Annotated in this window: 85 protein-coding genes, 11 tRNA genes, 1 other RNA gene and 6 pseudogenes; 31 read left to right on the top strand and 72 right to left on the bottom strand. The window is 39.9% G+C overall.

Annotated elements, in window-relative coordinates; all coding sequences use genetic code 11:
* Positions 1 to 21: 21 nt before the first annotated feature.
* The 12 genes and pseudogenes from phoR to I6F10_RS06765 form a co-directional block, all read right to left on the bottom strand.
* Positions 22 to 1,329 carry a phosphate regulon sensor histidine kinase PhoR gene (phoR, locus tag I6F10_RS06820; protein ID WP_002962688.1) on the bottom strand — a complete coding sequence of 436 codons (1,308 nt, stop codon included), beginning with the start codon at positions 1,327 to 1,329 and terminating at the stop codon, positions 22 to 24.
* A gap of 65 nt (positions 1,330 to 1,394) precedes the next feature.
* Positions 1,395 to 2,084, bottom strand: a complete 690-nt coding sequence (gene phoB / locus I6F10_RS06815) for a phosphate regulon transcriptional regulator PhoB (RefSeq protein WP_006791869.1) — start codon at positions 2,082 to 2,084, stop codon at positions 1,395 to 1,397.
* Between the two features lie 725 nt (positions 2,085 to 2,809).
* Positions 2,810 to 3,874 (bottom strand): class II fructose-bisphosphate aldolase, encoded by a 1,065-nt coding sequence (fba, locus tag I6F10_RS06810; protein WP_002961523.1) that lies wholly within the window; start codon positions 3,872 to 3,874, stop codon positions 2,810 to 2,812.
* A gap of 201 nt (positions 3,875 to 4,075) precedes the next feature.
* The gene (locus I6F10_RS06805) at positions 4,076 to 5,251 is read right to left on the bottom strand and encodes a phosphoglycerate kinase (RefSeq protein WP_165744074.1); all 1,176 of its coding nucleotides are present in this window, start codon (positions 5,249 to 5,251) and stop codon (positions 4,076 to 4,078) included.
* A gap of 64 nt (positions 5,252 to 5,315) precedes the next feature.
* Positions 5,316 to 6,332: an erythrose-4-phosphate dehydrogenase gene (gene epd / locus I6F10_RS06800; RefSeq protein ID WP_007587176.1), complete on the bottom strand. Its 1,017-nt coding sequence runs from the start codon at positions 6,330 to 6,332 to the stop codon at positions 5,316 to 5,318.
* A gap of 178 nt (positions 6,333 to 6,510) precedes the next feature.
* Positions 6,511 to 7,172: pseudogene (locus I6F10_RS06795) on the bottom strand (peroxiredoxin-like family protein).
* A 74-nt stretch (positions 7,173 to 7,246) separates the two neighbouring features.
* Positions 7,247 to 7,996: an SIMPL domain-containing protein gene (locus I6F10_RS06790; RefSeq protein ID WP_165744076.1), complete on the bottom strand. Its 750-nt coding sequence runs from the start codon at positions 7,994 to 7,996 to the stop codon at positions 7,247 to 7,249.
* 90 nt (positions 7,997 to 8,086) lie between these two features.
* Positions 8,087 to 8,764: a hypothetical protein gene (locus I6F10_RS06785; protein ID WP_197098665.1), complete on the bottom strand. Its 678-nt coding sequence runs from the start codon at positions 8,762 to 8,764 to the stop codon at positions 8,087 to 8,089.
* 58 nt (positions 8,765 to 8,822) lie between these two features.
* Entirely contained in the window at positions 8,823 to 9,446 is a 624-nt protein-coding gene (locus I6F10_RS06780) for a 3'-5' exonuclease (protein WP_165744929.1), read from the bottom strand.
* A 15-nt stretch (positions 9,447 to 9,461) separates the two neighbouring features.
* Complete coding sequence (locus I6F10_RS06775; RefSeq protein ID WP_165744930.1) at positions 9,462 to 11,300, bottom strand: DUF294 nucleotidyltransferase-like domain-containing protein; 1,839 nt, start codon at positions 11,298 to 11,300, stop codon at positions 9,462 to 9,464.
* 124 nt (positions 11,301 to 11,424) lie between these two features.
* On the bottom strand, positions 11,425 to 13,149 hold the full coding sequence (locus I6F10_RS06770; RefSeq protein WP_165744931.1) for a sodium:solute symporter family protein: 1,725 nt from the start codon (positions 13,147 to 13,149) through the stop codon (positions 11,425 to 11,427).
* 10 nt (positions 13,150 to 13,159) lie between these two features.
* Entirely contained in the window at positions 13,160 to 13,423 is a 264-nt protein-coding gene (locus I6F10_RS06765) for a DUF4212 domain-containing protein (RefSeq protein WP_011327286.1), read from the bottom strand.
* A gap of 414 nt (positions 13,424 to 13,837) precedes the next feature.
* Here I6F10_RS06765 and I6F10_RS06760 point away from each other — a divergent pair, with 414 nt between their 5' ends.
* Positions 13,838 to 17,278: a PAS domain-containing hybrid sensor histidine kinase/response regulator gene (locus I6F10_RS06760; protein WP_197098664.1), complete on the top strand. Its 3,441-nt coding sequence runs from the start codon at positions 13,838 to 13,840 to the stop codon at positions 17,276 to 17,278.
* Positions 17,279 to 17,410: 132 nt separating this feature from the next.
* Here the strand turns inward: I6F10_RS06760 and I6F10_RS06755 are convergent, their stop codons facing one another.
* The 4 genes from I6F10_RS06755 to I6F10_RS06740 all read right to left on the bottom strand — a co-directional run bounded on the left by I6F10_RS06755 (position 17,411) and on the right by I6F10_RS06740 (position 23,291).
* Positions 17,411 to 20,056 carry a DUF2339 domain-containing protein gene (locus I6F10_RS06755; RefSeq protein WP_197098663.1) on the bottom strand — a complete coding sequence of 882 codons (2,646 nt, stop codon included), beginning with the start codon at positions 20,054 to 20,056 and terminating at the stop codon, positions 17,411 to 17,413.
* Positions 20,057 to 20,182: 126 nt separating this feature from the next.
* The gene (locus I6F10_RS06750; RefSeq protein ID WP_197098662.1) at positions 20,183 to 21,544 is read right to left on the bottom strand and encodes a hypothetical protein; all 1,362 of its coding nucleotides are present in this window, start codon (positions 21,542 to 21,544) and stop codon (positions 20,183 to 20,185) included.
* 163 nt (positions 21,545 to 21,707) lie between these two features.
* Positions 21,708 to 22,334, bottom strand: coding sequence for a GGDEF domain-containing protein (locus I6F10_RS06745; protein WP_331461824.1), 627 nt, complete (start codon positions 22,332 to 22,334; stop codon positions 21,708 to 21,710).
* A gap of 372 nt (positions 22,335 to 22,706) precedes the next feature.
* Entirely contained in the window at positions 22,707 to 23,291 is a 585-nt protein-coding gene (locus I6F10_RS06740; RefSeq protein WP_010554604.1) for a YqaA family protein, read from the bottom strand.
* 555 nt (positions 23,292 to 23,846) lie between these two features.
* Between I6F10_RS06740 and I6F10_RS06735 the strand changes: the two are divergent.
* Positions 23,847 to 25,096 (top strand): annotated as a pseudogene (locus tag I6F10_RS06735) (TMEM143 family protein).
* Between the two features lie 87 nt (positions 25,097 to 25,183).
* Here I6F10_RS06735 and I6F10_RS06730 read toward each other — a convergent pair.
* The 5 genes and pseudogenes from I6F10_RS06730 to I6F10_RS06710 form a co-directional block, all read right to left on the bottom strand.
* Positions 25,184 to 28,330: an efflux RND transporter permease subunit gene (locus I6F10_RS06730; protein ID WP_197098661.1), complete on the bottom strand. Its 3,147-nt coding sequence runs from the start codon at positions 28,328 to 28,330 to the stop codon at positions 25,184 to 25,186.
* Positions 28,331 to 28,338: 8 nt separating this feature from the next.
* Positions 28,339 to 29,586 carry an efflux RND transporter periplasmic adaptor subunit gene (locus tag I6F10_RS06725; RefSeq protein WP_197098660.1) on the bottom strand — a complete coding sequence of 416 codons (1,248 nt, stop codon included), beginning with the start codon at positions 29,584 to 29,586 and terminating at the stop codon, positions 28,339 to 28,341.
* Positions 29,583 to 30,836, bottom strand: a complete 1,254-nt coding sequence (locus I6F10_RS06720) for a TolC family protein (RefSeq protein WP_197098659.1) — start codon at positions 30,834 to 30,836, stop codon at positions 29,583 to 29,585. Before I6F10_RS06720 ends, I6F10_RS06725 begins: the two co-directional genes overlap by 4 nt.
* A 168-nt stretch (positions 30,837 to 31,004) precedes the next feature.
* Entirely contained in the window at positions 31,005 to 31,325 is a 321-nt protein-coding gene (locus tag I6F10_RS06715; protein WP_007587197.1) for a hypothetical protein, read from the bottom strand.
* A gap of 80 nt (positions 31,326 to 31,405) precedes the next feature.
* A pseudogene (locus tag I6F10_RS06710) lies at positions 31,406 to 32,224 on the bottom strand (AraC family transcriptional regulator).
* 112 nt (positions 32,225 to 32,336) lie between these two features.
* Between I6F10_RS06710 and I6F10_RS06705 the strand changes: the two are divergent.
* Positions 32,337 to 35,413, top strand: a pseudogene (locus I6F10_RS06705) (beta-galactosidase).
* Positions 35,414 to 35,465: 52 nt separating this feature from the next.
* Here the strand turns inward: I6F10_RS06705 and I6F10_RS06700 are convergent.
* Both I6F10_RS06700 and I6F10_RS06695 read right to left on the bottom strand, forming a co-directional pair.
* Positions 35,466 to 35,912, bottom strand: coding sequence for a DoxX family protein (locus I6F10_RS06700; protein ID WP_039490309.1), 447 nt, complete (start codon positions 35,910 to 35,912; stop codon positions 35,466 to 35,468).
* A 191-nt stretch (positions 35,913 to 36,103) separates the two neighbouring features.
* The gene (locus tag I6F10_RS06695) at positions 36,104 to 37,249 is read right to left on the bottom strand and encodes an iron-containing alcohol dehydrogenase (RefSeq protein ID WP_197098658.1); all 1,146 of its coding nucleotides are present in this window, start codon (positions 37,247 to 37,249) and stop codon (positions 36,104 to 36,106) included.
* A gap of 184 nt (positions 37,250 to 37,433) precedes the next feature.
* Here I6F10_RS06695 and I6F10_RS06690 point away from each other — a divergent pair, with 184 nt between their 5' ends.
* A complete protein-coding gene (locus I6F10_RS06690; protein ID WP_024594102.1) occupies positions 37,434 to 38,318 on the top strand; it encodes an AraC family transcriptional regulator in 885 nt (294 codons plus the stop codon).
* A 22-nt stretch (positions 38,319 to 38,340) separates the two neighbouring features.
* Here the strand turns inward: I6F10_RS06690 and I6F10_RS06685 are convergent, their stop codons facing one another.
* Complete coding sequence (locus tag I6F10_RS06685) at positions 38,341 to 39,159, bottom strand: hypothetical protein (protein ID WP_010554616.1); 819 nt, start codon at positions 39,157 to 39,159, stop codon at positions 38,341 to 38,343.
* A 192-nt stretch (positions 39,160 to 39,351) separates the two neighbouring features.
* A complete protein-coding gene (locus tag I6F10_RS06680) occupies positions 39,352 to 39,771 on the bottom strand; it encodes a VOC family protein (protein WP_010554617.1) in 420 nt (139 codons plus the stop codon).
* 273 nt (positions 39,772 to 40,044) lie between these two features.
* On the opposite strand from I6F10_RS06680, the gene I6F10_RS06675 reads away from it, so the two are divergent.
* The 4 genes from I6F10_RS06675 to I6F10_RS06660 all read left to right on the top strand — a co-directional run bounded on the left by I6F10_RS06675 (position 40,045) and on the right by I6F10_RS06660 (position 43,307).
* Positions 40,045 to 40,350: a hypothetical protein gene (locus I6F10_RS06675; RefSeq protein ID WP_024605802.1), complete on the top strand. Its 306-nt coding sequence runs from the start codon at positions 40,045 to 40,047 to the stop codon at positions 40,348 to 40,350.
* Positions 40,347 to 40,736 carry a hypothetical protein gene (locus I6F10_RS06670; protein WP_024605803.1) on the top strand — a complete coding sequence of 130 codons (390 nt, stop codon included), beginning with the start codon at positions 40,347 to 40,349 and terminating at the stop codon, positions 40,734 to 40,736. The genes I6F10_RS06675 and I6F10_RS06670 overlap by 4 nt, the downstream gene beginning before the upstream one ends.
* A 170-nt stretch (positions 40,737 to 40,906) precedes the next feature.
* A complete protein-coding gene (locus I6F10_RS06665) occupies positions 40,907 to 41,389 on the top strand; it encodes a DUF3015 domain-containing protein (RefSeq protein ID WP_002962856.1) in 483 nt (160 codons plus the stop codon).
* A gap of 79 nt (positions 41,390 to 41,468) precedes the next feature.
* Positions 41,469 to 43,307 carry an Lnb N-terminal periplasmic domain-containing protein gene (locus I6F10_RS06660; RefSeq protein ID WP_165743286.1) on the top strand — a complete coding sequence of 613 codons (1,839 nt, stop codon included), beginning with the start codon at positions 41,469 to 41,471 and terminating at the stop codon, positions 43,305 to 43,307.
* A gap of 11 nt (positions 43,308 to 43,318) precedes the next feature.
* On the opposite strand, the gene I6F10_RS06655 is transcribed toward I6F10_RS06660, so the two are convergent.
* The gene (locus tag I6F10_RS06655) at positions 43,319 to 44,140 is read right to left on the bottom strand and encodes a sterol desaturase family protein (protein ID WP_165743287.1); all 822 of its coding nucleotides are present in this window, start codon (positions 44,138 to 44,140) and stop codon (positions 43,319 to 43,321) included.
* Positions 44,137 to 44,583 (bottom strand): SRPBCC family protein, encoded by a 447-nt coding sequence (locus tag I6F10_RS06650; RefSeq protein ID WP_101216759.1) that lies wholly within the window; start codon positions 44,581 to 44,583, stop codon positions 44,137 to 44,139. The genes I6F10_RS06655 and I6F10_RS06650 overlap by 4 nt, the downstream gene beginning before the upstream one ends.
* 97 nt (positions 44,584 to 44,680) lie before the next feature.
* Between I6F10_RS06650 and I6F10_RS06645 the strand changes: the two genes are divergently transcribed.
* From I6F10_RS06645 to I6F10_RS06635, 3 genes are all read left to right on the top strand, one after another.
* Entirely contained in the window at positions 44,681 to 45,685 is a 1,005-nt protein-coding gene (locus I6F10_RS06645) for an AraC family transcriptional regulator (RefSeq protein ID WP_165743288.1), read from the top strand.
* Between the two features lie 100 nt (positions 45,686 to 45,785).
* The gene (locus tag I6F10_RS06640) at positions 45,786 to 46,559 is read left to right on the top strand and encodes a substrate-binding periplasmic protein (RefSeq protein ID WP_197098657.1); all 774 of its coding nucleotides are present in this window, start codon (positions 45,786 to 45,788) and stop codon (positions 46,557 to 46,559) included.
* A gap of 356 nt (positions 46,560 to 46,915) precedes the next feature.
* Entirely contained in the window at positions 46,916 to 48,013 is a 1,098-nt protein-coding gene (locus tag I6F10_RS06635; RefSeq protein WP_024605809.1) for a polysaccharide lyase family 7 protein, read from the top strand.
* Here I6F10_RS06635 and I6F10_RS06630 read toward each other — a convergent pair whose 3' ends face one another.
* Positions 48,014 to 48,415: a nucleotide triphosphate diphosphatase NUDT15 gene (locus tag I6F10_RS06630; RefSeq protein ID WP_024605810.1), complete on the bottom strand. Its 402-nt coding sequence runs from the start codon at positions 48,413 to 48,415 to the stop codon at positions 48,014 to 48,016. It lies immediately after the preceding gene.
* Between the two features lie 186 nt (positions 48,416 to 48,601).
* Between I6F10_RS06630 and I6F10_RS06625 the strand changes: the two genes are divergently transcribed.
* The 3 genes and pseudogenes from I6F10_RS06625 (at position 48,602) to I6F10_RS06615 (ending at position 51,979) form a co-directional block, all read left to right on the top strand.
* Complete coding sequence (locus I6F10_RS06625; RefSeq protein ID WP_197098656.1) at positions 48,602 to 50,485, top strand: propionyl-CoA synthetase; 1,884 nt, start codon at positions 48,602 to 48,604, stop codon at positions 50,483 to 50,485.
* 186 nt (positions 50,486 to 50,671) lie between these two features.
* Positions 50,672 to 51,529: pseudogene (locus I6F10_RS06620) on the top strand (MBL fold metallo-hydrolase).
* A gap of 216 nt (positions 51,530 to 51,745) precedes the next feature.
* Positions 51,746 to 51,979, top strand: coding sequence for a hypothetical protein (locus I6F10_RS06615; RefSeq protein WP_182715588.1), 234 nt, complete (start codon positions 51,746 to 51,748; stop codon positions 51,977 to 51,979).
* Positions 51,980 to 52,366: 387 nt separating this feature from the next.
* On the opposite strand, the gene I6F10_RS06610 is transcribed toward I6F10_RS06615, so the two are convergent.
* The 6 genes from I6F10_RS06610 to I6F10_RS06585 all read right to left on the bottom strand — a co-directional run bounded on the left by I6F10_RS06610 (position 52,367) and on the right by I6F10_RS06585 (position 61,006).
* Positions 52,367 to 53,098 (bottom strand): hypothetical protein, encoded by a 732-nt coding sequence (locus I6F10_RS06610; protein WP_170072665.1) that lies wholly within the window; start codon positions 53,096 to 53,098, stop codon positions 52,367 to 52,369.
* A gap of 244 nt (positions 53,099 to 53,342) precedes the next feature.
* Positions 53,343 to 54,635: a sensor histidine kinase gene (locus I6F10_RS06605; RefSeq protein ID WP_197098655.1), complete on the bottom strand. Its 1,293-nt coding sequence runs from the start codon at positions 54,633 to 54,635 to the stop codon at positions 53,343 to 53,345.
* Complete coding sequence (locus tag I6F10_RS06600) at positions 54,632 to 55,315, bottom strand: response regulator transcription factor (RefSeq protein ID WP_197098654.1); 684 nt, start codon at positions 55,313 to 55,315, stop codon at positions 54,632 to 54,634. Before I6F10_RS06600 ends, I6F10_RS06605 begins: the two co-directional genes overlap by 4 nt.
* Entirely contained in the window at positions 55,315 to 58,503 is a 3,189-nt protein-coding gene (locus I6F10_RS06595) for an efflux RND transporter permease subunit (RefSeq protein WP_197098653.1), read from the bottom strand. The genes I6F10_RS06600 and I6F10_RS06595 overlap by 1 nt, the downstream gene beginning before the upstream one ends.
* On the bottom strand, positions 58,503 to 59,648 hold the full coding sequence (locus tag I6F10_RS06590) for an efflux RND transporter periplasmic adaptor subunit (RefSeq protein WP_197098652.1): 1,146 nt from the start codon (positions 59,646 to 59,648) through the stop codon (positions 58,503 to 58,505). Before I6F10_RS06590 ends, I6F10_RS06595 begins: the two co-directional genes overlap by 1 nt.
* A complete protein-coding gene (locus tag I6F10_RS06585; protein ID WP_197098651.1) occupies positions 59,645 to 61,006 on the bottom strand; it encodes a TolC family protein in 1,362 nt (453 codons plus the stop codon). The genes I6F10_RS06590 and I6F10_RS06585 overlap by 4 nt, the downstream gene beginning before the upstream one ends.
* A 153-nt stretch (positions 61,007 to 61,159) precedes the next feature.
* Between I6F10_RS06585 and I6F10_RS06580 the strand changes: the two genes are divergently transcribed.
* From I6F10_RS06580 to I6F10_RS06565, 4 genes are all read left to right on the top strand, one after another.
* Positions 61,160 to 61,852, top strand: a complete 693-nt coding sequence (locus tag I6F10_RS06580) for a hypothetical protein (RefSeq protein ID WP_231619900.1) — start codon at positions 61,160 to 61,162, stop codon at positions 61,850 to 61,852.
* 197 nt (positions 61,853 to 62,049) lie between these two features.
* A complete protein-coding gene (locus tag I6F10_RS06575; RefSeq protein WP_197098649.1) occupies positions 62,050 to 64,794 on the top strand; it encodes a cadherin-like domain-containing protein in 2,745 nt (914 codons plus the stop codon).
* Positions 64,795 to 64,810: 16 nt separating this feature from the next.
* Complete coding sequence (locus I6F10_RS06570) at positions 64,811 to 67,489, top strand: TonB-dependent receptor plug domain-containing protein (RefSeq protein WP_197098648.1); 2,679 nt, start codon at positions 64,811 to 64,813, stop codon at positions 67,487 to 67,489.
* On the top strand, positions 67,482 to 68,549 hold the full coding sequence (locus tag I6F10_RS06565; protein ID WP_024605820.1) for a cytochrome-c peroxidase: 1,068 nt from the start codon (positions 67,482 to 67,484) through the stop codon (positions 68,547 to 68,549). The genes I6F10_RS06570 and I6F10_RS06565 overlap by 8 nt, the downstream gene beginning before the upstream one ends.
* Here the strand turns inward: I6F10_RS06565 and I6F10_RS06560 are convergent.
* Complete coding sequence (locus tag I6F10_RS06560) at positions 68,544 to 69,461, bottom strand: LysR family transcriptional regulator (RefSeq protein ID WP_197098647.1); 918 nt, start codon at positions 69,459 to 69,461, stop codon at positions 68,544 to 68,546. The two genes, I6F10_RS06565 and I6F10_RS06560, sit on opposite strands and share 6 nt — an antisense overlap.
* A gap of 80 nt (positions 69,462 to 69,541) precedes the next feature.
* On the opposite strand from I6F10_RS06560, the gene I6F10_RS06555 reads away from it, so the two are divergent.
* From I6F10_RS06555 to I6F10_RS06545, 3 genes are all read left to right on the top strand, one after another.
* Entirely contained in the window at positions 69,542 to 70,681 is a 1,140-nt protein-coding gene (locus I6F10_RS06555) for an alkene reductase (protein ID WP_165743301.1), read from the top strand.
* 245 nt (positions 70,682 to 70,926) lie between these two features.
* Positions 70,927 to 71,691, top strand: coding sequence for a DUF6515 family protein (locus I6F10_RS06550; RefSeq protein ID WP_197098646.1), 765 nt, complete (start codon positions 70,927 to 70,929; stop codon positions 71,689 to 71,691).
* A gap of 170 nt (positions 71,692 to 71,861) precedes the next feature.
* Entirely contained in the window at positions 71,862 to 72,362 is a 501-nt protein-coding gene (locus tag I6F10_RS06545; RefSeq protein WP_165743304.1) for an RDD family protein, read from the top strand.
* Between the two features lie 80 nt (positions 72,363 to 72,442).
* Here the strand turns inward: I6F10_RS06545 and lptG are convergent, their stop codons facing one another.
* Together lptG and lptF are read right to left on the bottom strand one after the other, a co-directional pair.
* Complete coding sequence (lptG, locus tag I6F10_RS06540) at positions 72,443 to 73,510, bottom strand: LPS export ABC transporter permease LptG (protein WP_024603537.1); 1,068 nt, start codon at positions 73,508 to 73,510, stop codon at positions 72,443 to 72,445.
* Positions 73,507 to 74,619, bottom strand: a complete 1,113-nt coding sequence (gene lptF / locus I6F10_RS06535) for an LPS export ABC transporter permease LptF (protein WP_138489600.1) — start codon at positions 74,617 to 74,619, stop codon at positions 73,507 to 73,509. Before lptF ends, lptG begins: the two co-directional genes overlap by 4 nt.
* 309 nt (positions 74,620 to 74,928) lie before the next feature.
* Between lptF and pepA the strand changes: the two genes are divergently transcribed.
* The 3 genes from pepA to I6F10_RS06520 all read left to right on the top strand — a co-directional run bounded on the left by pepA (position 74,929) and on the right by I6F10_RS06520 (position 79,945).
* Entirely contained in the window at positions 74,929 to 76,440 is a 1,512-nt protein-coding gene (gene pepA / locus I6F10_RS06530; protein WP_039490278.1) for a leucyl aminopeptidase, read from the top strand.
* A gap of 149 nt (positions 76,441 to 76,589) precedes the next feature.
* Positions 76,590 to 77,036 (top strand): DNA polymerase III subunit chi, encoded by a 447-nt coding sequence (locus I6F10_RS06525; RefSeq protein ID WP_002962020.1) that lies wholly within the window; start codon positions 76,590 to 76,592, stop codon positions 77,034 to 77,036.
* A gap of 53 nt (positions 77,037 to 77,089) precedes the next feature.
* On the top strand, positions 77,090 to 79,945 hold the full coding sequence (locus I6F10_RS06520) for a valine--tRNA ligase (protein WP_197098645.1): 2,856 nt from the start codon (positions 77,090 to 77,092) through the stop codon (positions 79,943 to 79,945).
* A gap of 113 nt (positions 79,946 to 80,058) precedes the next feature.
* Here I6F10_RS06520 and I6F10_RS06515 read toward each other — a convergent pair whose 3' ends face one another.
* A complete protein-coding gene (locus I6F10_RS06515) occupies positions 80,059 to 81,321 on the bottom strand; it encodes an outer membrane protein transport protein (protein ID WP_182195055.1) in 1,263 nt (420 codons plus the stop codon).
* A gap of 283 nt (positions 81,322 to 81,604) precedes the next feature.
* Here I6F10_RS06515 and I6F10_RS20185 point away from each other — a divergent pair, with 283 nt between their 5' ends.
* Positions 81,605 to 81,928: a hypothetical protein gene (locus I6F10_RS20185; protein ID WP_331461823.1), complete on the top strand. Its 324-nt coding sequence runs from the start codon at positions 81,605 to 81,607 to the stop codon at positions 81,926 to 81,928.
* Here I6F10_RS20185 and I6F10_RS06510 read toward each other — a convergent pair.
* On the bottom strand, positions 81,888 to 83,102 hold the full coding sequence (locus I6F10_RS06510) for an HD-GYP domain-containing protein (protein WP_165743318.1): 1,215 nt from the start codon (positions 83,100 to 83,102) through the stop codon (positions 81,888 to 81,890). The genes I6F10_RS20185 and I6F10_RS06510 overlap by 41 nt on opposite strands.
* Positions 83,103 to 83,436: 334 nt before the next feature.
* Between I6F10_RS06510 and I6F10_RS20175 the strand changes: the two are divergent.
* Positions 83,437 to 85,199, top strand: a pseudogene (locus I6F10_RS20175) (lysophospholipid acyltransferase family protein).
* 119 nt (positions 85,200 to 85,318) lie between these two features.
* Here the strand turns inward: I6F10_RS20175 and I6F10_RS06500 are convergent.
* The 3 genes from I6F10_RS06500 to I6F10_RS06490 form a co-directional block, all read right to left on the bottom strand.
* On the bottom strand, positions 85,319 to 86,023 hold the full coding sequence (locus I6F10_RS06500) for an NRDE family protein (RefSeq protein ID WP_197098644.1): 705 nt from the start codon (positions 86,021 to 86,023) through the stop codon (positions 85,319 to 85,321).
* Between the two features lies 1 nt (position 86,024).
* Complete coding sequence (locus tag I6F10_RS06495; protein ID WP_197098643.1) at positions 86,025 to 86,558, bottom strand: DinB family protein; 534 nt, start codon at positions 86,556 to 86,558, stop codon at positions 86,025 to 86,027.
* Between the two features lie 212 nt (positions 86,559 to 86,770).
* A tRNA-Arg gene (locus I6F10_RS06490) sits at positions 86,771 to 86,845 on the bottom strand.
* A gap of 246 nt (positions 86,846 to 87,091) precedes the next feature.
* Between I6F10_RS06490 and I6F10_RS06485 the strand changes: the two genes are divergently transcribed.
* Positions 87,092 to 87,274: a hypothetical protein gene (locus I6F10_RS06485; RefSeq protein WP_024604886.1), complete on the top strand. Its 183-nt coding sequence runs from the start codon at positions 87,092 to 87,094 to the stop codon at positions 87,272 to 87,274.
* A gap of 3 nt (positions 87,275 to 87,277) precedes the next feature.
* On the opposite strand, the gene I6F10_RS06480 is transcribed toward I6F10_RS06485, so the two are convergent.
* From I6F10_RS06480 to I6F10_RS06470, 3 genes are all read right to left on the bottom strand, one after another.
* A complete protein-coding gene (locus tag I6F10_RS06480; RefSeq protein ID WP_197098642.1) occupies positions 87,278 to 88,084 on the bottom strand; it encodes a phosphotransferase in 807 nt (268 codons plus the stop codon).
* Between the two features lie 3 nt (positions 88,085 to 88,087).
* Complete coding sequence (gene pnuC / locus I6F10_RS06475) at positions 88,088 to 88,705, bottom strand: nicotinamide riboside transporter PnuC (protein WP_002963042.1); 618 nt, start codon at positions 88,703 to 88,705, stop codon at positions 88,088 to 88,090.
* A 201-nt stretch (positions 88,706 to 88,906) separates the two neighbouring features.
* On the bottom strand, positions 88,907 to 89,158 hold the full coding sequence (locus I6F10_RS06470) for a hypothetical protein (RefSeq protein ID WP_008135690.1): 252 nt from the start codon (positions 89,156 to 89,158) through the stop codon (positions 88,907 to 88,909).
* Between the two features lie 100 nt (positions 89,159 to 89,258).
* Between I6F10_RS06470 and I6F10_RS06465 the strand changes: the two genes are divergently transcribed.
* Positions 89,259 to 89,498 carry a DUF2960 domain-containing protein gene (locus tag I6F10_RS06465; protein WP_002963045.1) on the top strand — a complete coding sequence of 80 codons (240 nt, stop codon included), beginning with the start codon at positions 89,259 to 89,261 and terminating at the stop codon, positions 89,496 to 89,498.
* Positions 89,499 to 89,529: 31 nt separating this feature from the next.
* On the opposite strand, the gene alr is transcribed toward I6F10_RS06465, so the two are convergent.
* The 9 genes from alr to rpsF form a co-directional block, all read right to left on the bottom strand.
* Entirely contained in the window at positions 89,530 to 90,609 is a 1,080-nt protein-coding gene (gene alr / locus I6F10_RS06460; RefSeq protein ID WP_197098641.1) for an alanine racemase, read from the bottom strand.
* Positions 90,609 to 91,988, bottom strand: coding sequence for a replicative DNA helicase (dnaB, locus tag I6F10_RS06455; RefSeq protein WP_197098640.1), 1,380 nt, complete (start codon positions 91,986 to 91,988; stop codon positions 90,609 to 90,611). Before dnaB ends, alr begins: the two co-directional genes overlap by 1 nt.
* Positions 91,989 to 92,100: 112 nt before the next feature.
* Entirely contained in the window at positions 92,101 to 93,039 is a 939-nt protein-coding gene (locus I6F10_RS06450; RefSeq protein ID WP_197098639.1) for a DUF4097 family beta strand repeat-containing protein, read from the bottom strand.
* 9 nt (positions 93,040 to 93,048) lie between these two features.
* Positions 93,049 to 93,531 carry a hypothetical protein gene (locus I6F10_RS06445; protein ID WP_024596807.1) on the bottom strand — a complete coding sequence of 161 codons (483 nt, stop codon included), beginning with the start codon at positions 93,529 to 93,531 and terminating at the stop codon, positions 93,049 to 93,051.
* Positions 93,518 to 94,066, bottom strand: coding sequence for an RNA polymerase sigma factor (locus I6F10_RS06440; RefSeq protein WP_165743332.1), 549 nt, complete (start codon positions 94,064 to 94,066; stop codon positions 93,518 to 93,520). Before I6F10_RS06440 ends, I6F10_RS06445 begins: the two co-directional genes overlap by 14 nt.
* Positions 94,067 to 94,292: 226 nt before the next feature.
* On the bottom strand, positions 94,293 to 94,745 hold the full coding sequence (rplI, locus tag I6F10_RS06435; protein WP_002962755.1) for a 50S ribosomal protein L9: 453 nt from the start codon (positions 94,743 to 94,745) through the stop codon (positions 94,293 to 94,295).
* 35 nt (positions 94,746 to 94,780) lie between these two features.
* The gene (gene rpsR / locus I6F10_RS06430) at positions 94,781 to 95,008 is read right to left on the bottom strand and encodes a 30S ribosomal protein S18 (RefSeq protein ID WP_002962753.1); all 228 of its coding nucleotides are present in this window, start codon (positions 95,006 to 95,008) and stop codon (positions 94,781 to 94,783) included.
* Between the two features lie 12 nt (positions 95,009 to 95,020).
* A complete protein-coding gene (priB, locus tag I6F10_RS06425; protein ID WP_004588456.1) occupies positions 95,021 to 95,338 on the bottom strand; it encodes a primosomal replication protein N in 318 nt (105 codons plus the stop codon).
* A gap of 43 nt (positions 95,339 to 95,381) precedes the next feature.
* Positions 95,382 to 95,723 carry a 30S ribosomal protein S6 gene (rpsF, locus tag I6F10_RS06420; protein ID WP_002962750.1) on the bottom strand — a complete coding sequence of 114 codons (342 nt, stop codon included), beginning with the start codon at positions 95,721 to 95,723 and terminating at the stop codon, positions 95,382 to 95,384.
* A gap of 375 nt (positions 95,724 to 96,098) precedes the next feature.
* Here rpsF and I6F10_RS06415 point away from each other — a divergent pair, with 375 nt between their 5' ends.
* Positions 96,099 to 97,298, top strand: a complete 1,200-nt coding sequence (locus tag I6F10_RS06415; protein WP_197098638.1) for an alpha/beta hydrolase-fold protein — start codon at positions 96,099 to 96,101, stop codon at positions 97,296 to 97,298.
* Between the two features lie 234 nt (positions 97,299 to 97,532).
* On the opposite strand, the gene I6F10_RS06410 is transcribed toward I6F10_RS06415, so the two are convergent.
* From I6F10_RS06410 to I6F10_RS06390, 5 genes are all read right to left on the bottom strand, one after another.
* Positions 97,533 to 99,434 carry an alpha/beta hydrolase family protein gene (locus I6F10_RS06410; protein ID WP_024604894.1) on the bottom strand — a complete coding sequence of 634 codons (1,902 nt, stop codon included), beginning with the start codon at positions 99,432 to 99,434 and terminating at the stop codon, positions 97,533 to 97,535.
* A 197-nt stretch (positions 99,435 to 99,631) separates the two neighbouring features.
* Complete coding sequence (locus tag I6F10_RS06405; protein WP_197098637.1) at positions 99,632 to 100,798, bottom strand: FAD-dependent monooxygenase; 1,167 nt, start codon at positions 100,796 to 100,798, stop codon at positions 99,632 to 99,634.
* Positions 100,795 to 101,982: a 2-octaprenyl-6-methoxyphenyl hydroxylase gene (ubiH, locus tag I6F10_RS06400; protein WP_197098636.1), complete on the bottom strand. Its 1,188-nt coding sequence runs from the start codon at positions 101,980 to 101,982 to the stop codon at positions 100,795 to 100,797. Before ubiH ends, I6F10_RS06405 begins: the two co-directional genes overlap by 4 nt.
* Positions 101,983 to 101,997: 15 nt before the next feature.
* Positions 101,998 to 103,320 (bottom strand): Xaa-Pro aminopeptidase, encoded by a 1,323-nt coding sequence (gene pepP / locus I6F10_RS06395; protein WP_165743340.1) that lies wholly within the window; start codon positions 103,318 to 103,320, stop codon positions 101,998 to 102,000.
* Positions 103,321 to 103,348: 28 nt separating this feature from the next.
* The gene (locus tag I6F10_RS06390; protein WP_002962745.1) at positions 103,349 to 103,912 is read right to left on the bottom strand and encodes a UPF0149 family protein; all 564 of its coding nucleotides are present in this window, start codon (positions 103,910 to 103,912) and stop codon (positions 103,349 to 103,351) included.
* A gap of 193 nt (positions 103,913 to 104,105) precedes the next feature.
* On the opposite strand from I6F10_RS06390, the gene ssrS reads away from it, so the two are divergent.
* Positions 104,106 to 104,288, top strand: a non-coding RNA gene (gene ssrS / locus I6F10_RS06385) — 6S RNA.
* A gap of 135 nt (positions 104,289 to 104,423) precedes the next feature.
* Here the strand turns inward: ssrS and I6F10_RS06380 are convergent.
* The 13 genes from I6F10_RS06380 to I6F10_RS06320 all read right to left on the bottom strand — a co-directional run bounded on the left by I6F10_RS06380 (position 104,424) and on the right by I6F10_RS06320 (position 112,087).
* Positions 104,424 to 107,507 (bottom strand): efflux RND transporter permease subunit, encoded by a 3,084-nt coding sequence (locus I6F10_RS06380; RefSeq protein ID WP_197098635.1) that lies wholly within the window; start codon positions 107,505 to 107,507, stop codon positions 104,424 to 104,426.
* Complete coding sequence (locus tag I6F10_RS06375; RefSeq protein WP_165743342.1) at positions 107,504 to 108,820, bottom strand: efflux RND transporter periplasmic adaptor subunit; 1,317 nt, start codon at positions 108,818 to 108,820, stop codon at positions 107,504 to 107,506. Before I6F10_RS06375 ends, I6F10_RS06380 begins: the two co-directional genes overlap by 4 nt.
* Positions 108,810 to 110,225 (bottom strand): TolC family protein, encoded by a 1,416-nt coding sequence (locus I6F10_RS06370; RefSeq protein ID WP_165743345.1) that lies wholly within the window; start codon positions 110,223 to 110,225, stop codon positions 108,810 to 108,812. Before I6F10_RS06370 ends, I6F10_RS06375 begins: the two co-directional genes overlap by 11 nt.
* Before the next feature lie 461 nt (positions 110,226 to 110,686).
* A tRNA-Thr gene (locus I6F10_RS06365) sits at positions 110,687 to 110,762 on the bottom strand.
* A 102-nt stretch (positions 110,763 to 110,864) separates the two neighbouring features.
* Positions 110,865 to 110,940 (bottom strand) — tRNA-Phe (locus I6F10_RS06360).
* Positions 110,941 to 111,072: 132 nt separating this feature from the next.
* Positions 111,073 to 111,148 (bottom strand) — tRNA-Thr (locus I6F10_RS06355).
* A gap of 57 nt (positions 111,149 to 111,205) precedes the next feature.
* Positions 111,206 to 111,281 (bottom strand) — tRNA-Phe (locus tag I6F10_RS06350).
* 51 nt (positions 111,282 to 111,332) lie between these two features.
* Positions 111,333 to 111,408, bottom strand: a tRNA-Thr gene (locus I6F10_RS06345).
* A 57-nt stretch (positions 111,409 to 111,465) separates the two neighbouring features.
* A tRNA-Phe gene (locus I6F10_RS06340) sits at positions 111,466 to 111,541 on the bottom strand.
* Between the two features lie 51 nt (positions 111,542 to 111,592).
* Positions 111,593 to 111,668 (bottom strand) — tRNA-Thr (locus tag I6F10_RS06335).
* Positions 111,669 to 111,725: 57 nt separating this feature from the next.
* Positions 111,726 to 111,801 (bottom strand) — tRNA-Phe (locus I6F10_RS06330).
* Positions 111,802 to 111,852: 51 nt separating this feature from the next.
* A tRNA-Thr gene (locus tag I6F10_RS06325) sits at positions 111,853 to 111,928 on the bottom strand.
* 83 nt (positions 111,929 to 112,011) lie between these two features.
* Positions 112,012 to 112,087: transfer RNA gene (locus tag I6F10_RS06320), tRNA-Phe, on the bottom strand.
* Positions 112,088 to 112,418: 331 nt separating this feature from the next.
* Here I6F10_RS06320 and I6F10_RS06315 point away from each other — a divergent pair.
* The gene (locus I6F10_RS06315; protein ID WP_165743347.1) at positions 112,419 to 115,196 is read left to right on the top strand and encodes a hybrid sensor histidine kinase/response regulator; all 2,778 of its coding nucleotides are present in this window, start codon (positions 112,419 to 112,421) and stop codon (positions 115,194 to 115,196) included.
* Positions 115,197 to 115,343: the final 147 nt, after the last annotated feature.

Raw genomic sequence — 115,343 nt, 5'->3', positions numbered from 1 at the left:
TGACTTGACCTATTAGCTTAATTATTTAGTCAGCGAAACTATCTTATCTATTGAAAATTCAAAAGAAAAACACGATCCTTTGTTAACTTCACTACGAATATTTAATTTACTATCATGGCGAGTTAACACATGTTTTGTTATAGCGAGCCCTAAGCCTGAGCCACCTGTTGTTCTACTGCGAGCTTTATCAACACGATAAAAACGCTCAGTTAATCGGTTAATATGCTCAGGCGCAATACCATCACCATTATCGGTAACACTAAAACACGCTTTATTGTTTTTGCGCTGCCAGCATACTTCTACTTTACCGCCTGGTTTTGTGTAATGAATCGCGTTGAATACTAAATTAGAAAACGCACTACGCAGTTCATCCTCAGAGCCTTTAATATCAAGGGTTTTATCAATATCAAAAATAAGTTCGTGGCCTTTGTCTTGATTAATTGAGTTTGCTTCAGTGTGAATATAACCAAGTAATTGCGGCACATTTATAGCTTTATCGTTATCTTGGCGCCGTGCACCTTCAATACGCGAAAGCGATAATAATTGGCTGACTAAACTATCCATGCGCTTACATTGTTCAAGCATAGTATTTTGCGCTTTGTTCCACATTGCTGGCGGCGGCATCATGTCGCCATCCATCATCTCAAGATACCCTGTAACCACGGTAAGCGGTGTACGTAGTTCATGCGACACATTGGCTACAAAGTCTTTACGCATTTGTTCTAGCTGTTTTAAGCGCGTTACATCACGTACCACAACCATAAGTTGCGTGCTTGCATACGGCATTACCCTAAACTCAAGCACCTGCTCAATACTATGACCGTTATCCAGCTCAAGCGCGTCATCAAATTCGCCTTTGTGCATGTATTTAGCAAACTTCGGTTCGCGAATTAAATTATCAAGGCGCTGACCATGATCCGTAGGCCACTGCAAACCGAGCACTTTAAGGGCTAATTGATTACACCACACAATACTTAAATCGTTTTGCAGTACCACAACCGCATCAGGTACCGCTTCAGCCCCATCGCGAAAGCGACGAATTAAATCTGCAAGCTCATTACGTTTTTTACGATTACGATGCTGGAGATGATAAATACCTTCGAACACTTGCTCCCATGCACCCTCACCCTCTGGCGGATTAAAGCTGCGTTGATTAAGTAGCCAATCGCTCAAACGATAAAGTTGATGGTAGTGCCAAATAAGGAGGGAAAAAGATCCTAAAAATAAAAGCAAAAATGGCGCGCCAACCAGCACACCAATTAATAGTAAGGGTAAAAAATAGATAAACAGGCGCTTTACTAACGCCTGCTTATTAACAACTCGATACATACACTCACTTTACCTTAGAGTAGTAATACATGCGTATTTTACACATTAGCTAAGCTTTAAGCTGATCACAGCTTACTTGAAAAACGATACCCAGCGCCACGTACTGTTTGCACCAAACGGTCATGTCCAAGTGGGCCAATTGCTTTACGCAGGCGACGAATGTGAACATCAACAGTGCGATCTTCTACGTAAACGTTAGTTCCCCACACATGATCAAGCAGTTGTTCACGGCTATAAACACGCTCTGGGTGAGTCATAAAAAAGTGCAGTAATCTAAATTCGGTTGGCCCCATATCAAGCTCGTTTCCTTCTGAGGTAACACGATGAGAAATAGGGTCTAAACGCAGGCCATGTACTTCAATAGCTTCTTCTAATGAGGTTGGCGATACACGGCGAATAACCGCTTTAATACGTGCCATAAGCTCTTTAGGAGAAAACGGCTTGGTGACGTAATCATCTGCACCTACTTCAAGGCCGCGTACTTTGTCTTCTTCTTCGCCGCGAGCTGTAAGCATAATAATTGGGATTTGGCGGGTGTGTTCGTTTTGCTTAAACTTTTTAGCAATTTGAATACCGCTTCCACCTGGTAACATCCAATCAAGTAAAACCATATCTGGGTAAGGTTCAACCATAGCTGCAATAGCAGAGTCGTAATCTTCTGCTTCAATTGCTTGAAATCCATTTTGCTCTAAAACAAAAACCAACATCTCCCTGATAGGAGCTTCGTCATCTACGACTAGTACTTTACGTGACATTCCAATTTATCTCTTACGCTATCGAATTAGTTTTCATTATTATGACTAAGTATGACATTTTTATGAAAGTGTAACGTGTAAATTAAAATGGTGGTAAAAAAAACACAAATTAGTGACAAAAAACCTCATTAACGTCATATTTTTAAAACCTTTTTAATATTTAACGTAATAAAAAGAGATTTACGATAAATTTATGTAATAGCTAACTTTTTAAAATTATCTTTTTTGTATCGCTATTTAAACCACTAAACAATATTAAACTAGCTGGGATCATTGTTTTACTAACCAAGACATTTTTACAGATCGATCGTTTGAAAGTAGCTTTAAAGCCCTTTTAAAATCAACAAACCCGCCTGTGTAACAAACAATACGCTCAAAAATAGATCTAAATTTTACTAAGCTCCAAATAAAGGATCAGATTTTTACCAAGCCGATCATCCCTCAGATCAGAGTTGTACCTAGTCAAAGCCATAAGTTGTTGATTGTTTATACAAATAAATAACGATCAAATTATCTCAGAACCCATATATAGCATTAAAGTGTATTTGGCTTAGTAAAGTAATGATCCGAAAAAGGCTGTGTTAGTAAATGCGTGATCCCAAAATTCCGCGTTGGTAATGCAGTGATCTGATCAAAAAACCGTAATCTGTAATATAAAAAGGGCTGACATTAAAAAAGCCAGCAACAAAGTTACTGGCTTAAATAAGCAATTATAAATTGATCTATTATCTAATTTTAGGGTCTAGTTCGCCGCTTAAGTATTTAAGGTGCATTTCATCAAGTGAAATTGGCTTAATTTTACTAGCCTGACCAGAAGTACCAAACGAGTTATAGCGTGCAACGCAAATCTCTGTCATTGCTTTTGTAGCTTCAGCTAGGTATTTACGTGGATCAAAGTTAGATGGGTTAAGCGCCATATGACGGCGAATTGCACCGGTAGATGCTAAACGTAAATCGGTATCAATATTTACCTTGCGAACACCAAACTTAATGCCTTCAACAATCTGCTCAACTGGCACACCATAAGTTTCTGGAATTTCGCCACCGTACTGATTAATAATTTCTAACCATTCTTGAGGAACTGAAGATGAGCCATGCATCACTAAGTGCGTGTTAGGAATACGGGCATGAATCGCTTTAATGCGATCAATCGCTAAAATGTCATCTGTTGGTGGCCGAGTAAATTTATAAGCACCGTGTGAAGTACCGCAAGCAATTGCAAGTGCATCAACGTGTGTTTTATTTACAAAATCAGCCGCTTCTTCAGGGTCTGTTAGCATTTGATCAGTTGTTAATAACCCTTCTGCGCCAACGCCATCTTCTTCGCCAGCTTCACCTGTTTCAAGTGAACCAAGTACACCTAGCTCGCCTTCAACCGATACGCCACAGGCATGCGCCATCGCAACAGTTTCGCGCGTTACTTCTACATTGTATTCGTAGCTTGAAGGGGTTTTTCCGTCGCTCATTAACGAGCCATCCATCATTACTGATGAAAAACCAAGCTGAATTGAACGCTGACACACACCTGGCGATGTGCCGTGATCTTGATGCATTACAACTGGGATATGTGGCCATTCTTCAACGGCTGCTAAAATCATATGACGAATAAATGGAGCACCAGCATAAGCACGTGCACCAGCTGATCCCTGAACGATTACTGGGCTGTTTGTTTTGTCAGCCGCTTCCATTATTGCGCGCATTTGCTCTTGATTGTTAACATTAAAAGCAGGTACGCCGTAACCATGCTCTGCTGCATGATCTAAAAGTTGTCGCATACTGATTAAAGCCATTGGGTATTCTCCAATTTATCGACAGTAGTTCCCTACCATCTAGTTTGAACGGATGTGTTAGTTTGGCGTTATAACAACGCCACGAAAAACCACTGCTTTGCAGTAATATTCCGTCTAAATTAACGACTAAATTAGGGTGAGAGGTATTTAGTAATTAATTGTCGGTGAGGGCTATTACCCCCTCACCTTACGCCACTAAAATTACTTAGCGCGCGACTCTAGCATTTCAACTGCTGGAAGTTTTTTGCCTTCTAAAAACTCTAAGAACGCACCACCACCAGTAGAAATATAAGATACTTTATCGGCAATGCCGTATTTATCAATTGCGGCTAAGGTATCACCACCACCGGCGATTGAAAACGCATTTGAGTTAGCAATTGCTTGTGCAATAGCACGTGTGCCATTACCAAATTGGTCAAACTCGAACACGCCAACAGGGCCATTCCATACAACAGTGCCCGCATTTGCAATAATTTTTGCAAGCTTGCTCGCTGTAGCAGGACCAATATCAAAAATCATATCGTCGCTTGTTACTTCGCTTACATCTTTAAGCGTAGCTACAGCAGATTCAGAAAACTCATTACCAACCACTACGTCAGTCGGTACCGGAATTTCACCATTATTAGCAATCGCTGCTGCACATAAGCGGTTAGCTTCATCCATTAAATCTGGTTCGTAAAGCGATTTACCAACTGGGCTACCTGATGCAGCAATAAAAGTATTAGCAATACCGCCGCCGGTAACTAATTGGTCAACAATTTTAGAAAGTGAATCTAAAACGGTGAGCTTAGTAGATACTTTAGAACCACCAACAATCGCCACTAATGGACGAGCTGGATTATCAAGTGCTTTGCCTAACGCTTCGAGCTCAGCCGATAACAGCGGACCTGCACATGCAACATCGGCAAATAAGCCAACGCCATGGGTAGATGCTTGTGCACGGTGAGCCGTACCAAATGCATCCATTACATATACATCACACAGTGCAGCTAGTTGCTTAGATAACGCTTCGTCGTTTTTCTTCTCGCCTTTGTTAAAGCGCACATTTTCAAAAACAACCACTTCGTTATCAGCAATATCAACACCGTTTAGATAATCTTTTTCTAAACGTACAGTTTGCTCTAGGGCATCGTTTAAGTAATTAGCTACAGGTGCAAGCGAAAACGCTTCATCGTATTCCCCTTCCGTAGGACGGCCAAGGTGTGACATAACCATTACTTTAGCACCCATCTCAAGCGCTAATTTAATAGTAGGTAGTGCTGCACGAATACGCGCATCTGACGTCACTTTACCTGCTTTAACTGGTACATTTAAATCTTCACGAATTAATACGCGTTTGCCGTTTAAATCTAAATCTGCCATTTTTATGACCGACATGAACATCTCCTTAGTTAACGATACTGAACCTGAAAAATACGTTTAAAATTATTATATTAATAAATTACTTATTCACTGCCATCATAGCACGCGCTGTGTCGAGCATACGATTAGCAAAACCCCATTCGTTATCACACCATACTAATAACTTTATCAGTCGTTTGTGACTAACACGTGTTTGTGTGCCATCAATAATACAAGAATGTGGGTCGTGATTAAAATCAACCGATACAAGCGGCTCTTCGGTATAACTTAAAATACCTTCTAAGCGGTCTTTTGCTTGTGCTTTAAGTGCATTATTTACTGCATTTAAATCTACATCGGTATTAACCGTTACACTTAAATCCATTGCCGTTACATTTATAGTAGGTACACGTACGGCGATGGCTTCAAAACGGCCTTTAAATTTAGGTAAAATACGGTCTATACCACGGGCGAGCTTTGTATCAACTGGAATAATTGATTGGCTTGCAGCACGAGTACGGCGTAAATCATGATGATAACCATCAATCACTTGTTGATCGTTCATCGACGCATGAATAGTTGTAATAGCGCCCGACTCAATACCAAATGCATCATCTAATACTTTAATAACTGGCACAACACAGTTAGTTGTGCACGAGCCGTTAGACACAATTGTGTGCTCGTTTTTAAGCTCATCGTCGTTAATGCCATACACAATCGTTGCATCAACATCGTTATCAGCCGGATGCGAAAACAACACCTTTTTAGCACCTGCGGTAATATGTAACTGCGCATGTTCACGCGAGTGGTAAACACCCGTACATTCAAGTACAACGTCTACATCGAGCGTTTGCCAAGGTAATTCAATTGGGTTTTCTTCACAAAAAAGTGCAATGGTATCGCCTGCAACACTAATGGTGTCTTCACCAAGTTTTACAGGAAAAGAAAAACGACCGTGGGATGTGTCGTATTTTAATAAATGAGCAATAGCTTCAGGATCAGCAAGTTCGTTAATCGCAACAATTTTTATATCGTCGCTCAAACCAGACTCGTATAACGCGCGGACAATATTTCGACCAATACGACCAAAACCATTAATTGCAAGTTTGATTGCCATGAAATATAAAATCCACTCTTTTAGCGTGCAGATAAAGGCAATACGCCTTTTAGATGTCTGTATTGTAATCGACCTTGCATCTGATTATAAGAGGGAAGCATTAGAAACTTTAAATTAACGTTGAAGAGCTTAGGCATTGCAAGCTCTTCAAGGGGTCTGACTTTTAAAATTAAGTTTTTTATACTAAATTTTTCAAAGCGTTAATTATATCTTCTGGCTCAGAACGAGTACGATAATCAACATCAACATAACGCCAAGTCACTTTACCTTGTTTATCTAAAACAAAGGTGGCAGGGATCGGTAAAACACTACTATTGCCATTGTTAACCGACTCTAAATCTAGGCCTCGGTCTACTCGCATATGCTCGAGTAAAAATGTGGGCACTTGCCATGCTACGCCGTAGCTTGCTGCTACATCGGCATTTTGATCACTCAGCACTAAAAAATCCATGTTACTTATATCGCTTTCGCTCATTGAGCCATCGGGTACTTGCGGGCTAATAGCTACCAGCTGCGCACCTAAAGCATGAATTTCAGGTAAACGTGACTGCAGTGCTTTCAGTTGTAAATTACAGTACGGACACCAACTTCCACGATAAAAAGTAATAACCACAGGTCCGTGTGCAAGTAACTCGGTTAACTGCACCGATTGACCATGTTGATTTGGTAACTCAAAACTTGGTGCGCTTTGGCTTAAATCAAGTGCATTAGCACCTTGCTGAAACGCTTTTCTTGTGCAATCGTTTCATCAACACCTTTCATGAAATCAGGATTACCTTTTCGCCCTGCGGCTACTTTTGCCTCGGTTTGTGCTTTTAATGTGTTGCTTTCATCGCTCATAGTATCGCTACCTTCAAATTAATCAAAAACTTAAAGCCAGCTTACATTATGAAAATGTATTTGAAATGAAAATTTTAGTTAGTTATTTCTAAATCAAACACCACGTTTATTGATGAGGTGATGCTTATTATTGAATTGGTACTTATTGTTTTATCTACATACCGTTTATGTTCGAAGGGGTATGAATTATTTGTATAGCCCGATAAAACTGAGTGCTTTGCATCGCCTTCATTATCACCGAAATTCGTTCGGTTTGAATTCGAACTGATGCTGTAAACTTTCCCAAGTTTAGCGCTAAATGCTTTAGCAAGCAGGTTCCCTTTAGCTATTGCATCATCTACTGCAGCTTTTGTTGCCTGCGCCTCTAACAACTTTGCTTTTGAAGATACACTCTCGATTGCTATAACATTATTTATTTTTACGCTTTGTGCAAATTCAATAAAACCATCTATTTTTTTAATATCGTTTATTGTTACTTTAACCGTTTTTAGTGCTAAGTACTTATCGCCTGAAACAGTCCCCGTTTCTGTACCAATAATATTGTATACATTGCTTTTTAAACCAGAGATAAAAACATCGTCTTGCTCAAAGCCATATTTATCGACTCCTTCTAGTAACAAGTTAATTTGTGCATCAAGATCTCGTTTAGCCTCAAGCAACGAATCTTTAGTGCTCGATACTTCAAACGAAACTTGAGCCATATCAGGCTCAACTAATAGCTCAGCAGTCCCTTGCACTGCAATATGACGATTTGTAGGTAAGCTTAAATTAGCAAAAGAGATAAGAGGAAATAAGGTTAGAAAAATAGTGGTAATGAGTTTCATGTTACGTCCCTAAAAAAGTTCCATGCTGGGCTATGCGTAAATACTAATAAATAACAGCCAATCGTGTTTCTGCCAAATGTTTAATTAAAGCTAATCTTTTACCTCTGGCTTAATCGTTTTTTCTTTGTGTGGGTTAGGTATTAATGCTGAAATATTTTCTTGTGAAATAATAAGTAACTTATCTTGTTTATTATCATAAACAAATAAATTCCCCATTGTTGAGGCTACTATTTGAACATTTTTAATTTGAGTTACTTTACTCTTAGCAATTGGATAATTTAATGACAAGTGATAATTCATTGTTCTTTCATTTATTATATCTTTACTGTGTGAATGCGCCAACATAGTAGGGTATGTAGATATTATAAGTCCTAAAAATAACATGACTGAGTAACTAGGTTTTAATAAATAGAACGGGTAACCAAAGCCATAATAAAGTTTTTTTAAAACGGTTGTTTTACTAGGATCTGGCATATGTCCTGAGCGCCAATTTAAATAAATTGCTGTTAAAACGATGATCGCAGTATAAAGAGTAATAAGTAAAGGATTTGAAATCAGTGCCAGTAAAAAGTCACTTATTTCAATGAAGTTGAATACATCAACCGAGAAGTTATTAAGTAAAACGTAAAGATACACAACACCGGATAAACTACCCAGTAAGTAAAGAATAGTAAGAAACACACCAAAATTATTGTGAATGTACTTTTTAACTGCTTTAAGGTCATTGTTTAACTGGTTGTAATACTTACTGGCGGCTTCAATTACCATAATAAATCCTTTTAAAATTCTTATCTTAACAAAATAATTAGTAAATGCTGTAGTTTTGTTAAATTATTGACCTCAACTGCAACTCTTTGCCACGGCTTATTTGATGACACTGGGCTAGCAGTAACTCGGCAGTGGCTTGTGCATCGGTCAGTGCGTGATGGCAATGATAGCTTGGTAACTCATAACGTGTGCGGCAAGCATTAAGGGTTAAATCATCTTGTTTTATTTCAGTTGAATGATGGAGTAAGCGCTTTTGCTCAATATGCAGTGTGTCGATTATGAGTTTAGGCCGTATTGTTATATTGGCATTTTTAAGCGCTATTTTTAAAAAGCCCCAGTCGAGCATGGCATTATGAAACACTAAAATACAGTCGCTAAAATGGTTACTTAATTGCATTAATATACTGTTTAGGCTTAGCCCCTTTGCTATAGCATCATCGCTAATCCCATGAAAAACAGGACTTTGCTCAAGGCTTTTTACGTCTTTATTTATAAGGTGCTGCGACTCGCTCATTTTTATACATTGGTTATCTATTATCACCCACGCTACCGATACAATTTCGTGCTGTTTTGCATCAAGGCCAGTTAGCTCTAAATCAATCACTAAGTAACGTTGTTGTAAGGCATTTTTACCTAGTAATTTACGGCGCTTTAAATACCGAGTGAGCAGCTTTTTTACCATGTTAGTAATCCATCATTATAAACTGCCGCGAGCAAACTTAAACGCGGCGGCTTGCTGCGCTTGTTTAACAAGGTAAAACGCTTCTCTTAGCTGATGGCGCTCTAGTGAGTTTAATTTATTAGGATTAATACAATTACTCGGTAAGCCCTCTTCGTTTATTTGTGTACTCAAGCGCAACTGCGTTAAGAACCGCCAGCAGTCTTTTAGGTTGTATATATCTTCTTTGCTGATCAGTTTATGTTTTAGTAGTGCATCCAACCGCTCTTGTGTGTTGGCGCGCCTAATACCCGCTTTTAAAGCGTATAACCGCACTATGTCATTTATAATTACGACACCGCGTTTTTTTAAATCTATGTATTTATTATTTTGATCTGTTTTTTCGGTTTTAAATTTATTAAATAAACCAATTGGCACGCTGTTGCTACTTATGTCGGTTGCCATTGCGGCATAGAATAAGTCGTTACGCGATATACGAATTAGTTGCTCGCAAAAAGCCGTGTATAAAGCGTTTGAACCTTCAATAAATCGCAGGTCAAAAAATATCTTACAGTTAAGCATTGCATTGGGTGTGGGGCTTTTTATCCATTTAAAAAAGCGCTCGCTCCAGTCGTTTACGCTCATACGGCACTCATCACTGCTTGCCATAATATTACCTGGGCAACGCCTAATGCCACACTCAACTAAATTTTCACATACAAACTCCCCCATACTTTTAAAGTAAGCGTGTTGCTCGGGGGTTAAGTCGTTAGGGAGTAATAAGCCGTTGTCTTGATCTGAATGCAGGGTTTGTTCTTCGCGTGCTTGCGAGCCAAAGCAAATAAAACTAAAGCTGGTTGGCGCTGCGCCATGCTCTTCTTGAAATAAGTGAATCAGGCGCGATGTAAGCGCATCGGTTAAACCACTGAGTAATTTACCAATTAACGATATGTCGTCAATGTTGTACGAAAAACTACGCAAAAGTTCGGGAATTTCTTTAGCGTAGCGTTTTAAGTCAGTAACAGTATGCGCTTTATATATGCGCCCAATAAGCTGTACGGGGTCACTTTTTTGTTGGCGCAGTAAGTCGGTGCTGGTTATCATCCCTATCGGGTTATGGTTTTCGTCAAGCACAGGCAAATGGTGAATATTGTATTTAAGCATTAAGTGCAGCGCCGAAAACACCCGGTTATTTTCAAATATAAACTTAGGTTTGGCGGTCATAATACTGCTTACTGCGTCTTGTGGATCTACCTCGTCGGCAAGTACTCGGTTGCGTAAATCACGGTCAGTCACAACCCCTACTAAGTGCGCGTGCTGCGTTATCATTATTGACGACACACCATGCTCTTTCATTTTTTTAGCGCTTTGCCTAATACTTGCATCGGGCGAAAGTGTAATTGCTGTGCGGGTCATCAGCTCTGATATTTTACGTTCAGACCAACTATCGTTTTTACTTTTATAATGCGATGACAATAACCGGTTAGCGTGAGCGCGTACAAAGTATTGCTCAAACGATTTATATTCTCTGCGTAAAAAATCAAAATGCGTTTGAGAGAGCATATACACTATGCCCTCTTTTTGTACTTCTAACCTATTTTGAATTGCCTCACCGGTTAATAGCGACGGAAAACCAAAATAGTCACCTTGCGCTAAGCGCGTAACAACATCGCCCTTGCCATCAACTAGGTCGTACAAACCAGAGCGAATTAAAAATAGTTTAGGGTTTTCACTTTGTAACCACTGAGTTTGGTTTTCACGTGTAAGGTAAATAACATCGAGGTGATTTACAAAGTACTCGCATGCACTGCTATTAAGGAGGCTAAAAGGCGCTTGCAAACATACATACTGGGCTATTTCTTGTTGTTCTACACTCATTGTATTCGCTCTTTGAATGGTGATGTACCAATCTAATGTACTTACTTATTAAACAAATAAAAAGCCCGACTAAAGTCGGGCTTTTGGTGCTTTATAATTTTAAACTTGGCCTATAAATTATTGCCTAGTGATCGTGCGCTGCTGCAGATCCTTTAGGGTTACGAATACCTTCTACCATTTGTTGAATTTCTGGTGGTGTCGCTTGGGTAAACTTAAGAACAATTGCAGCAACTGCAAAGTTAATAACCATACCCACTAAGCCAATACCTTCAGGCGAAATACCTAAAAACCAGTTTTCAGGATTGTTAAGCTCAGGGCTAACAAACTTGAAGAAGATAATATACGCAGCGGTAAAGCCAATACCCGTTACCATGCCTGCAATTGCGCCCTCTCGGTTCATTGTTTTAGAGAATATACCCATAATAATTGCTGGGAAGAAACTCGCTGCCGCCAAGCCGAATGCAAATGCCACTACCGATGCCACAAATCCAGGCGGGTTAATACCAAAGTACGCGGAGATAACAATAGCGACCATGGCTGCCAACCTCGCTGCAAGTAACTCTTGCTTGTCGGTAATATCGGGCTTGAGGGTTCGCTTGAGTAAATCGTGCGAAACGGAGGTCGAAATAACCAGTAGTAAACCTGCTGTTGTAGACAGTGCAGCGGCAATACCACCTGCAGCTACTAGTGCAATTACCCATGCTGGTAAATTAGCAATTTCTGGATTTGCTAATACCATAATGTCGCGGTCTACATTTACTTCGTTAGCACTGTTCGGATCGGTGATTTTACCCGCCGTGTAAAACATTCTGCCATCACCATTTTTATCATTAAAAGTAATTAAGCCGGTACGTTCCCAGTTTTTGATCCACGTTGGTGCTTGTGCATACTCTGTACCGCTACCATCTTTACCGTTAATAGTATCAACCATGTTTACGCGAGCAAATGCAGCAACTGCTGGTGCTGTAGTATAAACAATAGCAATAAACACTAAGGTCCATGCCGCTGATATACGCGTATCTTTAACGCGAGGTACAGTGAAAAAGCGAACAATTACATGTGGTAAACCTGCAGTACCCACCATTAATGCACCGGTAATAGCAAATACATCAATCATACTCTTAGAGCCTTCGGTATACTGAGAAAAGCCCAATTGCGAACTTATGCCATCTAGCTTATCAAGTACATAAGCACCTTCTCCGCCAATTAATGTGGCACCAAAACCAGTTTGTGGCAAAAAGTGACCTGTCATCATCATAGAGATAAAAATAGCCGGTACTAAGTAAGCAAATACCAGCACACAATACTGTGCAACTTGCGTATATGTAATGCCTTTCATACCACCTAAAACAGCATAAAAGAATACAATAACCATACCTATGTATACACCGGTTTCAATTTCTACTTCTAAAAAGCGAGAAAAAACCACGCCTACGCCACGCATTTGCCCTGCAATGTAGGTAAAACAAATGAATATGGCACAAAAAATAGCAACTAAACGCGCGGTACGTGAGTAGTAACGGTCGCCAATAAAGTCTGGCACAGTAAACTTGCCGAATTTACGTAAGTAAGGCGCTAAACACATGGCAAGTAATACATAACCACCTGTCCACCCCATTAAGTAAACGCCGCCGTCGTAACCCGCAAACGAAATAATACCCGCCATTGAAATAAACGACGCCGCGCTCATCCAATCGGCAGCGGTTGCCATACCATTAGCTAAGGGAGGTACGCCGCCACCCGCTACATAAAACTCTTTAGTTGAACCCGCTCGGGCCCAAATTGCAATGCCGATATAAAGCGCGAAGCTTAAACCAACAATTAAAAACGTGAGTGTTTGAACATCCATTGCTTAGCTCCTATTCGTCTACGCCATATTTTTTATCTAACGTATTCATTTTGACTACGTACACAAAAATCAAAGCCACAAAGGTATAAATTGAACCTTGCTGGGAGAACCAGAAGCCAAGTTTAAACCCAAAAAAACGTACTTCATTAAGTACATCAACCAGTAATATGCCAAAACCAAAAGACACGACAAACCACACTGCTAACAGTTTAAATAACAGCGAAATGTTTTCTGCCCAATAAGCTTTTGCTTGTTCTTCATCTTTAAAAGCCATTTTTGTTTTCCCCTTTAAGCACCGCAATATCGCGATGAGTGGTTTTTTATCTTCGCTTACCAATTTAGCAACGCTGGTTACATATTGAATTGAGACCATAGTCGTAACAGCTTGTTAACGTTTACGTAAACTGCATTTATCATTCAAGCGTGTTTTATATATTTTTATATTATTTCAATTGCTTAGGCTGTTTTTGTAAGCTGGCTTTATGATTAAATTGATAAGTTGGTCATTAATGCGACATTAGTCTAATGCTCAAGGGTGTTTTATTTTTACTGTTAATATTCAATAAGATATAAATAAAATAAAAGTTTTATTTTAAATTCAACCCTCACACTTAACCTCAGTTCTGGTATTGTGTTAATCCCTCATAGGGATGAGGGACTATTTAAAATAATAAGGTTTAATAACAACATGACTGCCGTACTCATTATTGTTGCTTTAAGTTATATAGGTGTGCTGTTTTGGCTTGCCAATTGGGGCGATAAAACAACCCCTTTAGCAAAGCGTATTAGCCATCACCCATTTGTGTATTCACTCTCACTCGGGATTTACTGTACCTCTTGGACTTATTACGGTTCGGTTGGAACAGCCGCCACCAGCAGTTGGAGTTACTTGCCAATATTATTAGGCCCTGCGTTGCTGTTTTTATTCGGCCAAGGATTTTTACGTAAGCTGGTACTGGTAAGTAAAAAACAAAATATAACGACTATTGCTGACTTTATTTCAGCTCGTTACGGCAAACGTCAAACTACAGCAATAATGGTTACTGTAATCGCATTACTGGCAACCATTCCCTACATTGCACTGCAATTAAAAGCGCTTAGTACAAGCTTTTTACTTTTGCAAAACAGTAATAAAATATCCGGCGATATGCTCGCGCTTTCTGCCACACTAATTATGGCTTTATTTGCTATATTTTTTGGTACTCGCAAAGTTGATGTAACTGAATATCGCTCTGGCTTAATGCTCGCTGTTGCATTTGAATCTATGATTAAACTTATTGCTCTTATTGCCGTTGCGGGGCTTGCAGTATTTACACTTTTTAATTTACCCGAAGCCACCACGAACAAAGTAACTGAGTCTATTTGGGGTCACTGGAGCGATTTTAACTTTTTTAGCTTTAACTTTATTGGCCAGTCTTTAATGGCTGCAGCGGCTATTATATGTTTGCCTCGCCAGTTTCATGTAACCGTGGTCGACAACCAAAACAAACGCCACTTACTTACCGCTCGCTGGGCTTTTCCGCTGTATTTACTACTAACAGCCGCAATGATTTTACCTATTGCGACTGCGGCCATTCATCCTGAAATTGGCAGCGGCTATTCACCCGACAGCTTTGTACTTGCCCTACCGCTAATTAACGACAACGCCTTTTTAATCACCTTTGTATTTATAGGTGGACTATCGGCCGCCACCGCAATGATAGTGGTAGCAACGCTTACATTAAGCACGATGATCTCAAACGATGTGGTACTGCCGTTAATGCTGCGTAGAAAGTTTAAACGTAACTTAATTACCAGCAGTTATAAGTCTCGCATATTACTTGTAAGGCGCTTTGCTATTGCAGGCATATTAATTTTGGCCTATTTCTATCAGCAATGGTTTGGCCATAGTAGCGCACTGGCCAGTATGGGCTTGGTGGCGTTTTCACTTGTTACCCAATTGCTGCCCTCTATTGTGGGTGGTTTATATTGGCGAAAAGGTCATGCTTATGGGGTGTATGCAGGTTTAGTAGCAGGCTTTATTTGCTGGATACTATTTTTAATGCTGCCAATACTCGATGCCGGCACAACCCTTGATAGCGAGCTGCAACAAACGCTTATAACGCGTGGAACCTTGATAGCTTTGTTTGCCAATATTGGTTGTTATATTAGTTTTTCACTTGGGGCTGAGGAGCGCTTAATTGATAAAATTCAGGCCGCTGCTTTTGTTAACCCTAAAGATCAGGCTATTTTATCCAGGCGCTTAAATAAAGACGTAAAAGCCACCGTTTACGACTTTAAAATACTACTGCAAACATTTCTAGGTATTCAGCGCAGCCAACAAGTATTGGCCCATTACGCACTCGCCCATCATTTAAGCGATAACAACGCACACCCAGAGCCTGAATTTATAGCTTACTGCGAACGCGCATTAACGGGCGTGCTTGGTGCATCGTCGGCACAAGCGTTAATACATACGGTATCGTCAGGTAAACGTATGGCGTTTGAGGAAGTAGTAAACTTTTTTGACGAAACCACACAAGCGTTGCAATTTAATCAAAATCTGTTATTTACCTCACTCGAAAATTTAAGCCACGGTATTTCAGTTGTTGATAAAGATTTAAAACTCGTTGCATGGAACAAACGCTACAATGAAATGTTTGGCTACCCTGAAGGCTTTTTAGAAGTAGGCCAACCTATAGAAGACATTATTAGATACAACGCTAACCGTGGTGAATGTGGCCCCGGTGAAATAGAACGCCAAGTAGAAAAACGTGTACAGCATTTAAAATATGGCAGCTCGCATCATTTTATTCGCCACCGTCGTAATGGCCAAGTATACGAAATGATTGGTAATCCGCTGCCCGATGGCGGATTTGTTACCAGCTTTTCAGATATTACAAACCACATAAGTACGCAAAATGCGCTTGAAGAAGTAAACATGGATCTTGAAAACCGCATAGAAGCACGTACTCAAGAAGTGCAAACTATCAATAAAGACTTACAAGCTCAAATAGATAGCCGTGTACAAACTGAGCAAGCACTTACTTTAGCTAAACGAGAAGCAGAGCAAGCCAACGACAGTAAAACGCGCTTTTTAGCACTGGCGAGCCACGACATTTTACAGCCGTTAAATGCAGCACGTTTATACCTTGCCGCTATTGACGAAAAACAGCTCGATAGCACTAACCAAAACAGCTTTGAAAAACTAGGCGACAGTCTCGATTCAACCGTGCATTTAATGTCGGCATTGCTTGAAATAGCTAAGCTTGAGCAAGGCGCTATGACCCCTACCCCTCGCCACTTTTATATTGAAGATATTTTAGCGCCATTGCAAAGTGAATACGCTATTTTATCAAGTGATAAAGGCCTTAAACTTAGTGTGCGTTCAAACCAACAAATTGTGCACAGCGATATAACCTATTTGCGCCGAATTATTCAAAACTTGGTCTCTAATGCAGTTAAATACACCGATAATGGCCGTGTATTAATAGCCTGTAGGAACCGGAAGCACAATTTACGAATAGAAGTATGGGATACAGGCCCAGGTATTAGCGAAGTAGAGCAAGCTAAAATATTTAACGACTTTTACCGTGTTGAGTCGGGCGATAACAAAGGCGTAGGCTTAGGCTTAGGTGTTGTAAAACGTATGGCTGACTTATTAAGTTTGCCGCTTGATGTGCATTCTGAGCCAAATAAAGGTAGCCGTTTTAGCATTGAGGTACCTTATGGTGACGAGCAGTTTGTACAACAAAAAAGTACTACAAACAGCTTAATAGAAAACCGTGCCGCAATTAATATTGTTGCCGTAGACGACGACCCTGAAAATTTAGCAGCAATGGCAAGCTTACTTAAAAAGTGGCAGGCTAATTACACCCTTTTTGATAACATAGATAATGTACTGGCGCATGCTAAGCAAAACGGTGCACCCGATGTTATTTTAATGGACTACCAATTAGGCAATGACTGCGATGGCATAACGCTAATTAAAACCCTGCGCGAAATTTGGCAAAGCCAAGTCCCTGCTATTTTAATTACCGCCGTGCGCGACACCGAGCTTAAACAGGAAACCAAAGCCGCTAATATTCATTATTTAAGTAAGCCAATTAAACCGGGCAAACTAAAGGCACTGCTTAATCACAGTACATAATAAGCTAGTAAAAAGTGATCTAGTTAAAAGTATTCTAGTTAAAAGTGTTCTAGTTAAAAGCTATCAAGTAATAGCGTAAAACAAAAAGCCCAGTATCTTCACTGGGCTTTGCTTTATAAAGTGTTCATAAAATTAAACTGGATTTACTCGGCTTCTAAGCTTTTGGAACAACCAACTTAACCCCACCAATGAAAGCCCTAATCCAATAAACGAAAGCGCTTTAAGTAAGCCCTCCAAGTTAGCCATATCAATTAAAAACACTTTAACAATAACGGCAGCGAGTATGCCCAGGCCTACTTTTTGTATTAATAATTGATTTTTTAAATGCCCAAAAATAACAGTACCCGCCCCCAATACTAACCAAATAACAGAGTAGCTATAGAGCTCTGCATTGCTTGCGCCTTTTGATAAGTAAATGTAAGGACCTTGCCAGTATTGACGAATAAAGCTGTTTATTGCCAATAATATAAAGCCACCTGCAACGGCCAATATAAATGGCGTAGCTTTAGCATTTATTGGTTTTACAAGCTTGGCCAGCCAAAGCGTTAATCCTGCAGGTACTAACCACAATAGTAATAACCAGTTAAATATTGGCAGCTCACCTATGTAAAGTGATTCAAATAATGGGTTATCGTCAAGCAGTGTTTTAATAGCAAAAAGCCCTGCTAACCCCGCAAGTGCAAAACCCGCCACTTTATATAACTTAGCTAAAGTACCGGCAAGTTTTGCTCTGTGTAAATACACACCCCCTAATGCCAGCCAGTTACAGGTAAGGAGTATTTGTTCGTAAAAGTTAAGTGAATCAAATTGCGGATAATGCCCTACTAACTGATAACTTGTTTCGGTAGTAATAAAAAGCGCTAAACAATGAAGGGCTGCACCTTCGAGCCATATTTTAAGTTTTGATGAGTCAAAGCACTTAGCTGCGGCAAAAAATAACGAAATACATAACGGATAAACCACAATACTCCAATGTAAGCCAAATACCGTAAGTGCATCGTAACTTGGTGTCCAAGGTGCGAGCGTTAAGCGCAGTAATAACGCAGCAACCAAGGCTTTTATAGGCCAATACGGCATAGGCACGTTATAGCGTTTAATAAGTACGCTTATAAGTAATACTTGTACAGCAAGTGCAATGGTTAGGCCGCTGTCACTTAGTAGCATGGTAATTGCTAACGTAATATTGGCATTAGCCCCTACCCAATAAGTAAAACGCTGAAAAAGCGTTGTATTATGTTGCGCACACTTTATTAAAATAGCCGCCACTACAAACAATGCAACGGCCCAAAGTGGATATGCAGTACTTAACGCAGAATTAGGAATATGCGTATATAAAGTCGCTATCATTACAAATGCACTAAATGCCCCCGTAATATGAAACGCTAAACGCTTAATCTGTTTTTTACCGTAATAGAGCCCAAAAGCGGTAAGTAACAATCCGAGTAATAAACCCAAACCGTATTCATTTTTGAATATAAAGAGTGCGTCATCAAATAGGTTTGGCGAAAGATGCGTGCGCTGAGCGCCTAATACTAATAGCGTTGAAATAACTAACGCTACGCCCTGCCAAATATCCCAACGGCTATTTTTAAGGACTAAAAACAACACCAATACAATACTTAACACGCCGATTGCTTGCCACTGCATATCAAAGTGACTGATCAACATAGTAAATATTAAGGGCGCTATAAAAGCGAGTAGTAATGCATGATCTGGAAGCACTTTAATTAAGCGTTTTAAACTGTGCGGGCGATGTTCAATAACATTCAGTTTTAGACCTAAGCGCGGTATAGCAATTAACCCTACAATACTAAGTAAAGCAAATGCCCCCATTAACCAAACGGTATTAACTTTAAGTAGCGTAAAACCAACTAAATACCAGCAAATGTGCCCTGCCCATAATAAATACCACAACCAAGCTCGCTGCACTTTATGTGCAACTAACGCAGCCGACAAACTTACAAAACCAACATACATAAATAACGTAAACAAGTTACCGCTGCCTGTATTAACCCATATTGGTACGCTATAAGCGCTAATAATACCCAATACAGCCAATAATGGGCCTAACCTAAGCGCCATAGCACTTGCGCTAATTGCTATAATAGCTAACGCAAAAAATGCCACGGTAGGGCTCAGCATGTCGTAACTGCTGTAAGCTAAAAGCGTTAAAGCAAAACAGGTAATAAACCCGCCGCTTGCAAGCGCTGCGGGTATGTAATTATTAAAGCCTTCAAATACAATGCGTTTATGGTGTAAATAAGCTGCGGCTGCAATTAGGCCAAGCCCAAATAAGCCGCCTAAACTCAACCTCATTACAGGCGATAATAATCCCGCTTCTAGGCTGTATTTAGCTAAAAAGATGCCCCCAAACGCAAGCGCTATTGCGCCTATCCAGGTCATCCAGTTCTCTTCAAACCCTGCGCGCAATTTATTAAATAGTAATTCTATGGCTGATGCTTCAGCTGGTTTGGCTTTTTTAGGAGGCGCTGATAGCTGATTTATTACAGGTGGCGACGCGTTTTGGGACGTTAAGCTTGGCTGTGCTTTATGAGCAATTGGCTCTGATCTTGAAAGCGCTGCCTGAGCCGTAGATGCTTCACTTTGAGGTTCACTTTGCGATATCGATTTATGTGTTTGTAGATGTGTTATTTTGGCCCTTAAAACAGCAACTTCTTGTTTTAATCCATTTAACTGCACTAGCGCTATTAAGCCGCAAATAGCACCGGCAACTACAACCAGTATTACTATGACGGCTAACCCAACTAAATCATCCATGGCACACTCTTATTAATTATTATGCCCTGAGTGTACCTAATTATTAATGAGTAGGTAAATTTTGTTCAATAAAAAAGCCTAAGCACTTAAAGTGCTTAGGCTTTATGCTACTTTATATGTTTAGGTTTATTCAACACTATCGGTAATAGTGCGCTCTAGGGTCATCTTATAACCTGAGCTTGTTGTTTCATCATGCTCTAAAATCAATATGTAGTTACCCTCTTGTGTAAAGTCCATATCGCTTTGTTGAATAAGCACAATTTGCTGGCCGTTGTCTTCGTAAACAACATAAACCGTGTAAATTTCGTTATCTACAACCTGCTCTTCTTGGTCATACTTATCTAGGCCATCGACTACGTTACTAGTGTCGTCTACCGTTTCGCCGTTAAGTGTAAAGTATACATCAACATCTGAAACCGACTGCCCTGCGTAGCTTTCAATTAGGTTTACAACCGATACCGTATGGCTGTAACTGCTTGGTGTTAGATTTTCTTCAACGCTCATCATACGTAAACCGTTATCAACGTCGTTATAGAAAATACCCACCGCACTTTGCTCGCGCTCTAGCGTCATTAAAAAGTTATCAGCTAGTTTTGTACCTTCTTCGTCGTACATCGCTACGCTGTAACTATTAGGCGAAAGTTCAACATAATCGGTATAAGAGTCACTAGCGACTGTATTTGTTGTGTTTACAGTTGTACCGCGTGTAGCAGAAAAGCTTACTGGCGAGTAGTCATCAACGGTATTTATAAAACGTAATTGCCCCAGAGCAGATTGGTGTTTAAGCTCAGTAACGTAGTTATTATCGGTTACTACATCAAGCGTAATACCACCTTCTTCTGTTGCATAACTTGGGCGGATCATTGCTACATAACTTGCTTCATCGTATAAATAAACAGATGAAGACTCGTACACAACATCACTGCTGCCCGCTTCTGTTATGTAAATAGTGTAATAACCTTCATCAACGCTTTGCAGATCTAACTCACTTAAATATTGAGCCGATGAAAAAAGTGTCGCGCTTTCAAATACGCCATCATCAGTTGCTAAGTAAATATCGTAGCTAGTATCCTCACCTGCAATATTGTAAAACCCTAAGTTAAACTCACCCGTATCGCTTGAGATAGGTACGCTAAGCTCTGTAAATGTAGGCTCATCAAAGTTACCACTCATTACTACTAACTGTGTTTTGTCACCCTTAATAGAAATTTCTTGATCGCTAATTGTTATATAGCTGTCGTTAGCATCTAGATACTCAAAACTTACATCATAAGTGTCTGTGCTGTAGTTATGGCGAGTAGTTACATCAGCAAAATCAGCGCCTGAGCGCTCTGTTTCTTCAACAAACAAACGTGTGTATGGGCTATTGTAAGAGCCGTTATACAATTGGATGTAACCTGTAGAGCTTGAGCTATCGTCAGAGCCACAGCCCGACAAAATAGTAATTAGACTTAAGGGTAATGCAGCTTTTAAAAGGGAGTTGGTCATTAAGGTTATTCCTTATTATTAATATCCCCATTATGACCCAAACATTCTATTTTAATTTCATGATTTACAAAGCATTACCCTCACTGACATTTCCTTACGAAAACGTTAAAAAGTGTTGTAAATGTGCAAACAATAAGGACGTGTTTTTATATAATTAAAACGCTTACGGGGCAATTTCAAAACGATCTCGGCCACTCTTCTTAGCTAAATATAAAGCTTGATCAGCGCGCTTCATTACTTTATCTAAAGGCTCATTAGGCGTTTGCATTGCAACACCTATACTTACTGTTAGGTGACGAGAGTTTTGAATATTTATGGTGTGCGCAAGATCAATTAATTGCTGCGAAAAATCACACGCTTGCGTCATATTATTTGTAGGCAAGTAGCCACCAAATTCTTCATCACCGAGGCGAGCAAATTTGTTTTGGTGCGTAAAAGCATTGTCGTATTTAGTTGCTAGTTCTTTAAGCACTACATCACCAACATCATGACCAAATTCATCATTAATTGCTTTAAAGTGGTCTATATCTACAATTAAAATAACGTAAGGTGAGTGCTGAGCATCTTTAGCGTGCTGATAAAAATAACGTCTGTTATGTACCTTGGTTAAATCATCAATAATTAGCTCACGCGCTAATCGATTATTAATACTTTGTACAAAGCGCATCGTTTTAAATAAACCATAGGAAGTTAAAAGCATGCCGCTGGTTCTGCATAAATCTTCAAAATAAATACTTACCCAGTAAGGCTGTATCACTATCTCATCGATTAAATCAGCTGTATTACCCATGGACCAGAGCATTAATCCGAGAGTCGAAAATGTATATGCAAGCTTTGAAAGTTTGGAGCACTGAACCATCCAAAATAAAAAATAAGAACAATTAAATTAATAAAATCAGTTGTAAAACCGTAAACATTATTTTGAACTTGTAAGGGAGGAAAGTTAGTTAGGGAGTAGGCTGAAAAAATAACAATATAAGCTAATAAAAATAGGCTTACAGTTTTATTTTTCCAGCTCATTTTAAAAAAATTAGAAAGCCTGATAGTGAGTTTTACAGTTTCAATCATATTAACCCTAAGCTTTTCGATACTATAAAAAACTATAGCACATTACCAAAAAGGCTTATTAGAATAAGCTGGTTAATAACCTTTAATAATGAGCTTAAATCACCAAGCTTAATCCCCAAACTCCTAACACAAGTAACGTTATTAAAACCATTGCCTTAGTTTTGTGTTTACTAATGATTCGCTCAGCTTCATTACCTGCATAATAAACAATAATAGCCAGACCAAAGTAACGAATAGAACGCGCAATACCCGAGGCCAACAAAAACAGCCAAATAGAGTACTTAGTCGCGCCAGCTGCAAGCATCGCTATTTGAAACGGAATAGGCACTATGCCTAGTGTTATTACAAACCAAAAACCTTGATCTTGCATTTGCTGTTTAACGTTTTCAAATTGCTCAGGGCTCGAAAACGTATTAATAATCCAATCGCCAACCGCATCAAATAAATAGTAACCCAATGCATAACCAAACAATGCACCCACTATGCAGCCTAAGGTCGCCATTAGTGCTATAAGCCATAGCTTTTCTCGACGAGCCTGCATAAGAGGCACAAGCACTGCTTCAAGTGGAATAGGAACTATGGTTGACTCTAAAAACGACGCCACTGTAATACCGCTAAGCATATGCTTAGAGTCAATAAAATTACGCGTTTTTTCTTTTAGCTTTTTTTGAATGGCCATAGTAAATCCTTTTCACTTATCAGTAAGAACAAAAGTATTCAATAAGCCAATAATTACATATTTAGGTTAATACACGCTGAAAACAGTGTACTAAATTTACAGGTCCTAGGGCGTATTGATCTTTGTGGATTGAAATTTGTTCAATCCAAGGAAGATTAAATCGCGGCGCGAGGTTTGTAACCTAGTGGGCTCGGTAACTGCTCCTGCGTTACCCTACTGGCTTACATCCATGTTAGAATAAGTAAAAGTCGAGCAAAGCTTCTGCGTCCTGCTCACGCCCCTTACCTACATCCATGTAGGCAACAAAGAGTTAATCGTCCCTAGAAAGAATCCAGAGGGCAGCGCATGTTTGGTATTTATGCTGCGTTATCGCCTTATTTATGGGGAATAACCACACTACATAGGCTCTGCCTTGCCTAAAAACCAAACACACAGCTGCAAATTCAACCACCAATGATCAATACTCCTTACTGCGTTAACAAATTAGTAATATCCATAAGAATATTTTATTATGTGTCAATGCACTTAAATACCTACCAAAGCAGTTAAAAACTTATGCAAAGTGCGCGTTTTATTCCTTTTAGAAAACAAGATATTGTCGATATGTGTAGCGAAGAGCTTAAAAGCAGTACACAAAAAACATCGTTTAAACAATTTTGTGATTTACTAGCAAGCCTTATTCATTACGATTACCACTCAACACTTGAGTCACTTAAAAACAACTACGCCCCTTTTGATCCCAACAGTGACACGCGATCGTTAGCGCCAGTATCGGAGGATCAAAAAGCGCAGTGCCAACATGAGTTTGCTAAAGACTTTGCCAGGTACTTAACACCGCTAATTTTGAAGTAATCACCAATGAAGACTTACAAGACGCATTAAACGAAGAATCACTATTTAAGGTGCGCCTTGAAGTTGAATTTGACGACTTTGAAGAAGTGGTATTTTATCGCCGTGGCGAGTCGCAGCTCACTGAAACCATTACCAGCTTTTGGGGCTTGCGTAAAAAACCGCTGCACTTTACTAATTACGACCGTGTTGCCGTGTTTATTCGCTTTAAAGATAGCGCTTATTTTGAAGCTAAAAATAAAACGCCAATGGGATTTGAGCCAAGCTCGACCATAGTTAAGCTGTTTCAAAATGTTCCAAAAGCCGACCTTGAAATGCTATTTCCTAATAGCGAAGTACGCATGCGCCCTATTGATAAAATGATTATTGGCTCATCGGCTTTAGTTGGTGGTGCGGTGGTACTTATAACTAAGCTTGGCGCATCAATTTTATTGTTATTTGCTTTGTTTGCCTTTTGGGGTGGTTTTAGAAGTGAAGCTGTAGAAATGACGCAACAACACTTTATTACTTTTGCTATTGGTATGGGGATATTTGGCAGCTTTATTTTTAAAGAATGGAGTAAGTTTAAAAACCGTAAAATTAAATTTATGAAAGCGCTTAGCGATAACCTCTACTTTAAAAACCTTGATAATAATGCCGGTGTTTTTCACACCCTTATTGACGCCGCCGAAGAAGAAGATATAAAAGAAGCCCTGCTTGCGTATACCTTTTTACTAAAATCGGAAAGCGGATTAAGCGCACAAATGCTTGATGAGCAAATAGAGCATTGGTTTAAAAGCAAATACCAGTGCGTTCTTGATTTTGAAATTAGCGACGCGCTTGAAAAGCTGGTACGTATGCGTTTGGTAACGTGTAGTAACGAAATAGAAGGTAATGAAGTGTATAGCGCGCTGAGTTTAGAACACGCAAAAACCATTTTGGATGAGCGCTGGGATAATCTTTTTCAATATAATTAATGTAGTATTTTTTGCTAAATAATACCCAAATAAAAAAGCAGCTGTAAGTACAGCTGCTTTTTTTATTACATTATCAATAGCTAGTATTTAAGCTAATTCAGCTTCTGCTTTTTTAGTAAATTTAGAATGTACTAACTTATAAAGCGCGGGCAAAATTAACAGTGTTAGTAATGTTGATGAAATAATCCCGCCAACCACTACTGTCGCGAGAGGTTTTTGCATTTCAGAACCCGTTCCCGAATTAAGCGCCATAGGTATAAAGCCTAAACTTGCCACCAGCGCCGTCATCAGTACTGGGCGCAGGCGCTGTAGTGCACCGCTGTGAATTGCTTCAAACAAACTTAAACCATCGCTTCGTAACTGCTTAATAAACGACAGCATAACTACGCCGTTTAATACCGCTACACCGCTTAGGGCAATAAAGCCGACACCTGCTGATATTGAAAGCGGCATATCGCGCAGCAATAACGCAAGCACACCACCCGTTAATGCCAGTGGCACACCACTAAATATAATCAATGAATCACGAAGCGATCCAAAGGCGCTATACAGTAAGCCAAATATAAGCAGTAAAGTGACCGGCACAACCAACGACAATCGCTTACTTGCCGATTGTAGCTGCTCAAACGTGCCGCCGTATTCAAGCCAATAGCCACTTGGTAAGTTAAGTGATTCATTCATGCTCGCTTGCGCATCACTTACAAAGCTTGCTAAATCGCGCCCCTCTACATTGGCAGTTACCACGACGTTGCGCTTACCACTTTCGCGGTTTATTTGATTAGGCCCTTTATCAATACTAATATTTGCTACTTCGCCAAGCGGTACAAATGCAAGGTCGGGGTTAGCACTTTTAGGCACGGCCACTGGCAAACGCGCAAGCTGTGATACATCGCTTGACCAACGTTCATCTAAACGCACTAATAACGAAAAACGTTTATCGCCCTCGTAAATTAGTCCGGTTTGCACACCACCAACAGCGGCGGCAAGTGTTTGTTGAATATCGTTTACGCTTAAACCCAATAACGCCATGTGGTCGCGCATTGGTGTTACCGAAAGTGTTGGCAATCCTTCCATTTGCTCCAAACGTACATCGGTAGCGCCTGCAATATTACGCATTAAGCCTGTGGCTTTTTCGCCAAACTCTTTAAGTACGCTTAAGTCGTCACCGTAAATACGCAGTGCTACATCGGCGCGCACGCCAGCAATTAACTCGTTAAAGCGCATTTCTATTGGTTGTGTAAATTCGTAATTATTACCAGGTACATCGTTAACACGGGTACGAATTTGCTGAACCAATTCTGCTTTAGTGAGTGCTGGATTAGGCCACTCTTCTTGCGGTTTAAGTATTAAAAAAGTATCGGCAACATTGGGCGGCATAGGATCGCTTGCTACATCGGCAGTACCAATTTTTGAAAATACGTTAGCAACCTCAGGCTGATCTAATATGGCTTGCTCAAGCTCTTTTTGCATTTGCACAGATTGCTCAATACCGGTGCCAGTAATGCGCAGCGCATGCATAGCAATATCACCCTCATCAAGTTTCGGTAAAAATTCTGCGCCCATGTTTTTAACTTTAAAACCAAGCACTAATACTAATGCCGTGGCAATACCCACCATCAGCCAAGGTAATTTAAGCGATATACCAAGTAATGGCTTATACACTTTTTTAACGCCGCGCATGACTGCGTTTTCGGTTTCATCAACCTTACCGCGAACAAACACTGCAATAGCAGCCGGTACAAATGTAACGCCAAATATAAGCGCGCCAATTAACGCCGCAACTACAGTAAATGCCATTGGCTGAAACATTTTGCCTTCAACGCCGCTTAGTGCAAATAAAGGTAAGTAAACCAGCATAATAATAACAATGCCAAATACAGCCGGTGTAAATACTTCTTTGGTGGCTGCGGTCACTACATTTAAACGCTCGTTTAAGGTAAGTAGCCTGCCATGTTTATGCTGAGCCATACCTAATTGGCGCAGGCAGTTTTCAACTACAATTACAGCGCCATCAACAATTAAACCAAAGTCGATTGCACCTAGGCTCATTAGGTTACCCGATACGCGATTACCCACCATACCTGTAACGGCAAACAACATACTAAACGGAATAACCATTGCCGTAATAAGCGCGCCCGTTACATTACCCAGCAGTAATAGCAAAATTACTATCACTAAAATGGCACCTTCAAATAAGTTGGTTTGCACGGTTGCTATGGTTTTATCAACAAGGGTTGTGCGGTCATAAACTGCTTCTACCACAACACCTTCAGGCAAGCTTAGCTGTACGTCTTTGAGTTTATCAGCCATGGCTTTTGCCACTACGCGACTGTTTTCACCAATTAGCATCATGGCGGTGCCGAGCACGGTTTCTTTACCGTTATAAGTGGCCGCGCCGGTTCTAAGCTCTTTGCCTAAAAGCACGTTAGCCACATCTTTAATGCGTACAGGTGCATCGTCGCGCTTAGCTATAACGGTATTGGCTATGTCATCAATGGTTTTTAACTGCCCTGGTGAGCGTACTAAATATTGCCCGTCAAAGCGCTCTATATAGCCTGCGCCTCGGTTACTGTTATTAACCTCAAGTGCACTAATTACATCGCTAATAGTAAGCTTATAGGCAATGAGTTTTTCGGGCACTGGCGCTACTTGGTATTGACGCTCAAAACCACCTTGGCTGTTTATTTCGGTTACGCCTTTTACTTTTAAAAGCTGCGGGCGAATAACCCAATCTTGTAAAGTACGTAAGTCTTCGGCGTTGTAGGCAGTGCCATCTTCTTTTAACGCATTAGGCGCGGCGTGCACACTATAAGTAAATATTTCGCCTAAACCACTGGCAATAGGACCCAAGTTTGGCTCTACGTTATTAGGTAAGTCGGAGCGAATACTTTGAATACGCTCACCAATTTGCTGACGCGCCCAATAAATATCGGTGCCTTCATCAAAAATAACCGTTACTTGCGAAAGCCCATAACGCGAAAGCGAGCGGGTGTAATCAAGCTTAGGTATGCCCGCCATAGCGGTTTCTACCAAATAAGTAATGCGTTGCTCTACCTCTAATGGCGTAAACCCCTGCGCTTTGGTATTAATTTGCACTTGTACGTTAGTTATATCGGGTACTGCGTCTACTGCTAAATTTTGAATGTTGTATACACCAAATCCAGCAAATAAAAATGTAAGCGCAAGCACCAGCATGCGGCGTTTAACCGCAAAAGAAACTATCCAATTAATCATGGTGCCTCCTAGTGAGCGTGGCTTGCGCCGCTTTTTAAAATATCAGCTTTAATGACATAACTATTGTCTGTTACGTATTCGCTACCCGCGTTTAAACCTGCAAGTACTTCTACCCACTCGCTATTTTTTGCGCCTAAGGTAACGGGGCGCACTTCAAATACATTATTTTTACGAACAAACACACTGGGTTGACCGTTAAACTCTTGAATGGCTTGTGGCTTTACACGCACGCTGGCATTTATTTTAGCCACACTTACATCGCTATTTATATGCATGCCTGGGCGCCAATGCCCGTCTGGGTTATTAAGCTCTATACGGGCACGCGCTATGTGCCCGCCTGTCATCATTGGGGCTATAAAAAACACTTTGCCTTGCGTATTTAAATGGTGATGCAAGTCGTACACTTTAGCGCTTTGACCAATGGCTAGTTTTTCAATGTTTTCAGGAAAAGCCGATAACTCAACCCATACTTTATCAAGGTTAACTACCTGCATCAGTGCGCTGGTGCTTGCAAGCTCGCCACGCTTTAAGTATTGCTCGGTTACAACGCCGCTAATTGGGCTTTTAATAGCGTAATTTTGCAGTGTTTCGCGGTTGGTTACATTGGCAAGTACTTCGCCTTTTTTAACATTTTGACCAATGCTTACAAAAATATCGCTGATCAATCCTGTATACGGCGCCATTACTTCTACCGTGCCGTGCTGCGTTGGCGCAATAACGCCAAAAAGCGTATTGGTAATATCCACTTCACCACTTTGCGCTATCTCAGTTTTAATACCTGCGCGCTCAATAGCTCGCTCTGTTAGCGTGGTACGGCCTTCGTGTTGGTCGTATTCATAGCTAATGCTCTCGCCTTTATAATTAGCAGTAACGGTAAGTGCAAACGAATGTGGTTCGTTAATTGATTGTGTGCTAACAAGGTAGTCGCCCTCAGCTGCAAACTGTATATTTTGCGACCCTTCAACTAAGCGCTTTAAACTCATTGTTATGTTTAAGTCGTTTATATTAATTGGCTTATTTTGTTTATAGCCGTATACGCGCAGCTCAACATTACCTGCAAATTCTTGCAATTTAAGCTCAAGGGTTAATTTAGAGTCAGTTAATAAAAAGCCGCCGTGTGGACCTTGTTTTTTCTCGTGTTGCTCTGTTTCTTTATGACCTGACTCGCCATGTTCAGCAGAGGCAAATACATCAGTGCTTACAAAGCTGCAGGCAAACGAAAGTGATACTAGTAATGCGATTATATTTTTATTCATGATTGATGAGTCTCAATTAAAGATTGGCCTGTTAAACGCTCAAGAGTAAGTAGCACTTGGTACAGCTCTGCGTGAGTTGTAATTAGTGTGCGTTTAGAATCAAAAAGTGCTTGTTGAGCATCAAGTAATTGCAACACCGAAATTTGTCCGCGTTGATAACTTTTTAAGCTTTGCTCAATCAATGTTTGTGCCTGAGGAATAATTTGATCAGATAATAGCTTTGCCTGATTAGCTCGACCTTGATAATAAGCGTACAAAGTACGTACTTGCTGGCGTAACTGGATGCGCAATTGCCCTTGCTGCTCATTTAAAAGCATGAGCTGACTATTTGCAGCTGCAATATTTCCGCTATTTGAATTACTTAATTGCAGTGGCATAGAAAACGAAAACACTAATGAGCTGGAGTCGCTTTGTTGGTTATAGCGCACGCCTCCCCCTATATTAATATCGGTTTGTCCGTTTGCTTTTTGCAGTGTTAAGTTAGCTGTTTGCTGTAAATATTGCTGCTGTAATAATGCAAATTCAGGGGCTTGGTTAACCGCATCTAAAAGTGCTTGCGCTGATTTAAGCGCAGTAATTGCATTAATATTGCCAGCAAAAGTGTTGTAGGGTTGCTCCTCACTCCACAGCTCGTTAAGCGATAAACTTGCTCGCTCAAATTCACTATTAAGCATGGCTTTATCAAGCTCTACTTGGCTAAGTGCATAACGCATGCGCGTTACATCAGCTTGCGACGCAGCACCCGCATTGGCTCTTTGTTCAATCGCTTTAAGCGCCTGGGTAACTACCTGTTTACGTTCACTATTTAAACTTAATAATGTTTGAGATTTAAGCCCTTGATAGTATCGCTCAGCAGTGGTTGCCAATAACGCTAAACGGGTATTTTCATACTGTATTGCTTGGGCTTTAATATTGGCGGTTGCGTAATTAATACGGCTTTGGCGCTTATCGCCCAGCTCTATTAGCTGGCTAAGCCCGAGTGTTATTTCAGCGCCTTGAATGCCACGCGCCTTGTTAGTGCCCAGTAAGTTTTCAGCTTCAACATTCAATACAGGGTTAGGCGAAAGTGCAGCTTGAGATTTAAGCGCACTCAATATTTTTTGATGATACGGGTAGCGTTTTAATACCAGATTTTGTTGTTCGGTATTACTCAGCGCTTGTTTAAGGGTTAATGTTTTAACATTCGCCAAAGTACTATAAGCAGGTAACGCGCACATTAGCGCCACCAGCATAATTGGTTTTTTATTCATATAGCGTGTCCGTTTTTTAACAAACAGAGTTAACTTGAGCACGGTATTGGCATTAAAAAATCAAACCGAACGTGCATCAAGTAACCTAAATATGCATATAACAGAGCCGAAACAGCGCATAAGCGCATAAGCGCAGGCTGTTATATACAAAGTATTTAAAATTAAAAACTAACTAAGTGAATTGGGTGGCGGTACATCTGGCGGGTAATTTAACCCGTTATAGCACGCAGGCGAAGTTGCTTTACTTTGCTCTGGGCTTATTGAATGGCTAGAGGTGCTGTTGTAGCCACAATGGCAATGTTGGTGGGCATGAATCTCGGTAGTTGATGTTTTATCGCTTTGGTTATCATCGGCTATAGAGTCGCCTTGCGATAACGAACTGGTTACGTGATCAACGTCTTCTTGTAAATGATACGCAGCACCATCACAGCTAATAAAGCTGTGTACAAGCACTAATAATATCACTATTAAAAAACGGTTTGAGCGCATTACCTACCTAAAACTCTAAAATGCAATTTAAGAAATCGCACAATACCTTAAATTTATTCAAATGTAGAGAGCCGCTAACGTTATTTTCTAAATTCGCTTGGCGACACACCTACCGACTTCTTAAAACGTTTGGAAAAATTAAAAATATTAGAATACCCCACATAACTTGCCACATGCGAAATTGGCCAAGCCGTGTTTAACAATAAGTTTTTAGCCCGTTCAATGCGTAAATAAATAAGTTGTTGTATTGGGCTTTTACCAAATTGCGCTTGGCATAAACGATGCAAATGCGGCGATGAGTAATGCACATATTCGCACATTGCCTCTATTGTCCAATCAAACTGCAAGCGCTTGTCTACCTCTTCAAACAAACTAATTAAACGGTTATGCGCCGCACCCTGAGAGTTATTTTGCAGCGTAGCATTTAAGTAATGACTTAAAATAGGCGTTACGCTTTCGCGTAAATTAGCATTGGGCTCGCTGTATAAAAGCTCCATAGCAAGGTGTTACGGTTCAAGTTTTTGCTCGGTTAATACCAATGCTTGCGCTAAGTTTAAATGCTGCCAACGTTTAGTATTTGCAAGGTTTAACCAAATAACATCCCAATGTTCAGCATCAATTTTCACTTCAAAGCTTTGCTTTGCTGGTAGCACAATAAGTGTATTGGCATTAAGTGTGTACTGCTCATTGTGTGTTGTTAATTTACCCTGCCCTGCAAGCGTATAAAAAAGTGTATGTTCTAGCGGTGATGAGCGTGCTACGCAATAACGACCCGATAGGTTTGAGCAACCCGCAAGTGCTATTTCAAGGTTTGGCATTTGCGCGAGCGTTTGTGAATCAATAAAGCGTTCTATACAGCGCGGACCAATATCGAGTATGTCTTTAATGTTATAGCGCATAATTACAATGATAGTTTTGGATAAATAAAGGAGAGCTTTAAGCATAACCCCTGCGATTATTTTTAGCTATATTTAGCGCATTATAATTGCCCGCTTATGCAATAGGATAAACATGACCTCTTTACAGCACATAATTAATCGCCGAGATTGGGAAAACCCAATTTCAGTACAAGTTAATCAAGTAAAAGCGCACAGCCCACTCAATGGATTTAAAAGCGTTGACCATGCCCGTACTAACACGCAATCGCAAAAACAAAGTTTAAACGGTCAGTGGGACTTTAAATTATTTGATAAACCCGAAGCAGTTGATGAATCGTTGCTAAGTGAAACACTAAATAGCAACTGGCAAAGTATTACAGTGCCTTCTAACTGGCAATTACACGGCTTTGATAAACCTATTTACTGTAATGTTAAGTACCCATTTGCAGTTAACCCGCCTTTTGTACCAAGCGACAACCCTACAGGCTGTTACCGCACTGAATTTAATATAAGCGAAAGTAAGCTAACTCAGCGTAATCATATTATTTTTTAAGGCGTTAACTCGGCGTTTCACCTGTGGTGTAACGGACAATGGGTGGGTTATTCACAAGATAGCCGTTTACCAAGCGAGTTTGATTTAAGCGAACTATTAGTTGCAGGCACTAACCGTATTGCCGTTATGGTTATTCGTTGGAGCGATGGCAGTTATTTAGAAGATCAGGACATGTGGTGGCTAAGCGGTATATTCCGCGATGTTAACTTACTTACCAAACCGCAAAGCCAAATTCGCGATGTATTTATTACTCCCGATTTAGACGCCTGCTACCGCGATGCAACGCTACATATAAAAACGGCGATTAATGCGCCAAATAACTATCAAATAGCAGTACAAGTTTTTGATGGTGAGCAAGCACTGTGTGAGCCGCAAATACAAAGCACTAATAATAAACGTGTTGACGAAAAAGGCGGCTGGAGCGATGTTGTATTTCAAACAATTGATATACAAAACCCTAAAAAATGGACCGCCGAGACCCCTTATTTATACCGCTGTGTTGTAAGCCTGTTAGATGAACAAGGCAATATTATAGACGCAGAAGCCTACAACATTGGCTTTAGAAAAGTAGAAATGCTGAACGGCCAGCTTTGCTTAAACGGCAAGCCGCTACTTATACGCGGTGTTAATCGCCACGAGCACCATCCTGAAAACGGCCACACAGTAAGCACCGCCGATATAATTGAAGATATTAAGCTGATGAAGCAAAATAACTTTAATGCCGTGCGTACTGCTCATTACCCTAACCACCCTCGTTTTTACGAACTATGTGACGAGCTAGGTTTATACGTAGTTGATGAAGCAAATATAGAAACCCATGGCATGTTTCCTATGGGGCGTTTAGCTAGCGATCCGCAGTGGGCTGGTGCATTTATGTCGCGTTATACACAAATGGTTGAGCGCGATAAAAACCACACCTCAATTATTATTTGGTCACTAGGAAACGAATGCGGACACGGCGCAAATCATGATGCTATGTACGGCTGGTCAAAAAGCTTTGACCCCTCTCGCCCAGTGCAATACGAAGGCGGCGGCGCAAATACAACGGCTACCGACATTATTTGCCCTATGTATGCTCGTGTAGATACCGATATTAAAGATGATGCGGTACCTAAATACTCTATTAAAAAGTGGCTAAGCCTACCGGGTGAAACGCGACCACTTATTTTATGCGAGTACGCCCATGCAATGGGTAACAGCCTAGGTAGCTTTGACGATTACTGGCAAGCATTTAGAGAATATCCGCGCCTACAAGGTGGCTTTATTTGGGATTGGGTAGACCAAGGTTTATCTAAAACTGACGAAAACGGTGAGCATTATTGGGCTTACGGTGGCGATTTTGGTGATGAACTAAACGACCCCAATTTTGTATTAACGGCTTATTATTCCCTGACCGCACCCCGCACCCTAGCCTATTTGAAGCAAAATACAGCCAACAGCATTTACAATTTACGCTGCGCGAGCAAACTAAAAATCAATACACCATTGATATATTTAGCGATTACGTATTTAGACACACAGATAACGAAAAGCTCGTTTGGCAGTTAATGCAAAATGGCATCTGTGTTGAACAAGGCGAGCATGTACTTAATATTGCTCCGCAAAGTACACACACGTTAACAATTAAAACAGCGTTTGAGCAAGGTGCGCAATATCACCTTAATTTAGATGTAGCACTAATTAACAACTGCAGCTTTGCAAGTGCCGAGCATGTATTAAACACCGAGCAGTTTAAGCTTATAAATAGTAATAATTTAAACAGTGAATCATTTACATCAACTACAGAACAAAGCGCTATAAGTGTTAGTGAAACCGACTCTCAACTAAGTATTGAAAACGATAAGTTTAAACTTGTTTTTAGCAAGCAATCAGGGCTTATAGAGCAGTGGTTACAAAACGATACTCAGGTTATTAGTAGCCCACTGGTTGATAACTTTTATCGGGCCCCGCTTGATAACGACATAGGCGTAAGCGAAGTAGATAAAGACCCTAATGCATGGGAGGCTCGTTGGTTACGTGCAGGTATAGGGCAATGGCAGCGCACATGCAGCTCAATTCACGCAGTGCAATCAAGTGTTGATGTACGTATTACTTGTGTATTTAATTACGAGTTTAATGGCGTGCTACAGGCTCAAACACAGTGGCTATATACACTAAATGATACCGGCAATATTAGCTTAAATATTGACGTGCAACTAAACGATACTCTGCCGCCAATGCCGCGTATAGGGCTAAGTACAACACTTAACAAGCAAAGCGATACAAAAGTAAACTGGCGTGGTTTAGGGCCTTTTGAAAACTACCCAGATCGCAAAGCCGCAGCACGTTTAGGTTATTACAGCTTGAGCTTAAATGAGCTACATACCCCGTATATATTCCCAACCGATAACGGCCTGCGTAGCGATTGCCAATTACTGCGTATTAATAATTTAACCGTAACCGGTGCGTTTTTATTTGCAGCCAGTGAGTATTCGCAAAGTATGTTAACGCAAGCTAAGCACACTAACGAACTCATTGCTGATGATTGCGTACATGTACACATTGATCATCAACATATGGGGGTTGGTGGCGATGATTCATGGAGCCCAAGTACCCATAAAGAATATTTACTTGAGCAAAAGCAGTACAGTTATTCTTTAACATTATCTGCTGAATAATTTAAACAAAAATAGCGGCCAAATTGGCCGCTATTTTTTTAATTAACACACTCTATTTATTAGCGAGCTTTTTAGCTAATACGTTATCAAGAGAAAAGCTTCCCGCTCCTTGAATTGCTAAAACTACAGTTACTACTAGTAAAGTTAATGCGTATTCATAGCCATTGTTTGCCATAAATAAGCCATTACTAATATGTACGCTAAAAATAGCAATCAGCATAGTAAAGCCGGCAACTACAGCAGCTGGGCGAGTTAACAAACCAATTGCTAATGCAATGCCACCAAAAAACTCAGCGCTACCTGCCATCATTGCTAACCAATAGCCAGGCTCTAAACCAATACTCGCCATCCATTGGCCTGTACCTTCAAGCCCGTAACCGCCAAACCAAGCAAATAGCTTTTGTGCACCATGCGCCGCTAAAATAAGGCCAACTGGTACTCGTAAAATTAATGCTGCTACGCCTGCTTTTGAGCTAAGTAATGTGTTTAGTAATTTCATGAGTTTTAGTCCTGTTTAAATTTATTTAATCGTTAGGTTTTTCCTAACCGTTGAGCACAGTTTACTATCATCATTAAAAACATTAATACGAAATTTATTGGTTAATTAGCAACGCAGTATTTATAATAATCCATAAAAAAACCGCCAACCCAAAGGTTGACGGTTTTTTATTAACGTATTACTTAGTATATTTAAGCAACCGCTTGCTCTAAAATTTCGCGGCTTTCTTTTAGCGTAATAGCTTGGTTTTCGCCAAGAGCAACCATGCCGTGAGTTTCAAGTTTACCAATAATATTGTCAATAGCAGCGGCTTTGTCATCGCCATGTTCAGTAAGCTGGGTCGCTACGTCAAGGCTGTGGTAAAACGCTTCAATTGCTGCAATTGTTTGCTCTGCTAAATCATCCGATTGCGCAAGACCAAATACGTTTTTACCCATTTGCTCTAGTTTCGCTTTTTTAACTGCAAATTGGTTACGTAATAAAGAAGGCTGAACAATAGCAAGTGAACGTGCATGATCAACACCGTAAGCGGCTGTAAGCTCGTGACCAATCATATGTGTAGCCCAATCTTGCGATACGCCAGAACCAATTAAACCATTAAGTGCTTGGTTTGCTGCCCACATAAGATTTGCACGCCATGCATCGTCTTGGTTTTCAAAGTTATCGCCTAATGATTTAAGTGCTTTTAATAGCGCTTCAGCGTAACCATCTTGTACAAGTGCGCCTGCAGGGAATGTTAGGTATTGCTCACAGGTGTGTACCCAAGCGTCTACTAAGCCATTTACAAGTTGGCGCTGTGGTAATGTTTTCATTACATCAGGGTCCATAATTGCAAACTTAGGTTGTACCGCAGGAGACATAAACGGAAGTTTTTGTTTAGTCGCAGCTTTGCTCACAACAGAACCTTGGTTAGACTCAGAACCTGTAGCTGGAAGCGTAAGTACTGCCCCAATAGGTAATGCACTTGTTACTTTATGCTTACCAGTAGGGATATCCCAACCTTCGCCGTCATATACTGCCGACGCTGCAATGTATTTAACGCCGTCAATTACAGAGCCACCGCCTACACCTAATACGAAGTCGATATCTTGTTCTTTACAAATTTTTACTGCTTGATCTAGTACTTCAATTGTTGGGTTAGCGCCAACGCCCGAAAACTCAACCCAATCAAAGCCTTCAAGTGCTGCTGCAACTTGGTCGTACACGCCGTTCTTTTTAATTGAACCGCCGCCGTACACTACTAATACTTTTTGATCTTTTGCGATCAAATCAGTTAGTGAGGCAATTTGTTCTTGGCCGAACTGGATAAGCGTTGGATTTACGTAGCTAAATTTCATTATTTTGCTCCTAGGTGACGGTTAAATACTAAATATAATGCTTAGTTACTCACTAAGCTAAATTTCAATGAATGCATATTAGTGGCAAAACAAACATAAAAAAAGCCCAATAACTCGCAAAAGCTTGCCTAAAACTGTCAATATTGATATTTTACGCAAAATTCGTACGATAGTAGAAGTTTTAATGTCCTCAATAGCCAACATGATGCAAAAATTTGCAGAGCACAATAATTTACTTAACTTTGAAGGCAACATGGAAACCATTATTCCAGGTGTGTATTTTCATCGTGCAAGTAAAAGCTCGCCGCGCCAGCCACTTATATATAACTCAGGTATTATTATTGTTGGGCAAGGACATAAGATAATTCATTTTCCTGATCATCAAATAAAATATGGTGAAGGCGACTACCTTGTTTTAGGTGTACCAGTGCCACTTGAATGCGAAGCTTTTACCGATAACAACCAGCCTGTTATGGGTATTGTTATAGATATAAACCCAGTAATGTTACACAAGCTAGTAAACCAAATTGGTACACATAAGCCATTCACCACTGGGCAAATGAGTGGCGTTCAATCGGCTAAAATAGATGGCGCAATGGAGCAAGTAACTCACCGTTTACTTAGCGTGCTTAATAACCCCATTGAGGCTGACGTTTTTGGCGAAGATATAGTAAAAGAATTGGTATATCGTGTACTTTGTGGCCCACAAGGACATACTTTAATAGGGCTTGCTATGCATGATGGGCATTATGCGCGTATCGCCCGTACGCTCTCAACTATGCACAGTAGTTATGCCAATCAAATTACAGTTGAGGGGTTGGCTGAAGATGTAAACATGAGCGTATCGTCGTTCCATCGTGCTTTTAGGCAAGTAACGTTTGAGTCACCTTTGCAGTATTTAAAAAAAGTACGCTTAGCTAAGGCTAAAGAGCTTATAACCAGTAGTGGAAGCAAAGCCAACGAAGCTGCATTAAAGGTTGGCTATACCAGCCCATCGCAATTTAGCCGCGAATTTAAACGCCACTTTAATAAAACCCCCAGTGAAATGTTAATTCAACTACATAACTAGGTAATGGCTTTAGATATGTAAGTTAACCGAGCGAGTCAATTTTAAGCACTGCTTTTTTGGTGTTTAGCATAGCTTGCTTGGTAAATTGGCGATTAATAAATTGGCTAAAAATAATAGTAAATAACGTTGAGAAAATGGCAGCTGTTGCGTACACCTGCCAAATCATAAAGTTATGTTTTAACATAAACGCAATCACCGCAAAAAATACACATCCACCTAATGAACCAATAATACCGCCATTAAGAATTTTAAACGTTGAGGCTTGTTTGTCACTAAAATGGGCAACACTGCCCATTACCGCCAAAATAACCGGAAAGGTAGATATTAACCCGCTCCACGCAGACCCTATATGCTGCGATATAAACGTAACAAGCACGATAAAGCTCGTCACTAATATCATTTTTACCGGAAGCTCCCAGCGAGCATTTAATGGTTTTGCATCAACTGATATATTTAGCTTTGTAGAGATAATAGTTAAACCGAGTAAAATACAAAGCGAAACCACACTCGCCACAATAATATTCACTGGTAAAAATAAAGTAATAACGCTAAATACGCACCAAATACTCAACGCTGTAAAAAGCGATTTAAGCATTCCAAACCTTCGTGATACAACCAAGTAACTAAAACAAAATAAGCCTATACCGCTCATACCATAAAGAGAGGCCACCGCTGAGTTAGCTGCAAATAATTTACCTTGCTCTAATGCTATAAAATAAGAAATAGGCCCAGAGGTAATAGGCAAGCCAGGAATTATACCGCTAACAAAACTACCAAAGCGTTTTTGGGCGAATGTTATTAGTAAAATAAGTAAAGGTGCAATTATGAGTTTAAGCAGCATAAATAACAATAAAGTATGAGAGTTGAAATTAAGTCTACGTGTCTATACCTACATTGTAGAGTGAATAAAAATCATGTATGTAGCGTAATTTTTTTTACCTGTAAATATTAACTAATTTATCAAAACACTGATTAATAGTTATAAAAAACCACTTATTAAAGTGGTTTTTTAGCTTAACTTAAACAACAGCATTTATACTTTTTTAAATAAAACCTCTGGATTTACCATGGTTTTCATTTCAAGCACATTGCCATTTGGATCTTCAATAAAAAACGTTTCTTGCTCAAACTCATCACCAATAAAACGGCGATATGGTTTATCTAGGTATTCAATTCCCGCATCTTCAATACGTGTTTTTAACCCGTTAAATTCATCTTCAGATAAGTGAATCCCAAAGTGAGGTACTGCCACAGCTCCCATGTCTACATCATGGCGAACTGTTGGTAGGCGCTCAACACTTTGGTGCAAGGTAAGTTCATTACCCCAAAAATCTATATCTACCCAGCGACCTTCTTCACTGTTACCCGTTTTACAGCCTAGTACGTCACAATAAAACGCTTTAGCCACTTTTAAATCGCCAGCCGGAATAGCCAGATGCAAACAGTTAGACATAAATAACCCTTGGTTAACACTTTAATACATTAAATTATCGCCATTATACATAACTTGTGATTTATAGAACATTAACAGCGGCACTATTAAGCATATTTAATACCTAAAAGCCGTTTAAAAAACACGCTTTTAACGTTTGTAATTACTTATAACATTTATTTGTTAGAGAGTATTAGAAAGCGCAAAAGGATTAGTTTAAACTGCGCCGCTATGATTAAATTCTTATTTTTAAAATTCATCACTTTCTTTTTAGGCTTTGTAGCTTGCTTTGCTATGCACACTACTTTTGCATTACCTTTAGTGATTTCTGCTGCGCTAACGGGACTTATTGGCTCGTTTATTCCTTTTCCTGCACATTATAAAAACCATCCGTATGCTGCAATTTATGCTGGTAGCTTTGCAGGTATGTGTTCAACTCATTTAATTACCAGTTACTGGGAAATTGCTATTATTTCGCTTATTGGCTCAAGTTTGTATGTGCTTACTATGAATATGTTTACAGGTTTTGGTGGCAAGCTTGGTAGTGTTGCCTTTGCAAGTGTGGCACTTTTTGTATTAGCCAGAGGAATAGTATTATGAGTATTGAATATCCATTACTTGTACTGCTTGGGGCTTTTTTAACATTTTATTTAGCTAAGCATAGTCGCTTTGACGGGGTTAGAGCGTCGTCTTCACTTTCTATTATTGCTTATTTAATTTTTAGCGCTTTAAATTTGAACCCCGATTTATACGCGATTGTATTTTTTGGCGGTACATTTATAGGTATGAGCGCCCCACATCGATTTGGTATTTATACTGTAGCAAGCTCATCTATTTTGTTTTCAATCTTATTTGAGCATCTTGTACCAAAACTTGACGGCTACGGCGGTGCATTGGGTATTAGTGCATTTTTATCTGTATGTATTTGCCATACCTGTATTTTGTTAGGTGCCCCAAGAAGTAAAAAGCCGCCACCAGTTCAATAAAAAATTATTGAACTGGTCTAGTTTCTCCCAGCATTCGCTTTAAAATAGTAGAAAAATTAGAGTGTAAAATATTCATGTTTTAAGCTGTTCTTTTTCTTTGCAAGTCTGTTAGAATCTTTCGCGAACTTTATTTACCCTAAATAAAGACAATCATATATGGATTTATGAAAATGAAAAAACTAATCGCAGTAGCAGCTCTATCTTTACTTCCTTTCTCAAACGCAATGGCTGACCAAGATATTGGTTGTGGTCTTGGTTCTATGTTATTTGCAGGTCAGCAAGGTAAAGGCGTTAAAATTTTAGGCGCTACAACAAACGGTACTTCTGGTAACCAAACTTTTGGTATCACTTTTGGTACTTTAGGTTGTGATGGTACTGGTACAGTAACTTCTTCAGAAAAAATTGCTTTATTCATTGACGGTAACATGGAGCAACTTGCTCGTGATATGTCAAAAGGTGAAGGCGAAACTTTAGCTACTCTAGCTGAAGCTTGGGGTGTTGCAGATCAAGATAAAGCAGCATTCAACGCGCTTGCTCAAGCACAGTTTTCTTCAGTATTTACTTCTGAAAACGTAACTTCGCAAACAGTTTTAGAAAACCTAAACACTGTTCTTGCAAGTAACGCACAACTTGCTTCTTATACTCTTTCTTAATCAGCTAAATTAGCCGGTTTTATACGTATAAATAAAGCCGCTGGAGTATTTCTCTAGCGGCTTTTATTGTTTAGTGATTATGAAAAAAATATTCTTTGTTTTATCAATTGCGCTGTTTAGTACTTACGTAAACGCTCAAAGTTTTAAAAATGACACCTTAGCAACCGACCCTTACTGGCTCAAATTAGGTCATTACCGTGGGGCCACATTAGGTGGTTGGAAAAGTGAAGTAGATAGGGCTGAGTTTTTTTTATCTCCTATAGGTAAAACAAGTCCACTGGACGAACTTGAAGCCACTATAGCCGCATTTAGTGGTAAAAATACTGACCCAAAAACAACACAATCTCGCTGTCGGTTTCCAGCACGCTATAAATGGCTAAAAACAAAAATTAAAAATAACTGGCCCGCGCTTAATTGCCCAGAGCTTCAAACGTGGCAAAAAATAATAAACCCAAAAGGGGTTACGTTAGTTTTTCCTACTGCATTTATGAATAGCCCATCATCAATGTTTGGTCACACCTTACTTCGTATTGATGCAAAAGATCAGACTCGCCATAAAGAGTTGCTCGCATTTGCGGTTAATTTTGCAGCAGAACCAGACGGCTCAGACAATGCAGCTATGTACGCACTAAAAGGCCTGATTGGCAGCTATCCTGGTAAATTTTCGCTTATGCCGTACTATAAAAAAGTACGCGAATATAATGATTTAGAATCTCGTGATATTTGGGAATACAAACTTAATTTATCTGAGCCACAAGTAGAGCTTATTTTATTGCACTTATGGGAGCTACAATCAGCTACATTTGATTACTTTTTTATTGATGAAAACTGCTCTTATCAATTACTTGCATTATTACAACTCGCACAAGAGGACCTTGATTTAACATCGTCATTTAATATGCAAGCTATTCCATCAGATACCGTTGCAGTACTAAGAAATAACAACTTACTACAATCACCTAATTACCGCCCTGCTTTTGGCACTAAGCTTTACCATTACTCTACTCAAATGACTAACGAACAACTTGATGATGCAAGAGAGTTAATACAAGGTGGCTCCCTCAATACTCGTAATTACTCACAGTCGCAATTAGTCGCAATATTAGAAATGGCGTATGAATGGTTAAATTTTGAATTTTACGATAAAGCATTAAAGCGTGAAGAAATTGCCCCGCGACTAACTAAGCTACTACTAATGCGCAGCAAATATAAAGTAGCTTCGCCATTTACTAAGCCAAGTCGTCCTATTGCTTCTCCAGAGCAAGGTCATGGCTCTTCTAAAGTAACGCTAGGTAGGGTACAAAATAATAACCAAGCAAACCTTACAAATTTTGGTTATAGGCTTGCGTATCATGACTTACTAGATAGGCCTGAAGGTTTTATAGCGGGTGCACAAATTAGTTTTTTTGATTTGGAAGCCGCTATTACTGACGAAGGAAATGCAGATATTGAACATTTTTACTTATTAGATGCTATGTCGCTTGCACCCGATAACCGCGTATTTGATAGCTGGTCGTGGAACTTTAAAATGGGCTTTGACCGACAACCAAGTGACAATAAACGTTTAGGCCGCTTTTTTACAAAAGGAGGTTATGGTAAATCTTATGGCGATCCTAATAATCTACACGGCTATATTCTTGGTCAATTTGAGCTAAATACAGGCGATATAACCGACCGACTTAGTACTGGAATAGGCAGCGAAGCCGGTGTAATTTGGCAAATAAACAATAACCATAAACTCGCTTTAACTGGCAATATATTATGGCTAACTGATAACGCAGCAAGTAAGCACAGCGAAATAGCTATAACATGGAATTACGCTGTTTCTCGCAATGTATCGCTGCGCAGCAAAGTACAGCATGCTCAATGGCATAGCCATAATTCATCAATGAGTTTAGCTATGCAGTTTTACTTTTAACTTTTTCAATATTATTTATATTTAATGCTACTTGTAGGGTAGCCAAATAGCACTCTACATTTAGCTTTTATTCCCGATGCCTTATAAACACTTTTCAATAAGTGCTCCCACTGATGAAACGTAATAACGACTGGGTTATTGCTATTAAGCTGCCCTATAATGCCGTATTTACAAGGCTTTGATTTATCTTCTTCTACAAAGGTGCCAAATAACTTATCCCAAATAATAAGTACACCTGCAAAGTTTTTATCAAGGTAGCCTGTATTTATTGCGTGATGAACTCGGTGATGCGAAGGCGTATTAAATACTTTTTCAAGCCAGCCTAACTTACCCACTATTTGAGTATGTACAAAAAATTGATACGCCAAATTTAATGCAACCACGCTAAATACTGTTAGCGGTTCAAATCCGATTAAAATCATAGGTAGCCAAAACACCCACATACCGGCTACGGGGTACATTAAGCTTTGCCTAAATGCGGTGGTGAAATTCATTTTAGTTGAGCTGTGGTGCACCACATGTGCAGCCCACAACCAATGAATATGATGCGATGCTTTATGAAACCAATAATACAAAAAATCTTGCAGTAAAAATGCAAATGCAATACTTAATACACTCACTTCAATATCAAACAATCTATAGTCATACAACCAATTAAATAAAGGCATTAACAGCAGTAACGCAATAGCATCTGCGCCTTGGTGTAATAGCGCTAACACTGTATTTGCTAGGCTATCTTTTATGTCGTAATAGCGCTTAAACTTAATAAACTCACAGCAAACAAATATCAAAAATAACGGGCTAAGAGCGAGCAAAATAATTTCTGAGTTCATACTTTACCCGCCAAAAAATAATTATTTAAATTGTTTAACGCTTGGGTTATATCTTTTGTAATAACATATTTAAGTAATGCATTTGGCATCCACCATGGAGCTGAGCAGCTTATGCAATAGTTAAGTTCGGTAACTAAAGTATTGATGTCTTTATTTGCAGTGAGGTATATATCGCCTCGATGATTAGCTACTGGTTTATCGCCTACTATTTGGTAACTGATCTGATTTTGATCGGCACTGATTATTTGCTCTGAAAACGTTATTTTACCTATTTTCACTTGCCTAACAGATCCTTTTCCGCCTTCTATTTGCCCTTCGTCTTGTGCTTGTAGCAGCGTAAATTTGGCATTAAAAAATCGATGCAACTGTTGATGATCCAATAGTGTGCTTATTATTTGCTTTGGCTGTGCATTAAGCGTTTGTTTAATTGTTATAAGTATCATTTTTACAGCAAGAGGTTATTAGGCATTCAACTAGCATATAAAAATTTAACGTGGCAAACTTGCTAATACACGACTATTTTTTAGCTTTAGATGACAAATGCACACATTAGCTGATCATTACTTTTCAAGTATTCTTGATTACTTACAAGCGCAAGGCATTAATACTAAAACGGCTTTGCACGCTATTAGCTTTGACGAATTTAGTAATCAGCATACCCATCAATTAGCGCCGCGTATTAGTTTAAATAGTTACAATGCTTTATTAGTTTATGGCAAAAAAACACTTAACGACCCTCTTTTTGGTTTTACCCTAGGTCAACAAATTCGCACTGCTGACTACGGCGTTTTAGGTTACTTAATTGAATCAAGCGATAACTTAAGCAGTGCCATTAAAGCATTGTTAAGCTACGACAGCTTGGTGGCTGATATTGGTAAGGCCAAGTTTGAACTAAATATTGATACAGCAATTATTCGTTGGATTGCTCATCAAAGTTGTAATGAGCATGTTGTTTTACGAAACATGACCGCGTGGGTAAGTGTAATTCGCCAGTTAATAAACTTAACGCTTTCGCCAAGTAGTATTAGTTTCACTTATAATTGGTTGCCATTGCAAAGACGCGCCCTTGAATCATGGTTTAAATGCCCTGTAAAAAGCAGTGCTGAATATAATCAAATTAGCTTTCCGAGCCATTATTTAACGCTGCCCTTTAAAACCGATAACGCCATTATTAATTCTACTTTTAAGCAATTGTCAGAGCAGCAACTCTCTAACTTTAAAAGCCAGCAGCGTATTGACGATAAAGTTAATCAGTTACTTACAGCTAAAACCACCTTGCAAAACTGCAACCTAATAGGCATAGCTGATGCGCTCAATTTAACACCTCGAACGCTACAACGACGCTTAAAACAACAAAACTTAACCTTTGCTCAGTTACTTGAAAAAGAACGTAAAAAACGTGCAGATGCATTAATAGCCAGCATGCCACTTGCTGATTTATCTAATATTTTAGGATTTAAAGATCAAAGCTCTTTTAATCGCGCATTTTTACGCTGGCATAAGTGCTCGCCATTAAAATTTACAAAAAGCGCTAAATCAAAGTAAGGTGCTAATGCTGTTTATTTACATTAAATAAACATAAAATGTATACCTTTTAAGCTGCACTCTTTACACTAGTGATAATATTATTTAAAAAGATTTGTTTATGTTAGTGCGTGTTGTATTTAGTGCCTGTGTATTTATGTTTTATAGCGCCATATGTAACGCAGACCCCGTCACATTTATAGCTGAAGACCTTCCTCCTTATCACTTTAAAAATCAGCAAGGTGAAGTAAGCGGCGCTTTAGTCGACATTGCCAAAGCAGTTGTGAAGCAAACAAACTTAACCGCTAATTTTGAAATAATGCCTATGGCCCGCGTTTTTAAGGAGCATAAAACAAATACCAACGCCATAATGTTGTCTTTGTTAAAAACCCCAGAGCGGATTAATAAATATACGTGGTTAGGGGAAGTGTATTTTGCAGATGCTTATTTAATTAGCTTAAAAAGCCATATAGATGAAGTTGTTCACTTAAATTTTGCTAAAGAGTATAAAGTAGCAACCATTCGTGGCTACCTGAGCGAAGCCTACTTAAAGCAAAAAGGCTTTACCGAAAATAACAACTTAATACTGGTCAGTTACTATAATCAACTTTGGCAAATGCTTTATAAAAACCGAATCGACTTTGTAGTAACTAATACACTTACACTTAATAACGAGCTAAAAAGCCTAGGACTCGATCCTAGCCTAATAACAAAACGAATTCATTTAAGCGATCTTCCCTCCTCACTTAATTTTGCAGCAAGTAATCAACTTAATCCTAAAACAGCTAAAGCACTCTCTGACGCATTAAGTAGTATTAAAGAAAATGGTGAATACCATGCCATTTTAAACAAGTGGCAACTTTTATTACCAAACACGACTAACTTGCAGCACTAACCATAGTTAAAGCCCGACATTAGTTATTGGCAGTGGTTATTTAGTTATTTGCTAAACGCGGCAAAGCAAACTACAAAATTAAAAATCTCCTCCCCCCCAAAATAGACTACACCTTAGCGCCAAAATCTACGTTAAACATCACTAAATGAATAGCCAAGCACATATAAAATACATACCGCAAACACTTCCATAAAAGCCGTTAAAAAACACCTAAACCAAATTGGTATAACAAAAAATCATTTAAAAAATATTTAATTTTACTAATTGGTAAGTTTTAATTTTTAAATTGGTATGCTAGATTGAGATTAAGCGATGCCTGTACCGCACAATTTTTACTTCATCACACAGAGACAATAATGATAAAAAATACATCCACATTTAAACTTACGGCTTTAGCCGTTATCACCCCTTTACTTTTTACCGCTTGTTCAAGTACCCAAAGCACTAATCAGCAAAGCGATGCGCCGGTACCTGCAACAAAGTTTGATTTATCTCACTGGAAAATAAATGTACCAGTGGATTTAAACAACGACGGTAAAATTGATGAAATAGATGTAGAAGAAATTCAGACTTACGCACACCCTGATTTTTTCTACCTTGATGAAAAAGGCTACATGGTATTTACCTCCCCTAATAAAGCGCTTACAAGTGCTAACTCTACTAATACCCGTAGTGAACTTAGACAAATGATCCGTGGATCAAATACTAAAATTAAAACTAAACACTCTAAAAACAACTTTGCTTTAGCTGTTCACCCGCTATCTGACAGATTTGGTTCTGTTGGTGGAAAAATGGAAGCAACATTAAAAGTAGATCACGTTGCGCTACGTGCTACCGACCCTGATAAAAAAGCAGCTTACTCGGTTGTTATAGGGCAAATTCACGCAGGTAAAGATCAGGCACTTATTGATACCAAGCTTGGTTATGGCTGGGGCAATGAGCCACTTAAAATATATTACAAAAAATGGCCAGGACATAAAACAGGCTCAGTTTTTTGGAACTACGAACGTAACTTAGCTAAAACGAATCCTGATCGTACAGACATTACTTACCCAGTTTGGGGTAATACATGGGAAAACCCTAACGAGCCAGGCGGTGCAGGTATTGCACTAGGTGAAGAATTTAGCTACACGGTAAATGTGTATAAAAATGTTATGCACCTTACATTTAGCGCACAAGGCAAAGAAGACGTTAATTACTCTATTAACTTAGGTAATAACGTAGATGCTTATGGCAAAGTGGACGAAAAAGACCATCCACATGGCTACGCTGCAGATTGGCATTACTTTAAAGCCGGCGCTTATAACCAATGTAGTACTAAAAGCGCGAAAGGTATTTGGTACCCAGGTTGTTTAGGTACTGGCGATTGGTCTACAGATAAACAAAATGGCGATTACGCTCAAGTAAGCTTTAGTAAACTAGCGTTAAGCCCAGCGACACCGCCAACAAAATAACTAGGCTAGTACAGCCTCAGATAAGTAATTTTTTAGTGATGTAAACAGTGGCGTTGGTAGATTATTAATATCGTACCAGCGCCACTTTAAACATTTATTAGGCTCTTTAAGCTCAGGCTCTCCGCCTTCAAAATCAGCTTTTACATACAGCGTAATATAGTGTTTGTTCTCTGCTGTAAAAATATCATTGGTAAAATCAAGCTTAGTAATTTTACTTACCTTTAAACCTGTTTCTTCAAACACTTCTCGTATTGCACATTGCTCAACACTTTCACCAAACTCTAAATGTCCACCAGGTGTTGCCCATGTATTAGCACCATGCGCGCCAATGCGCTCACCTAGTAAAATTGTGTTTTGGTGCTTTATGATAACCGCCACACCAACTCTTACTACGTTACTCATATCGTATTTTCTCTTATTTTTACTGCCCGCCATGCTGAACCACACGCTTTGTGTTGTCAATTTGGTATTTTTAAAACCAGTGTGTTGATTAACTTTTAGCCGACCAAGGTCGAATAGCTTGCTTACTAAAAAAAGCCTACATTTTGTAAGGTCTCTCACACACAAATTTAGCTTTAGGAGCCTTACATGTCAGGCGAATATAAACAGCAATATAATGCCTTTAAACAAAACCCAGCCGAGTTTTGGCTCGAACAAAGTAAAAATATTCCATGGTATAAAACCCCCACAAAAGTATACACACAAGACGACGACGGGCTTTACCATTGGTTTAGTGACGGGCAATTAAACACCAGTGTTTTAGCGCTAGACCAGCACGTTATTGCCGGATTTGGCGAGCAAACTGCACTGATTTACGACTCTCCAGTCACTAATACAAAGCAAACTTATAGCTACTCACAACTACAACAAGAAGTTGCTAAATTTGCAGGCGTAATACAATCGTTAGGTGTTATAAAAGGCGACCGCGTTGTTATTTATATGCCAATGATCCCACAAGCTGTTATTGGTATGTTGGCGTGCGCGCGCCTTGGTGCTATTCATTCGGTGGTATTTGGTGGATTTGCTGCACACGAACTGGCTGTACGCATTGATGATGCCAAGCCCAAGCTTATACTTAGCGCCTCATGCGGTGTTGAAGTAAACAGCGTTATTGAATACAAACCACTCATTGATAACGCAATAGACTTAGCTGCGCATAAAGTAGAACACTGCGTTATTTATCAGCGTCCACAAGTAACCGCCACTCTTAAGCCTAAACGAGACATAGATTGGACTCAGGCAATGCAAACGGCTGCAAGCGCAGATCCGGTGCCGGTAAATGGAGATGACCCGCTTTATATTTTATATACCTCAGGCACGACAGGCACACCCAAAGGCGTAGTACGCGAAAATGGCGGTCACGCAGTGGCAATGCAATACAGCATGGCAACCGTTTATGGTATGAAGCCCGGCGACGTATTTTGGGCAGCGTCTGACATTGGCTGGGTAGTTGGGCACTCTTATATAGTTTACGCACCGCTAATGTATCGCTGCGCGACCGTATTATATGAAGGTAAACCCGTTAAAACGCCCGATGCTAGTGCATTTTGGCGCGTGGTAGAAGAATATAAAGTAAATGCATTATTTAGTGCCCCCACCGCATTTAGAGCAATTAAAAAAGAAGACCCAAATGCCGATGGTTTTAATCAATACGATACCTCAAGCTTAAAACGTTTATTTTTAGCTGGCGAGCGGTTAGATCCTCCCACTTACGAGTGGCTTAAAGAAAAAACCAAACTGCCAGTGCTCGATCATTGGTGGCAAACAGAAACCGGCTGGGCTATTGCTTGTAACCCTGTAGGGCTTGAGTACTTAGCAACAAAACCTGGCAGCTCTACCGTGCCAACTCCAGGTTTTGACGTGCGAATATTAGATATGGATGGCAATGAATGCAAAGCTAACGAGCAAGGCGCCGTGGTAATTAAACTGCCACTTCCACCGGGTTGCCTACCAACAATTTGGCAAGATACTCCGCGCTTTAAAGCAAGCTACCTAAATGAATACGAGGGGTATTATTTATCTGGCGATGGCGGTTATATTGATGAAGACGGCTACCTATTTATTATGGGCAGAACCGACGACGTTATAAATGTAGCAGGGCATAGGCTTTCTACCGGCGAAATGGAAGAGATAGTAGCCGCGCACCCTGCTGTTGCTGAATGCGCTGTTTTTGGTGTAAACGATCCCCTAAAAGGGCAACTCTCTATGGGAATGATCGTGCTTAAAAATGATTTTATGGGCTCAAGTATCGACGTGGAAGAAGCACTTGTTTTAAGTGTTCGTAATCAAATTGGCGCTATTGCGTGCCTTAAAAATATAGTTAGCGTAGATAGGCTGCCCAAAACACGCTCGGGTAAAATACTGCGTAAAAATTTACGTCAACTAGTTGATGGCGAAGAACTACAAATACCTTCAACCATAGATGATGCCAGTATCTTTGAAGAAATAAACCAACAACTAACACAAAGATAAACCCAACCAACCTATCTAAAGCCATTTTTATAATGGCTTTTTATTTCATCCTTATATTTGATCCTTTGACTTAAGTTTAGGTTTAGTTTTAGTTTTAATTTAACCAATAACTGAAATTTTTTACGGCTTAATGCTTTCTTCTTTTAATAGCGTTATTAATTTAATCAATTTTAAAAGGAATGGTGTATGCCCCGCTTGCTACAAAAACTATTAACTACAGCCCTATTATTTATAGGCTTTGCCACACAAGCCTATGAAATAGAAGACTTAGGGGACGGCTTACACCGCTTTATAGACGACAGACACCGCTCAGTATTTTTAATCACTTCTTAAGGTGCAATTGTTACCGACCCGCTTAATAAAAAAGCCGCCACCTGGTTAAACGAGCAAATTAAAACCCGCTATAACGTACCGGTAAAGTATGTAATTTATAGCCATAATCACAGCGATCATATTTACGGCGCCGAGGTATTTAAAAACCCGCACACCACGTTTGTAGCGCATAAACTCGCTGCGCAAGATATTAAAAACACGCAAATGAAAACGGTAATGCCCAGCCTTACTTTTGATAACGAGCTACTACTTACCCTTGGTGATTCCTCAGTAAAACTTAACTACCATGGTCCAAACGATGGTCGTGGTTCGGTTAGTATATTATTCGAAAAGCAAAAAACGTTATTTGTAGTTGATTGGATTGTTATTGGCAGAATGCCGTGGCAAAAGCTGTGGAGTTACGATATTCAAGGCATGATTAACTCAACCCAAGCGGTACTCAAATATAACTTTGATACCTTTGTAGGCGGACATGCCGATATTGGCAGCAAGGCTGATGTAGCGCGCTATTTAAGTTATTTAGAGCTTTTATACAGCCAAGTAACAGCAGGCGTTTTAGCCGGTAATACGCTTGATGAAATTAAACAAAATGTAAAATTAGACCAATTTAGTGACTTTAAACAGTTTGATGCATGGTTACCGCTTAACATAGAAGGCGTGTACGAGCGTTTAATGGAAGAGTCTGGTATGGGTTGGCGCAGCGATTTATAAGTTTGAACTCAGTGGACTAAGCTCTGAGCTCTAAACTCAATATTATAAGCATTGGTATTGGCGTATTTAACGCAGTACCAATGTACTTATTAATTAGTTAAATAGACGTCAAAAGCCATATAAGTCACCTTTACAATATCCTTACGTTTGCTTACAGCACTATACAAAAAAAAGTTTATCCTAGGCTTTGTATTAAGCTACATAGGACTAATAAACATGAACTTATCTTTAAAAATAGTTTTAGTAATGACGACCGCGCTTATTATGAGCGGCTGCACTGTATATCAACATGGTCCCAGTGCGCATAAACCACATAAAAAAGTCGTTAAAGTAGTCACGCCTGCTTTAGTAACTGAGCACAACTCTCCAAACATTGTGATCGTAAAAGCCAAGCCCACAAAACAAGCCTGCACTAAACACGATGATCATTGGCATTGTAAGGCTCGATAAAAAACGCTTTGTTAAGTAAATTCGCTTAGGTAAAAGTAAACTACGCTGCTTTTAAATGGGGCTTTATTATTGGCAGCACAAGCGTTAACAGTACCTCCTAGGTACAGGTCATACGAAAGATGTACGAGAAAAACACTTACATATACCACTAGAGTATATATAAGAAAGATTAGGTGAACAGAGATTCAATAATAAACTGATATGTGCTGCCATCATTTAAAAGAATTTCAATAGCATCAATTGTTAAAAGAAGAATACCCGCGCATTTACCAACAAATTTAATTCAATTTCACTGTTTGAAATTGTTGCTACTGACATTCCCTTGATAGTTATATTTCCTGAGTAATTATTTTTAAAATTGATTCTGGGCTTTTCACTCAGTTAAGGCTAACACTTTAAGTACCGTTCTGATTCTTGGACTTGATTGAATATCCATTCTTCATCTAAACCATTAGTGCGTGCATGTGGAAATATGGCTAGATAATAGGTTTCTTCATTATTTTCCCGGGTAATCAACCAGTGACCAGTCATTCGACCTCCCTTTGCTTTTCCTCTAGCTTTAATTCCAGCTTCTACTTCTAACAGGTTAACGTCTAACGTTGAATTATCGGTATTGGCTACAATACTACTGATCGAGGTTTCTTGGGTCATCATTTTAAGGTATGAATTTGGAAGTACAGGAACATGAGTGTGCTTATAATTAGCAAATAGGCCCTTACGTTTAAACTTAATATCATGCTTTACTAAATCAGTAGAAGCTGAATATTCGGTTTCACCCTCTAATTTTGAAATGACATCAAGAACGGCTCCTGTATTCAAGCTGCATTCTCGACTAACGCACGCGAAATCAAGCAAAGTCAACTGAGAAAGTAAAAAATGGGAAACTTGGTTCTTGTATGACTTAGTAAAAATCGTGTGCATATGATTATCCACAACAGTTTTCCATCTTGCCTTATTTTCAATACATCTATAAAAATTGAATCTCTTTCCACGCGGTAGTTTATTTCCAATCTTATGTTTGTACAAACGCTCGAGGAGCCACGTCCTATCACTAACTTCTGGGACAATTCGATCTAACGATTGTCTTATCGATTTTTCAATGTCTATATCAGAAAGCATTATTTTAACTCCTTAAAAGCAGAACAATTTAATCTTCCGCGTATCATGCATACGACACTCGCATCCTTTACTATTTATAGTTTTAGCAAATTACTTAACACATTACTATCACTAAGTTTTTATATTCTCAGCGTTAAATTAAATATTTTTGAGTATAAAAAACCGCACTAAAGCAATTTTAAAGATGCCTTAGTGCGGTTTTTATATTTTAAATCTAAGTATTCTAAGTATTAAAAAAAGCGTATTAACTAAAATCGACCACCACTTCATAACGCCCAGGCATGTCGTTTACTTCGTATACCCAACCGTGTCGTTTTATTATTTTTTCGCTTAACTCTAATCCTAAACCGTAGCCAATATTGGCAGGCTTGTTTGTGTTATTAGCAGTGTGTGGCATATCCGTTTGTTCGCTGCTATTTACTATAATCACACGGCTGCCCTGCTGAGTAATACGCACTTGCCCTTGTTGCGTATGCTGATACGCATTACGTATTAAGTTAGTAAGCACAATGTGGCATGCGGTGGCTTCGGTACTAATAGTCGTACTTTGGTTATCAGTATTTATAAGTACATCAACTTGTTTTGAATTGAGTAAATAGTCGAGTTCGTTACCCAAAGTCGTTATTTTTTCGGCTAGGTTTACAGGCTCTGGTGCACTTTGCTGGTCGTCATTTCTGCTAAGCCACAATAACATCTCGGTTAAATCGCTCATGGTTAAACCTGCGCGCTCTATTCGCTGCAGTGTAAGTTGCTGTTTGTCGCTTAAAGGTGCTTTTTCGCTTAAGCGGTTAAGTAATTCAACGTTGCTGCGAATAACCGAAATTGGTGTACGTAACTCGTGGCTCGCATAACTTAAAAAGCGCTGTTCTCGCTCAAGGCTGTCGTGAGCTGAAAGTAAGCTACTGCGTATTAACGTTGCTAAGGTATTTAATTCGTTATAGGTAAAATCGGGCGGCGTGTTTTGTAAATTATTTTGATTTAACGACTTAGCCCAATTGCGTAGCGATTCAACTGGCTTAGCTATTTTTTTCATTACCATAAACAAAAAGAAGGTAAATAAGGCAATGGCTGCAAAACCTGTTATGGCTATCAATGTCATGCGGTGTATTGGTTTTACAGTTCCCATTCTTTTAGGGCGATCTTTTTCAAGCATAATGCGCGATATATAACGCGCCTCACCATTTGGGTTTTGATAGTAAACAACAAAAAACAAGTCTGCGGGCATAGCAAACAATGAGGTGTCATCTTTCATTTTTTGTAGTACGCCTGCTTCATTTGGCATAACTTCAAATTTTTGCTGTATTATTTCTGGCATGTCTTCCCAACGGCTTGCCACATTAAATCCAACAATATTTTTTGGCTGACCGTCTTCAACTTCAGTGGTTTGCGAAAGCTCAAACATAACTCCGTTTAACCCTCGGTCTAAGCCATCAATAAAATAATTAACACTTAAAAACGAAAAACCAATTGCCATTAATGAACTTAAAAGCACCATGGTGGCAAAAAAATACAACCTCAGGCTGGGTCTAATTTTCATGCTTGTGTCCCATTTTTTAATTTTAGCGCAAACCCTACACTGGGTATTGTTTCTAGTATGGCTTGGCAATGCGCCTGCTCTAGCTGTTTACGCAAATGATGAATATGCACTTTTAAGCTATTGCTGTCTGGCTGATCGTCTCCCCATATTGCTTGCATAATTACCTGTCGGGTTACCGGTTTTTGCTGCTCTCGTACAAGCACTTCTAATAACTTAAAAGTGATGGGTGATAACTTTAAACTGTGCTCTTCCACTGTTGCTGTATGCGCGGTTAAATTAAGTGTTAAATTAGCAAATGTAAGTCGCTTAACCTCTCCACTTTTACGCTTTGCTAATACTTGAACCCGCGCTACTAGCTCTTTCATCGCAAATGGTTTTACTAAATAGTCGTCACTACCGGCTGCAAACCCCTCAAGCTTATTGTCGAGGCTATCGCGCGCTGTCAGCATTAATACTGGTATATCAATGCCTTGCTCACGCAATGATTTACACATGGTTAAACCGTCCATTTTGGGCATGTTTACATCTAATATAATCATTTGATATTGATTACGTTCTATTAAATTTAAACCCATTACGCCATTGCTTGCATGGTCACACTCTATTGACTCAATTTCGAGATAATCAACAATGGTGGTTGCCAAATCTATGTCGTCTTCAACCAGTAGTACGTTTATCATTAAGAGGCTACTTCCTGCGTTTTATTTTTAGCACCTAGCGATATTAGCACAGCATCAATACCGCGTTTAGCATCGGTTTGAATCATCAATAATGCAGGTATAAGTATTAAGGTAATAACCGTGGCAAACAAAATACCGTAGCCAAGTGATGCCGCAGCAGGAATTAAAAACTGTGCCTGCATTGAGGTTTCGCTAAGTAGCGGCACTAAGCCTGCGTAAGTTGTAATTGAGGTAAGTAATACCGCACGCAAACGACTCGTACACGACTCAACAATGGCATCGTGCGTGCTCATGCCCTCTTCTTGTACTAGTTCGTTAAAGCGCGAAACAAGTAATAGGCTGTCGTTTACAACTACTCCACTGAGCGCCAAAATACCATTTAACGACAATATACTAATGGTTAAGTCGTTCCACCAATGTCCTAAAATAGCGCCCACAATGCCAAACGGAATTGCTACCATAATCAACATAGGTTGAATGTACGATTTAAGCGGAATAGCCAGCAACACGTAAATAACTAATAAAGCCGCTACAAACATAGTGCTCATTGAGCTGGTGGTTTCGCTTTGTTGCTCTGCCTCTCCTGCAAAATACACACTTAAATTAGGAAATTGCTGTGTTAACTCTGGAATTAAGTCGCGCTTTAAATTAGCAACTAACTCGTTTGGAGCAATCACGTTTTTATCTACTTGGGCGCTTAAATAAATTGCACGTAGTCCATCAATGCGGGTTATTTCATCTTGCTGATATTCACTGCTTACTGTGGCTACGTTAACTAAAGGGACAACCGTGCCATCGGGTAGGCGAATACGCGACTGCATTATATCGGCAGGTGTTTTACGAGCATCTTCTGGGTAGCGTACACGTACTTTAACTTCGTCTTTATTACGTTGGTAGCGCTGTACAACTGCACCACCAAAGGCTTGCAGTACTTGCTTTGATAAACTAGCTGTATCCATGCCAAGCGCGCGCCCTTGTGCATTTAGGGTAAATTTAAGCTGTGGCTGACCTGGGTTTAAGTTGTCGTCTATTCCGTTAACGCCTGCGGTATTTTGTAAGCGCTCCTTAAATAGTGCACCCGCCGCCATTACGGTTTCGTCGTCCCACGCTTTAAGTTCAACTTTAAAGTTATCGACCATTTTACGCGTGGCTAATATTTGTAATTTTTTACTGCCCTCAAGGCTACCTGCTACGCGCTGCCATTCTTGAGCAAATTCGCTTGCTGTAAAAGCGCCTTCGTTTAATAGCTCAACGCTTACTTCACCGCTGGTGTCGCTGCTACTAATGACTTGTAGGCTGGTTATTTCGCTTTTGTCAGAGCTCAACTTGGCCATTAAGTTTTGCTCTGCTTGTAATGCACTTTGCTCAAGCGTTAGTAAATTTGTGTTTGTTTGCCCATAAGCAGCGTCGTTTTGCATAACTAAATCGGCTGTTACGGTGTCGCCTGCAATACTTGGGAAGAAACCAACCTTTACTGTGCCTGTCATTGGCATGCCAATAACCAGTATAAAAAAGGCGATAAACGCAGCGACTACGGCGTATCTAAAGCGCAGTGAAAATTCAATAACCTTGCAGTAAATGTTTTTACTAAACCAGTTTAAGCCACTATCAGCACCATGTTGTATTTTTGACCACAGACCTCCTAAGCCTTTTTTAACTTGGCGTTTAGTACTAATGTGGGCTAGATGCGAGGGTAAAATAAGTTTTGATTCAACAACTGAAAGCAGTAAACAAATAGTTACTACTGTAGCAAATTGAGAGTAAATTTTACCTAAGTTACCTGACACATTCGAAAGCGCCACAAACGCGGCAACGGTGGTTAACACCCCAAATATTGTTGGCACGGCAACCTTCATAGTACCTAAAACCGTGTTATTTAATGTATCGCCATGCTTTTTACGTGTGGTGTAAATACTCTCGCCCACAACAACGGCATCGTCTACCACTATGCCCAGCGCCATAATAAAGCCAAAGGTGGTCATTTCGTTTATGGTCAGTGCGGTGTAGCCATCGGTCATAAAATAAAGCGTGCCAAAAAATACAAACGGCAAGCCACCAGCCACCCATAGCGCTACGCGTACGTTTAAAAATATGGCAAGTATTACAAACACCATAATAATACCGGTCACCGCGTTTTTAGTAAGTAGCGATAAACGCTCGGTGATCATGGTGCTTTTGTCGTGCCAGCTTTCAAGCTCTACGTTTTGGGGTAATAAACCGCTTTCGTGCCATTTATCTATTACGCTATTAGCTTGCTCAACAATGGTAGTTATATCGCTGTTATCGCCCATTAAAATTTCAACGCCTATGGCATTTTGTTGGTTATAACGGCTTAATGAGTTGCTGTCTTCGGCAAATGAGTCGGTAACTGTGGCTACATCGCCTAACTTAATTTGCGTGCCTGATGCAGTGCTCAACAATACAGTATTGGCAAAGTCACGCTGCCAGTAAGCTTGGTCGGCGGCTTTCAAGCGTATAATTTTACTGCTATCGCGCAAACTAGTCGAAAGCGGGCTTGATGACTCATTGTTAATAACCTCGCTTATATCGCTAATAGTTAAGCCATACGCTTGTAATTTACCTTCGTCGATTTCTATGGACATCATCGGGGCGAGCACACCCGATTGCGCTACGTCGCTAATGCCTGATTGCGCTAATAAATCGGCTTTAAGTTTTTCACCCAGGTTTTGTAATGTATGGCGATCGGCATCCCCAAAAAGTTGCAGCGTTAATGCATGATCTTGCCTACGGGCTTTATCAATAACAGGTTGCTCAGCATCTGCGGGAAAGTTATTAATAGCGTCAACTTGGTTTTTAACGTCAACAAGTAACTCATCGAGTGAGTAATCAGTACTTTTTTCAATGCTTACATGGCTGCCGCTAGCATCGGATGTAGAGGTAATACGTTTAATACCTGATACGGTTTCGAGCGCTTCTTCAATTTTTAACGCTATTCCTTCTTCGGCTTGCAATGCATCGCCACTGTCGTAAACCACCGATACCGAAATAGTATCTGGCTCTAAACTCGGAAATGCCTCTTTACGTAAAGTCGTAAGCGACATAATACCCATTACAATCACACTAACTAACAATAAGTTAGCGGCAACAGAGTTATTTGCAAACCAATTAATAATACCATGCAGCGGGTTATTATTACTGGGTATTTGAGGTGGTTGATGAGGGCTCATTATTGTATCTCCTCAACTATTGGATTTACTTTCATGTCGTTTAAGTAACTAACAAGTGGGCGCGCCACCACTTTTAGATTTTTAGCACCATCTACTGGCGTAATATATACGTAATCCCCACGCTCAAATACTTTATTAGCGTGTGTGCTTACTAAGCTATTTTGATCATTGACGTACCAAATTAAGCCATCTTGAGATACCGCCGAAGCAGGCAGTTTTATTACGTTACTTAACTGCTTACCGGCAATTTCTACCGCTAAAAATGTGCCAGGCAGTAACGGCGTTGTTTGCTCAAACGGTTTATCTAAGGCAACAATTACGCTGCGTTGACGCGAGCTGTCATCAAGGTGTTGCTCAAAACGTGCAATATAACCGTTCCATTTAGTATTAGTGGTTACATCAGTTAAAATAACCTCGCCTGATTTATTATTTGCTAGGTTTTGCCACTGACTTAATGAAAGCGGTACCGTTATTTCTACTTTGTCAGTGCTGTTTAGCGTGGCAAGCGTGTCGCCAATACTCACATAAGTACCTAAATCTATATCGCGCGATAAAATAACAGCGTCAAATGGTGCACTTAACTGGGTGTTATTTACATCACGCTGTGCGGTTTTAAGTGCATATTGTGCTTTATCGAGCGTAGCTTGCGCGGCTTCTAACTGCAGCGTTCTAAATACAAGCGGCGAGCTTGGCGCTTGCGTAACGCCTGAGCGATCCCATTCACGTTTTGCTTGATTACCTAAATCTTGTTCTTCTTGCAGTGCTAGTTTTGCATCAGCCAATGTTGCTTTTGCGCTAGCTAGAGCTTGTAAGTATTCGGTGTCATCAATTTGTGCAAACACCTGCCCTTTAGTTATTAAGCTACCGGTCGCAAATTGCTCGCTCATACTGGTTACTTCGCCTTTAACTTGTGCTTTTAAGCTAAGTGACCAATGCGCTTTAGCTTCACCGTGGCCGCTAACATAAGCCTGATAAGTGCTCGGAGCTGCATTAATTACCGATACATTTGGGGCAATAGCTTTAATAGCGGCTGGTTGTGGGCTGTTTGCTTGTTCAGTCATTTTTTGACCGTTATACATAATAGCAAGCCCTATACAAACAATAGCAACAAGCGTTACAACAACCGGTGTTGGCGAAATTTTCATGACGATACTCCAAGGCCCAAAGCGAGGCCTAAATCTATGCGGTTAGTTAAAAGGGTGTAGTTTATTTGGCTAAGCTGGGCTTGCAGGTCGTATACTTTTTGTTGCACTGTTAGCAAATCTAAAATATCAACCAAACCTTGTTGATACTTACTTTGATAGTTACTAAAGCTGCGTTTAGCGCTAGCAAGTGCATTGCTAATTTGCAGTTGCTGCTCGGTTAATGATTGCTCCTGCCCGAGTGCATTTTCAACTTCGTTTACCGCACTTAGCAGCGTATCTTGGTACTGCCAAAACGCTTGCTCGGCATTTAATTTTGCAATATCAACTTGCGCACGCAGTGCTCCACCTTCAAATAAAGGGGCACTTAAACTGCCTAATAAACTCCACACTGGGCTGGTTAATAATGATTGGCTTGGCGTGCTTGCAAAATCACTCAGTGATGCCGAAAGCGAAATACTAGGTAGTAGCTCTTTGTACGATACATCAACCAAGTAATGCTTTGCCTGAATGTTGTAATAGGCACTTTGTAAGTCAGGTCGGCGCGCTAAATCTTGCTCTGGTAATGTACTTAATGGCTCAATAACGTTTGGTAGTGTTAATGTATTTGGCAGGTTTTTAAGTTTATCAGTGCCTACAATTAGCATTAAAGCACGCTTTGCTTTTGCTATTTGCTCTTGATAGTCGGCAATGGTTGCGCGAGTAGATGCCGTGCTAGTACGGGCGGTATCAAGCGCTTCTAAATCACCTAACCCATATTGGTAGCGCTCTACAATACTTTGCTCATTATTTTGTAAAACAACTAAACGTTGCTTCTCTATATCGAGCAAATTTTGCTGCAAAATAATATTTAAATAAGTACGAATAACACTCGCTACTAATGTGTCTTTAGCGCCTTGATAGGTAGCTTGGTTACTGGCAATAGTCATATCTTGCGCGGCTACATTGTCAGCAATTTTTTGCCATATATCGGCTTCCCAACTTATACCTACTGATGAGCTGTATTGCGTGCCTTCGGTTTCACTGCGCTGCGCGTCAAATCCCGCATCTACACTAAACCACTGACTTGCAGCAGTTACATCACGCTGCGCATAAGCTAATTTTAATGCAACATGCACTTGATTAAACGATGGGTTATTAGTAACAGCTTGCTCAATAAGCGAATCAAGCCCTTCAATATCCACCAAATCGGTAATGTAATTTACTTGCTGTGCGTTATTTTGCGTGTACTGCCAGTTTGTATGTTGTTTTAGCGACTGCTCAGTACTATTACCTTGATAGCTTGGCTGACTACTACATGCAGCAAGCGTACAACTAAGTGCAAATAACAAACTGGTTGAGTGCTTTTTAAAATAAACCATTTAACTATGCCTAATTCGTACTATTACACATAGCTTATTAGGGCAAGGGTTAAGAGTGGGTTAAAAGGAGTTAACTTACTTTAGACAAATTAGTATTTGCCTCGCTTAGCCAAATTACGTAGCCTTTGGCAAAAATACTCATTCAAAACCCACATGCATAAATTAATTTTTACCCTTTTTTTAATACTCCCTACGTTATTGCAGGCTCAAGTCACTTTAAGCGATAAAACGCTTATTTATAGTGGTCAAATCAACAAACAAAATAACAATACAGCAGCTGAGCTGTTAAAAAACAATCCCACAATTAATACCTTTACTATTACCAGCGGCGGCGGAAACATAGCTTTAGGAATGGATTTAGCCGAGCTAATTTTGGCGCATAAATTAACCGTAAATATAAAGCAGTTTTGTTTTTCATCGTGTGCTAATTATGTGTTGCTTGCTGGGCACCCTACTACAATAGAACCTAATGCAATTATCGGTTGGCATGGCGATGCAGCCTCAGCAAAATGGTTAGACAGTGATATTGATGCCATGGTAAAGCATTTAGAAGAGCCGCAAAAAAGCCAAAAGTGGGAAGAATTACGTGCTCATTACGATGAGGTAATTAATAAAGCAAGCCTGCGCGAAAAAGCCCTATACAAAAAATTAAACGTAAATCATGATTTACTCACTGTAGGGTTAAAACCCAATTTACGCAGCGCAGCTATAAAGCAACGTGCCCGTGGCTGGACTTATTCACCTAAAGTGCTTAACTATTTTGGAATTAGCAATATTAGCTATAATAATTGGCAACCTCGCTCAGCTAAAAACTTCCCCCTTCTTATTATTAACGATCTTAAATAATTAATTGGTACCCCTCCATTTAGTAACACTCTCTTGTTTGCAATATAAACCCTGTTAAGCGCAGGGTTTTGCTTTTTAGGACATTTTCAACCTCAATTGAATACTCAATATTTATAATACAAATACAGATTAAACTTTTAAATCTAATTGATATCAGTTATCATTCGCAACATCATTAACTTTTTATATTAACAATAATGAACAAGCTAATTAAGTTTACCTCAATATTATGCGCCCTTGCTTTAGCTGGCTGTGGTGGTGGCTCTGGCAACACAGCCCCGCAGTTTGCACAACCTAATTTAAGCTTTACTGTAAATGAAGACACTCCATTTACTGCTCAAGTAACAGCCACCGACGACGATATCCTTAGCTACACACTTGCTAATGCACCAAGTAACGGCACTATAGCAGTAGAAGCAAATGGTCAATTTACGTATACGCCTTTTAGTAATTATTATGGCGAAGATACCGCGACCATTAGCGCAAGCGATGGCAACTTAACAGCAAATGTTGTAGTACGTTTTAGCGTAGAAAATGTTAATGATGCACCACAGTTACTAACCACTAATGTGTTTGTTACCTCTTCAACCACCACACAAGGGATTATTACTACGCAAGATTTAGATGGTGACACCGTAACTATTAGCTTAATTACACCACCTAGTAATGGTGTAATGAGCATAAATAGCACCACGGGTGAATTTACCTATGAGGCACAAACTCTAAGCAGCATTGATGAGCAATTTGAAATTAGTTACACAGATGGCCTAATTAGCGAGCCATTAACTGCAATTATTTCGTTAAGCCCTTCTTATGTAACTAACGAAGACAAACTTAATTATTACTACAGTTCTAGACTATCTCATCTAAAACAAGCAGATGAACTAAGCGCAAATATTGCTGACGAACTGTCTCGTTACGATATATACGCAACCCAAGCTGCGGCCTATGCGCGTGCAGGATTTTTAGATACTGCTAACGACTATTTAGCACTTATAAACGAGCAAACGGCGCGTTCTTCGGCACTAAAAGATGTGGCGCAAGCACTTGATGAAATAGGCCAAACAGAGCAAGCAAACGATTATCGCGTCCAAGCGGTAGCGGCCTACAACCAATACTTAGCTGATAAAGGTTTCGATAACATTGCCTCATCAGACGCATCAGCACTTTACTCTTTAGTAAAAAGCTACCTAGACGCCGATCAAGTCTCGCAAGCAAGTAATTTGTTGAATACAATTTCGTTATACGCTGAGCAAGTACGCGAAGACGAATACACATCAAGCTATGGCTACTTTTTAAATAGCGTACGCTTATCAATAGATGATGCCCTACAAAGCTATGCACAAAGCCTAGATGAAAGCGATTTAACTCAAGCCAAATTACTTGCCAATAACTACGCGCAACTTGCGGTAAAAACGGGTTACAGACTTGTACGTAGCGGCGAATACGAAGGCCAACCATACGAGCAATACAAAACGTTGCACGGGGCTTGGGCTGCGCAATACCTTTATAGAGCTGGCGAATTTGAAACAGCAAAAGATTACACTAACCAAGTCCTTGCTATGTATGACTCTACCGGTTTTGATAGTAACTACGCCTACTCAGCGTCGCCATACAGCGCCGCTACATTAGATAACTACACTTACCCTATTCAATTTTTAGCGGGCTTAATTGAAGGCTTATACCAAAGCGACGAAAACCCAGCAATAACGCTGTCAGACAGCGAAACCGATATAAACAACGCGCAAGAGCAAGTATATGGCTTTAATATAGCTAACCGCCTACTTGCCGGTGAAGATATAACAAGTGCCGCAGCACAAGCTCGCAACTTTTTTACTGAAAATGGCGATTACAACGAATTTTTTAGAGCACTTACCGAACTTGATAACGTCCCAGGCACAGGCCTAATTTTAAGTGAGGCCGGCAGAAACGACTTAGCACAGCAAGTATTTACCTATGCGGGCGACTTTTTAGCCTCTGATGAATACATTAGCAAAGAGTCATCAACCACGTTTTTAACGGGTTTCAAAGGCTGTAAGTCATTAGTAAGCTTAACAGCGCGAGTTGGTGGTGATACAGCAAGTGCGGCTAATAAATGTTTAACCATACTTAATACGCTTGATGATGGCGACATACGCACGCTAAGTAATAGCTCATCAATTACGGCGCATAATCAAGTAATAGTATCGCTAATTGAAGGCGGCTTAGCGGAGCAAGTGGCCGGTGTACACAATCAACTACTTAGCTATATTGCACTAAATGAAGATACCGAAGACAGATTTGAAGCCCGCCTAGAAACCTTAGGTTACTTAGTTAATGCAAACCAAACATCGCTTGCAAGCACCACTTTAAATGATGCAATTACAGAAATAACACCTGCGTTAAATGAGTTAACAAGCGATCAGCTAGAAACTATTTTAGCCGCTGTTAAAGCCGAAGTAATTGGTTTAGAAGAAGCTCAAACAGGTGAATTTTTACGTTATTCTATGCTTTCAAGTATGGGTTCAAACGCAGCGAACATTAGCGACTTTTCAGCAAATTATAGTAATGCAAAAACACAAGCTAGCACGCTTTTAAATACGCTTGAGCCTCTTATTTTGGGCTTTGCCGATACAATTATTGCCGACAACATGGCAGACTTAGTTAACAGTTTTACGTTAATTAACGATATTAGCAAAGCACAAAGCTTAATTAGTAACGGGGTTAATGGCGAAGCCGATCAGCTTGAGCTTTACATAGGCATGACCAACTTAGTCGCCTCTCGCGATGACTTTAGAGGCATAGCGATAGCAAGCGTAGATACCGACCACGACGGCTTACCTAACTTCTTTTTACCTAACACCAGCGATGAAGACATAGCCTTAGCAGGATTAATTGCCGACCAAGATGCCGATAACGATGGCGTCATTGATAGCGAAGACACTACCCCACTAGGTATTTAAATAAGAGCCGTAATAAATGCAGACACCGACTACCCTCGCGTGTCTGCTTTTGCTTTCTCAGGGTGTATACGCCGCAGAGCAGCAACAGCAGACCGAACCAAAGCCACAGCCATGCAACGAACTTAAAGATGAGCAAAAAGAGCGCTGTGAAGCACTTGAGCATATTGAAGTAAAAGGCCAGTACATAGGCATAGAAGTACCCGAAGTTATTGGGCGTTCTTATTTAAACCGTGATTTTATAAACGCCACACCTAAAGGCAATGGCGATATAAATGAGCTAATTGCATTGCTCCCTGGCGTGCAGCTAAGTAACGAAGCGTACTCTATTGGTAGCTTAGCTGAGATCAGCGCGCCAGAAATATCAATCTCAGGGGCGCAGCCTTGGCAAACAGGGTTTTCGTTAGATGGGTTAAATTACAATAACCGTATAGACCCAGCAAGCAGCAGCCGATTAAGCTCTTCATCAGACGATGTGTCGGGTGGCGTACAAAGTATGAACGTGAACTCCGATATAGTTGAATCAATCACAGTTTACGACCATAACATACCGGCTGAATTTGGTGGTTTTTCGGGTGGTATTGTTGATAGTAAAACCAAAAGCGTATTTGCAAACAACAGCTTTAGTTTTGGCGTGCGGGGGAATCAAAGTAGCTGGGGGAGTTATCATTTTATTGAGGCTGATCAAGACAGTTCACAGCAAAATGTTGACCAAAGTACTCTTGAAGAGCCTAAATACGAAAAAATTAGCTATAACCTGCGTGCTAATAAACAAATTAATGAGCGCCATGGATTAATGATGAGCGTTAATTACTTAACCAGCGACATCAGCGATTTATCGCTAGGGGAAGTAAAAACCCAAAGCAGAACAAACATAAATGCGATTGTGAAGTATGGCTACCGAAATGGCTGGGTAGATGCACTAGATTTAACACTAATGTACTCCCCATACGAAGTTGATAACTTTATAACGGATGCCAAAGACAGTGACTTTCATTTAGAAGGCGGTGCTATTGGCGCCGTTGCGGCATTAACCGAGCATTTTGACTTTGCATCGTGGCACAGTAATCTTAATTTTAGTATGAGTGACAGCAGCCGAGAAGGCCCAGCTCACTTTTATAGCTGGCTACAAGCCAAAGGGAAAGATTGGGGGCAATACGCCGACCAAGGCGATGCGCAAACTCGTTACTCTCGCCAAGGGGGATATGGCGCCCTAGATAATACCCAATACACCACCAGCTGGAAAAACACCCTTGATTTTAAAACGCTGGAGTTTGCAGGCACTGAGCACCGCATTAAAGCCGGTATTGAACTTATTCGCCAAGAAGTAGAACGCGAACGCATACAAAATAGCTACAGCTACGACTCCCCTATTATATGGTCTAGCGCGAGTACGCCACTTAATTGCAGCGGTTACACACTTGATTGCCAAGCACTTCAAACCACTATTTCTATTGATGAGTTAGCAGCACAACTTGGTGGCGAAATTGATTTTAATAATCAATCGCACATTACTGCCTATACAAATAATGTAACCGCTACAGCGCAGTATTTTAATGGCCGTTTAGTCACCCCTGCCGAATACATTAACGTAACACTTAATCGTGCCTCGTTTTATGTAACCGATAGCATCACATTAGGGCAGCTAAACCTAAACTTAGGTATGCGCTACGAATATGATGACTTTTTAGCAAATCATAATATCGCGCCACGTATATCGCTGGGTTACGACGTATTTAACGACAACCGCACTATTATTAGTGCAGGCGTTAACCGCTATTACGACTCTGCCATTATTGGTTATAAAGTCAAAGAACAGCAGCGTTTTTCATATCGAGAATACCGCCCAATTGAAAACGGTTACCTGCAAGGGTGGCTACCTTCTAACTATACTGGCGCGTTTAAGTACCGCTTTGATGATGTAAACACCCCGTACGATGACGAACTCGCATTAGGTATTGCACATTCATTTGAAAAAGCAGGTAATGTATCGCTTAAATATGTCAAACGTAAAAAGCATCAGCAATTTTCTCAGGTTACCGATGAAGAAGCAGGTAGCGATGGCTATAAATATATTCGTATGACCAACGAAGGTGATGGTAGCTCAGAGCGCTATTCTATTTCGTGGAGCGCGCAGTTTGGTAGCCATTCATTATGGGCTAACGCCTCATACGCTGAAAACAAAGTCTCTAACGACGACTACAATGCCACTGCTGAAAATACCCCCCTTGACGAACTCGTTTACTACGAAAATGCAAGTGGCAGCGGCGAGCTTGTAACGCTTGGACAACTTGATCAAATTCGTACAAACTTTGGCACTCCGATTACCGGTGCGCTAGGTTGGAATGTTGATTGGAGCAATTCATTAAGCACAGGGCTTAACGTAACCTTCAGTGATAGCTACACCAGCGCAGTGAGTACCGGCGCAAGCGAAAGCATAGGCCTTGAACAGAGCTGTGCAAATTGTCCTGCAGAATCAACACTTGTTGATGTATACGAAGAACAAGAAATTCGTGCCAGAACCATGCTAGGCCTTAGCCTGCGCTATAGCCACAACCTAACAAAAACCCAGTCAGTTGAAATAAGAGCAGATATTTCTAACTTGTTGAATGCACGTACTTACACAGTAAACGAAGGCGCATCTGGTATTGAGCCTGGGCGTATGTTTTGGCTAGGAGTTAGCTATAACTATGATTAGGTTATTAAGCATTTTTTTTCTGTGCTCATTTAGCTTAAACGCCACACCAACAAGTAGCCACGATTTACGCTCACTGTATAGCAAAGGCCAAGCACACTGGCCTGCTATTCAAACCAGTGATGGCAGAAGCGTTGAGCCCATGTCGCTTTTGCCTGTAGCCTCGCCAAAACCTGAGCATGTTGCTTTAGGTGACAAGCTCTTTCATGATGTGCAGCTCTCGCGTAATAATACCGTTAGCTGCGCAACCTGCCATGAGCGCGACAAAGGCTTTCATGATGGCCGCACAACCGCAGTGGGTATTGATGGGAAAATAGGCACACGCAATACCCCTGCAATTTTTGGTATAGATCAGTGGCAAAGTTTTTTTTGGGATGGTCGCGCTAAAACAGCTGAGCAACAAGCACTTATGCCCATTAGCAACCCAATTGAAATGGACTTAGATCCACAAAAAGCTTTAATGCGGGTCAATAAAGATAAAAGCTATACGGCATTTAATAAAAGTGCTTTTAATTCAAATACGCTCTCTATGGCACAAATGGCAGAAGCCCTCGTTGCATTTGAGCGAACACTCATTGCACCTAATACTCGCTTTAAATCATTTATTAATGAGGTTCAGAGTAATCCAAAAAAAGCGCTGAGACGTTTATCCGATAATGAATTAAACGGATTACATTTATTTAGAACCAAAGCAAAATGTATGACTTGCCACAATGGCGCACTATTAAGTGACAACCAATTTCATGGCACTGGCCTTCATTACTACGGCCGTAGTTTTGAAGATAAAGGCCGGTTTAATTTTACAAATAATCCAAGTGATATAGGGTTATTTAGAACCCCTTCTCTACTTGGTTTAACTGAAACATTTCCTTGGATGCACAATGGGCTTTTTGATGACCTACTAGGCATAGTAAACATGTACAACCATGGTGGAGCAAGACCTAAGCCTAGGAAAAGCCAATTAAACGATCCACACTTTCCTAAAACGACGAAACTGTTAAAACCATTAAAACTCACCAAGCAAGAGCGTTTAGATCTTGTTGCATTTTTACGGATTTTATAAGTTTTGTAATTGCTCTATCAACCATTTATGAATAGGGCTGTTATTAGTACGCGGGTGCCATGCGGCTATTACTTTAAATGTAGGGGGCAGAGCTTCTATTTTTAGCTGTTTAACTTTGCTGTTTGGTAATAATCTTGATGGGTAAAACGCGAGCATATCGGTTGTATGTAAAATGTCGGGCACCGCAGAAAAACTTGGTACCGACATAACAATATTACGTTTTAGCCCTTGGCTTTCAAACCACTGATCGTGCGATCCGCGCAAATTTGCACGAGATGGCGACACCACTAGCTGTGGATACTTTGCAAATTGCGCCAAACTCAAAGGTTCAGTGTAAGTAGTGTTACCTATACCGGTAATACACAAATGCTGTTCTTCAAACAAAGTGATATAAGAAAGGTTGTCGGGTATAAATTCTGGAAAGCTTATCAGCAAATCAAGCTCGCCTGCCGTTATAAGTTGATTAACGTTATCTGATGCAAAGTCGCGCACAATCAGCTTTAAACCTGGCGCTTCGCGGCGAGTAATATTAAATAATTGCGGCAATAAGGCCTGCGTGGCGTAGTCGGTTGCGCTTATGGTAAACACACCTTTATAAGTTTGCGGGCTAAACTGCTCGGGCTCTAGTAACGACTCTAATTGCTTTAAAATATTATTAATAGGTGCCTTGAGCCCTTGCGCTTTAGGAGTAGCAACCATGTTATTGCCTTGGCGAATAAACAAGCGATCGTCAAATAAGTCTCGTAGTTTTCGTAGTTGCTCACTAATAGCTTGTTGCGTTAACCCCATTTTTTTGGCTACTTGTGAAAGATTTTGCAGTTCTAATAAGCTACTGAGTACTCTTAACTGTTTTATATCGAGCCGACTGATACCATTCATAATTGTATGCTGCACAAAAAAGTATTGTTTCAAATTGTATCTTTAAATCTCTATGCTGCCAATGTTGCTTAACCACTATTTAAGCCTTTGTTTGCTTTATAAGAGAATTTAAAATGAAATCAGAATTAGTTAATACCGCTCCTTTATTCTCATCAATTGAGCTTGGCCCTTTTACACTTAAAAACCGTATTGTGATGCCTCCTCTTACTCGCTCTCGCAGCACTCAGCCTGGCAATATTCCTAATAAATTAATGGCTGAGTATTACTCGCAGCGTGCATCGGCTGGTTTTATGGTTACCGAAGGCACACAAATAGAGCCTCGTGGGCAAGGTTACGCTTGGACCCCAGGTATTCACTCGCAAGCACAAATTGAAGGCTGGAAAAAAGTAACACAAGCAGTACACGCTAAAGGCGGTGTTATTTTTGCTCAGCTTTGGCATGTAGGGCGCGTATCGCACACCACGCTACAACCAAATTCAGGTAAACCGGTTGGCCCTTCAGATATTATTGCTGAAAACGTAAAAGTATTTATTGAAACCGCACCTGGTGAAGGCGTATTGGCTGACCCAAGTGAGCCCCGAGCATTAAGTACTACTGAGGTTGGCGAGCTAGTAAACATGTATGCGCAAGCTGCACGCAATGCTCTAGAAGCTGGCTTTGATGGTGTGGAGCTTCATTGTGCTAACGGGTATTTAGTTAATCAGTTTATTTCTGAGCATACTAATAACCGTGACGATCAATACGGTGGAACGCTTAGTAATCGCCTGCGATTTTTAAAAGAAATAGTTGAAGCGGTAAGTGACGTTGTAGGCGCAAACCGTTTAGGTGTTCGCTTTGCTCCTTTATTTGAAAGCACAGATGAAACACGAGTGTATTTAGGGCTTGTTGAATCAAACCCTCATCACACTTATATCCAAGCCGTTAAATTACTTGAGCAAGCGGGTATTGCTTACTTATCGATTGCTGAAGCTGATTGGGATAACGCTCCCGATTTACCACTAGAATTTTATAAAGCAGTACGAGCTGAATTTTCAGGTCGCATTATTTATGCAGGTAAATACACAGTAGAAAAAGCGGTACGTATTTTAGGTGAAGGTTACGGTGATTTATTTGCATTTGGTCGCCCATTTATAGCTAACCCTGATTTACCAGAGCGTATAGCAAATAATTGGACGTTTAACGAGGCCGATGCAGCCACTATGTATGGCGGCACCGAAGTAGGTTATAGCGATTATCCTTTTTATCAAAAGTAATTAACCTGCAAAGCCAAGGAAGGCTTAATTACTAATTTCATATCCATTTTTTGTGACACGACTAATCATTTTGATATATTAAAACGTTCCTAAAATCGTCAAAAACTAGAGATTATGTCAAGAACCGTCAGTAAAATGTAAAAAGCTGTAAGCATAACTCCGTTTGCTGTTGTATGTCAGTTAACATTCAGTTTGAGCCGCTAGTATTGAACCCAGTTATGTAAAAACATAAACGAGGCAATACTATGAAACTTACTTTTTTACTACCTGCCCTGCTCGCCATTGGCACAGTATCAGGCTCTGCGCTTGGAGCACAAAACGAGCGAGAGAATGATAAAAGCTTTAAACGTGACCACGACAAACGTGTTGAATATAAACGCGATGAACGCCGCCATGAAAAAAAGCAGCGTATTGAACATAAAAAAGAAAAACGAGAAGACCGTAAGCAAGAAAAACGTAAACTTGCTAAGTACAAACAGGAAAAGCGTGAACTACACCGCTACAACCAGCGAAAATATAACTACTTAACAAGCCATCACAATTCAGTCGCTTACAGACAAAATCGATTTATAAACCATTTACCACGCAATAGCGCATCAATCAGATTTAATGGTATTTCGTTTACGTTTAACGACGGCCTTTATTACCGTAAAGCTAAAAGAGGCTACCATGTTGTTAAACCACCTAGAGGCCTGCGTATAAATACGCTACCAAGAAATTACAGGCATTTTAAACACCATAATACGACTTACTACACTTATCAAAATGTGTACTACATTGCGGATAATGATGGTTATACGGTTGTTGATGAGCCATCAACTCGCCTTAATCAGGCAGTAAAAGTGGGTAATGTGAATGACTATAGCTTGGGCCAAACTTACGACTCACTGCCTCAGGCTGCACAGGCCGTAATCATTAACTCACAGCAGTATTTTAAATACGGCGATATTTATTTTTTACCGCAAATAAGTGGTGACGACATAAAATACCTTGCCATTAAGCTAGGTTAAACTCGCTATAAATTAAAAGGCCTTACTGTAAATAGTAGGGTCTTTTTCATTCCCCTCCGTAGGTAGTAATTTACAGCAATAAAATCAATTCTCTCTAAACATTAACATGTCTTAGTATTTGTAAGCTTTTTTGTTAAACTAGCTCGCATATTAATAGTGAGAGTGTATTTATGTCGGGTGAGTTTCCACGTGCTGGTTTTTGGCGCCGTTTTGCGTCGTTGGTCTACGATACGTTAGCCATTATTGCGTTTGCGATGTTAACTGTAGTGCTGTATTTATTTGCAGTACAGGGGCTTATTTCTCTCGATGTAATTAGTTTAAATGGCGCAGAGGATGTATCTGCATTTATTCAAAATTCAAATCTTCTTTCGGGTATTCGTACCGCTCTTTTAATTATTGTTAGCTTAGTATTTTTTGGCTACTTTTGGACTAAAAGCGGGCAAACCATTGGCATGCGTGCATGGCGTTTAAAAGTACAAACTCTTGAAGGTAATTTAATTAGCTGGCCGCAATCAATTATCCGCAGCGTTAGCGCTTTACTCGGTTTAGGTAATTTGGTGGTGTTAGTCGATTTTAAAAACAAAAAGGCACTACAAGATTACATCTCTAAAACAGAAGTTATTACACTTACTAAAGAAGAGAACAGGCGTATTTATAGTGAGCTTGATTAATACCTGCTTTCCAAAACTGGTAATTAAAAAGCAAAAAGGGTGACCACTGGTCACCCTTTTTAATGCTTTGAATAGGTACTCTATACCCGTTTATTCATCAAATATGTCGCAAAGCCTATAAATATAATACTGGGTAATACCGCCCCTATAATGGCAGGTATTTGGTAAACCATAACTACAGGGCCAAATATTTCATTAGTTAAGTGAAACACGATCCCCGTTACAACACCCATAATAATACGTGCGCCCATAGTAACGGTACGCAGCGGGCCAAATATAAACGAGAGCGCCACCAGCAGCATTACCGCTACAGATACAGGCTGCATAAGCTTACGCCACAGAGCAAGCTCGTAGGTACTGGTGTCTTGTTCGTTTTGCTCTAAATAAGTTAAATACGACCAAAGCCCAGTAAATGAAAGTGACTCTGGTTTTACCGAAACAACCCCTAACTTTTCAGCAGTCAATTGTGAAGGGTAAAACTCTTCTGGTAGTTGCTCTGTTGTGGTTTTTTCGCTCGTAATAATAACCTTATTTACATCACGAAGTAGCCAGCCTTCTTTTCGGCTCAGTGCATCTTTTGCTTTAGTGATTTGGGTAAGCTCTAACGATTTGTCAAAGTGGTACATGTGTACCCCATTGAGCCTGCCGTTTTCGTCAACATCTTCAATATTAATAAAATTGCTGCCGTCTTTAGCCCATACACCTTTTTGTGTGTTAAATACATCGCCGCCATGTATTGCTTGGTTACGCATTTCTTTGGCGTGTAATTGCGCTTCAGGTGCACCCCATTCGCCAAGTGCCATCATGCATACAGCCATAAATATGGCCGTTTTCATCACAGAGCCAATTATTTGTAAGCGCGACATACCAGCCGCTTGCATCACTACCAGCTCACTGTTTGAGGCAAGTGCCCCCAACCCCGTTAAGCCACCAATTAGCGCAGCCATAGGGAAAAACACAACAAGATCACCAGGTATTGTATACAAAGTGTAAAGCATTGCGGTCATTAAATCGTAACTACCACGCCCTACCGACTTTAGCTGGTCGATAAACTTAATTAAGGTGCTAATACCAACAAGTACCAACAATGCAAAGCCGGTAGTTTGTAAAATACTGCGCCCTAAATACCAATCAAGTGTTTTCATCATGAGCCTAACTCCCGCTTAGTTACAACGGCTTTAAGCCAAGCGCCCAACGGTCGCCCTTTTATAATTAATAATCCACCTATAAACAAGGCACTTAGATGAATCCACCACAAGCCAATTGAAGGCGGAATTTTGCCATCTTCAACTGCAAATTTAGCGGCATTTAGTAAAATAAAATAGCCTAAGTACAAGCTTATAGCAGGCACTAGTTTTGCAAATTTACCCTGGCGAGGATTAACCACACTTAGCGGTACTGCCAGTAAAGTAAGTAGCGGAATTGATAACGGAATAGCGAGTCGCCACTGCCATTGAGCAATAGATTCTGGTGTATTAATGGCGAGTAATTGATTAGTAGGCACAGCCTCTAATTTACGGCGTTGGTGCTCTATTTCTTGTTCTCGTATTTGTACGCTGTAACCATCAAATTCTGTTAAGTTAAGTGCAGGCGTTGCGCCATCTGTTTCGTAACGTTTACCGTCTGTTAGTACGAGCTGTTGCTCACCATTTACGGCTTCAACCACAACACCTTGCTCTGCATATACTAAGCGCGCTAAGTTGCCTTTTTCGCTATCGGGTAACTGTGCAACAAATACCTTATTGAGCTCTTTGCCACCCTTTTCAATATTATGAATAAACACCACGGCTTTTTCGTTACCGGTTTCTTGGAACCGCCCAGCTCTGAGTGCAGATAGCCCCGCATCGGCTTTGGCTTGCTCTTTTAATTGATACTCTTGCTCGCTTGCCCACGGCGCTATATACATAGTCAGTGCTGCGGCTAATATAGCAAGCCCTACACTTGATATAAGGGTTACGCGCACAACATACCATTCACTTACGCCACAGGCTTTAAGTACGGTCATTTCGCTATCGGCGTAAATACGGCTGTAGGCTAAAATAATGCCTAAAAATATACTCAGCGGAAGTATTAGCGAGGCTAGTTGTGGAAGTTTTAGTGCAATCATCGATAGCACTAATTTAGCAGGAATGCTGCCCTCAGAGGCATCACCTAAAATACCAACTAACTTTTGTGACAAAAATATTGTCATCAAAGTTAAAAATACGGCGACCTGCGATTTTAAAACCTCAGCGGTCAAATAACGGAAAATTAGCAATGCTCGCCCCTGTTAAACATGGAATTTCACTACGATAGTGAGAATTGAATAGTTAAATAGCTATTTTACCCAATTAATACCGGCAAATAGGCTATTATTATAAGCCATCAAAATTAATTATCCTACCTAAGTGCACGATATAATGTTGCATTAGTAGCCCTTAAGCATATAAAGTTCAATTACACAGTAAGAGTCTAGCAAAATCAGCTAAAATAAGAATTATCCTTACATAAGTTACGTAGATAAGACTAGAAAATACTTTTTTAGCCCCAACTTAGTAACTTAAACGACTCAAAACCAGGAGTAACAATGGAATTTAACGTAAAAAGTGGTAGCCCAGAAAAACAGCGCAGCGCATGTATTGTGGTTGGCGTTTACGAGCCACGTAGGTTATCCCCCATTGGTGAACAACTCGATAAAATTAGTGATGGTTATATCTCTAATTTACTTCGCCGTGGCGATTTAGAAGGTAAGCCAGGCCAAGTTTTATTATTGCATCATGTACCTAATGTATTAAGCGAGCGCATATTGCTTGTTGGTTGTGGTAAAGAGCGTGAGCTTGATGATAAGCAATATAAACAAATCATTTCTAAAACTATAAATACCTTAAACGAAACGGGCTCTATGGAAGCAGTCTGCTTTTTAACAGAGCAACACGTTAAAGGTCGCGACACCTACTGGAAAGTACGTCAGGCAGTTGAGACTACGCAAGACTGCCTATATACGTTTAACCAACTGAAAAGTAAAAAAGTAGACCCTCGTCGTCCACTTCGCAAAATGGTGTTTAACGTACCAACACGACGCGAACTAACTATTGGCGAAAGCGCTATTGAGCATGGTTTAGCCATTGCAGCAGGTAGTAAGCTATGTAAAGACGTAGCTAATATGCCACCAAATATTTGTAACCCTGTGTACTTAGGTGAACAAGCACAAGAGCTGGCAACTGATTTTGACAACATCACTGTTGATCTTATTGGCGAAAAGCAAATGGCAGAACTTGGTATGAATTCTTACCTAGCTGTTGGCCGAGGTAGTGATAACGAATCGATTATGTCGATTATTAACTACAAAGGCGCCGCTGATGACCAAGCCCCTATTGTACTTGTTGGTAAAGGTCTAACGTTTGATTCAGGCGGTATTTCATTAAAACCAGGCGAAGGCATGGACGAAATGAAATACGACATGGGCGGAGCAGCAGGCGTTATTGGCGCAATGCGTGCACTTGCACAAATGCAATTGCCGATTAACGTTATTGGTGTTTTAGCGGGTTGTGAAAACATGCCTGGCTCAAATGCGTATCGCCCAGGTGATATTTTAACAACAATGTCAGGGCAAACAGTTGAAGTGTTAAACACCGACGCTGAAGGCCGCTTAGTATTATGTGACGCACTAACATATGTTGAACGCTTTAATCCAGATACGGTTATTGACGTAGCAACGCTAACTGGCGCGTGTATTGTAGCCCTTGGCGCGCATGCTACTGGTTTACTATCAAACCATAACCCACTTGCACACGATTTATTAAAAGCGTCTGAGCAAAGTGGCGACCGTGCATGGCAGTTACCGTTATGGGATGACTACCAAGATCAACTAGAAAGCCCATTTGCTGACTTTACGAACTTAGGTGGACGCTCTGCGGGTACTATTACTGCGGCATGTTTCTTATCTAAATTTACTAAAAAGTATAATTGGGCACATTTAGATGTTGCCGGTACAGCGTGGCGCAGTGGCGCTAAAAAAGGCGCAACGGGCCGTCCTGTTCCTATGCTTACTCAGTATTTATTAAACCGAGCGGGTGTAAGCGAAGCTACGCACGATTAATAATCTATTTAGCTATTTATAAGGCGCCATTTGGCGCCTTATTTATTTGTGTATTAATTGAAGCAAACCCCGTTATATGGCAAAATCTGCCTCTTAATTTGTGTATATCAATTTGGTATACATTCAATGTCATGGGAAACCCCGATACAATGAACATGAACGCTAAATTTTTCGTTCTAAAGCAACAAGATGAGTCTAAAGCGAAGGCTGACGATCATTTTGCATTGGCAGCTCAAATTGCAGCCGATCAGTATCGAAATGGGCAGCGTGTGTTTATTTGTGTTAACGATAACGAAGCAGCCTGTGCCATTGATGAAATAATTTGGGCATTCGATCCAGATAGTTTTGTGCCACATAATTTACAAGGTGAAGGCCCTAAAGGCGGCGCACCTGTAGAAATTGGTATTACGCCACCTGTTGGCAATCGTAAAGTTTTAATTAACTTGGCTACTCAGTTACCGGATTACATTCGTCGGTTTAACCAAGTTTTTGATTTTGTACCCGTAGAACCAGCTGCTAAGCAAGCAGCCCGCGAGCGTTTTAAAAAGCTACGCCAACTCGGTGCCAATCTCACCACGCAAGATATTAATAGCTAGCCAATCAGGCAAACTAACCAACTAATTTAAGTACTTATTTAAGGTTCTGTGTAATGGATAAAACCTACAATCCGCAAGATATTGAACAGTCGCTATATCAAGACTGGGAACAAAAAGGCTACTTTAAGCCATCTGGCCAAGGCGTACCATATTCAATTATGATCCCGCCGCCAAATGTCACTGGTAGCTTACACATGGGCCACGCCTTCCAAGATACAATAATGGATACCCTAACGCGTTTTAAACGTATGCAAGGTAACAACACATTATGGCAAGTAGGTACTGACCACGCAGGTATTGCAACGCAAATGTTGGTTGAGCGTAAACTGCATGCCGAGGAAGGCAAAACACGCCACGATTTAGGCCGCGAAGATTTTATTAATAAAATCTGGGAATGGAAAAAAGAATCTGGCGGCACTATCACTAAGCAACTTCGTCGCCTTGGCGCATCGGTTGATTGGGATCGTGAACGCTTTACCATGGATGATGGTTTATCTGAAGCTGTTAAAGAAGTGTTTGTACGCCTTCATAAAGAAAACCTAATTTACCGAGGCAAGCGCCTAGTAAACTGGGATCCAAAATTACACACGGCTATTTCTGATCTTGAAGTTGAAAACAAAGACAAGCAAGGCCACATGTGGAACTTACGTTACCCACTGGCTGATGGCGTTACAACACAAGACGGAAAAGACTACATAGTAGTAGCAACAACACGTCCTGAAACCATGTTGGGTGACTCAGGTGTTGCAGTAAATCCTGATGACGAACGCTACACAGATTTAATCGGTAAAGAGATTTTATTACCCATCGTTAATCGTCGTATTAAAATTGTTGCTGACGAACACGCCGATAAAGATAAAGGCACGGGCTGTGTAAAAATAACCCCAGCGCACGACTTTAACGATAACGAAGTGGGCAAGCGTCATCAAATGCCTATGATCAACATTTTCGATAAAGACGCCGCTATTCTTACCCAAGGTGAAACATACACCTTTGACGGTAAAGAGCTTGAGTTTGATGCACCAATTCCTGTGCGCTTGCACGGCCTTGATCGTTTTGCAGCGCGTAAAGCAATTGTGGCAGAATTTGAAGAACTAGGTTTACTTGAAAAAATTGAAGACCATGGTTTAACGGTTCCTTACGGCGACCGCTCTGGTGTGGTAATTGAGCCACTACTTACCGACCAATGGTATGTACGTGTTGCACCACTTGCTGAACCTGCAAAAGACGCTGTTAAAAACGGCGATATTCAATTTGTACCTAAGCAATACGAAAACATGTACTTCTCGTGGATGAACGACGTACAAGATTGGTGTATTTCACGCCAGCTTTGGTGGGGTCACCGCATTCCAGCTTGGTACGACAGTGAAGGCAATGTATTTGTTGGTCGCGACGAAGCCGAAGTTCGCCGTGAAAACAACATTGCAGATAACGTAACGCTAAGCCAAGACGAAGACGTACTTGATACGTGGTTCTCATCAGCGCTTTGGACTTTCTCTACACAAGGTTGGCCAGAAAATACCGATGATTTAAAAACCTTCCACCCGTCTGACGTGCTGGTAACTGGTTTTGATATTATTTTCTTCTGGGTTGCGCGCATGATTATGATGACGCTGCACTTTGTAAAAGACGAAAATGGCAAACCACAAGTTCCGTTTAAAACCGTGTATGTAACGGGTTTAATACGTGACGATAATGGCGATAAAATGTCTAAGTCAAAAGGTAACGTACTTGACCCACTAGACATGATTGACGGCATTGAACTTGAAGACCTAGTACAAAAACGTACTGGTAACATGATGCAGCCAAAACTTGCCGCTAAAATCGAAAAAGATACGCGTAAAGTATTTGCAGGCGGTATTGAGGCACACGGCACCGACGCCCTTCGCTTTACACTTGCTGCAATGGCATCTACCGGTCGTGATATTAACTGGGACATGAACCGCCTTGAAGGTTACCGTAACTTCTGTAATAAATTATGGAACGCGAGCCGTTACGTATTAATGAATACAGAAGAGCAAGACTGTGGTTTTGCAAACGATGCACAAAAAGAGCTTTCATTAGCTGACCGCTGGATTTTAGGTCAATTTGAGTCAACAGTTAAAACATACACTGAGCACCTTGATAACTACCGCTTTGACTTAGCTGCTAACACGCTTTACGAATTCACATGGAACCAGTTCTGTGATTGGTACTTAGAGCTAACTAAGCCGGTATTATTTAAAGGTAATGAAGCGCAACAACGTGGTACACGTAATACACTTATTACCGTACTTGAAAGCTTACTGCGTTTAATGCACCCAATGATGCCGTACATCACTGAAACTATTTGGCAACGTGTTGCACCGCTTGCAGGCCTTGAAACAGCAAACACCAGCATTATGGTTCAGCCGTTCCCTGTATATAATGAAGCAAGCGTTGATGCTAAAGCGATGGACGACTTAGAGTGGGTTAAACAATTCATTTTAGCTATTCGTAATATTCGTGGTGAAATGGATATTAGCCCAAGTAAACCGCTTAGCGTATTACTTGCTAATGCATCAAGCGACGACGTGCGCCGCATTGAAGAAAACAAATCATTTTTAGCATCACTTGCAAAAATTGAAGAGTTTACAATGCTTGAAAACAAAGACGACGCACCTGCATGTGCAACGTCTTATGTTGGCAACCTTGAGATCATGATCCCAATGGCGGGCTTAATTGATGTAGAAGCCGAGCTTTCGCGTATTAATAAGCAACTCGAAAAAGCAGAAAAAGGCCTAGCACAAGTGCAAAACAAACTCGCTAACGAAAAGTTTGTAAACAACGCACCTGAAGCTGTACTTGCTAAAGAAAATGCAAAACTGGCTGAATTTAGTGATGCTAAAACTAAGCTACTTGAGCAAAAAACTAAAATAGAAAGCTTATAATTTTAGTTATTATGCCTATTAACACTATTTAATAGGCATTAAAAAAGCCGCTCACTTTAATTAAAGTGAGCGGCTTTTTTGTGCCCTGTGATTAACCACAAGACACTTCTACATTAAAACTTGTAGTTGTACTGAGCACCAACTAGTACTGCATTACCTTCTGACTCAAACTCAAATCCATCTTCTTCAAAGTTCTGAGTTTTACCACGGATAATACTTACACCAAGATCAACGTTAGAGCTTTGATCAATTGTGTAGTTACCACCGAATGAGAACCAAAAACGATCTGTATCTGGGATAGAGATCGACAGGTGATCTTGTGATACCGGAGACTGATCAAATGCTACACCAGCACGAAGTAATAAATCTTCGTTATATTGGTAATCTGAACCAACAGCGAAACGGTATGAATCAGAGAAGCTTTCATCTTTATTAAATGCGCTAAACTTATCGCCAGTTGGAGCTGTAACTTGTGCTTCTAATGAATCAAAGCTACTCCAACCTGTCCATAAAATACTGTAATGAAGACCAAGTTTTTCATCTAACTGATGAGAACCTGAAAATTCAGCTATTGCAGGAAGTGTAATATCAACAGATCCTGGAAGCTCAGTTCCAGACAAACCTTGTGGCGTAAAGTCTGTCATAGGTAACTGGTTAGAGTAAGTACCTTCAAATGTAATATCTGTTTCTGTACGATAATTAAAACCAAAACGACTGTTTTCATCTAATTGATACATTAAACCAATGTTCAAAGCATAGCCTGTATCATCACCTTCAAGATTTACAACTTCAGTTTGATCTGGAATAGGCAGCGGAGTTGTTCCTAGGTGACGCACAATAGTTGCATCAGCGTAAATTACATTTAAGCCAATACCATAGCTAAACTTTTCAGTAACTTTATAAGCAACGCTTGCATTTAAGTTAACGGTGAAGATTTCTGTTTTACCAGCAATCTGTCCTGCTGAGTAGTCATCGTCAAAGTCTGTTGATAAACCAAAGTTAGAAAATGCACCAAAACCAAGCGATACTTTATCGTTGTAAGGCATAGTAAAGTAAGCTGCTGGTACCACTGCACTTGGTGCAATGCTATCGTCATCTAATGAAGATTGATCAATACCAGTTGGCGCGCCTTCACCTTCTAAGCTTACATCTGGGATTACGCCAATAGCAGCAACACTTAGTTGCTTTTCTTTAAATAAAGTCATTAGTGCAGGGTTACGTGCAACTACAGACGCGTCGTCTGCGATAGAAGCTTCACCAGCGTATGCACGGCCTAAACCCGATGCATTTTGCTCTGATAATTGAAACGCAGCTGCAAAGCTATCAGCTGAAACAAATGCAAGCGAAGCTGCAATAAGAGTTTTAGAAAATTTCATTGTTGAGTCCTTAACCAAACTGACTGTCTGGGTACTATGTGTGTTGTTATTAGGATTTAAAACGTGATTACACTACCTTAATTTTTTGTAAAAAACTCTATGAATACGTCAAAAGACAGTAAAAAACATGTTTTTTAACGACATTTTAACAACTATTTAAAACTCATCGGATGAGAAGTGTGGTATTAGAGTAAACACTCTAAATGTAATTAATTATCATTTAGATTGACTTGAAATTAGTAGCAACTTACACTCATTATAAAATCGCAATGGAAGTAAAACTGTGATCATTTTATTTATTATTACAGGGCTAATATTTTGTGGGGCGAGTGTGTTTTGCTTTTACAAAGCAAACTACTGTGCATGTACTCAAGCAGGACAATGCGATAACCTCGTAAACCATTATTGGCTAGGGGCAATGTTAAATGCGTTGATTTCTTTAGCGCTGTGTTGTTTTGCATTGCACGTAGAGCTAGGCACTTTGTTATGGTTAACACTGATGGGAAATTGCTTTTTGGGTGCGTTTATTTCTGCAAAACAAACTAAAAAAAGGCAATGCAGTAAGGCTAATTCAACAAATGCTCTTTTAGCAGGCGAGACAAATTAATCTGATAATCTAAGGGCTTAACACTTGATAGTATTTTAAGCTCTTGGGTGTGCTCACTTAAATCGATGTCTTTCGGTGTAACATGATGATTGTGCTTAGCATTATAAAATAGCTTAATTTTAGGTTTAATAGGATTTAATACGTTCCCTTCAAGCACTAAGGCTAAACGTTCATTCGTTAATTTTACAATAGTTCCTACCGGATGAACCCCTAAACACTTTATAAAACGCTGTACTAACTCACCATCAAACAATTGCTTATTGGCTAATAAGTACCGCAATGCGTTGATTGGTTCATCACCATCTTGATGCATTCTATCGGCAGTCATTGCATCGTACACATCTACAATTGCCATTATACGCGCTGGACGACTTAACTTCTCTGCCTGTAGGCCTCGCGGATAACCAGAGCCATCTAAGCGCTCATGATGATTCACTATCATATCAAGCATAAGGGGTGTTATACCCTTCTCGCCTTTAACTAAACCCAAACCTTGCGCTACATGCTTTTTAATCGCTAAGAGCTCATTATTAGTAACCTTAGTTGGCTTTGAAAATATACCCTGCGGTAATTTAGCTTGGCCTAAATCATGAAGTAACGCGCCCATGGCAAGCTCTTGCACAACAGCCATTTTGTACCCTAAGTATTTAGCAAATACAGCGGTAAAAATGGCGCAGTTGATCATATGCCGCCAGTTATAGCTGTGTTTATCTTTTATACGAGTAAGAATAGTCATAGCGTTAGCATTACGAAAAACTGAGCTGACTATTTCGCTGGCTATTTCATCAAGCACTTTTATATTAACACTCAGGCCAGATGTTAAGTCACCGTATAACGACTGTAGCTTTCGGCCATGCTGATCGTAATTGACACTCGCTTTAGCAAATTCTTGTTCAATTGAGATTGCTATAGGTGTTTTTTCGGCTTTTTGCTGGCTATTAGATGTTTTAGGTTTGCTTTGAGGCTTATATTTGGCAGGAACTGGGGCATCACCTTTAGCAAAATCTATAAGCAGCTCAAGCACCCCTTCAGAGACTAAACGCTTAATAATAGATTTGTCGCGCACTAAGCCACTGGTCTTAATTTTTATGCTATTGATCCCTTCATGTTGCTTAGTAACGCTATCAACATACATACCAGGAGTAAGCTCAGATACGGGCAAAGTAATTAGCATAAAGGCGGGATTTTTCTATTAAGGAATATGTACCTTAAATATCATTAATTAAGCCTAAAAGTCTAGTTTTTGAGTTGCAAGTAGTGATATATAACTACAAAGGATTACTTGCTGTATCACTCTTATTAGCTGTAGTGGGTAACCTTATTTTATGGATAATTAAAACCCTCTTCTATTTTCTTAATAACCTACAACCATTTAGCACTTAAAAGACTATTTGAGTATTATTTTTAAGCTTTTAAACAAACTTAATTAACCTAATTTGAACATAATGTGGTTTTTTCTCGGTCTAAATATACACAACAGCTATAAAAATTTAAGAGCATCAACGTATATGACAAAATTAAACCACCCCGTATCAAACCTAAGTGTGGCTGCAATAAACACAGCCTCGCCTTTGGGTCATATACTAAAAATAGCCGCTCCGCTGCTCGATAGCCTATTGGGCATCAATAAGCTACGTGATATATACCTCTGTAATAATTTATCGGGTTTAGATAAACAAGAGTTTAGTGAAAAGCTGTTAAATGTATTAGGTATTAATGTGCTTGGTGCACAAGATGTTATTAACAAAATACCAAAGCATGGTCCTTGCATAGTGGTATGTAATCACCCTTATGGCATGATTGAGGGCGTAATTATTGCAAATTTACTCACCCATTATCGTAGCGATACAAAAGTAATGGCTAACGTGGGTTTAAAAATATTTAAAGAAATTAAAGACTATTTTATTTTTGCTAACCCACTAAAACCAAAAGCAGCCATTAATACCAGCGCAATAAAACAGTGTTTTAGTCATGTTAAAATGATGGCTTACTTGTGGTTTTTCCTGCGGGAAGAGTGTCATTTTTTCAATCAGAAAAACAACGTGTAACTGACGGGCAATGGAATCGCTTAACCACTCAACTAGCTTTAAAAACACAAGCTCCTTTATTGCCTGTTTTTATTAGCGGTCAGAATAGCTCAACCTTTTATAACTTGGGGCGTGTTTACTACCGATTTAGATTATTAATGCTAATACGCGAATTACTTAAAATTCAAAAAAGATCTATTAGCCTAAGCGCTGGTAATTTACTTACACCCAAATTATTAAATAAGTTTGAAAAAACTGACGACATAAATGCACTTGCGCGCTTGCAGTGTTACTTAAACGATGAGCGCTTTGTAACGCCTTGGCAAGAGGATAACCAATCAACACAGCTCAAAGCCATTATGCAGGAAGTTGATAAAACAAAAATGAAAAATGAGCTTGCAAACTTGCCAAGCGAGCAGCATTTAGTCGACTTTAAAGGTTACTCAGTTTATTACGGTTATCAAGATCAAATACCTAATTGCGTTACTGAAATAACACGCCTCAGAGAAATAACCTTTCGTACATTAAACGAAGGAAGTGGCGAGCCATGCGAAACAGATAAGTTTGATGCGACTTACATGCATTTGTTTATTTTTGATCATAAAAATGAAGAAATTATTGGTGCTTATAGAATTGGACAAACCGATTTATTACAAAAAAATAGCGACGTGAGCGCTCTTTATTTATCGCAAATGTTTAACTTCGAACCTTCTTTTATTAATCAGCAACAGCCGTGCTTAGAAATGGGTCGATCGTTTATAGTTCAAAAACATCAGGGCAGTTACCATGGTTTATTACTGCTATTTAAAGGGATTGGTGCGTTTATGGCGCAAAACCCACGCTATAGGACTTTATATGGCACTGTTTCATTAAGTAAACTTTATGACCCTCGTTCTGTTGCAATTATTGACCATGCAATGGTTAATAATAAACAAGGTGTTAGCGCCAATACGCCTTTTAATAATAAGCTCCACCCAGAGTTTGAAGACTTTATTAATGACCACACGTTAAACATAGCCCATGTATCAGCATTGCTTATGGGAATAGAAGAAGATAAAAAAGACATACCGATTTTATTAAAGCAGTACCATAAGCTAGGCGCTCAATTTCACTGCATGGGCATTGATAGCAACTTTAATCACACGGCAGGATTACTTTTAAGTGTGCACTTACCAAGTGCGCCTGAAAAGCTACTTAAGCTCTACCTTGGTGATAAAAAGGATGATTATATAAATCACTCATAATTTTTACCTGCTGCTTAATATAGCAGGTAAAATACAGTTAACAAAAAAGTCGATGTAATTAATTACATCGACTTTTTTGTTTTTAATTATGTAATAGTTATGGCTATAAAAATATTTAGTTAAGCTGCAGCCACTTTAAAACAACCAATGCTACTAATGAGCTGAGACTGCTTATCAAAATAATTAAAGCGTATAGTGTTACCAACTTTAATATGACTAATACTGACCGTCATTGCATCTTCTCTTAGCATGTTTACGCCATATTGCCCTTGTTCGGCTTTACTGTAATGAAACGCTAAAAACTGCTCACTTTCAGGATGTCTTAAATCAATAAGTTGCTTAAATTGTTGTTTACGCTTTTGTGTCACCGTTTCAAGCTCAACACCTGATGACGTAGCAAGTGGTTCAACTTGGCAGTGGATCAACTGCTTTGCATCCCACCTAACAAAAACCACGTTATTGTTATTTATCGATAGTCCATCCGGAAAAATACACAACTTAAAAGGCGCGTAGCCCGATAAATCCATGTTTTGTAATTGGTACAATGCAGGGGCTTTATTGCTCAGTAAATGAGGGATTAACAGACCTCTACTATGCTTTACCGCAGTTATATCAAATACACTTTGGTAATCATTTAATAATGCGAGTGTTTGCCCAAAATGCGATACCCCAAGCCAAGTACCTCCTCCTTGCGGATCAATGGGGAAAATTGCATTGCCCTGGTGCTTACTTGGAGCGATTGCCGTTTCTCGTGTTTTTTGCTCATCGCGATTTAAAAATAGCTCGTAGCCATCATCAGTTAAAAAGTAACTTAACGTGCACATTTTAATTTTGCATCGATTTTGGTTGTGCTGGCTGGCTATTTTCTCTTAAAAAGGTAGCTGTACTTGGTGCTAAACCAAAGCTTTGATCGAGCTGCGACTTTTGAGCAAAAGAAATTTGTGAAATCATCGCGTAATGGTGCACAGCGTGACTGCCTACAAAAATAAGCTCTCGCGCAAGTGATGTTGTTACTGTTTGTACATTTTTGCTTTTAATCGAAACTTCACTTGAAAGTGATAACGGTTTATTAAAATCATCTGGACTTAGCTGCTCAACCCACGTTGTTATTTCGGCAATTTTTTTTATTGCAGCAGTTGGAGAGTTTTCAATATCTCCTCCTCTTAAGCGGCAATCATAATCTACTTTTTGCGTGCTAAAGCCGGTCATTAAAGATTGATAATGATCGATAATATGTCGCATATGAGCTCCTGCCGAGCTAATAAAGTTAGGAGTAATGACTTGGGAATAGTCCTCTTTAGTTACACCTTCAAGATAAGCGTGTCCTTGAGCTAGTATCTCTAATTGACTATTTGACATTGAATCGGTCTTCCTCATTTATCACTAAATCTTATATGTAAATAATTACAACATGATTTTTGGATGCTAATTTTGCATTGTATAAATAACTAGAAAGCTGTTTTTTAAAATTAACTTTCAAAGTTTTTGCAGTAAATGCACTTTTAAATATAAGAGTAATTAATAAGAAGCTAGGTAATATAAAGAGGATAATTGATACATATAAAAGCAAATGGCGCTCTCGGTAGGGATCGAACCTACAACTCAGCCTCCGGAGGGCCACGTGATATCCATTTCACCACGAGAGCACATTTGTTGCCGCCACACCAACTCGCGATATCAGTGCTTTAGCACTGGCAATGATAAAGAGATCTTTAAATAAATACCAGTAAGATCAGCTTATATGCTTATTAATTAAGCTGTTTTAAATAAAACACTTCACAAAGGCTTAAAAACACGCTATTTATTCTTATTAGATAAGAAACAGTAACGGTTTAGTAACATTAAAATTATGATTGTCGCTGTGAGGATTAGTTTAATACGAGGAAATAATAATGAGTTTAATGTCTACTGAGCAAACCGCTGAATTTTTAGGTGTAAAAGTTGAGCGTGTTAAGCGTCTTGCTCGCGAGAGTTTACTAATAGCTAAGTCAGAAGACGAAAACGGCGAGCCACAATTTGATGCCGCAGAAGTAACAAAGTACAAAGAGCTCGCTGAACGCTTTGGTGGTTTGTAACTTTTATAAAAAAGTATTAGTAACAAGTTTATTTAGCTGCGCACGTAACATTATAGATTTACTAGTTATGCTGCGCTCCTCATACCAAGCAATACATAACACCAAAAAAAACAGCTTATAGTAATTTAGCTTATCTATTGATGGGTAAAACGTGCTTGTTTTATCAACGCTATTTTTATAGTTGTTTAACAATGTACTTTCACTACTCTCATTAAGATTAAAGCTCACTGCAAGGGCTGCCAAATCAAAATATACATCATTAGTTTGCGCGTACTCAAAATCAATTAAATACATGCCCGAAGCATTTACAATAATGTTATCTTTTACCAAGTCATTATGACAAAAGCCTTCATCAAATTGCATGGCTGCAACTACTTTGAGTGCCTGCTCTATTTGAGGTTTATATTGCGTATATACGCCGGTGCTTTGATAAAAATGCAGCTCTTTAGCTATATCCATTGGCGCAGTAGACACTGTGTAATTGTGCACTTGAGCAAGTTTATTAATAAAGCTAAGCGTTATATCCGATTGCGCTGTATTACCTTCAATATAATTAAATACCGCACGGCTATTCTTTTTATCGAGCCAAACAGGCGCAGGACATATATTAAGCTCACTTAAAAAACGCTGTGCTTCAAGCCCTATGGCTGGCCAATGGCTTTTATAACACTTTAATAAATACCCTTGTTGTTTGGTACGTATTAAAAAATTATCGTTACTAAAACCATTAAGTAGTCGCTCGCTTGAAATAACGCTCGTAGGCTCTATAAACGCCCTACACATTTTTACTAACTGAGTATGCTCAATCATTAATTAAAGCTGAGCTAGCGGCTTAGCTTGGCTTTGTTCGTACTCTTCGTACCAAGTTTTAAAGCCCCACGCTGCCATAATCGTATAAAATATAAAGAGCGCAAGCGTTGGGTAATAGCCTTTTTCATAATATAAATACATGGAAGCTGCATCTATTACAATCCAGTACAGCCAGTTTTCGAGGACTTTTTTAGCAACTAAGTAAGTAGTTACTACAGCAAAACACGTTGTAAAACTATCAAGATAAGCAAAATCGGCATGCGTATAGTTTTGCATAACGTAACCAATAGTTATTGCAGCTACGGTTGTTAAACTAATTAAAACAGCATGACGGTTTATCGACCACGATGTAATATTTAAATTTTCAGCTTTGCCTTTTCGCCATACAACCCATCCAAACACAGCCATATACATATAATAAAAATTAAGTAACGACTCCATGAGCAATGCGCCATTCCAGTACATTATTGTATAAATGAGCGTGCTAAAAAATGCCGCTGGCCAACACCATAAGCTTTCCTTTATTGCCAATAATAAGTACGCCATCGACAATCCTACCGCAATGTATTCCCAATGCGACATTGCTGTAAAACCGCTTAAGGTTTGTGTTAAAAAGTCCATATTATGCAGTTACCGTTTAGTTGTGCAGATTGTTATACCAATCTGCTTATATACGGGGTCTATTTAACGTTAAGAAAATTACACTAGAACTAGGCAAAAATTTTTTTATCTAGTTGTTCTAAATAAAAAATTTTTAACGACGTTATAGTGCAATTTAATTCGTTAAATTGATCAAAGATTTATGCAGGTTGGTATTATTGATTATTCAGGCGATAAGTCGCCAGAGAGAAACTTACATACAAAAATAGCTTTACCAAATTCTTCATATGAACGCTTAATTTCAGTATTTAGCACCTGCATTACTAAATCATAATCACCAAAAATTTGCGTTGATAACGTATTAGTAATCACTTTTAAATCTTCGTATTCGTTTAAGCGGTCAATAAAGCCTTTAATAAACGGAATGTAATCTTGGTGAAGTGGATATTTACTGATCTCTACTGATAATTTCATTTTAAACTCTACTTTTTAATTATTTGATTTAAACAAATCATTCAATGCCAGTTCAATACAGTGTAAAATTATACTAACACTCAATTTAACTGAGCTTATTATGGCACGCAGAATAACGTATACATTTAAAAACCAACCGCGCGAAATTAACTTCGCAAAAGATAAATACCACGACATGTATCAAGCTATTGCTGCTGCCGAGGGTATTGATTTAACAAATTACTTAAACATGGTACGCCAAATAGAAATGACCTCAAAAGGGTCTGCTTCTGTTCGTAACTTTCGCGACCAAGAATTTGCCCGTATGGGCTTTAGCGACATTTACTTTATAAAAGAGTAATTATACCCAATTGGTGTACGCTAAAAACTAACTATGGCTGATACTCATAACTTACGCGTGGTGTAATATTACATAATAGCTCGTAAGGGATAGTATCAGCGCACAGTGCTATTTCTTCAACTGGAAGCTCAGGGCCCCACATAGTGACTCTGTCGCCAACTTTAATATTATGCTCATTAGCGCCTATATCAACGCTGATCATGTCCATAGCTACGCTTCCTACAATACCATAACGCTGCTCACCAATTATTACCGGTGTCCCCTCTTTAGCATGCCGAGGATAACCATCACCATAACCCATAGCCACTACAGCTAACTTGGTTGGTTTATCGCTTTTCCAACGACCACCATACCCAACAGCCTCATTAGCAGGCACATCACGCACTGCAATTACGCGCGTAGTTAAGCGCATAACTGGTTTTAATTTGTGTTGCTGCCCAACGCTATTTGCCATTGGCGATACACCATATAACATAAGCCCAGGACGCACCCAATCGCCATGACCGCTTGGCCAGGCAATAATACCAGCCGAATTTGATAAACAATGCGCTTGGTCAATACCATTCACTAAATTATCAAACAACGTAATTTGTTGAACCGTTTTAGCATTATCAACGTCATCAGCACACGAAAAATGGGTCATTAAATTAACGGTATTTTTAGCGTTAGGTGTTTTTTGCAAGCGGTTATAAAACGCTTCAAACTGCTCTGGCGCAATACCTAATCGATGCATACCTGTATTTACTTTTAACCAGCATGTTATTGGTGCATCTAGCTTTGCTTTTTCAAGCGCCGCTAATTGGTACTCATCGTGAATAATAGTTTGAAAATTGTTGGCGAGCAGAATCGGTAAGTCGGCTTTGTTAAAAAAGCCTTCTAGCAAAACAATTGGTTTTGTTAAGCCCCCAGCTCGAAGGGCGAGCCCTTCATCTATACGTGCCACAGCAAATGCGTCAGCATTATTTAAATGCTGCGCAATCGTTACTAATCCATGCCCGTAAGCATTTGCTTTTAGCACCGCCATTACTTTGCTGTTAGGTGCAAAGCCCTTAACTTGCGCTAAATTATGCGCAAGTGCCGTTAAGTTAATTTCAGCAGTGGCTAAGCGCATTAGTAATCGTCATCTACCGCTTGTCCCGCGTAATTATCAAAGCGAGAAAATTGACCTTGGAATGTTAAACGCACTTTACCAATTGGGCCGTTACGTTGTTTACCTATGATAATTTCAGCAATACCTTTATCGGTACTGTCTTCGTTGTAAACTTCGTCACGGTAAATAAACATAATTAAATCGGCATCCTGCTCTATCGATCCTGACTCACGTAAATCTGAGTTAATTGGGCGCTTATCGGCACGTTGCTCTAGCGTACGGTTTAGCTGCGAAAGCGCAACAACCGGACATTTTAGCTCTTTTGCTAGTGATTTAAGTGAACGCGAAATTTCAGCAATTTCAAGCGTTCGGTTATCAGCAAGGCTAGGTACGCGCATTAGCTGCAAGTAATCGACCATGATCATACTAATGCCGCCGTGGTCACGCGCAATACGACGCGCACGAGAGCGAACATCGGTAGGTGTTAAGCCCGAGGCATCATCCACATACATTTTGCCTTTTTCCATCAACAAGCCCATTGTTGATGAAAGTCGCGCCCAATCGTCATCATCTAACTGACCTGTACGTACCTTAGTTTGGTTAATACGGCCAAGAGACGCTAACATCCTCATCATAATTTGTTCTGAAGGCATCTCTAGCGAGTAAATTAGCACGGGTTTGTCTTGAGTCATTGCGGCATGTTCTGCAAGGTTCATCGCAAAGGTGGTTTTACCCATTGAAGGACGCGCTGCAACAATAATTAAGTCAGACGGTTGCAGGCCCGTCGTCATTTTATCAAGATCGGCATAACCTGTACTTACACCCGTTACACCATCTTGTGGCGATTGATAAAGCTCTTCTATTTTATCAACGGTTTTTTCGAGTATGTTATGAATACTTTGCGGGCCTTCCGTACTTTTTGTACGTTGCTCGGCAATTTTAAATACTTTGCTTTCGGCAAAATCGAGTAGGTCGTGACTAGTACGCCCTTCGGTATTAAAACCCGCTTCGGCTATTTCATTTGCCACGCCAATCATTTCACGTACAACAGCACGCTCACGTACAATGTTTGCGTAGGCATCAATGTTGGCTGCACTTGGCGTATTTTTAGCAATTTCGGCTAAGTAAGCAAAACCCCCAATACCTGCAAGTTTATTATTTTTTTCTAAACTTTCAGAAATAGTGATTAAATCTATCGGATCGCCAATCTCAGCAAGTGCCGTCATCGCCTCAAAAATTAACTTGTGCGTGCGGGTATAAAAATCCTGTGATACAACAAGCTCAGCTACGCGGTCAAAAGCTTGGTTATCAAGCATTAAGCCACCTAAAACAGATTGTTCAGCTTCTATTGAATGGGGAGGAACTTTAAGAGTATCGACTTGCTTATCTGGTTTGGCCATAACTTCACAGTAGTAAAATTGAATGGCTCTATTCTATCGACTTGCAGGGGCTGTGCAAATAGAAAAGCAGGAAATCTTTCCTGCTTTTTGTAATCGTGATGGGGAATGAGTGTTATTTGGTACGAAGCTCTATTCGTCCACTTATGGTATCCATTTCAACATTTGCATTACCGCCATTAATACTAAACTCTAAATCACTGGCTGGGCCATATTTAGCTTTACTGACTTTGTCACTACTGACTTTGTTAATGATTTTACCATTAGCATGGGCTTTAATTTCAAACTTTGCTGATACACTTTGTGGGAAATAAAAATCGGCATCACCACTTACTGATTCAAAACGTACATCACCGCCTTTTAAAAGCTCGTTAATCTGTACTTCTGCTTCGCCATTGACCGTATTAATACGTAGGTTTTTAATAGCCGATAGCGTAAATTCTATATCGCCATTTACGTTTTCAAGGCGTACATCATTAGCGCTTGAAGTTGATTTAATATCACCATTAACAGCGCTAAAACGCAACTCACCACTTGATTGCCTATCGTTAATTTCACCATTTACGGTTTCAAACTGAATATTCCCGTTTAAGTTCTCAGCGTTCACATCACCATTTACAGTGGTGAGCTTAATGTTGCCAGTAATATCATCTACCGTAATTTCGCCGTTAACCACATCAACTTCAGCGCCGCTTTTAAGCTCCTTTGCAGTCACCGATACATTAACACCCGCAAACTCTAAGCTACTGCTTTTAGGCATAAATATAGTTAGGTTTGAGCCGTCACCATTATTACCCCAATTTGATTTACGGGGCATTTTTACAATAAACTGTGTTTTATCGCCACTTGTTTTAAGCTCATAACCCTGTGCTTTATCATCAAGCTCGCCAGATACTTTAAATTCGTTTTTATCCCAGCCTGTAATATGTATATCACCGCGTTGGTTTTCAATAAAAATAGTGCCGCCACTTGGTACGTCTATTTGCTTATCTATTTTTTCACCCGCAAATGCCGCCAACGGAAATAAGCTCAGTCCTAATAAAATCGCTTTCATATCATACTCCTAAATGTGCTGCCAACGTGGCGCGTGCACCTTGTTAATTAAATCAAGTTGTTGTTGATATATTTGCGCTAACATTGTCAGTAGCGCTTGGTTTTGTGGTTCGTTTTCAAGAGCTTGCTTTATGGCTTGCTCAGCTTCTTCAAGCTCTTGTAGTTGCGTTTGCCAGTTAGTGGTTAATGCTTCTTTATTTTCGTATTCAACTAACAAACTATTTTTTTGAGCCGAAAAGTAATCACTTATAGCCACTACGGGCTGTGGCTCAGGTGCTATAACAAATATATTAACAGCAATTAAAGCAGCCACAGTACACGCTGCTATTGCCGTTAGTTTTGGCCAAATAATAGTGCTGTTTGGGTTCTGCTTATTATTAACAATTGCTCGCTCAATCCCCGCCCATAAATCTTTTTGTGGCGTAATTTCTTTATCAAGCGTGTTTAATGACTTGTTTAAGTAGTCGTTAAAGTTTGGTTTACTCATTTTCATACCACTCTTGTAATAACTGCCTAGCACGATGATATTGTGACTTACTTGAACCAACAGCCATACCTAATTGCTCCGCGATTTCCTCGTGCCTGTAACCTTCAATAGCAAATAATACAAATACCATACGTGCGCGCTCAGGAAGCCTTACTATTAACTTATCGAGGCCATTTAAGCCTTTGCAGTCGTTAGCTGATTGCTCATCCATACCGCTGTGTTCAATACTTACTACTTTTTGTAACCAGTTTTTTTGCTTGCGCAGGTAACTTATCGCTACATTACTGGCAACACTATATAGCCAAGTAGAGAACTGCGAACGCCCATCAAACAATGCTATTTTATGCCATACCTTTACAAATACCTCCTGGGCGGCGTCTTCGGCGTGTGCTTGGTCTGCTAATAAACGTAAACATAAACCGTATACTCGTTTTATATGTAACTCATAAAGCGTTGTGTATGCGCCTTGATCACCCGATTTAACTCGCTCAATGAGTGCAGCTTCGCACAAAGGCGTTGGTTCGGGTTTAACGTGTAACATCCGTGATGCCGCCTTTTAATTATTATTGTTGAGTTGCTATTTAAGTGTATTGATAAGTTAGACGTAATGACAGTTCGAAAAGGTTTAAAAGGAATGAAAAAATAATTGAATAAAAAGGGGATTATACGAGGTTGTATTAAATTGTGCCCTCAACTAATGAAGTTAGCCAAATTATAGGCACAAAAAAGCCGTGCTAATAGCACGGCTTTTTTAGCTTAATTAAAAATTAAGCTTCAGCGATTACGATTACTTTGATAGTAGCCGTTACGTCTGAGTGAACTGAAATTGATACGTCAAATTCACCAGTCTCACGGATAGTACCTAGAGGCAAACGAACTTCTGACTTAGCAACTTCAACACCAACAGCTGAGATAGCGTCAGCGATGTCACGAGTACCGATTGAACCGAATAACTTACCTTCGTCACCAGCTTTAGATACTAATGTAACTTCTGCTAATGCTTCTAGTTTTTCAGCGCGTGCTTGTGCAGCAACTAACTGTTCAGCGATTTTCGCTTCAAGTTCTGCACGACGAGCGTCAAACGTTTCAATGTTAGCTTTAGTCGCAGGAACTGCCTTACCTTGCGGGAAAAGGAAGTTACGTGCGAAACCAGATTTAACTACAACCTGTTCACCTAGGCTACCTAGGTTAGCGATCTTATCTAGTAGAATAACTTGCATGTTTCTACACCTTTTAAAAACTGTTAATCCGCTGCTTACTTATGTAAGTCAGTGTATGGAAGAAGGGCTAAGTAGCGAGCACGCTTAATAGCAGTTGCTAGCTGGCGCTGGTATTTAGCGCTAGTACCTGTGATACGGCTAGGTACGATTTTGCCACTTTCTGTAACATAGTTTCTAAGAGTAGCTAGATCTTTGTAATCGATTTGTTGTACGCCTTCCGCTTTAAAGCGGCAGAACTTACGACGTCTGAAATAACGTGCCATGAGATTAATTCCTCAAATAATTCTTTCTATATGCTGAGCATGCAAAACCAATTGGCTAAGGCCGTTACGACCTTCGTGGCGATTTAAAAAACCACTCACTTGCAATGCCTGCCCAACGTGCAAATGTTGAGTCTGTTGTTGCATTTGCTTTCCACTGGCAACTACCTGAAGCCTCACATAACTATTACGGTTAAGGTCTGCTTCGGTTTGCATCGATTTATGTTCTACAACAAAAATACAATGCGGGATGCCAGCAGGGCTTTGGCTAAACTTGGGAGTTTTACAAACTACCCCAGATATAACCAGCTGATTCATATATGGGCTAACCATTATAATAACTGCTGACTACATGCCATGCTAGGACTCAAAACAATTAAGCAGCTGGTGCTTCTTTCTTCTCTTCTCTTGCAAGAGGAGACGCTTCAGTTACAGCATTTTTAGTACGCATAACTAAGTTACGAAGCACTGCATCGTTGTAGCGGAAAGTAGTTTCTAGCTCGCTGATTACTTCAGTAGGTGCTTCAACGTTCATAAGAACATAATGAGCTTTATGAAGCTTGTTGATTGGGTAAGCCAGTTGACGGCGGCCCCAGTCTTCAAGACGGTGGATAGTACCACCAGCTTCAGTGATAGAACCAGTATAACGTTCGATCATACCAGTTACTTGCTCACTCTGATCAGGGTGAACCATGAATACGATTTCGTAATGACGCATGGATATTCCTTACGGTTAATAGAGCCTTCTACCGTTTCGGCCGGTCGGTTTAAGGCAAGGAATTAATAGTTTAAAAGCCGAAATGAGCGCGCATTTTACGCTTAGACGGATAATTAAGCAAGCAGGTTTTTTAAGCTTTTATAGATAAGAGTTTAAAGGCAATTATTGCGAGCTTCGCTCATCCCGTTAGCAAGCCTTAGGCCTAAAGGAAAAGCTAAACTCGTAGTTTAATATTTATCATATACGCCAAGCTTGCGCGCGTAAAAAGCGCAGCTTTTAATTACTTAAGTCTAACACCTGCCTCAAAATATAAGTATTTACTCAAACTTAAAGCCGTGCAATTATTAAGCAATACATTAGTAAATAAGGATATTTATGAAGCTCTTACTATCGCTTGTATTAATACTTACTTTTAGTACACCATTTTTAAGCCACGCAAAAACCAATACAACCGACATAACCGTTGGTAAAAAAGTCATTCTACAATCAAAAATACTTAACGAAGACAGACCCATTAAAATTTTCATACCTGACACTGTAAAAGACGATCAGCCGCTTTATGTTATTTATTTACTTGATGGTGTTGAGCACTTTCATACGGCGTCTGGTGTTATTAAATCCCTTGTTGATTACGAGCAGATACCTAACGCAATGCTCGTTGGTATTGATACAACTAACCGTGTTCGCGATTACTTACCTAAAGTAGATGGTGAGCCTAAAACTGAGTTTCAAACCTTTGTAAAAAATAAATGGCCTGATGCTGGGCAAACAGACAAGTTTTTAAAGTTTGTGTCTGATGAACTCATGCCTTACATAAACAGTAATTACTCAACTAACGGCTACAACACCTTAATTGGCCACTCTAATGCAGGTACTTTAGCGCTTTATACTTTAGTTAATCAGCCTGAGTTATTTAATAACTATATAGCTATAAGCCCAAACAGTTGGTGGAGTGATGAAGAATTAAAAAATAATATTATAAAATACACTAAAAATCCTAAAGGCGGTCAATCGTTATTTATTAGTGTAGCAAGTGAAGGGTCACGCTTTTATACAGGTGTATTAAATACTTTTGTAAATTTAGAGCAACAAATGCCCACACAGCTAAAATGGGAATATAAGCATTACCCTACTTTTAGCCATATGGGCACCATACTACCAGCCCTTAGCGATAGCCTAATTAACTTATTTGGCGACCTAATTTTTAGCGTTACTGACGAGCACGGAAGATTTGCTGATGTATCGCTCATTACAGGTTATTACAAAGCACTGAGTGATAAGTACGGGTTTGAGCTTAAAATTCCACAAGATGTATACGTAGAATTTGCTCATAGCCAGCAAAAATTTGGTAACACAGCTAAAGCTATTACCACGCTTAAACACTTTACTACCCATTACCCAAATGCAGCCTATTCTCACATGCGTTTATCGCAAGGCTATACTGCAAATAAGCAGTTCAAAGAGGCCGTCACCAGTATGAAATACGCATTAGAACTTGCTAAGCAAAACTCGCGAGATCCAATGTTAATTGATGCACTCAAAGATATGGTGAATGAAGCACAAAAGAATTTGTAACTGATTTAACGCAAAGCGCTTTTTAGCTAACAATAGTAATTACGAGCTACGCTCGTCGCGTCAGCAAGCTAAACGCCTACAGGTAAAATTAAGCTCAGTGTTAAACTTTACACGTAGACGCTGAGCTTGCTCGCGTGAAAAGCGCAGCTTTTAATATATTTAAAACCACCATAAAACAAAAACCGATGTTTAAACTAAACATCGGTTTTGAATAAAAAAGCCCATTTGATTTACTTACAAATGCTTTTTAAGAAACTCAGTAACCTCTTTGTATTGTACTTTTAAGCTTTCTGGATCATCAAAAAAGTGTGTTCCGTCATCAATTTCAACATACTTTATATCTAGGTTTCGCTTTGCTTTATCATAAAAATATTTTGATTGTCGATAGTCGACTCTCGTATCTTTTGTCCCATGGATAAGCAAAATTGGGGCTTTAATTCGGTTAATCATATTGATTGCCGAAACCTCAGATAATGCATCAACGGCTTTACTATCAGTCATATCAACAATATTACCTAGGTAGGCATCTTGTCGCTCTTCATCTTCAACTAACCCTTTTAGATCCGATATTCCAGAAATACTAATAATGCATTTAAAGCGTTCGGGCTCTTGCCATGCAGCTGTTAATGCAACATAACCACCATAACTTGCGCCATAAATACATGCATTATTTTTTGATGTTAATCCTGTTCTAGTAGCCCAATCCATTGCATCATATACATCTTGTTGCATACGTTTACCCCACTGATAATAACCATCAGTTTCAAAAGCACTACCAAAACCTTCTGAGCCCCTGAAGTTCACTTGCAATACCGCATAACCTAAACTAACTAAATATTGAAGCTCTCGATTAAAGTATTTGTAGTCTCGACTATGCGGTCCTCCGTGAGGCATTACAATTAGCGGCGGAGTTTTAATTCCTTCTGGTTTTGTAAAATAGCCTGAGATTTCAGCTCCATCGCTCGCTTTAAAGCTATAGTTTTGCACTGGTACAAATTTATTACGTGCTAAATAAGGAAATTTAGATAGCCAAGCGCCGCCCTTCTTTGTGTTTAAATCAAAATAATAATAAGTAGGGCTGACTGAATCACTTATTACATTTACAAGAATTCGTGTTCTATCTTTACTACGGCTAACAATACTAGCTTGCTTATCACCAAATAAATTAGCAACCATAAGCTCTTGCTTACCGTCTACCTCTGAAAAATAATGGCTCTTGTAGAAATCATCATAGTAGCCAACCCCTATAAAATCGCCCTCACTATTAACGATTGCATTATTTATATCGTATTTATCATTGCTATAAACAAGCTCTTCAAACTCCCCTGACTCGATATCATATGACCATAAAGCTTGTCTGTTTAATACACGATCAGAAAGGACGTAAGCTTTTGTACCATCTTCATTAAGGCCTTGGATGGAGAAAGTACTATCTTCACCCAAAATATGGGTATGAATCATTTTTAATGCTTCATCTTTCTTTGCTCGATACCATATTGAAGCAATAAACTTATCATCTTTTTTATCAATTGCGATCCCCAGGCGTAAAACTCCCTTAGGGTCTGCATACCAACTTCCAATATTTTCTTTATTCCTCTGAATTTTATCAAAACTAGAATCACCTAATTCAACTTTAAAAACAGAATAAGCTTTATCTTTTTCATCAAACGTTGACACTAGCGCGAAATCTGGCTCATTTTTAAGTGAGGAAACGAGTCTGAAACTCTGATATCTATACCACTTATATTCAGAAAAACGTCGCGTAGTTAGCATTTTACTTTCATTGGTTTCAACATTGATCGAATATAACCTTGAAACTCTCATGTATTGACCATTGACATATTCAGGGTAACTAGCAGAAACAATGATATATTTATTACCTGACCAACGAATAAAGTCGACTCTGTCTTTATCTTTTTTGAGACTTGCTAATATATTGAATTCGATACTAGGAAATTTAGCTAAACTGATAGTAGGGCCTTCAGCAGTATTATAAAGTGTTGCTATCATTTCTCCATTTGGCGATATTTGTGGTTGCTCTACCATTGGAAGTTTAGCGTAAGACTCCCACGGTTTATCTTTTGCATGAACTACAGACGCAGTTAATAAAAAAAATAAGAGTGTTATTTTTAACATTTATTTCTTCCTTAAAATTTAGTAAAAACTTTTTATTATATTTAATGTAAAAATAACAAAGTTTACCGAAAAAACATACAAAGTAAGTACTTAATTTATTTTAATAAAAAACCGATGCTTAAATTAAACATCGGTTTTTTATTAAAAGCGAATAACTAACCGCTTTTCTCGTGGAGTTTTGTTTCACTCAACCTACATCACTTCCCTATCGCCTCTTTGGCGAACAGGTGTTTTATTGGGCCTAAATTATCAATGAGTGAGAGCCCTACTCCGCGAATAAGTTTTTTAACCGGGTTTGCACCTTCAAATAACTCTTTTAGCCCTTGCATCATGGCTATGTGCTTTTGCGCATCGAGCTTACGGGTACGTTCGTAATCGCGAAGTGTGCGCGTGCTTGCAAATTCTTTATTATTACTTGTTAAAAGCTCAATTAAATAAGCGGCGTCTTTTAGGCCTAGGTTCATCCCAAGCCCTGCAAGTGGATGGATTGTATGTGCAGCATCGCCAATGAGTACCACTTTGCCTGAAACCCATTGCTGAGCGTATCGCATTTTAAGTGGGAAAGCTGCGCGCGCACTTTGCACTTCACATAGCCCGCATTGGCCATCTATGGCTGCCATTACGGCTTTATTAAAGCTGCTGTCGTCCATTGCAAGCAGCTCATCGCAGTGGTTTGGGCTGGTAGACCATACTATTGAATGGGTATTTGCATCGCTCAGTGGTAAAAATGCCAGCGGCCCGGTTGGTAAAAACACTTGGCGTGCGGTATTTGCGTGCGGCTCTTTAGTTTTAACAGTCGCAACTAGCGCATGGTGATCGTAATCTTTAAAGCTAAGCGCCATATTAAATTGTTTACGTATAGCTGAGTTTGCCCCATCAGCGGCCACCAGCAGTTTTGCAATAATTGGCTCGCCGCTTTTAAGCGTTATAAATACATCTGATTCGCTTTGATGTATTTGCTGATACTGCGTATCAAACATTAGTGTTGCGCTGCTTTGTTGCTCTAGCTCTTTTATAAGCGCGTAGCGGATAATGTCGTTTTCAACAATGTGGCCTAAATGCTCAAGCTCAAGTTGTTCATTATTAAATGCTATTTTGCCAAAACTGTCGGCATCACGTACGTCCATATGCGTATAAGCGCACGCTCGCTGTGCGATAATTTCTGGCCATACATTTAATTGCTCAAGCAAGGTTTGACTTGCAATGCTTAGCGCACTTACACGCAAACCATATTCGTCAGTTGGCAACACTTGTGTTGGTGCGCCGTCGAGTACAACGACGCTTATATCGGCTTTTGCCAATCCAAGTGCTAGTGTTAGCCCTACGCAGCCACCACCTACAATACAAACCTGTGCTTGCTTCATAAACGCCTACCTTGTTTAACTTGCCCCATTAACTGTTTGGCTAATGGCGCTTTTAATGCGGGAAATAAATCCATCGAAAACAACCCAATACTGCGCCCCAATGCGAGCACTCGCGATGAGTTTGAAAAAAGCCTAACAAGTGCATCGGTTAAGCTCATTACGGTTTTTATATCATCACTGCGCTTTTTAGAATATTCACGTGTAAACGCATAGCTGCCTAAACCGTGTTGGCTGTTTGCTATTAAATTACTAAGTACTTGCACGTCGCGAAGGCCTAAATTAAAACCTTGTCCTGCAATAGGATGAATAGCATGTGCAGCATTACCAATGACCACTGTACGGTGCGCAGTCAAAGACTCGACTTGCCCGTAAACGAGCGGGTAACTCGTGCGCATGCCTACTTTAGTAAATTGACCACCGCGATAACCAAACGCACTTTGTAGGGCACTTATAAAGTCTTGTTCATTAAGTGCCATGTGCTGTTCAACCTGATCTTGGCTCATACACCACACCAACGAATAACGGTTATTGCTCATAGGTAATAACGCCATAGGCCCGCTTTGTGTAAAGCGCTCAAAGGCATGATTATTATGCCCACCAGCCACTTCTACATTAGCAATAATTGCGCCTTGTTCATAAGGCTGGGTATTAAAACCAAGCCCAAGTAAATTACGTGTGGGTGATTGTGAACCATCAGCAATAACCAATAGCGCTGCGTTTAATTGCTCGCCGCTTTGCAGGGTGAGTGTATTGCTATGCAGAGTTTGCTCAATGGCAATTACGCTATCGGGGCACAAAAGCGTAATATTTGATTGCGTTAAACGCAGGTGGAGCGCTCGGCCAAAAGGGTTAACTTCTACTACGTAACCAAGTGAAGGCTTAGCAAATTCGTCGCAATTAATATGCGCTTTGCCAAAGTGGCTTCGATCAGACACGCTCACTTTTTTTATTGCGGCGGTGTAAGGGGCATTTTGTTCAAATAAATTGAGGCTTTGTAAATACTCTACCGATTGCTGAGCAAGTGCAATGCTTCTGTCGTCAAAGCTTGGGTGGTAGTCGCCGGTAACTTGATTAGCTTCTACAACGGCAATATTTAACGCGGGATTAGTTTTAGCCACACTTAACGCGCAGCTTGCTCCCGCTAAGCCACCACCAATAACAACTACATCAAACTGCTTAGCCACTTTACTCTCCGAGCTTTATACGTTTTTAGCACTTTGCATAAGTGCTTCTATATCGCTAATTTTTTTAGGTACGCTTAGGGTCAAGTTTTCATGGCCGGTTTCGGTAACTAGCAAGTTATCTTCGATACGAATACCAATGCCTTTGTATTTTTGCGGTGCGCTTGAGTCTTCGCTGATATAAAGCCCAGGCTCTATGGTGAGTACCATACCCTGCTCAAATGCACGCTCAACGTTATTTACTTTGTAATCGCCAACATCATGTACATCTAAACCAAGCCAATGCCCAAGCCCGTGCATGTAATATTCTTTACATGCACCTTTTGCCATTAGCTCATCAAAGTCGCCGGTTAAAATACCTAAATCAAGTAAACCTTGAGTCATTACTTCCATTGCTAATTTATTAGCATGCGACATGTAACCACCTGGTTTCACTTCATCAAAGGCAACTTCTTGCGCTTTAAGTACAATATTGTAAAGCGCGGCTTGCTCTTCGCTAAATTGACCATTTACTGGAAAAGTACGGGTGATATCGGCGGCGTAACCTTGTAGTTCACAACCGGAGTCTATAAGTACCAGGTCGCCATTTTTTAATACATCGCTATTTTGCGTGTAATGTAAAATATTGGCGTTATCGCCACTGCCAACAATTGTGCCGTATGCAGGGTGCGGCGCACCATTCATGGCATAATGATGATGTAGCTCAGCCTCTAGCTGAAATTCAGTAGCTCCGGGGTGTGAAAAACGCATAGCGCGCATGTGCCCTCGCGCACTAATTTCACAGCCTTCTCGCATAATATTTACTTCGCTTGGCGATTTAAACAAACGCATTTCATGAATAAGGCCGCGTATTTCTTTTAAAGTACTCGGTGCTTTGAGGCCTTTTCGCGCACCACTTCGAAGTGTACCTAGTAACGTAAACACTTTAGTATCAAATGAAGGATAAGCACCTTGTGCAAAATAAATTGCATCTTTTTCAGTTAGTATAGTCAGTAGCTTATCGTTTAATTCACTTAGCGGGTAAGCTTCATCAAACAAGTAGTCGCTTTTAGCTTTATCAAAGCCGACTCTGCGGCCATGCCAAATTTCTGCAAGCTTGTCTTTATCTAGGCAAAATAAAGTACTAGGTGCATCGCTGTTGTTACATAGTACAAGTACAGCGTCGGGTTCGTTAAAGCCTGTTAAATAAAAAAAGTCGCTATCTTGTCTAAATGCATATTCGGTATCGCGGCTACGCGTCACTTCGCTCGCAGCGGGAATAATAGCAACGCTATTTTTATCCATTTGCGCAAGTAAACGCTCACGGCGTGCTTTAAATTCTGACTTTTGTACTTCAACCATTATCAACCAACCCGTTTAACTTTTTAAACTAATGAAGTGTTTTTTTAGTACTTTGCGTGTTTTGCTCTTTACCAAGCTCTGCAAAACAAAGTAGTGCTGATACGCGCACATATTCAATCACTTCGTGCAGCGCTTGGCTGTCTTCTTCGGTTTCTTCAAAAGTGGTATCTAGGCGAGTGATTTCGCTAAAGTCAGTAATAACCTCTTTAACATCGCTCGATAGTTTACCGTAATCTTTTTGCTTTAAGCCAAAACCAAGCATAAAGCCTGCTACCCATGATACGAGGCCATTAGCCTGATCGATGAGTGTTTCGTCATCGTTTGGTAAAAATAAATCAAACTGAAATTCGTCATCATTAAAGCTCGCAACTACTTGCTTATAAATAGTGCCAAAAAACTGCTTTAAATCGTTACTAAATGATTCACCATCGTTAAACACATCGCTCAAAAGGCCTAAGTATTCTTTGTCGTCAATGGTTAAACCACACGCAAGTAAACCACTAATTACACCATGCGCTTCGGCAGGTGATACAAATATTTCGTTTTTTTCTAAAAGCAGTTGAGCTTTTTCGTAATCGGGTAAATCGTTCATAATCGAATCTTCGCTTTGCAAGTTAAGGCAATGCTACCACTCGATAAAAAGCAACTCCAATTAATTGTATGATCAAGCTCAAAAACCATGCGATAAAGTAAATGACGAGTTAAAGGTGCGGGAAAACTAAGCGAACGGTTTAATTTTTTACGTTTAGGGTTTAAGGATTGGATTATGTCTTATATACTTAAATTGTTCCCTGGGGTACCGGAGCTTGGTTAAGTCCCTGAGCCGATAAATTTTATACCAGGATTTCTGTTCGTCTACTATTGTGCAAGCTCGGCATGTACCGAGAAGCCTACGGTAAACCGCAGATTTCCGCCCTGAAACCTTCTGGTTTCAGGACTGAAACCGGGTACCGTATCTTGGGGAACACCTTCTTATTTTTATACTCCCTCTTATTACTTATTCATTTTTTTGTTATACCTTCGTACTTTATTTTATAATTTTTGGCAAAAAAAGCTGCAAGCAATTTCTTACTTACAGCTAAATTTTAAATGCTTACGCCTATTTACTTAAACCAACCTTGAAAGCGCTCCATCATCATGTAGTTTATTGGCACTAACAATAAAGTAATAAAGGTCGCAAAAATAATCCCAAACCCTAAACTTACCGCCATAGGTATTAAAAACTGCGCCTGAGTTGCTTTTTCAAATAATAACGGCATTAAGCCAATAAAGGTCGTTAAACTTGTTAGCATTACAGGGCGAAAACGCGATGCACCGGCAAGTTTAACTGCATCTAGTAATTTGCCGCCTTCACTGCGCTTTTTATTGATAAAATCAACTAGTACAAGGGAGTCATTTACTACCACCCCAGTTAAGGCGAGCATACCAAGCAAGCTCATAATGGTTAAATCCATGCCCATAATCCAATGCCCGACTACAGCACCTATCATGCCAAATGGAATTACACTCATTACTATAATTGGCTGTAAGTAAGACTTAAGCGGTATCGCTAATAGCGCATAAATTATGAAAAATACAAACACAAGTGCCCAAGCCAATGAGCCAAACGACTCTCGCTGCTCTTTAGCCTCACCTTCTAGTTTGTAATCTACTCCAGGATATTGCTGCATTAATTCATCTAAATACTCCGTTAAGTCAGCCTGGAGTATGGTCATATTGGTGTTATTTTTTTCGATATCCGCTGTTACATTTAAAGTACGGTAGCGGTCTATTCGGTTAATAGTTGACGGGCTTTGCCCTGCGGTAAGAGTTGCAACATGCGATAACGGCACCGAACCACCAGTAGGTGTATTGATGAGTATATTTTGTAAATCGGCAACTGAGCGGCGCTCGTCTATAGGCAAGCGAACCATTACACGTACATCATCACGCCCGCGCTGAATACGTTGGACTTGCGAGCCAAAGAACGAGTTACGCACTTGGCCTGCAACATTGACTCTATTTAAGCCCAGCGCTAAGCCCTGCTGCGTAAGCTCTATTTGTAACTCTTCTTTACCATCAGACATGCTATCTGCAATATCAAATACCGTTGGGTAGGTCGATAAACGGGTTTTAATGTGATCAGCCACGTCTTGTAAAATAGTCAACGAAGTCCCGCTAAGCTGAACATCAATTGGGTCAGAACTTCGGCCAATTTCAGCTCTAAACGTTAAGCTTTCAACGCCTGGAATGACACCAATTAAATCGCGCCATTCGCTGGCAAGCTCTCTTGATCCTATGTCTGATTCACGCTTTTCAGCCGGTGTTATTTCAAAGCGTACAGAACCTGAATTAGATACACCACCGCGCCCACCTGTTGTGGCTAATATATTTAAAATAACGCTTTCACCTGTATCTGGGTCGCGGTATTTTTCTTGTAATTGCTGCGCCTTTTGCGACATATCAATTACGTATTTATTAGTGACTTCAAACGGCGTACCTGTTGGTAGTGTTAAGTTAACGCGGACTGTTTCGCTTGGTATACGCGGGAAAAATACAAACTTAGTCCAACCACTAGTGATCATAGTTAAAATTATTATAAACACACCAACAAACAAACTTACCGAAGCCAATTTATGGCGCAGTGCTAAATTTAAAGTTGGTTGGTAGTATTTTAAAATCGCGTTTTCAAATCCATCTGCAAAACGCTGTTGAATAACATCAAACTTTGAAGGTTCGCCTTTTTCGTGGCGTAGTTTTATATATTTTAAATGTGCGGGTAGTACAAATTTAGATTCAATCAATGAAAACAATAATACCGGAATAACCACTACCGGTATTTGTGCAAACAAAGCACCGCGCGCCCCTTCAATAAAGGCCAAAGGTAGAAAGGCGGCAACGGTAGTTAATACACCAAATGTTACTGGTGTTGCGACTTCTTGAGTACCTAAAATTGCAGCTTGCTCCCCCGACTTAGCTGTTTTTAAATGGGTATAGACATTTTCGCCAGTAACTATGGCGTCATCAACAACAATCCCAAGTACTAATATAAAGCCAAATAAGCTCATAATATTAAGCGTTACGCCAAAAATAGGCATCGCTATAAACGCGCCCATAAACGAAACCGGAATACCAATAAATACCCAAAATGCAATTGCAGGGCGTAAAAACAAAGTAAGTAAAGCAAGTACTAAAATACCGCCTTGTAGGGCATTGGTCGTTAGTGTGGCAATTCGACTTTTAACCAGCTCCGAATCATCATCCCAGTAACTTAGTTCAAATCCTTGTGGAAGGGAGCTTTGTTGCTCTTTTATGTAATTTTTAACTTCGTCAGCAACAGTAATCGCACTTTGTGGACCAATTCGATATACGTCGATAAATGCAGCCTGCTTACCATTAAAGCGAGTACGTACTGGGGTTTCTTCAAAATCGTCTTTAATTATTGCAATATCGCCTAAACGAATAATCGTGCCGTCAGCTTGGTTTTTAACAACAATATTGGCAAATTCATCTTTACGATATGCTTGCCCTTTAGAGCTTATAAGTACGTCCCCACCTTCAGTTTTTAAGTTACCAGCAGAAATATCAGAGCTTGAATTAGCAATGGCACTCGATATTTGTGCAAGGCTTAAATCGTACTGGCGAAGAACGTCTTGGCTTACTTCAATGGCAATTTCGTAATCACGAACACCACTTAGCTCTACCTGCGTCACATTTGGTAAACGTAGAATTTGATCGCGTACTGTTTCTGCGTATTCACGGGTTTCTTTTTCGCCGTAATCACTTGATACGGTAACCGCGATAACTTCGCGAATTCGTTCCGCAAGCGCGACTATTGGCTTTTCAGCATCAGCTGGAAAGGTATTAATTGCATCTACACGACTTTTAATATCAGCTAAAAGCTCACGCGGGTCGTAGCCCGTTTCAACTTCTATTGTTACAGAGCCTGAGCCTTCAGAAGAGCGGCTAAATATTTGCTTAATACCTTCTAAATCTTGTACGGCTTCTTCTATACGAATTGTTACGCCTTGCTCTACATCCTCTGGTGTTGAGCCGCGCAAACTTACGTTCACGCTTATCATGTCGGTTTCGAATGAAGGGAATACTTCAAGCGGTATTTTAGTCGATAAACTAAAAAGCCCCGACAGCAGCAACGTTACTAGCAATAAGTTAGCAGCAACATGGTTTTTGGCAAACCAAGCTATCATGGCTTATCTCCTTGCTTTGCTGGACGGCGTTTTTTTAACTCTTCAACACTAATACCAAGCTCTTTTGCTTTTTGTTCAAGTTGCTCAGCTGTAGGGCGCTTTCCTTTACCTTGCCCATTCGCTCCACGGCTTTTAGGTTGATCTGCGCTTTGTTCACCTAAAATACTTACTTGAGTTCCTGAACTTACTTGGCCAAGTGGAGTAATAACAAGTTTATCATTTGCGTTTAAACCGGTTTTTATCATCGTCTGAGTCGCATTTTGCCAAGCTAGTGTGATGTCTTTGCGCTTAAGTACGCCACCTTCAACAATGTAAACGTACGTTCCTTGATAAATTGTACTGTTAGGAATTATAAGTGCGTTAGATACTGTTCTGCCGGTAATTTGCGCTTTTATATACTGCCCAATTTTTATTGGGTACTGGTTATTTGCTGTTGCTTTATACGGGTCATTAATTTTAGCAACTACATAAAGCTGCTGTGCGCCTTCATCTATAGCACCTTCTGTGCGTGCTAATTGCCCTTGCCACGTTTGCTCACCTACTAAGTCAGAAGTAAATTTAACAATTGAACCCGCTTGGTTTTTAGCACCATCGCGATACTGCTCTGGTAAATTTACAAATGGGAGATCTTTATTTTTAATTGGTAGGCGAATCTCAACGCTATCGATTGCGTAAATGGTGGCTAGCTGTGTGTTGTTAGTAACAACTTGCCCTAAATCAACACTGCGGCTGAGTATACGCCCCGCATATGGTGCCGTTACTTTAGTGCGCTCTAAATCAAGCATCGCTTTTTCAAGTGCTGCCTGCGCCGATAAAACCTCAGCTTCAGCGGCTGCTAGTTGTGGCTCACGTAGTACTAAGCTGCTTGCCTGATTTGAGCCGCCAAGGCGCTTCCAATCGGTAATAGCTTGTTGCCCACGCGCCTTCTCTTCTAGCAAACCTTGCTCTGCGGTTAATAAATTGGCTTGAGCAGATTTAACTTCAGCCTGATGATCTCTGTCGTCTAGTTTTAAAAGTACATCGCCTTTTTCAAAAAAACCGCCTTCTCTAAAGTCATCACTTACTTCAATTATTTGTCCTGATGCCTGAGCCACTAACAAGCTTTGTGTACGTGGTTTTACAGTACCGTAGCTGTCTATCATCACTTGATAATTTTGTGGTTTTAGCTCAAGCGCAGCCACACTTATTGATGCCTTAGGAGGTGTCCCAAAGCGTTTAGCCTCAGGCGTGTTATTTTTAATAAACATAACAATTAAAATAGTGGCAACTATAACCACCGCTGGAATAATAATTTTTGCTGTTTTAGTTTTCATCGTTATTGCTCTTTAGTTCACTTGAGGGCTTTGCAAAATCACCACCAAGGGCAATGTGTAAGTTAATTCTATTGGCTATTAATTGGTTTTTAATATCGATTAAGGAGCTTTGCGCATCGAAAGAGCGATCTTGGGCATCAAGCACTGTCGTGTAAGTTACCAAGCCACTTTGATACTGCTCAAACGACAATTGCTCTGCAGCAAGTGCGTTTTCTTGCGCTTCAAGAGTACTGCTGTATTGCGCTTTAAGGGAGTGCTGCTGCGAAATTGCATTTTCAACATCACCAAATGCGTCATAAAGCGTTTGCAAATAAAGCTGCTCTTGCTTTTGAGTGTTAAGACGCGCTATTTCTTCGTTGGCTTTTAAGCGCCCACCTTCAAAAAGTGGCGCTGAAATACTACCTAACAAAGACCATGCAAGGCTTGATGGAGAAAACAAGTCGCTTACTCTGTCTGTACTATCACTTAATGAAGCTGTTAAATCTAAACTTGGAAAGCGTTGTTTGTGCGCATATGCCAATGATGCGTCGGCTGCTAAAAGCTCATACCAACTTGCACGTAGAGTAGGTTTTCGCGTTATAAGTTCAGAAGGTAATCCTAGAGGAATATCGGTATTAATAACAGGTAAGTCACTACTAGCAGTAATAGCGCCTTTTGGGTATTCACCAAGTAAACGCTCAAGTACACGTGCTGATGCCGATAAACTCGCTGTTTGAGTGGCAATGCGAGAGCGTTCATTATTAAGCTCATTACGCGCTAAATACACATCGAGCGCTTCGTTTATGCCTTGGCGATAGCCAGCTTCAATAATATCGAGATTTTGTTGTGAGTTGGCTTCGCGACGTTTAAATAAATCCAGTAATTGCTGCGCCGTAACCACATCAAACCAACCTGTTACCACATCAGCAACAAGTTGCTGTTTAGCTTGCTCAAAGCGTGCCTGCTGAGCTAAATAGTTAAGATTAGCTTCGCGCTTGGCGTCAGAGAGCTTACCCCATAAATCAACCTCGTAAGTTAAGTTTAAACTAGCTGAGCTTGCGTTGTCGTAACTTACAGGGCGGTTGTCTTTACTACGGCTTGTACGTGTTGATAAATCGAGGCTTGGCCAAAGTGCAGCGCCCGAGACTATAAGTTGCTGCTTTTGAATTTCAACATCATAACTCGTTTGCAAAAGCTGTTGGTTATTTTTAAGTGCTTGTTGTACAAATTTATTAAGCGTAGGATTTTGTAATTGTGTAAGCCATTGCTCTTGTACTTTTAATACTGAGCTTGATGCTTCTTGCTGCCATTGCTGAGGCATATTATTAGGTGCTCGCATGCGCTGCGACGAGTTTAAATCACTCGCACAGCCGCTCAGCAGCATCACACTAATTGCCAGTAGGGTTGGCTTGCATTGCCAGATCATAATTAAACCTAAATTACTGCTATTTATGAACGTAATTCAAGCACTTTGGCAAATTTTGCTCAACTTACTTTACATAACATTACATAGCTAGCGATGAATTAACATAATAGCCAGTTATACGGTAAAAATGAGTAAATGATCAGCAATTTTTAATACTAAAATTAACTTTTTGTAATGTGTTTAAGAGATTAACTATACAAAAACAAAAAAGCCCCGCTATAAGCGAGGCTTTAAATAAGTGTGCCGACTAACCGACTCGAGCAGGTAACTTATATAGACTACTGATTACAAGTCAGTTGCTTTGCTCTTAACTATGGGTATTTTTAATTCTCAAGTTGAAAACAAAAAAGCCTCGCTATAAGCGAGGCTTTTAAATAAATGGTGCCGACTAACAAAGTCGATCGGGTAACTTATACAGACTACTGATTACAAGTCAGTTGCTTCAAGTTACCTAAAATAAATGGTGCCGACTAACCGAGTCGAACGGTTGACCTACTGATTACAAGTCAGTTGCTCTACCAGCTGAGCTAAGTCGGCACACAAAACTGTGTGCTAAGGCACGTTCAATTTTAAAGATTGAGAACTTTTATAAAGCACTTAAAATAAAAAAACCTTGCATAAACAAGGCTTTTCAATAAATGGTGCCTCGACGCGGAATCGAACCACGGACACGAGGATTTTCAATCCTCTGCTCTACCGACTGAGCTATCGAGGCACATAAACTGTGCTAGTTACCGATTAATAAAATTAACCTTTAACTTAATAAATGGTGCCGACTAACCGAGTCGACGGGTAATTTGAACAGACTACCGATTACAGTTTTTCTTTTCAAACTACTTTAAATAAATGGTGCCGACTAACCGAGTCGAACGGTTGACCTACTGATTACAAGTCAGTTGCTCTACCAGCTGAGCTAAGTCGGCACACAAAACTGTGTGCTAAGGCACGTTCAATTTTAAAGATTGAGAACTTAAAGTAAATGGTGCCTCGACGCGGAATCGAACCACGGACACGAGGATTTTCAATCCTCTGCTCTACCGACTGAGCTATCGAGGCACATAAACTGTGCTAATTAATTGTGATACTTTACAATTAACTTTATATAAATGGTGCCGACTAACCGAGTCGAACGGTTGACCTACTGATTACAAGTCAGTTGCTCTACCAGCTGAGCTAAGTCGGCACACAAAACTGTGTGCTAAGGCACGTTCAATTTTAAAGATTGAGAACTTAAAGTAAATGGTGCCTCGACGCGGAATCGAACCACGGACACGAGGATTTTCAATCCTCTGCTCTACCGACTGAGCTATCGAGGCACATAAACTGTGCTAATTAATTGTGATACTTTACAATTAACTTTATATAAATGGTGCCGACTAACCGAGTCGAACGGTTGACCTACTGATTACAAGTCAGTTGCTCTACCAGCTGAGCTAAGTCGGCACACAAAACTGTGTGCTAAGGCACGTTCAATTTTAAAGATTGAGAACTTAAAGTAAATGGTGCCTCGACGCGGAATCGAACCACGGACACGAGGATTTTCAATCCTCTGCTCTACCGACTGAGCTATCGAGGCACATAAACTGTGCTAATTAATTGTGATACTTTACAATTAACTTTATATAAATGGTGCCGACTAACCGAGTCGAACGGTTGACCTACTGATTACAAGTCAGTTGCTCTACCAGCTGAGCTAAGTCGGCACACAAAACTGTGTGCTAAGGCACGTGTAACAATGTTTAAACTGTTGATTAAACTGTTGATTAAACACCACTACTTTAATAAATGGTGCCTCGACCCGGAATCGAACCAGGGACACGAGGATTTTCAATCCTCTGCTCTACCAACTGAGCTATCGAGGCACTTAAACAGTGCTAATTAAAAATCTTAAATGATTTTTAATGCAACCCCCGCTTGTCTCTAACGACTGAGCTATCTGGGCGTGCGGCGTATTAAACGAGTTTTGCCCTTACAAGTCAACTTTTTTTTTATTCTTTATAACTGTTTGAACGGTTTTCAGGCAACTCAGTGCATTTTTTATTAATAACGTTCATTTTTACCACAAGTCGAACTATAAATATAAATAAATCAGACTAAAACAGTAGTGAATTATTTTTTGTAAATGTTACGATTAGCTTAGATACGTACGATAGGGACTTATCGTAGTAAAATCACATCAATTGGAAACAATCAATGCAGAGTAAATTTTCATCGCCAGTCAAAGGCTTATTACCTCTTTTTTTAATCATAAATATTGCAGTAACAGCGCTTGCTATTATTGCCCACTCATTTTATTCACAAACTGAAGTTAAGACAGCCCAACCTGCATCATCTGTTAATATTGTAACGCTTGCCGATAGATTAGACTTACCTATGGTTGATGCATTAACTATGTATGGTCAAGGTAAAGTAAGGCAGTTACTTGATTTAACGTCGTTATTAGATGATGACTTTGAATATACTCTATATCGCTTCAATCCAACATCAGGTACTCAATTGGTATATAGCAGTAGTAAACCTGCTATCGCTTCAATTAAAACTGAAAAGCATCTAGTAGAAGAAGGCATCCTACACCACTTACTGCTGTTAAACGATCAACCTATTGGCGAGCTTATTATTAAGCAAAACCTAGCAACCGCTCCTTTAAGCGCTCAAAACTCTCAAGTTATTGCCTACATTATTGCTATAGCAAGCGTAGCTGCATTATTTATATTTACTTTAATGTTTAATATGTACATTAATAGTCGCTTACGAAAAAGTACTGACACTCTTACACAAGAGCTGCAGGCAATCACCGAAAATGCTAATTACAATAGTAGTGTTGATGAGCAGCTTGATATTGGTTTAGGTGTAGTGGCAAAAAACATTAACTTACTACTACAAAAAGTACAGACTGCGATGAGTGAGAATGACGCCGCACAAAAAGAGCTTTATAAATTACAAAATGGCCTAGAAGCCGAAGTGCAAAATCGTACTATAGCGCTTGAGCAAGCCACATTAAAAGCAGAGCGAGCAAGCGAAACCAAAACGACCTTTTTAGCCACAATGAGCCACGAAATAAGAACACCGATGAATGGTGTTATAGGCACTATTGATTTACTGCGCCAGACCGAACTTGATGGCGCTCAACATCGTTTAAGTACAATTATTCGTGAATCAGCATTTTCGTTATTGAGCATTTTGGATGATATCTTAGATTTTTCTAAAATTGAGGCTGGAAAGCTAAATATTGACCCGATCCCATTTTCGGTAACCGATACCATTGAAGAAGTTGCTCGAGTACTCTCATCAGTTGCTAAAAAACGTGAGCTTGATTTAGAGCTAGCAATAGCACCAGATATTCCAATCAACCTTACCGGTGATAGTGTGCGTGTACGTCAGGTGCTTTATAACCTATGTAGCAACGCAATTAAATTCACTAGCACTGATGAAAAAACCCAAGGCCATGTAAAAATATCAGTAGAGGTGGTTCATAATACGACTGATCACTTTACCTTACGCTTTTGCGTAACTGATAACGGTAAAGGCATGTCGCAGGCGCAACTTCGCGAAATATTTAATCCATTTATTCAAGCCGAAAACTCAATTACCCGAGAATATGGTGGCACCGGTTTAGGTCTTTCTATTTGTAAAAGCTTAACTGAGCTTATGTTAGGTACTATTCATGTAACTAGTCATACGGGAATTGGCAGTGAGTTTACAGTAGAGCTGCCCTTTAGCACATCGGGTAAAATTAAGTACGCACATAAAGGTGCATTAAATGGCAAGAAAATTGTTGTAGTTAGTAATCACCTAGAACGTGAAAAAACAATGTACCGTTATTTATCGTTCATGGGCGCTAAAATAATTTATGCACACACAGAAGAAGAAATTGAAGAGCACCAGCATTCACAAGATATTATTTGGGTGGCTGATGGCATAGACAATATGGATAAAACTAATGCGCTGCTTAGACGTTTATTTTATTCATTAGAGGATTATAACCAACAAGTTGTAGTACTAAGTAAGCTTGATGAAGCAGCTATAAATCATAAAAACATTTTTTATATTAATGCTTCTCCTCTATGTAAATCTAACTTTATGCTTTCTATATTGGTGGCTGCAGGGTTACATACACCTAAGCAAATTAAAAAAACCAAAACACTTAATAACTATTTAAATGTTGAGCAGGCACGTAATTCAAACAAATTGGTTTTACTTGTTGAAGATAACCTTCTAAACCAACAAGTCCTCACCAATCAACTACATATACTGGGCTTTGGCGTTGAAATAGCGAACAACGGTGAAGAAGGCCTAGATATGTGGAGAAAAGGTGATTACTCACTTATTTTAACCGACTTACACATGCCTAAAATGTCGGGTTACGATATGGTCGAAAAAATCCGTAATGAAGCAGAGCTATTAGAATCGATTGATGCACAACCTTACATTATTGCTGTAACAGCAAACGCACTTAAAGGCGAAAAAGAACGCTGTTTAGCAGTAGGTATTAACGACTTCATTACCAAACCTATAGAGCTGAACGCGTTAGAAGAAACTCTAAAACGTTGGAGCGATAAACAAAGCCAAAACCCAAATGTAGTTATCCATCAAACTATGGCACTACCTATTGATATGGAAGCTGTTGCTAAATATGTAAACGGTGATGACGCTAAGCAAATTCGTTTTTTCAAAATGTATTTAGAACAAAGCCAAGGCTTAATTAAGAGTATTAATTCCGGCGTTATGGTTAACGATTTAAATGAGATTATTGAAGGGTGTCATCAATTAAAATCGATCTCCAAGACAATTGGTGCCCAAACGGTGGCAGAACTTTCAAGTGCATTTGAAGATAAATGTAAAGAAGGTGAACTCACAACCGATGAATTAATAGAGTTAAGAGATAAGCTGGAAATTGAATACTCTAAAGCTGCTCAATTTTTAAAGGAACAAATTAAAATATCTGAGCAAGAAGATGAGTTAAATGAATAAATAAACATAAAAAAGGGCTAAATAGCCTAATGCCAGTCAGTTAAGCTGACTGGCATTTTTCTTTTTATGGGGATACTTAGATGGTTTTGGCTTAACCCATCGGGGATATCTTCTATCCTCTCGTCTAGCTGGAAGCTTAAATAAGAC

Source organism: Pseudoalteromonas sp. SWYJZ98 (assembly GCF_015864495.1).
GTDB classification, from domain to species: Bacteria; Pseudomonadota; Gammaproteobacteria; order Enterobacterales; family Alteromonadaceae; genus Pseudoalteromonas; species Pseudoalteromonas distincta.
The sequence above is the reverse complement of the archived record's forward strand: the minus strand, read 5'-3'. Positions and strand labels throughout refer to the sequence as shown.

Bases quoted from the DNA above. Each gene is read 5' to 3' on its own strand.
- I6F10_RS06555 (WP_165743301.1), top strand. From the start codon at position 69,542: ATGAAATCAGAATTAGTTAATACCGCTCCTTTATTCTCATCAATTGAG.
- I6F10_RS06685 (WP_010554616.1), bottom strand. From the start codon at position 39,159: ATGCTGCTTAAACTCATAATTGCACCTTTACTTATTTTACTAATAACA.
- I6F10_RS06585 (WP_197098651.1), bottom strand. From the start codon at position 61,006: ATGGTTTATTTTAAAAAGCACTCAACCAGTTTGTTATTTGCACTTAGT.
- I6F10_RS06695 (WP_197098658.1), bottom strand. From the start codon at position 37,249: ATGAAATTTAGCTACGTAAATCCAACGCTTATCCAGTTCGGCCAAGAA.
- I6F10_RS06440 (WP_165743332.1), bottom strand. From the start codon at position 94,066: ATGTTACACGTTAAACCCGAACCAACGCCTTTGTGCGAAGCTGCACTC.
- I6F10_RS06700 (WP_039490309.1), bottom strand. From the start codon at position 35,912: ATGAAATTACTAAACACATTACTTAGCTCAAAAGCAGGCGTAGCAGCA.
- I6F10_RS06725 (WP_197098660.1), bottom strand. From the start codon at position 29,586: ATGAATAAAAATATAATCGCATTACTAGTATCACTTTCGTTTGCCTGC.
- I6F10_RS06610 (WP_170072665.1), bottom strand. From the start codon at position 53,098: ATGCTTTCTGATATAGACATTGAAAAATCGATAAGACAATCGTTAGAT.
- I6F10_RS06780 (WP_165744929.1), bottom strand. From the start codon at position 9,446: ATGGTAAAAAAGCTGCTCACTCGGTATTTAAAGCGCCGTAAATTACTA.
- I6F10_RS06315 (WP_165743347.1), top strand. From the start codon at position 112,419: ATGCAGAGTAAATTTTCATCGCCAGTCAAAGGCTTATTACCTCTTTTT.
- I6F10_RS06785 (WP_197098665.1), bottom strand. From the start codon at position 8,764: ATGGTAATTGAAGCCGCCAGTAAGTATTACAACCAGTTAAACAATGAC.
- I6F10_RS06690 (WP_024594102.1), top strand. From the start codon at position 37,434: ATGTCCTCAATAGCCAACATGATGCAAAAATTTGCAGAGCACAATAAT.
- I6F10_RS06415 (WP_197098638.1), top strand. From the start codon at position 96,099: ATGAAGCTCTTACTATCGCTTGTATTAATACTTACTTTTAGTACACCA.
- alr (WP_197098641.1), bottom strand. From the start codon at position 90,609: ATGCGCTTAGCCACTGCTGAAATTAACTTAACGGCACTTGCGCATAAT.
- I6F10_RS06575 (WP_197098649.1), top strand. From the start codon at position 62,050: ATGAACAAGCTAATTAAGTTTACCTCAATATTATGCGCCCTTGCTTTA.
- priB (WP_004588456.1), bottom strand. From the start codon at position 95,338: ATGGTTAGCCCATATATGAATCAGCTGGTTATATCTGGGGTAGTTTGT.
- I6F10_RS06480 (WP_197098642.1), bottom strand. From the start codon at position 88,084: ATGATTGAGCATACTCAGTTAGTAAAAATGTGTAGGGCGTTTATAGAG.
- I6F10_RS06615 (WP_182715588.1), top strand. From the start codon at position 51,746: ATGAACTTATCTTTAAAAATAGTTTTAGTAATGACGACCGCGCTTATT.
- pepP (WP_165743340.1), bottom strand. From the start codon at position 103,320: ATGGTTGAAGTACAAAAGTCAGAATTTAAAGCACGCCGTGAGCGTTTA.
- I6F10_RS06580 (WP_231619900.1), top strand. From the start codon at position 61,160: ATGCATAAATTAATTTTTACCCTTTTTTTAATACTCCCTACGTTATTG.
- I6F10_RS06770 (WP_165744931.1), bottom strand. From the start codon at position 13,149: ATGGATGTTCAAACACTCACGTTTTTAATTGTTGGTTTAAGCTTCGCG.
- I6F10_RS06655 (WP_165743287.1), bottom strand. From the start codon at position 44,140: ATGAACTCAGAAATTATTTTGCTCGCTCTTAGCCCGTTATTTTTGATA.
- I6F10_RS06470 (WP_008135690.1), bottom strand. From the start codon at position 89,158: ATGAAATTATCAGTAGAGATCAGTAAATATCCACTTCACCAAGATTAC.
- I6F10_RS06405 (WP_197098637.1), bottom strand. From the start codon at position 100,798: ATGAAGCAAGCACAGGTTTGTATTGTAGGTGGTGGCTGCGTAGGGCTA.
- pnuC (WP_002963042.1), bottom strand. From the start codon at position 88,705: ATGGACTTTTTAACACAAACCTTAAGCGGTTTTACAGCAATGTCGCAT.
- I6F10_RS06500 (WP_197098644.1), bottom strand. From the start codon at position 86,023: ATGTGCACGTTAAGTTACTTTTTAACTGATGATGGCTACGAGCTATTT.
- I6F10_RS06525 (WP_002962020.1), top strand. From the start codon at position 76,590: ATGAACATGAACGCTAAATTTTTCGTTCTAAAGCAACAAGATGAGTCT.
- I6F10_RS06650 (WP_101216759.1), bottom strand. From the start codon at position 44,583: ATGATACTTATAACAATTAAACAAACGCTTAATGCACAGCCAAAGCAA.
- I6F10_RS06495 (WP_197098643.1), bottom strand. From the start codon at position 86,558: ATGTCAAATAGTCAATTAGAGATACTAGCTCAAGGACACGCTTATCTT.
- I6F10_RS06755 (WP_197098663.1), bottom strand. From the start codon at position 20,056: ATGGATGATTTAGTTGGGTTAGCCGTCATAGTAATACTGGTTGTAGTT.
- I6F10_RS06680 (WP_010554617.1), bottom strand. From the start codon at position 39,771: ATGTCTAACTGTTTGCATCTGGCTATTCCGGCTGGCGATTTAAAAGTG.
- I6F10_RS06720 (WP_197098659.1), bottom strand. From the start codon at position 30,836: ATGAATAAAAAACCAATTATGCTGGTGGCGCTAATGTGCGCGTTACCT.
- I6F10_RS06485 (WP_024604886.1), top strand. From the start codon at position 87,092: ATGAGTTTAATGTCTACTGAGCAAACCGCTGAATTTTTAGGTGTAAAA.
- phoB (WP_006791869.1), bottom strand. From the start codon at position 2,084: ATGTCACGTAAAGTACTAGTCGTAGATGACGAAGCTCCTATCAGGGAG.
- I6F10_RS06775 (WP_165744930.1), bottom strand. From the start codon at position 11,300: ATGAGTGTAGAACAACAAGAAATAGCCCAGTATGTATGTTTGCAAGCG.
- I6F10_RS06390 (WP_002962745.1), bottom strand. From the start codon at position 103,912: ATGAACGATTTACCCGATTACGAAAAAGCTCAACTGCTTTTAGAAAAA.
- I6F10_RS06410 (WP_024604894.1), bottom strand. From the start codon at position 99,434: ATGTTAAAAATAACACTCTTATTTTTTTTATTAACTGCGTCTGTAGTT.
- I6F10_RS06805 (WP_165744074.1), bottom strand. From the start codon at position 5,251: ATGTCGGTCATAAAAATGGCAGATTTAGATTTAAACGGCAAACGCGTA.
- I6F10_RS06645 (WP_165743288.1), top strand. From the start codon at position 44,681: ATGCACACATTAGCTGATCATTACTTTTCAAGTATTCTTGATTACTTA.
- I6F10_RS06760 (WP_197098664.1), top strand. From the start codon at position 13,838: ATGACTGCCGTACTCATTATTGTTGCTTTAAGTTATATAGGTGTGCTG.
- I6F10_RS06380 (WP_197098635.1), bottom strand. From the start codon at position 107,507: ATGATAGCTTGGTTTGCCAAAAACCATGTTGCTGCTAACTTATTGCTA.
- rpsR (WP_002962753.1), bottom strand. From the start codon at position 95,008: ATGGCACGTTATTTCAGACGTCGTAAGTTCTGCCGCTTTAAAGCGGAA.
- I6F10_RS06675 (WP_024605802.1), top strand. From the start codon at position 40,045: ATGCACACTACTTTTGCATTACCTTTAGTGATTTCTGCTGCGCTAACG.
- I6F10_RS06565 (WP_024605820.1), top strand. From the start codon at position 67,482: ATGATTAGGTTATTAAGCATTTTTTTTCTGTGCTCATTTAGCTTAAAC.
- I6F10_RS06635 (WP_024605809.1), top strand. From the start codon at position 46,916: ATGATAAAAAATACATCCACATTTAAACTTACGGCTTTAGCCGTTATC.
- I6F10_RS06625 (WP_197098656.1), top strand. From the start codon at position 48,602: ATGTCAGGCGAATATAAACAGCAATATAATGCCTTTAAACAAAACCCA.
- rplI (WP_002962755.1), bottom strand. From the start codon at position 94,745: ATGCAAGTTATTCTACTAGATAAGATCGCTAACCTAGGTAGCCTAGGT.
- I6F10_RS06750 (WP_197098662.1), bottom strand. From the start codon at position 21,544: ATGACCAACTCCCTTTTAAAAGCTGCATTACCCTTAAGTCTAATTACT.
- I6F10_RS06640 (WP_197098657.1), top strand. From the start codon at position 45,786: ATGTTAGTGCGTGTTGTATTTAGTGCCTGTGTATTTATGTTTTATAGC.
- I6F10_RS06595 (WP_197098653.1), bottom strand. From the start codon at position 58,503: ATGAGCCCTCATCAACCACCTCAAATACCCAGTAATAATAACCCGCTG.
- I6F10_RS06510 (WP_165743318.1), bottom strand. From the start codon at position 83,102: ATGCTAATTACTTTGCCCGTATCTGAGCTTACTCCTGGTATGTATGTT.
- I6F10_RS06740 (WP_010554604.1), bottom strand. From the start codon at position 23,291: ATGGCCATTCAAAAAAAGCTAAAAGAAAAAACGCGTAATTTTATTGAC.
- I6F10_RS06520 (WP_197098645.1), top strand. From the start codon at position 77,090: ATGGATAAAACCTACAATCCGCAAGATATTGAACAGTCGCTATATCAA.
- I6F10_RS06765 (WP_011327286.1), bottom strand. From the start codon at position 13,423: ATGGCTTTTAAAGATGAAGAACAAGCAAAAGCTTATTGGGCAGAAAAC.
- I6F10_RS06545 (WP_165743304.1), top strand. From the start codon at position 71,862: ATGTCGGGTGAGTTTCCACGTGCTGGTTTTTGGCGCCGTTTTGCGTCG.
- I6F10_RS06450 (WP_197098639.1), bottom strand. From the start codon at position 93,039: ATGAAAGCGATTTTATTAGGACTGAGCTTATTTCCGTTGGCGGCATTT.
- I6F10_RS06665 (WP_002962856.1), top strand. From the start codon at position 40,907: ATGAAAAAACTAATCGCAGTAGCAGCTCTATCTTTACTTCCTTTCTCA.
- I6F10_RS06570 (WP_197098648.1), top strand. From the start codon at position 64,811: ATGCAGACACCGACTACCCTCGCGTGTCTGCTTTTGCTTTCTCAGGGT.
- I6F10_RS06745 (WP_331461824.1), bottom strand. From the start codon at position 22,334: ATGGGTAATACAGCTGATTTAATCGATGAGATAGTGATACAGCCTTAC.
- I6F10_RS06445 (WP_024596807.1), bottom strand. From the start codon at position 93,531: ATGAAAATGAGTAAACCAAACTTTAACGACTACTTAAACAAGTCATTA.
- rpsF (WP_002962750.1), bottom strand. From the start codon at position 95,723: ATGCGTCATTACGAAATCGTATTCATGGTTCACCCTGATCAGAGTGAG.
- I6F10_RS06370 (WP_165743345.1), bottom strand. From the start codon at position 110,225: ATGATCTGGCAATGCAAGCCAACCCTACTGGCAATTAGTGTGATGCTG.
- I6F10_RS06605 (WP_197098655.1), bottom strand. From the start codon at position 54,635: ATGAAAATTAGACCCAGCCTGAGGTTGTATTTTTTTGCCACCATGGTG.
- phoR (WP_002962688.1), bottom strand. From the start codon at position 1,329: ATGTATCGAGTTGTTAATAAGCAGGCGTTAGTAAAGCGCCTGTTTATC.
- I6F10_RS06590 (WP_197098652.1), bottom strand. From the start codon at position 59,648: ATGAAAATTTCGCCAACACCGGTTGTTGTAACGCTTGTTGCTATTGTT.
- epd (WP_007587176.1), bottom strand. From the start codon at position 6,332: ATGGCAATCAAACTTGCAATTAATGGTTTTGGTCGTATTGGTCGAAAT.
- I6F10_RS06730 (WP_197098661.1), bottom strand. From the start codon at position 28,330: ATGATTAATTGGATAGTTTCTTTTGCGGTTAAACGCCGCATGCTGGTG.
- I6F10_RS06630 (WP_024605810.1), bottom strand. From the start codon at position 48,415: ATGAGTAACGTAGTAAGAGTTGGTGTGGCGGTTATCATAAAGCACCAA.
- pepA (WP_039490278.1), top strand. From the start codon at position 74,929: ATGGAATTTAACGTAAAAAGTGGTAGCCCAGAAAAACAGCGCAGCGCA.
- I6F10_RS06375 (WP_165743342.1), bottom strand. From the start codon at position 108,820: ATGAAAACTAAAACAGCAAAAATTATTATTCCAGCGGTGGTTATAGTT.
- I6F10_RS06550 (WP_197098646.1), top strand. From the start codon at position 70,927: ATGAAACTTACTTTTTTACTACCTGCCCTGCTCGCCATTGGCACAGTA.
- I6F10_RS06790 (WP_165744076.1), bottom strand. From the start codon at position 7,996: ATGAAACTCATTACCACTATTTTTCTAACCTTATTTCCTCTTATCTCT.
- I6F10_RS06660 (WP_165743286.1), top strand. From the start codon at position 41,469: ATGAAAAAAATATTCTTTGTTTTATCAATTGCGCTGTTTAGTACTTAC.
- lptG (WP_024603537.1), bottom strand. From the start codon at position 73,510: ATGATGAAAACACTTGATTGGTATTTAGGGCGCAGTATTTTACAAACT.
- I6F10_RS06465 (WP_002963045.1), top strand. From the start codon at position 89,259: ATGGCACGCAGAATAACGTATACATTTAAAAACCAACCGCGCGAAATT.
- dnaB (WP_197098640.1), bottom strand. From the start codon at position 91,988: ATGGCCAAACCAGATAAGCAAGTCGATACTCTTAAAGTTCCTCCCCAT.
- fba (WP_002961523.1), bottom strand. From the start codon at position 3,874: ATGGCTTTAATCAGTATGCGACAACTTTTAGATCATGCAGCAGAGCAT.
- I6F10_RS06670 (WP_024605803.1), top strand. From the start codon at position 40,347: ATGAGTATTGAATATCCATTACTTGTACTGCTTGGGGCTTTTTTAACA.
- I6F10_RS06515 (WP_182195055.1), bottom strand. From the start codon at position 81,321: ATGAAATTTTCTAAAACTCTTATTGCAGCTTCGCTTGCATTTGTTTCA.
- I6F10_RS06600 (WP_197098654.1), bottom strand. From the start codon at position 55,315: ATGATAAACGTACTACTGGTTGAAGACGACATAGATTTGGCAACCACC.
- I6F10_RS06715 (WP_007587197.1), bottom strand. From the start codon at position 31,325: ATGCGCTCAAACCGTTTTTTAATAGTGATATTATTAGTGCTTGTACAC.